The sequence below is a fragment of the Rhodococcus sp. IEGM 1241 genome (assembly GCF_033142365.1).
Classification (GTDB): domain Bacteria; phylum Actinomycetota; class Actinomycetes; order Mycobacteriales; family Mycobacteriaceae; genus Rhodococcus_F; species Rhodococcus_F erythropolis.
The window spans coordinates 510,769-609,177 of sequence record NZ_JAWLSE010000006.1; the positions used below are offsets into that span (position 1 = coordinate 510,769).

The 98,409-nt window shown below is 62.6% G+C and carries 82 protein-coding genes and 3 tRNA genes (1 of these 85 only partly in view); 31 read left to right on the plus strand and 54 right to left on the minus strand.

Going from position 1 to position 98,409, the window contains the following annotated elements; translation table 11 throughout:
* The 9 genes from R4P70_RS26485 to R4P70_RS26525 all read right to left on the minus strand — a co-directional run.
* Window positions 1–1,159 carry the 5' portion of an Hsp70 family protein gene (locus R4P70_RS26485; protein ID WP_317832576.1) on the minus strand. It extends 380 nt beyond the left edge of the window, so 1,159 of the gene's 1,539 nt are visible here — the first part of the coding sequence; its start codon is at window positions 1,157–1,159; its stop codon lies off the left edge, out of view.
* A 3-nt stretch (window positions 1,160–1,162) separates the two neighbouring features.
* A complete protein-coding gene (locus R4P70_RS26490) occupies window positions 1,163–1,369 on the minus strand; it encodes a hypothetical protein (RefSeq protein WP_042920705.1) in 207 nt (68 codons plus the stop codon).
* A 14-nt stretch (window positions 1,370–1,383) separates the two neighbouring features.
* Entirely contained in the window at window positions 1,384–3,087 is a 1,704-nt protein-coding gene (locus R4P70_RS26495) for a TRAFAC clade GTPase domain-containing protein (protein WP_317832578.1), read from the minus strand.
* Window positions 3,088–3,090: 3 nt separating this feature from the next.
* Window positions 3,091–5,487, minus strand: a complete 2,397-nt coding sequence (locus R4P70_RS26500) for a hypothetical protein (RefSeq protein WP_317832580.1) — start codon at window positions 5,485–5,487, stop codon at window positions 3,091–3,093.
* A gap of 3 nt (window positions 5,488–5,490) precedes the next feature.
* The gene (locus R4P70_RS26505) at window positions 5,491–6,696 is read right to left on the minus strand and encodes a hypothetical protein (RefSeq protein WP_317832582.1); all 1,206 of its coding nucleotides are present in this window, start codon (window positions 6,694–6,696) and stop codon (window positions 5,491–5,493) included.
* The gene (locus tag R4P70_RS26510; RefSeq protein ID WP_042920717.1) at window positions 6,693–9,389 is read right to left on the minus strand and encodes a fibronectin type III domain-containing protein; all 2,697 of its coding nucleotides are present in this window, start codon (window positions 9,387–9,389) and stop codon (window positions 6,693–6,695) included. The genes R4P70_RS26505 and R4P70_RS26510 overlap by 4 nt, the downstream gene beginning before the upstream one ends.
* Window positions 9,386–10,996 (minus strand): Hsp70 family protein, encoded by a 1,611-nt coding sequence (locus R4P70_RS26515; RefSeq protein WP_215515542.1) that lies wholly within the window; start codon window positions 10,994–10,996, stop codon window positions 9,386–9,388. The genes R4P70_RS26510 and R4P70_RS26515 overlap by 4 nt, the downstream gene beginning before the upstream one ends.
* Complete coding sequence (grpE, locus tag R4P70_RS26520) at window positions 10,996–11,559, minus strand: nucleotide exchange factor GrpE (protein ID WP_317832586.1); 564 nt, start codon at window positions 11,557–11,559, stop codon at window positions 10,996–10,998. The genes R4P70_RS26515 and grpE overlap by 1 nt, the downstream gene beginning before the upstream one ends.
* A 1,123-nt stretch (window positions 11,560–12,682) precedes the next feature.
* Window positions 12,683–12,768, minus strand: a tRNA-Leu gene (locus R4P70_RS26525).
* A gap of 254 nt (window positions 12,769–13,022) precedes the next feature.
* On the opposite strand from R4P70_RS26525, the gene R4P70_RS26530 reads away from it, so the two are divergent.
* The 7 genes from R4P70_RS26530 (at window position 13,023) to pknB (ending at window position 22,711) form a co-directional block, all read left to right on the plus strand.
* Window positions 13,023–14,441 (plus strand): DUF3662 and FHA domain-containing protein, encoded by a 1,419-nt coding sequence (locus R4P70_RS26530; protein WP_021332622.1) that lies wholly within the window; start codon window positions 13,023–13,025, stop codon window positions 14,439–14,441.
* A gap of 186 nt (window positions 14,442–14,627) precedes the next feature.
* Complete coding sequence (locus R4P70_RS26535) at window positions 14,628–15,092, plus strand: FHA domain-containing protein FhaB (RefSeq protein ID WP_003943418.1); 465 nt, start codon at window positions 14,628–14,630, stop codon at window positions 15,090–15,092.
* On the plus strand, window positions 15,089–16,513 hold the full coding sequence (locus R4P70_RS26540) for a PP2C family protein-serine/threonine phosphatase (protein WP_317832588.1): 1,425 nt from the start codon (window positions 15,089–15,091) through the stop codon (window positions 16,511–16,513). The genes R4P70_RS26535 and R4P70_RS26540 overlap by 4 nt, the downstream gene beginning before the upstream one ends.
* Window positions 16,513–17,964 carry an FtsW/RodA/SpoVE family cell cycle protein gene (locus tag R4P70_RS26545; protein ID WP_003943414.1) on the plus strand — a complete coding sequence of 484 codons (1,452 nt, stop codon included), beginning with the start codon at window positions 16,513–16,515 and terminating at the stop codon, window positions 17,962–17,964. The genes R4P70_RS26540 and R4P70_RS26545 overlap by 1 nt, the downstream gene beginning before the upstream one ends.
* Window positions 17,961–19,427: a peptidoglycan D,D-transpeptidase FtsI family protein gene (locus R4P70_RS26550; RefSeq protein ID WP_007735774.1), complete on the plus strand. Its 1,467-nt coding sequence runs from the start codon at window positions 17,961–17,963 to the stop codon at window positions 19,425–19,427. The genes R4P70_RS26545 and R4P70_RS26550 overlap by 4 nt, the downstream gene beginning before the upstream one ends.
* A 3-nt stretch (window positions 19,428–19,430) precedes the next feature.
* Complete coding sequence (locus tag R4P70_RS26555) at window positions 19,431–20,789, plus strand: protein kinase domain-containing protein (RefSeq protein ID WP_019746232.1); 1,359 nt, start codon at window positions 19,431–19,433, stop codon at window positions 20,787–20,789.
* Window positions 20,786–22,711, plus strand: coding sequence for a Stk1 family PASTA domain-containing Ser/Thr kinase (gene pknB / locus R4P70_RS26560; protein ID WP_019746231.1), 1,926 nt, complete (start codon window positions 20,786–20,788; stop codon window positions 22,709–22,711). Before R4P70_RS26555 ends, pknB begins: the two co-directional genes overlap by 4 nt.
* Window positions 22,712–22,768: 57 nt before the next feature.
* Here the strand turns inward: pknB and R4P70_RS26565 are convergent, their stop codons facing one another.
* Together R4P70_RS26565 and R4P70_RS26570 are read right to left on the minus strand one after the other, a co-directional pair.
* A complete protein-coding gene (locus R4P70_RS26565; protein WP_003942537.1) occupies window positions 22,769–23,434 on the minus strand; it encodes an aminodeoxychorismate/anthranilate synthase component II in 666 nt (221 codons plus the stop codon).
* A 22-nt stretch (window positions 23,435–23,456) separates the two neighbouring features.
* Complete coding sequence (locus tag R4P70_RS26570) at window positions 23,457–24,170, minus strand: DUF881 domain-containing protein (protein WP_020905624.1); 714 nt, start codon at window positions 24,168–24,170, stop codon at window positions 23,457–23,459.
* A 102-nt stretch (window positions 24,171–24,272) separates the two neighbouring features.
* On the opposite strand from R4P70_RS26570, the gene crgA reads away from it, so the two are divergent.
* Together crgA and R4P70_RS26580 are read left to right on the plus strand one after the other, a co-directional pair.
* Window positions 24,273–24,536, plus strand: coding sequence for a cell division protein CrgA (gene crgA / locus R4P70_RS26575; RefSeq protein ID WP_019746229.1), 264 nt, complete (start codon window positions 24,273–24,275; stop codon window positions 24,534–24,536).
* 107 nt (window positions 24,537–24,643) lie between these two features.
* Window positions 24,644–25,135, plus strand: a complete 492-nt coding sequence (locus R4P70_RS26580) for a PH domain-containing protein (RefSeq protein WP_020905623.1) — start codon at window positions 24,644–24,646, stop codon at window positions 25,133–25,135.
* Window positions 25,136–25,142: 7 nt separating this feature from the next.
* Here R4P70_RS26580 and R4P70_RS26585 read toward each other — a convergent pair whose 3' ends face one another.
* The gene (locus R4P70_RS26585) at window positions 25,143–25,991 is read right to left on the minus strand and encodes a TauD/TfdA family dioxygenase (RefSeq protein WP_020905622.1); all 849 of its coding nucleotides are present in this window, start codon (window positions 25,989–25,991) and stop codon (window positions 25,143–25,145) included.
* 123 nt (window positions 25,992–26,114) lie between these two features.
* Complete coding sequence (locus tag R4P70_RS26590; protein ID WP_024487653.1) at window positions 26,115–27,482, minus strand: FAD-binding oxidoreductase; 1,368 nt, start codon at window positions 27,480–27,482, stop codon at window positions 26,115–26,117.
* A 126-nt stretch (window positions 27,483–27,608) separates the two neighbouring features.
* Between R4P70_RS26590 and R4P70_RS26595 the strand changes: the two genes are divergently transcribed.
* Window positions 27,609–29,474: a helix-turn-helix domain-containing protein gene (locus tag R4P70_RS26595; protein ID WP_317832593.1), complete on the plus strand. Its 1,866-nt coding sequence runs from the start codon at window positions 27,609–27,611 to the stop codon at window positions 29,472–29,474.
* Here the strand turns inward: R4P70_RS26595 and R4P70_RS26600 are convergent.
* Complete coding sequence (locus R4P70_RS26600; protein ID WP_317832595.1) at window positions 29,465–30,808, minus strand: MFS transporter; 1,344 nt, start codon at window positions 30,806–30,808, stop codon at window positions 29,465–29,467. The two genes, R4P70_RS26595 and R4P70_RS26600, sit on opposite strands and share 10 nt — an antisense overlap.
* Window positions 30,809–31,112: 304 nt before the next feature.
* Here R4P70_RS26600 and R4P70_RS26605 point away from each other — a divergent pair, with 304 nt between their 5' ends.
* Window positions 31,113–31,640, plus strand: coding sequence for a lipoprotein LpqH (locus tag R4P70_RS26605; RefSeq protein ID WP_021332617.1), 528 nt, complete (start codon window positions 31,113–31,115; stop codon window positions 31,638–31,640).
* 27 nt (window positions 31,641–31,667) lie between these two features.
* Here R4P70_RS26605 and R4P70_RS26610 read toward each other — a convergent pair whose 3' ends face one another.
* From R4P70_RS26610 to R4P70_RS26630, 5 genes are all read right to left on the minus strand, one after another.
* The gene (locus R4P70_RS26610) at window positions 31,668–32,612 is read right to left on the minus strand and encodes a rhomboid family intramembrane serine protease (protein WP_030536709.1); all 945 of its coding nucleotides are present in this window, start codon (window positions 32,610–32,612) and stop codon (window positions 31,668–31,670) included.
* A 17-nt stretch (window positions 32,613–32,629) separates the two neighbouring features.
* Window positions 32,630–33,157 carry a peptidylprolyl isomerase gene (locus tag R4P70_RS26615; protein ID WP_007729190.1) on the minus strand — a complete coding sequence of 176 codons (528 nt, stop codon included), beginning with the start codon at window positions 33,155–33,157 and terminating at the stop codon, window positions 32,630–32,632.
* A 69-nt stretch (window positions 33,158–33,226) separates the two neighbouring features.
* Window positions 33,227–34,009: a siderophore-interacting protein gene (locus tag R4P70_RS26620; RefSeq protein ID WP_092765176.1), complete on the minus strand. Its 783-nt coding sequence runs from the start codon at window positions 34,007–34,009 to the stop codon at window positions 33,227–33,229.
* A 42-nt stretch (window positions 34,010–34,051) separates the two neighbouring features.
* A complete protein-coding gene (locus R4P70_RS26625; RefSeq protein WP_175470357.1) occupies window positions 34,052–34,891 on the minus strand; it encodes an ABC transporter substrate-binding protein in 840 nt (279 codons plus the stop codon).
* 194 nt (window positions 34,892–35,085) lie between these two features.
* The gene (locus tag R4P70_RS26630; RefSeq protein ID WP_133728217.1) at window positions 35,086–35,727 is read right to left on the minus strand and encodes a TetR/AcrR family transcriptional regulator; all 642 of its coding nucleotides are present in this window, start codon (window positions 35,725–35,727) and stop codon (window positions 35,086–35,088) included.
* Window positions 35,728–35,793: 66 nt separating this feature from the next.
* On the opposite strand from R4P70_RS26630, the gene R4P70_RS26635 reads away from it, so the two are divergent.
* Window positions 35,794–36,246, plus strand: a complete 453-nt coding sequence (locus R4P70_RS26635) for a hypothetical protein (protein WP_019746221.1) — start codon at window positions 35,794–35,796, stop codon at window positions 36,244–36,246.
* A 57-nt stretch (window positions 36,247–36,303) separates the two neighbouring features.
* On the opposite strand, the gene R4P70_RS26640 is transcribed toward R4P70_RS26635, so the two are convergent.
* The 16 genes from R4P70_RS26640 to dnaA all read right to left on the minus strand — a co-directional run bounded on the left by R4P70_RS26640 (window position 36,304) and on the right by dnaA (window position 56,638).
* The gene (locus R4P70_RS26640; protein ID WP_092765172.1) at window positions 36,304–37,581 is read right to left on the minus strand and encodes a lipase family protein; all 1,278 of its coding nucleotides are present in this window, start codon (window positions 37,579–37,581) and stop codon (window positions 36,304–36,306) included.
* A gap of 127 nt (window positions 37,582–37,708) precedes the next feature.
* Window positions 37,709–39,373: an alpha/beta hydrolase gene (locus tag R4P70_RS26645; protein ID WP_020967982.1), complete on the minus strand. Its 1,665-nt coding sequence runs from the start codon at window positions 39,371–39,373 to the stop codon at window positions 37,709–37,711.
* Between the two features lie 62 nt (window positions 39,374–39,435).
* Complete coding sequence (locus R4P70_RS26650; protein WP_003942559.1) at window positions 39,436–40,545, minus strand: hypothetical protein; 1,110 nt, start codon at window positions 40,543–40,545, stop codon at window positions 39,436–39,438.
* A gap of 262 nt (window positions 40,546–40,807) precedes the next feature.
* Window positions 40,808–40,880: transfer RNA gene (locus R4P70_RS26655), tRNA-Ala, on the minus strand.
* 176 nt (window positions 40,881–41,056) lie between these two features.
* Window positions 41,057–41,130, minus strand: a tRNA-Ile gene (locus tag R4P70_RS26660).
* 75 nt (window positions 41,131–41,205) lie between these two features.
* Entirely contained in the window at window positions 41,206–42,624 is a 1,419-nt protein-coding gene (locus tag R4P70_RS26665) for a DUF3566 domain-containing protein (protein WP_317832602.1), read from the minus strand.
* The gene (gyrA, locus tag R4P70_RS26670; RefSeq protein ID WP_019746215.1) at window positions 42,624–45,155 is read right to left on the minus strand and encodes a DNA gyrase subunit A; all 2,532 of its coding nucleotides are present in this window, start codon (window positions 45,153–45,155) and stop codon (window positions 42,624–42,626) included. Before gyrA ends, R4P70_RS26665 begins: the two co-directional genes overlap by 1 nt.
* Before the next feature lie 86 nt (window positions 45,156–45,241).
* Window positions 45,242–47,278, minus strand: a complete 2,037-nt coding sequence (gyrB, locus tag R4P70_RS26675) for a DNA topoisomerase (ATP-hydrolyzing) subunit B (protein WP_003942515.1) — start codon at window positions 47,276–47,278, stop codon at window positions 45,242–45,244.
* 197 nt (window positions 47,279–47,475) lie between these two features.
* On the minus strand, window positions 47,476–48,399 hold the full coding sequence (locus R4P70_RS26680; protein ID WP_003942581.1) for an alpha/beta fold hydrolase: 924 nt from the start codon (window positions 48,397–48,399) through the stop codon (window positions 47,476–47,478).
* Window positions 48,400–48,427: 28 nt separating this feature from the next.
* The gene (locus tag R4P70_RS26685; protein ID WP_024487650.1) at window positions 48,428–49,549 is read right to left on the minus strand and encodes a PDR/VanB family oxidoreductase; all 1,122 of its coding nucleotides are present in this window, start codon (window positions 49,547–49,549) and stop codon (window positions 48,428–48,430) included.
* Complete coding sequence (locus R4P70_RS26690) at window positions 49,549–50,460, minus strand: metal-dependent hydrolase (RefSeq protein WP_007729174.1); 912 nt, start codon at window positions 50,458–50,460, stop codon at window positions 49,549–49,551. The genes R4P70_RS26685 and R4P70_RS26690 overlap by 1 nt, the downstream gene beginning before the upstream one ends.
* A 124-nt stretch (window positions 50,461–50,584) precedes the next feature.
* Window positions 50,585–51,130: a DUF721 family protein gene (locus R4P70_RS26695; protein WP_317832604.1), complete on the minus strand. Its 546-nt coding sequence runs from the start codon at window positions 51,128–51,130 to the stop codon at window positions 50,585–50,587.
* A complete protein-coding gene (recF, locus tag R4P70_RS26700; protein ID WP_317832605.1) occupies window positions 51,123–52,352 on the minus strand; it encodes a DNA replication/repair protein RecF in 1,230 nt (409 codons plus the stop codon). Before recF ends, R4P70_RS26695 begins: the two co-directional genes overlap by 8 nt.
* Complete coding sequence (gene gnd / locus R4P70_RS26705; RefSeq protein WP_020967976.1) at window positions 52,353–53,261, minus strand: phosphogluconate dehydrogenase (NAD(+)-dependent, decarboxylating); 909 nt, start codon at window positions 53,259–53,261, stop codon at window positions 52,353–52,355.
* A 44-nt stretch (window positions 53,262–53,305) separates the two neighbouring features.
* Window positions 53,306–54,490: a DNA polymerase III subunit beta gene (dnaN, locus tag R4P70_RS26710; RefSeq protein WP_007729165.1), complete on the minus strand. Its 1,185-nt coding sequence runs from the start codon at window positions 54,488–54,490 to the stop codon at window positions 53,306–53,308.
* Between the two features lie 585 nt (window positions 54,491–55,075).
* Complete coding sequence (gene dnaA, locus R4P70_RS26715; protein WP_003942491.1) at window positions 55,076–56,638, minus strand: chromosomal replication initiator protein DnaA; 1,563 nt, start codon at window positions 56,636–56,638, stop codon at window positions 55,076–55,078.
* Window positions 56,639–57,418: 780 nt separating this feature from the next.
* On the opposite strand from dnaA, the gene rpmH reads away from it, so the two are divergent.
* From rpmH to R4P70_RS26750, 7 genes are all read left to right on the plus strand, one after another.
* Window positions 57,419–57,562 (plus strand): 50S ribosomal protein L34, encoded by a 144-nt coding sequence (gene rpmH / locus R4P70_RS26720; protein ID WP_003942540.1) that lies wholly within the window; start codon window positions 57,419–57,421, stop codon window positions 57,560–57,562.
* Between the two features lie 26 nt (window positions 57,563–57,588).
* The gene (rnpA, locus tag R4P70_RS26725) at window positions 57,589–57,969 is read left to right on the plus strand and encodes a ribonuclease P protein component (RefSeq protein ID WP_019746209.1); all 381 of its coding nucleotides are present in this window, start codon (window positions 57,589–57,591) and stop codon (window positions 57,967–57,969) included.
* Window positions 57,966–58,346: a membrane protein insertion efficiency factor YidD gene (yidD, locus tag R4P70_RS26730; protein WP_007729147.1), complete on the plus strand. Its 381-nt coding sequence runs from the start codon at window positions 57,966–57,968 to the stop codon at window positions 58,344–58,346. Before rnpA ends, yidD begins: the two co-directional genes overlap by 4 nt.
* Window positions 58,347–58,350: 4 nt before the next feature.
* A complete protein-coding gene (gene yidC / locus R4P70_RS26735) occupies window positions 58,351–59,457 on the plus strand; it encodes a membrane protein insertase YidC (protein WP_317832606.1) in 1,107 nt (368 codons plus the stop codon).
* Window positions 59,458–59,477: 20 nt separating this feature from the next.
* Window positions 59,478–60,041: a protein jag gene (locus R4P70_RS26740; protein WP_003942504.1), complete on the plus strand. Its 564-nt coding sequence runs from the start codon at window positions 59,478–59,480 to the stop codon at window positions 60,039–60,041.
* Between the two features lie 122 nt (window positions 60,042–60,163).
* Window positions 60,164–60,490 carry a hypothetical protein gene (locus tag R4P70_RS26745; protein WP_020971491.1) on the plus strand — a complete coding sequence of 109 codons (327 nt, stop codon included), beginning with the start codon at window positions 60,164–60,166 and terminating at the stop codon, window positions 60,488–60,490.
* Between the two features lie 257 nt (window positions 60,491–60,747).
* Window positions 60,748–61,233 (plus strand): DUF6301 family protein, encoded by a 486-nt coding sequence (locus R4P70_RS26750; RefSeq protein ID WP_317832607.1) that lies wholly within the window; start codon window positions 60,748–60,750, stop codon window positions 61,231–61,233.
* A gap of 138 nt (window positions 61,234–61,371) precedes the next feature.
* On the opposite strand, the gene R4P70_RS26755 is transcribed toward R4P70_RS26750, so the two are convergent.
* Window positions 61,372–61,671, minus strand: a complete 300-nt coding sequence (locus R4P70_RS26755; RefSeq protein ID WP_097386589.1) for a hypothetical protein — start codon at window positions 61,669–61,671, stop codon at window positions 61,372–61,374.
* Between the two features lie 713 nt (window positions 61,672–62,384).
* Here R4P70_RS26755 and rsmG point away from each other — a divergent pair.
* The 4 genes from rsmG (at window position 62,385) to R4P70_RS26775 (ending at window position 66,132) form a co-directional block, all read left to right on the plus strand.
* Window positions 62,385–63,065: a 16S rRNA (guanine(527)-N(7))-methyltransferase RsmG gene (rsmG, locus tag R4P70_RS26760; protein ID WP_019746204.1), complete on the plus strand. Its 681-nt coding sequence runs from the start codon at window positions 62,385–62,387 to the stop codon at window positions 63,063–63,065.
* Between the two features lie 81 nt (window positions 63,066–63,146).
* Window positions 63,147–64,151 carry a ParA family protein gene (locus tag R4P70_RS26765; protein WP_020971488.1) on the plus strand — a complete coding sequence of 335 codons (1,005 nt, stop codon included), beginning with the start codon at window positions 63,147–63,149 and terminating at the stop codon, window positions 64,149–64,151.
* Between the two features lies 1 nt (window position 64,152).
* Window positions 64,153–65,193 (plus strand): ParB/RepB/Spo0J family partition protein, encoded by a 1,041-nt coding sequence (locus R4P70_RS26770; protein WP_019746202.1) that lies wholly within the window; start codon window positions 64,153–64,155, stop codon window positions 65,191–65,193.
* Between the two features lie 255 nt (window positions 65,194–65,448).
* A complete protein-coding gene (locus R4P70_RS26775; protein ID WP_007729135.1) occupies window positions 65,449–66,132 on the plus strand; it encodes a hypothetical protein in 684 nt (227 codons plus the stop codon).
* 20 nt (window positions 66,133–66,152) lie between these two features.
* On the opposite strand, the gene R4P70_RS26780 is transcribed toward R4P70_RS26775, so the two are convergent.
* From R4P70_RS26780 to nox, 4 genes are all read right to left on the minus strand, one after another.
* Entirely contained in the window at window positions 66,153–67,343 is a 1,191-nt protein-coding gene (locus R4P70_RS26780; RefSeq protein WP_020909860.1) for an N-acetylmuramoyl-L-alanine amidase, read from the minus strand.
* Between the two features lie 128 nt (window positions 67,344–67,471).
* On the minus strand, window positions 67,472–67,795 hold the full coding sequence (trxA, locus tag R4P70_RS26785) for a thioredoxin (protein ID WP_003942530.1): 324 nt from the start codon (window positions 67,793–67,795) through the stop codon (window positions 67,472–67,474).
* Between the two features lie 38 nt (window positions 67,796–67,833).
* Window positions 67,834–68,841 carry a thioredoxin-disulfide reductase gene (gene trxB, locus R4P70_RS26790; RefSeq protein WP_317832608.1) on the minus strand — a complete coding sequence of 336 codons (1,008 nt, stop codon included), beginning with the start codon at window positions 68,839–68,841 and terminating at the stop codon, window positions 67,834–67,836.
* Window positions 68,842–68,972: 131 nt separating this feature from the next.
* On the minus strand, window positions 68,973–70,184 hold the full coding sequence (gene nox, locus R4P70_RS26795; protein ID WP_080909378.1) for a 4,4'-dithiodibutanoate disulfide reductase: 1,212 nt from the start codon (window positions 70,182–70,184) through the stop codon (window positions 68,973–68,975).
* 98 nt (window positions 70,185–70,282) lie between these two features.
* Between nox and R4P70_RS26800 the strand changes: the two genes are divergently transcribed.
* Window positions 70,283–70,849 (plus strand): helix-turn-helix domain-containing protein, encoded by a 567-nt coding sequence (locus R4P70_RS26800; protein WP_113683376.1) that lies wholly within the window; start codon window positions 70,283–70,285, stop codon window positions 70,847–70,849.
* 9 nt (window positions 70,850–70,858) lie between these two features.
* Here the strand turns inward: R4P70_RS26800 and R4P70_RS26805 are convergent, their stop codons facing one another.
* The 5 genes from R4P70_RS26805 to R4P70_RS26825 form a co-directional block, all read right to left on the minus strand.
* On the minus strand, window positions 70,859–71,575 hold the full coding sequence (locus R4P70_RS26805; protein ID WP_317832610.1) for a hypothetical protein: 717 nt from the start codon (window positions 71,573–71,575) through the stop codon (window positions 70,859–70,861).
* A gap of 53 nt (window positions 71,576–71,628) precedes the next feature.
* Window positions 71,629–72,162: an RNA polymerase sigma factor SigM gene (sigM, locus tag R4P70_RS26810; RefSeq protein WP_044480769.1), complete on the minus strand. Its 534-nt coding sequence runs from the start codon at window positions 72,160–72,162 to the stop codon at window positions 71,629–71,631.
* A 139-nt stretch (window positions 72,163–72,301) separates the two neighbouring features.
* Window positions 72,302–76,321 carry a lipid II flippase MurJ gene (locus tag R4P70_RS26815; RefSeq protein WP_317832612.1) on the minus strand — a complete coding sequence of 1,340 codons (4,020 nt, stop codon included), beginning with the start codon at window positions 76,319–76,321 and terminating at the stop codon, window positions 72,302–72,304.
* A complete protein-coding gene (locus R4P70_RS26820; protein WP_317832614.1) occupies window positions 76,318–78,672 on the minus strand; it encodes a DUF6049 family protein in 2,355 nt (784 codons plus the stop codon). Before R4P70_RS26820 ends, R4P70_RS26815 begins: the two co-directional genes overlap by 4 nt.
* Entirely contained in the window at window positions 78,669–79,256 is a 588-nt protein-coding gene (locus R4P70_RS26825) for an NUDIX hydrolase (protein ID WP_019746192.1), read from the minus strand. The genes R4P70_RS26820 and R4P70_RS26825 overlap by 4 nt, the downstream gene beginning before the upstream one ends.
* Window positions 79,257–79,367: 111 nt before the next feature.
* On the opposite strand from R4P70_RS26825, the gene R4P70_RS26830 reads away from it, so the two are divergent.
* Window positions 79,368–80,819, plus strand: a complete 1,452-nt coding sequence (locus R4P70_RS26830; protein WP_317832616.1) for a CCA tRNA nucleotidyltransferase — start codon at window positions 79,368–79,370, stop codon at window positions 80,817–80,819.
* Here R4P70_RS26830 and R4P70_RS26835 read toward each other — a convergent pair.
* From R4P70_RS26835 to R4P70_RS26845, 3 genes are read right to left on the minus strand one after another with little or no spacing between them, the layout of a single operon-like run.
* Window positions 80,803–82,110, minus strand: a complete 1,308-nt coding sequence (locus R4P70_RS26835) for an MFS transporter (protein WP_021332609.1) — start codon at window positions 82,108–82,110, stop codon at window positions 80,803–80,805. The two genes, R4P70_RS26830 and R4P70_RS26835, sit on opposite strands and share 17 nt — an antisense overlap.
* A 23-nt stretch (window positions 82,111–82,133) precedes the next feature.
* Window positions 82,134–83,771: an acyl-CoA dehydrogenase family protein gene (locus R4P70_RS26840; protein WP_029256804.1), complete on the minus strand. Its 1,638-nt coding sequence runs from the start codon at window positions 83,769–83,771 to the stop codon at window positions 82,134–82,136.
* Window positions 83,755–84,378 (minus strand): TetR/AcrR family transcriptional regulator, encoded by a 624-nt coding sequence (locus R4P70_RS26845; RefSeq protein ID WP_019746188.1) that lies wholly within the window; start codon window positions 84,376–84,378, stop codon window positions 83,755–83,757. Before R4P70_RS26845 ends, R4P70_RS26840 begins: the two co-directional genes overlap by 17 nt.
* A 61-nt stretch (window positions 84,379–84,439) precedes the next feature.
* On the opposite strand from R4P70_RS26845, the gene R4P70_RS26850 reads away from it, so the two are divergent.
* Window positions 84,440–85,597, plus strand: coding sequence for an SMI1/KNR4 family protein (locus R4P70_RS26850; RefSeq protein WP_317832619.1), 1,158 nt, complete (start codon window positions 84,440–84,442; stop codon window positions 85,595–85,597).
* 14 nt (window positions 85,598–85,611) lie between these two features.
* Here the strand turns inward: R4P70_RS26850 and R4P70_RS26855 are convergent, their stop codons facing one another.
* On the minus strand, window positions 85,612–86,553 hold the full coding sequence (locus R4P70_RS26855) for an NAD-dependent epimerase/dehydratase family protein (protein WP_092765158.1): 942 nt from the start codon (window positions 86,551–86,553) through the stop codon (window positions 85,612–85,614).
* Window positions 86,554–86,687: 134 nt separating this feature from the next.
* Here R4P70_RS26855 and R4P70_RS26860 point away from each other — a divergent pair, with 134 nt between their 5' ends.
* Window positions 86,688–87,383, plus strand: a complete 696-nt coding sequence (locus tag R4P70_RS26860) for a TetR/AcrR family transcriptional regulator (RefSeq protein WP_211919048.1) — start codon at window positions 86,688–86,690, stop codon at window positions 87,381–87,383.
* Between the two features lie 53 nt (window positions 87,384–87,436).
* Window positions 87,437–88,042 (plus strand): YqgE/AlgH family protein, encoded by a 606-nt coding sequence (locus R4P70_RS26865; protein ID WP_020909845.1) that lies wholly within the window; start codon window positions 87,437–87,439, stop codon window positions 88,040–88,042.
* 266 nt (window positions 88,043–88,308) lie between these two features.
* Here R4P70_RS26865 and R4P70_RS26870 read toward each other — a convergent pair whose 3' ends face one another.
* Together R4P70_RS26870 and R4P70_RS26875 are read right to left on the minus strand one after the other, a co-directional pair.
* Window positions 88,309–89,289 carry a bile acid:sodium symporter family protein gene (locus R4P70_RS26870; RefSeq protein ID WP_003942582.1) on the minus strand — a complete coding sequence of 327 codons (981 nt, stop codon included), beginning with the start codon at window positions 89,287–89,289 and terminating at the stop codon, window positions 88,309–88,311.
* 4 nt (window positions 89,290–89,293) lie between these two features.
* Window positions 89,294–90,463, minus strand: coding sequence for an MFS transporter (locus R4P70_RS26875; protein ID WP_029256802.1), 1,170 nt, complete (start codon window positions 90,461–90,463; stop codon window positions 89,294–89,296).
* A gap of 162 nt (window positions 90,464–90,625) precedes the next feature.
* Between R4P70_RS26875 and R4P70_RS26880 the strand changes: the two genes are divergently transcribed.
* Window positions 90,626–91,321, plus strand: coding sequence for a FadR/GntR family transcriptional regulator (locus R4P70_RS26880; protein ID WP_020909842.1), 696 nt, complete (start codon window positions 90,626–90,628; stop codon window positions 91,319–91,321).
* Here the strand turns inward: R4P70_RS26880 and R4P70_RS26885 are convergent.
* Both R4P70_RS26885 and R4P70_RS26890 read right to left on the minus strand, forming a co-directional pair.
* Window positions 91,290–92,249: a hypothetical protein gene (locus tag R4P70_RS26885; RefSeq protein ID WP_020909841.1), complete on the minus strand. Its 960-nt coding sequence runs from the start codon at window positions 92,247–92,249 to the stop codon at window positions 91,290–91,292. The two genes, R4P70_RS26880 and R4P70_RS26885, sit on opposite strands and share 32 nt — an antisense overlap.
* Before the next feature lie 5 nt (window positions 92,250–92,254).
* Window positions 92,255–92,749, minus strand: a complete 495-nt coding sequence (locus R4P70_RS26890) for an SdpI family protein (RefSeq protein ID WP_317832625.1) — start codon at window positions 92,747–92,749, stop codon at window positions 92,255–92,257.
* Window positions 92,750–92,850: 101 nt separating this feature from the next.
* Here R4P70_RS26890 and leuS point away from each other — a divergent pair, with 101 nt between their 5' ends.
* On the plus strand, window positions 92,851–95,697 hold the full coding sequence (leuS, locus tag R4P70_RS26895; RefSeq protein ID WP_317832627.1) for a leucine--tRNA ligase: 2,847 nt from the start codon (window positions 92,851–92,853) through the stop codon (window positions 95,695–95,697).
* Between the two features lie 62 nt (window positions 95,698–95,759).
* Here the strand turns inward: leuS and R4P70_RS26900 are convergent, their stop codons facing one another.
* Window positions 95,760–96,461 (minus strand): hypothetical protein, encoded by a 702-nt coding sequence (locus tag R4P70_RS26900; RefSeq protein WP_257209827.1) that lies wholly within the window; start codon window positions 96,459–96,461, stop codon window positions 95,760–95,762.
* Window positions 96,462–96,743: 282 nt separating this feature from the next.
* Between R4P70_RS26900 and R4P70_RS26905 the strand changes: the two genes are divergently transcribed.
* Window positions 96,744–98,249: an MFS transporter gene (locus R4P70_RS26905; protein WP_046379706.1), complete on the plus strand. Its 1,506-nt coding sequence runs from the start codon at window positions 96,744–96,746 to the stop codon at window positions 98,247–98,249.
* The last annotated feature ends 160 nt before the right edge of the window (window positions 98,250–98,409 follow it).

A 98,409-nucleotide genomic window follows, 5' to 3' on the forward strand; every position in this document is an offset into this window, starting at 1 on the left:
CTCGCCACGGATGCGCACTCGAATGGATGAGCAGCCCAATCGAACGGGGCAAAACCGAGTTGATTCGATCACCGCCCGGCAACGCGTGCACAGCCGAAGACCCCGCCAACCGACTCGCCAGCCGAGCAGCGCCCTGCGCCACAACTTTGTCCGGATCACCGATCAATATCGGGACGTCGAACATTCGGTTCAGTTCATCCCGGATCATCGGGAGTCGGGTCGAACCACCCACCATGAGGATCCGGGCTACCGGCGGCGCACCGAGGGACGCCGCTGCCCGTCGAACACGTTCCACAGACGCATGACATTGCAGAACCAGGTCTCGGCACACCGCCTCGAACTCGCCCTTGGTCACGGTAATACCGAACCGCGCCTTACCGAAACGAAACCGGCCGCTGGCACTTTCACGCACACTGAGCTCGCGCTTCAGCCGTTCTGCCTCGGCCCCGACCACAGCAACAAATTCGTCGTCGTACCGGCAATCGTCGACGTCCTCGACGACAGCCTCGATCTTGTTCCACAGCAGCTCGACCATCCGCTGATCCCAATCGAGGCCACCAAGAGCGGACTCCCCGTCGACGGCCCAGATCCGCGGCGGTCCGGACAGCGTTGCAGCCACAACCGCCACGTCGAAAGTCCCTCCGCCCAAATCGAATACCAGAGACGAACCGGCGGCAGGGTCCGCAGCGTCGTAGGCATAAGCCGCTGCGGCCGGTTCAGCGAGCAACTCGAGACAGTTCAGGCCCGCAATTCTGGCTGCCGCAAACGTCGCTTCCTTTTCCGCAACACCGAAATACGCCGGTACTGTGATCACCGCCTGGATCTCGGAAATCCCGACTCCGAGAACCAACGCGGCGTCCTCGGCAAGTCGTCGGAGAATTATTCCGGAAATTGCTTCCGGCGTGTACGCGACACCGCCGAACTCCTGACGGTGGTCCTTTCCCATGGAGCGTTTGATTCCGACCACCACATTGTCGGGGTCCTCACCCATCATCTCTTTGGCATCAAAGCCCACCGACACTTTCGAGCCGGAAAAATGCACCACCGACGGTGTGAGTTCCCGATCGTCGGGGGTTCGGACCAGTTCGATTCGGCCGGTGCGATCGGCTGCATACACGCACGAGTACGTGGTTCCGAGATCTATCCCAATGGCAACCATCGATCAATCCCAGGGGAACGGGATCAGGCTCGAAAGCTGCACACGGATGTTCTGCGCCCACGCGTACCACTGATCGAACAACTCCTGGCCACGCCCGTCCTCGAGCAGATACGCCGTCAACAGCCACGCCAGAATGATCAGCAGGACAATGTGTACCGCGCTCCACGCATAGCGGAAGGTCCAGTAGATTGCCGGGATTCCGTTTCGCAACTAAATACACCTACCTAACTCGGACTCGCGACAGGCGTCGCGAGGAGAGAGATCTTGGTGTTCGACACGTCGAGCACCCACTGCAGTACCGCGACGGGGTTCCGCGGATCGTCGAGAGCGAGCGAGCTCATGGAGTCCACCGCAAAATAGGTCACCTTCTCGAAGTCGTCTTCGATACGCCGGACCAGACCGTCCTCACCATGACCGTTCAGCCACTGGCGAATTCCTGCGGAGTTTCCCGGTGTTAGTTCACGACCGGCAGTAAGGCTCTGCAGGACATCGATTTTGGTAAGAACGACAGCCAGATTCCTTCGACGCAAATCGACATTCTCGGCTCGTAGTCGGTCGACAACGCTGGCGTAAGCGTCCTCCTGATCACCGACCGCAATCTCGACGCGGCGTGCGCCTCCGCTCCGCTGGACCTCCTCGCGGATGTTCTCGAAAGCGAGCGGATCCAACACCACAAGCAGAACTCCGGCACTGTCCATGTAGTGGAGACTTTGCGTCATATCCATATTGGTGAACGACTCTCCGGCCGCGTCCATCATCTGAATCTCGATGGTTCGACCATTGACATCGAGTCGATACGGGAGGCCCTCCGGCTGCGCCCGGACCGGAGTCTTGGCCGTCTTCTGTGATGTCTTCACAACATCTTTCGCGGCCGCCAAGAAGTCTGTCGACGCGGGCGACAGTGGAACGATCTCCCCACCCCGAGTTTTCACGTGCGCGTCGAGAGCCGCGGTACCGGCCGCGAACAGTCTGGTCTTACCCGCACCGACACTGCCGATCGTCGGGATCTGAATTGTGTACCGCGTACCTGCTCCCTCCGCAAGGGCGCTGTCACAAAACGGGCAGACGGCATCAAGCACTTTGGCCGCCTTGCCGACTGTCGTCGGCAGGCTCGTTCGGCACGCGCAGCGTCGACGAATCATGCCCAGCGGGCCCGGTGAGATATCACGATGAATGACCTCACAGATTGGATTCTTGCACTTGAAACTGGGCGTATCCGTTTCCCGGTAGCAGACATGGCACTTGAGAGACGCCTTCGCGCGTCGGCGTCCGAGCTTCTCGCTCCACCGATACAGCGTCACCCACACCACCTGGATCAGGTACACGGCACCACCGAAGACCAGCATCGCGATCAACCAGAACGCGATGGACACCCACGTGGCCACGAAGAATCCTGCAGTGGGTACCGCAGCGAAGAGTATCCAGAGAAGACCTGGAATAGTCGTCGTCGCTGCAGACGCCACACCCTTCGAACCGGATGGGGCCGAGCCCTTGGATTTTCCAACCTTCATTGCCGACGCAAGATTCGCCGGCCGAGTCCGGGTCCAGACGGCGCGAAGGAGCAGCTTTGTCTCGGCGGTCACCGCGAGAGCGTCCAAACGAGCCTGGTACGGGTTGTACACGGGCCATGCCCGGTCCCAACCGAAGTGCTTCTGCATTCCCCTCGGCGGAATCCTCATTACCTTGTTGTCGACAACTTTGTCCGGAGTTGCGATCGCAGGCTTGACGGACGCTTTGCCGCTCAGCACCCGCAGCGGTATCAAGAGGCCGGCGATCAGTCCGGCGATCAGTCCGACCGAGAAGGAAACTATCCAATAGAAAACAAAGAGCGCCAGCATTCTCATGAAGAGTGCAAGAACCACCCACGCGACGAAGACTGCTGCAGCAATCGCGATACCCACAAATATGAGTGAGCCCAGATCATCCACGGATCAGCCCTCCTTTCCGAATAACCGCTTACCCCCGCGGACAAGATTTCGAGCCATGCGGCCCTTCTTGCTCTCCCCCAGCAGCTCGTCCCACGCGCCGGCCCACTCGTCAGGAAGATCGTGCTTGAGGTCCTCGACCTGCATCCGGCTATCCCGGCTGTCAGCCAATTCCGTGAGGAATTCCGTGGCACTGTCCGCCTGGACCCCGAGCCCCTCGACGCTGTGGAACAGCGCGACTTCAAGCGTCACGACCGGGTCCCGCTCGAACCGTCGTCTCAGTTCCTCTGTCATCGCAGTACCGCAGACATCGCCGGCCTCACGGACAAGCCTTCGCAGTGCCCGCGTATCACGCGCATCGATGAGCAAGGTGCCGATCTCGATCATGAAGAACGATCGACAGGATCCGATCCGGGTGGCAAACTCATCGAGTGCGCGATTCTCGGGGAAGTCGATAGATTGATTTGCCGCAGCGTAAGCTCTTGACAAGAAACGCATTTCGTCGAGTATCGGGTCGAGATCACGACTCTCGATCCGAACCCCTCTGCCGAGCAGCGCCTTCAGAACCGGTCGTACGGCCGCCCCTTCACTGCCGACCTGCTCCCGGATGCGATCGATTTCCTCGGCAAGCCACCGACCCAATGACGGCGATACAATTCGAGTGCGATCGATCCATTGTCCGATCAGACGCGCGTCTGCAGCCAATTCGACACCCGCCAAGACCACCCGCCATGCGCCCGGGGGTATCGACGCGGAACGGCGCTCGTCACCGAGCAGAGCTGCGCGTTTTTTCGGCGGCACCACCGCAATGCGAGCCGCGGCGATCCACCCGTCGAGCGGCGTACGCATTTCCGCGGAGACCCAATCCCATTGCCCACCAATGAGATCTGCGGTCACTTCCCGGTCCCCCTGTTCAAGTAGACCAACTACGCGCTGCACGGTTCCCACCGTGGTTTCCTGCCGATACATTCGGTGCATCCGATCGTCCGACAGCCCCGGATTCCTTGCCCAGAACTCCTCGAAGCGTGCGAGGCCATCACGGACAGAATCCGGATGAGCCTCGAGCGCAAAGGCATTCGCAACCACCATCAGATCCGACATCGCCTCGGCCGGAGCACCGTTGACGGCTTCGACCCAGCTGTTTTGGTACTGGCGTATATACATTCCCAACGCCGGATCAGCCGGGGACTGAGTCGACAATTCATTCATCTCTTGCGCCCAGGCGATGACCAACGCGGAGTGGTTCGACACAGCTCGAAGTGTCTGGGCCGCAATACGGAAACCGAACTCGTCAGCACCAACCCGCCGCGCCGACCACAATGCCCGCGCAGCAGTTCTCACATCGTCCTCGGTGTCGAAATGTGCCTGCTGAGTGGCTGAAGAAAGCTCGTCCGCATACATGGCCAGATCGTCGGCTTGTCCCGACTCGACCAAACTGATGACCGCCCGCACGGCGGCGTCACCGTCACCGTCGACCAGACCGGAACCGCCGAGTTGGACCAAGCGCGCCACCCGAGTCGCATCGTCGGCCCCCATCGCCGGCTCCCAGGTACGCGCCAACTCGACAGCAGCCAGAGCGTCCTCGGCATCCAACTCGGTGAACCACTCGGCCTGATCACGAGCAGACCGAGACGCCTCCACCGGCGTCGATTGGCGATTGAGTACGTCGAAAACGTTGTAGGCTCCGCCACCGACACCAAGCGGCGGCGGATCGAACACCGAACTGGTACCGACAATCGCCGCGTCCACCGCTAGCGGGTTCTTGACCAGCGCAGCGAATTTGACGGAAACAGCCAGTTCGAGATCGAGAAACAGCGTGCCCAGCGCAATCCACTTCATGACCACCTCGAGGTCGTCGTGGACGATGACCAATTTCTTCGACCGCTCCGCGACCGACTCCTCGATCATCGTGAGGAATGCCGGAAACATCTCGATTGCCCACGAATCGTCGAGCAGCCCGTCCTTCAACTCGGACGCCTCGAACTCGGGATCGATCTCCAGCGGAGTCACCCAGGACTCGAGGTTTCGCTCTGCCTTCTCGAGACACCATCGCCGCGCACCGAACAACTGAGCGGGACGATAGGGTGCGAAGTCCGCGATATCCCCAGTCACGACCGACTGAGTCAGCTGATTTCCCGGCCGACCGTTGTTGGTCTTACCCGTCGAGCGCCCGCGGGCCAGATAAAACCGCTCCCCGACCGGTCGATAACGACACGACGGCGGGTGAGCCAGCGGATCGTTGTCGATCGACCAACCCGTCACCACCTGATGCAGCAGATACTCCTGCACCGCACGACGATCCACCGGTGTGAAACCTTCGGACGCACCCTGGAAGTTGAACCCGTCGACCCCGTCCAAAGATTCCGCCCCGGTGCTGTCGGTGTAGATCGAGACGTCGAACACCGCTCAGCCCTCCTTCGCGAGGAACCCACGGTCCGCCATCAACCACAACAGTGGATCGGCGACTCGGTGCGGAAGGAGTCCACGGGCGTTGACCTTCAACTGCTGGTACTCCGGCTCCGCCCCGAGGGCCGACGCACCGAACAGGCGGTAATTCTCGTAGTTAGCCTCCAACAACCGCAGCAGCTGCCCACCGCCCCACTGATCGATCATCGCCGCCACATGGTCATGAATATCCCGAGATTCCGCGTCGTCGAAATACGGCAGACGCTGGGCCGGCCGACGCACCGGATGATCCGGCGGAATGTCGTCGAAGAAGGCGTCGATCTTCGACACCACTACGGCCACCGGCTGCTTGATCCGCTTGTTCTTCTTCGTCCGCTCCGCAGTCTGGAGGACCGTGGTGATCGCTCGCAGAACCGTCTCCGGCTCGGTCTCGAGGCTCTCCGGATCCACCCCTTTGCTGACGGCAAGATCGCGATTGCCTGAGAATCCGAACGGATCGAGCAAGATGATCACACCGTCGGTCGCCCCGAGATAGTGCTGACCGAGAGCTCGATCCTCGGTTGCCAGATCCTCACCCGCGGAGTCGTAGAACGAGAATATGGTCGACACCTGGCGGTCCCGATTGCCGAAGCCCTTCTTCGCATAGCGCCACTCGAATACTGCCGGGATACTCATCCCCGTCGACTTCTGAGCAGTCTGCTCCGGAAGCGAGCCACCCTGGTTCTCCATGCCCTTGAGCAGGAGTTCCAGATCCGAGGAGAGTCCCGCCTTGCCACCGGGGGAATCGATCGACGCCTGGAATCGCTGCGCAATAGTGGTGTAGAGATCGCGCTGCAGGACCGCCAGCATGACCGTCTTGCCGGATCCGCGGACCCCGACCAGACCGAACATCGGCGAGTCGCTGTCGAAGTTGCGCGGCAGTCGGGAGTGGCAATGCGGACACACTCGAATTGCACTTTCAGAACCACAGAGACCACACGTCGCCTCGTTGCGACTCAGCTTCTGGGCACCCGTGGCATCAACGATGGTCGGACGAACAGGAGTCGCGTCACCGAAGTACTTCACCCGATTCTGATCGGTGGCTTCACCGCAGGCCTGCTTGCCGGGCGCCGCCTTGCCCGAGCAGCGCACCGCCAACGCGTTCGGGTTGATCTGGTCGTAACAGTAAGGGCATGCCGTTGTCCGCTGGAAGATTCCCACAGTCAACCTTTCAACATTGCAGTCGGAGGATCTTGAACTTTGAAGTCGCTGCCGTCGGCGGCGAACAGCCGCACCCAGAATGGACTCGGCATCTTGGGAAGGTCGAACTGTCCCGTAGTCGTCGATCCCGACGAAAAGTCAAGGCGCAGAGGCACTGTGACGTCGTCGATTTCGACGCGCGTCGGCATGATCTTTCCCGCCCGCACTACCGCAACCAGCGACACCGGTCCGGAATGGGACTGCGACATCGCAGTGACTTCGACGGGCTTGCGCTTGCCGAATCGACTCCCCGGAATATGCAATTGGTAGCTGACGACCGGCGTCGGCACGTCCACCGGGATCGACACCGGAGCCGAAGTCCATTCGCGCCCGTTTCCGAACGCAATTGTCGCAACCTCCAGCGCCCGGATCGACCCCGCCGACGGCAACCGAACTCCGCCGCTCTGCCGGTACTCGGCCCGGGTAACTACCGTGACCTGCGCTCCACCCGCACCCTGCAACGTCAACCGACTCGCATAGTCGCCGTGCGGCCACACCCAGGACACAACCAGTTCGTCACCGAAGCGGTCTGCACGTGCATCTTTCGGAGATGGCGCAGATCCCGCGATGTGCGATGCGCCGATGACACCCCGGTGGCCGGAATCGACGGTGACGGCAACAAGGATTCGAATATCCGAAAAACCCGCGAACTCGAGAGTCGTGGATCCACCGGCGTTGCCGATGATTCCGCTGACCTTTCGGCCACCTATGCCGTCGAGAGCTTCGATATCCATCACCGTTCCGACCGGCGGAACCTTCTCGTCGACCGGCAACGCCCACAGCTCGACAGGGACACCGTCGACCCGGGCCCAAGCTGCGCGAAATCCCTCGCGCCCGTTCTTCAGGGTGGTCTCGTAGATCTGGAGATCTTGTACCGCAGCGATGGTCCCGCGCGGCGTCGCGTCGACCGAAATCTTGTTCGACAAGACTTTCGACCCGTCGGCCAGTACGTAAACTGCCTCCAGAACAATGCGATAGCGCTGCCCGGTCACCAACCCGGACAACGTCACGTGCGATGCCCCACCGGTATCAACCGGAACGCTGGTGCCCGCCGTGTCGATCACGGCGCATCGAACGCCGATGGCATCGGCCGGAACCCGCCACGATGCGGTGATCTCGGTCAGACCTGCCGTCGCCGTCAACTCGGTCGGGGGCGGTACCGCGACGATGCTCGCCGTGCCGGGAAGGGAATAGGCCGATTCGCGGAGCGCGAACACCGCATATTGGAGAGTGCGGCCAATCGGTGCGCCCTTGTCGACGTGTGACTGTACTTTGACAGTCGCGATACGAGTGCCGTCACCAGGATTCGCCGGCACATGTCCGTCACCTCGAACGACGGCAAAACTACAGCCGTCAGCACCCTCGAATCGCCAGGTCAGCTCTACATCCCCGGCTGCATTCAGCTTCGCTGTCACCGGAGTGGGCGTAGGCGGCGGGAGCTTACCGAGCAAGCCGACCAATCGCTCGTCCGTCGTGTCGACCCGGACCGCTTCGCGGAGCGCGACCTCGGCTGCACCGAAATCCTGCCGCACACGAGCATCTTCGTACGACGCAACCAGCACCTGCTTCTTGTGCTCCGCAGCTTCGACAACCGACGTGATACGGGCCAGTTCTGCAGCATCGTGCAGCTCAGGATTGCCTATCGCGTCGAGCATCCGGCGAGCATCAGCGAGGGCACCGCTGGCAACCAGATCGGCTACCTCGTCGAGACCCCGACCGGAATGGTTGTCCACCGAAAGATGGGCGACGATTCTAGCTGCCTCGACCCGATCCAAACCCGTTTCGGCGAGCCGCTCGACAACCGTCGCGGACGGCAACTTCTCACCGAGAATCGCTTTGGCTTGGTAGAGCGCTGCCGCAAAAACCATCTCGTGCAACGCTGTCGGATCGGCAAAGTCCGACCTCACCAGCGTCAGTACCTTCTGCGCGACCTGCATCGCGTCGGAGTCCTTGGCGGTCGTCGCTTTTCGCTGCGACGCATCGACCTGCGCCGAACCGACGCTTTTGCCACCGCCATAGCTGAATCCGTCGACGACTTTGACGTCCTGTGGCGAACTCGCCTCTCCAAGCAGGAGAACGTCGACCACGCTGCGGAACTCCGGATGCTTGAGCGCCTGCTGAACCACGTTGGGTACTGCGCCGGCCGGAGGCACGATCGCCGGCCGCACGGCAACACCATTCGCCTCCACCGCCTTGCACAGATCCGAAATATTCGCATCCGGCAACGACTGCGCGCGTTCGGCGAGCTCCTTCTCGGTGACAAGCTTGAGTGCCTGATGCTCCAGCGAAATAGCCTTGCCAAATTCCGTGATCCGCTTCGCGAGCGCCTCACTCTTTGCCGACCGAATCGCCGCCCAGAAGGCCGGATCACCAAGATCTCGGCCCTGCTCCTCCAGGACATCCAGCAGGCTGGACAGCAGCACCACGCCGCCGTCCGATGTGCGTTTGTTGAAAACACTCTGCCGCAGCACCGCCAAGTGCTGCCGAATATCCGACATCCCGGGCGTCACCGCAAACATTTCGGCGATGTCCACCACCCCGAGGGCCGTGAGGTCACCGGTCTCCCGAAGATCGCGGAGCGCGCGCGCCAATTCTCCCTTCTGCGCGCGGAGCCGCTTCTTCAGAACGTCGGCGATATAGGCGTTCTTGTCGAAAGTCATGACCGGGTCATCAGGCCTGACACGATTTCCTTCGCCAGCTCGACTTCCTTCTCCTCGAGCACCGAAATTCTCGCCTCGATCTCGAGTTCTTTACCGGACTGCGGTTCACGCGCGGAAAGCCGGATCAGTCCCTCGTTGTTCACATTCAGCACCAATTCGATAGTCGATCCCCTTGGCAACGGCGGAAGACCAGTGATATCGGCGTCCTTGAGCAAGGTATTGGCCTCGATCTCCTCGGATTCGACCTCGCCACCCTGCTCGAAGAGGGCCACATTCACCTGTGACTGATTGTCGACAACAGTGCCTGCTTGCAACACCTCGTCGACGATGGGGAGGGCGTCATTCGCGTGAACCATGAACCCGATGTACGGGGTTTGTGCAGCGTCTTGCTTGACGAACTTGACGCCGATACCGCGCGAGAGCACATTCTTGATGTTCAATGTCGAAGCGCCACCGAGGAAGTACTTCGGCTCGGCATTGACCGGCACATCGCCCACAGAATCTGAAGAGCCAGCTTCACCCGAAGCGTCGAACGGAACAGCACCGCTCAGCAGAGCCTGTCCGTAGATCGCAGCACCCTTGGCCACCGCAAGGTCGAACTCGGTCGGTACCGGATCCCAGCCCTTGGCCCGCAGAGCGCGATCGACCATCGGCATACGCGACGATCCACCAACCAGAATTACCCGGTCGATCTGAAGTCCCGGCTTGATCTGCTGAGCAGTGGCCACCGTCCGTTCGGCAATGTCGACCGTCTGGCTGATCAAATGCGCAGTCACTGCCTCGAAATCAGCGACCGTGATGACGATCTTCTCGTCGTAGTCTTCGAACCTACAGCGGACCGTCGTCTCACTCCGCTTGGTCAGCGAGATCTTCTTGTCTTCGACGAGTTGCAAGAGTTCGGTCATGAAGTCCGGGTCCTCGGCAGGGTCAGCGTCCGTGATCCCGGCCTGCTCCACGAAACGCTTCACGACAAGCTGCGCAAGCTCACTGTCCCAGTCAGCGCCACCGAGCACCCGGTTTCCGTCAACAGCAACAACTTCCACATTGCCGGGCTCGGCAATCATGACCGTCGTATCAAAGGTTCCACCGCCGAGGTCGTACACCAGCAGTGTTTCTTTTTTCTCGCCACGTACACCCACCGACAGAGCGGCTGCGATCGGCTCTGCGATGATGCCCACAACCTCGAGCCCCGCAATTTCGCCGGCCTGCTTTGTCGCTTCCTTCTCTCGCACACCGAAATACGCGGGCACCGTGATGACGGCCTTGGCGATGTTCGTGGCACCCTCGGCGTTGGCCGCGTTCACCATCTCCTTGAGGATCAACGCCGACAACGACTCCGGCGTATACGTGGTCCCGAAGTACTCGAGTGGATGCGTCGTGCCGACGTGCCGCTTGATCAACGAGCAACCGTCGTCCGGGCTCGCGATAATCTCGGACTTGGCTTCCGCTCCGACGATCACATTGCCGCCCGGCTCGAAGAAGAGCACCGACGGCGTGGTGTCCGACCCGCTCGCGTTCTTCAGAACCTCGGCCTGGTCGAGGTCATTGATCTTGGCGACCGCCGAGTACGTGGTTCCCAGGTCGATACCGAAAACATCACCGGACACTAATTCACTCCTTCTGATTCTGCGAAAGGCTCGTTGTTTGGTGGCTGCATATCCTGCGGCACAGCAGAATTGGGATCGAAACGATAGACCTTGACCAAGGCAGGCAGGAAAACACGCTCGGCACCCACGTACGTGAATCCCTGTCGAACTACGCTGGCCACCTTGCGGTCCAAGCTCTGGTCGCCGGTGACGGCGGTACCCCGTGCCGCATGTCGGGCAGCATCGAACTCGTCATCTACCTGTGTATCAAGTGACTCGATATCCAACATGCCGAGCCCCTCTTCGACCTCGTCCGCGAAATAGCCGAAGTCCTTCTGCGACTTCAGATCACCACGGTCCGCAGCTCGTTGCGCAGCTGAGACAGCTTCGGTGTACAGCACAGCGAGCCGGTTGATCACCGGCTTCAGCAGCGTTCGCACCTGGTCACTTTGCAGATCCTCGATCTTGGACTGCATCCGCCGAATAATCGACTCGTACTGTTCAGAGCGAGCATGGAACATCTCGAGTTGGGCTCCCATGGCGCCCAACTTTTCACCGATCTCGTCTAAATCAAAGAATCCCACGGTGGAGTTGTCAACGTCTCGAGAGTCGACGTCGACAAGTTTCGGTTCCTCGTCCGCAGTTCTGTTTCGCGAATCCTCCTCGTTTCCCGAAACCCCACTGACTAGCGGTTCCTCACTCACGTCGCCGTTTGCCTTTCGTTTGGTGTACCAACCAACAGTTAGTTACTCGTCAGAGAATTTCGCGCACGTATACGAGTGGCGCGGCGGGGGCAGGCGCGACAGCCGAAGCAAAATCGAAATGAGAGTTGTCTCAGTAAGAAGCAGCCAAACGGAACGTTTGAATACTCGTCTATCGCCTCTACCCATACCTTATTTTTCGCAGATCTCAATTAGCAATCAATATCCCCATCAGAACCGTCTCACCTTCGGATACATCCAAACATTTCGCCCCCAGGCCAGAATAGAGCCGGTTCGAGCATATTAAACCATGTCCACTTTGTCTGTCGTTCGAATGAAGGACACCACGCAAACCGCGCTGTCATTCAAACGGATGATAAGTCGAACAAGAATATCGTTCAGCTATTCTTACGTGCTTAGTCGACGCGTCTCTGAGCCGAAACCACCGATACTGGATTATGTATGGCGTTCCCTAGCGCCCACGACGGTCGATCGCAGCCAGATCCACGCCTGGCAAGTACAGATGCGTGGCCGCGTTATTGTGGCAATCCGACCGACCCAGTTACGGGCGTGCTCGATCGGGAGGTCCCGGCGAAAGTCGTTGGCGTCGTACTGTTCACGGTAGGCGACCGCGCCGCTTACGAAGCTCGAATATCCGGTTTGTAAGACCCAAACCTTGCCGGCGCACACGAATTCGATTGCTTCGACCACGCAGCGACGAGGATGAGCATCGAGGCAAGCACACCATGCGCGTGTTCACCAGCACCGGAGTCGCGGGCACAGACGCTTCTACAGGCAGCGCTCGACGGCTTCGCCATCGTTCTAGCCACCTAGGCTAGTTCCAAGGGCGCGGACCCAGTCGAACGCGTACGCCAACCTTTCAAAACATTCGGCGCCAAGAAGCGATAGAAGTTGGCCAAGTGTTCAAGGAACCGAGTGGGAGGCATCTTCCATGCCTCAGCTAAACACAAAGGCCGCAGACCCGTGAGGATCCGCGACCTTTGTTTGGTGGGCGAAGGGGGACTTGAACCCCCACGTCCCGAAGGACACTGGCACCTGAAGCCAGCGCGTCTGCCATTCCGCCACTCGCCCGAGCAACGCCGAAACATTATCACGACAAACTTTGAAAGTTCTATTCGTGCAGTTCAGGGCACGAATCGATGAACACCGAGCACCCGAAAGCCCAGAACCGATACCATGCTGAAACAGCGGCCAGGTACTGCCGAAGCGACATTTGACAGTACCGTGGAACCTGTACAGCAGTTTGGACGACACGCGACAAGGCGGTGCCGGCGCTACTTGCCGAGCATTTTGCCGTCGTAGATGCGAGGCGAGAGGAGGGCCCGATGGGCATCGTGCAGCGATTCGAACGAAAGCTCCAAGGAGCTGTCGGCGACGCATTCGCGCGGGTCTTCGGTGGTGGTGTTGTGCCGCAGGAAGTAGAGGCGGCGCTCCAGCAGGAGGCACGTGACCGCGTCGAGCACCTCGGCGGCGGAATCCTTCTCGCCCCCAACAACTACGTGATCACCATCAACAACTCCGATCACGAAGAGTTGGCAGCTGATCGCGAACTGACTACCAAAGCTTTCAGCCGACACCTGCAGGATTTCATCCGCGATCAGGGTTGGCAGACGTACGGCGACATCTCGGTCACTTTCGAGCCTTCGCCTACGCTCCACACCGGTCAGTTCCGCACCCGCGGAACCGTCGACCCGGATGGTGACGCCGAGCAGGCATCGCCGCCGTCGCATGTTCCGCAGGTTTCGTCGCGGCCTCCACAACGGCCGCCTCAGCGACCCGCACCGATTGTTCCCCCTGTTTCCAATCCAGTCCCGTCACAACCAGGAGCCGGCCCCATGACGCAGAACTCAGGCTACGAACCAAGCCGCGAACCGGCGGGTCGCCAGCCCGAACCGCAGCAGCCGGCACGGAACGGGTACTCCCACGACGACGGCGGTTACGCCGCTCCGCAGGGCCAGGAAGCGCCGTACCAGAACGGTTACGACCGCGGCGACGGTTACCGCACGGGCGACGACCAGCAGGGCTACAACCAGCAGCAGGGTGGCTACGACCAGCAGGCGTACCCGAACCAGCAGCAGCCGTACGAGCAGGCCGGCTACGACCAGCAGAGCTATGACCAGCAGGGCGGCGGCTACGACCAGCAGGGTTACCAGCAGCAGCCGTACGACCAGCAGGGCTACGGCCAGCAGGCGTACCAGGGTGGGTACGACCAGCAGGGCTACCAGCAGGGCGGCTACGACCAGCAGGGTTACCAGCAGCCCTACAACGGACAGTCCTACGATCAGCCGGGCTACGACCAGCAGAGCTACCAGCAGGGCGGCTACGACCAGCAGGCGTACACACAGCAGCCGTACGAGCAGGCCGGCTACGAACAGGGCGGCAACTTCGAGCAGACGCAGGCCTACCCGCAGCAGGGTTACGCCCAGCCGCAGGGCGGTTACGCACCGACGGCCCAGAGCCTGACGGCAACCCTGCAGCTCGAGGACGGCAGCGGACGCCACTTCCAGCTTCGCGACGGCAGCAATGTCATCGGCCGCGGCCAGGAAGCTCAGTTCCGCCTCCCGGACACCGGCGTCTCACGTCGCCACATCGACATCCGTTGGGACGGCCGCACCGCGATGCTGTCCGATTTGGGATCCACGAACGGCACCACCGTCAACGGAGCACCGGTCCAGGACTGGCAGCTGGCAGACGGCGACATCATTCGTGCAGGTCACTCGGAGATTCTGGTTCGCATTCTCTGAGCTGAGAAACGGACGCCAGGATTTTTCCGATAACAATCGAACATTCGGCGGTCCGTCGGCGCGCCGCCGTCACGCGGCTGTCAGTATCGTGATCTTCGGGGCCCAGAGCCCCCTATGATGCTGCCAGTCGACAATGCTCGAACCCCGCTGCGGCGGGGCTCGAGCCATAGAAGGAGGTGGACAGCCGTGCAGGGCCTGATTCTGCAACTCACACGGGCGGGCTTCCTGCTCCTACTGTGGCTGTTCGTCTGGGCAGTCCTCCGCACTCTCCGCTCCGACATCTATGCCGGCTCCGGGGTCAGGGTTCCGCCGCGGTACACCCGCGCCGGAAAGGTCCTGCCCTCGCTGGGCAAGGCGAAGGTGCCTCGGTACCTGGTGGTCACGCAGGGCGCCCTCGCCGGCACCCGCATCACCCTGGGCTCTCAGCCGGTGATGATCGGTCGCGCTGATGATTCGACGCTCGTTCTCACGGACGATTACGCGTCGACGCGCCATGCGCGGCTCTCGCAGCGCGGAGCTGATTGGTACGTCGAGGATCTCGGTTCGACCAATGGCACCTATCTGGACCGCGCCAAGGTCACCACTGCGGTGCGCGTCCCGCTGGGCACCCCGGTTCGCGTCGGCAAGACGGTAATCGAGCTACGCCCGTGACCCTTGTTCTCCGCTACGCGGCGCGCAGCGACCGCGGTCTCGTGCGCTCCAACAACGAAGATTCCGTGTACGCCGGTGCACGCCTGCTGGCCTTGGCCGACGGTATGGGCGGACACGCGGCCGGTGAGGTCGCGTCGCAGTTGATGATTGCCGCCCTGGCGCATCTCGACGACGACGAGCCCGGCGAGGATCTGCTCGGCAAGCTCGAGGCAGCCACCCGCGAGGGCAACGATTCCATCGCCGATCACGTCGAGGAAGAACCCGAACTCGACGGCATGGGCACCACGCTCACCGCGATCCTCTTCTCGGGCAGCAAGCTCGGCCTCGTGCACATCGGCGACTCGCGCGCCTACCTGCTGCGCGACGACCACCTGACGCAGATCACCCGCGACGACACGTTCGTTCAGTCACTGGTTGACGAGGGCAGGATCACCGCCGAACAGGCACACACTCACCCGCAGCGATCCCTGATCATGCGGGCGTTGACAGGCAACGAGATCGAGCCGACGCTCACCGTGCGCGAAGCCCGCGCCGGCGATCGCTACCTGCTCTGCTCCGACGGCCTCTCCGACGTGGTCAGCGACGAGACCATCGAGAACACGATGCGCGAAGGCTCGCAGGAGCAGTGCGCCGACCGTCTCATCGAATTGGCGCTGCGCAGCGGTGGTCCCGACAACGTCACCGTCGTCGTCGCCGATGTCATCGACCTCGACTACGGCCAGTCACATCCCATCGTCGCGGGCGCCGCGTCGACGGAAGAGGAAGAGGACGCCCCTCCCCCCAACACCGCTGCCGGCCGCGCCGCTGCCATGCGTCCGCCGCGCGCGACGCCCAAGCGAGTTGTCTCCCAACCCGAACCGGAACCGAAGAAGAAGCGGAACCGGTTGTGGTGGGTGGTCCTCGCCGTGGTGCTGATCGCACTCGTCGGCGTCGGCGCCGTGATCGGCCGCGCCGTCATCCGCAACAACTACTACGTCGGCGAAGACAACGGCCGCGTGACGGTGCTGCGCGGAATCCCCGGTTCGGTGCTCGGCTACTCGCTGCAAGACGCGGATCTGGTGGGTTGCGTCGGCGACGACGACGTCCTCACTCTCGTCTCCCCCGACGCGATTCCCAGCAACTGCAACATCCTCGAGGTGACGGATCTGCAGCCGTCTGCGCAGGAGCAGGTGCGCGCCGGGCTGCCGTCCGGCAAGCGTGAAGATGCGCAGAGCCAGATGATCCGTCTCATCGGCGGCGATCTGCTTCCTCGTTGTGAGCCGGTTCCGACGACGACGGCCGCGCCCACTCCCCCGCCTGCACCGGAGACCACTCCGGCTCCTGCGCCGCCCGCTGAGCCGGCCACGCCGACTACGGCAGCACCCACGACTGCGCCTACGCCGACCGACATTCCCGGTCAGACTTGCAGGACGGTCAACTGATGTCGTCCAACGCAGCTGCGGGGACGGCTTTTCCGAGTCCGCCCGGAGGTTTTGCCCCGGCGCCGGTCCAGTCGACCCGCCGAAACGTGGAGCTGCTGCTCCTGGGCTTTGCCGTCATCATCACGACGGTCTCGCTTCTGCTCGTCGAGGCGAGCCAGGAACAGAAGATCACTCTCGATCTGGCCAAGTACGCGCTTGCGTACACGGGCTTGTTCCTGATCGCGCACTTGGCAATTCGGCGGTATGCGCCGTACGCCGATCCGCTGCTGCTGCCGATCGTCGCCCTGCTCAACGGCCTCGGGTTGGTGCTCATCCACCGACTCGACCTCGCCGACGAGCAGACTGCGCTCTACAACGGCGTCGAGGCACCGTCACCGGATGCGAACCAGCAGGTCATGTGGACTGCACTGGCGATCACCGGTTTCGTGTTGCTGCTCGTGTTCTTGAAGGACTACCGCCTGATGGCGCGGTTCAGCTACACGCTCGGCCTCGCGGGCCTGGTGTTCCTGGCGATTCCTGCGATCCTGCCGGCGAAGTTCTCGAGCGTGAACGGCGCAAAAATCTGGATTCGCCTGCCCGGATTCAGCATTCAGCCAGGTGAGTTCGCGAAGATCCTGCTCATCATCTTCTTCGCGTCCGTGCTCGTCGCGAAGCGCGACCTGTTCACCTCGGCCGGTAAACACTTCCTGGGCATGGACTTTCCGCGTGCCCGCGACCTGGGCCCGATCCTGCTCGCCTGGATCGTCTCGGTGGGCGTGCTCGTCTTCGAAACCGACCTCGGTACGTCGCTGCTGCTTTTCAGCACCGTGCTGGTGATGCTCTACATCGCGACCGAACGTGTGGGCTGGCTGGTGATCGGCGGCGGACTGCTCGCCATCGGATTCTTCTTCGCCTACAAGATGTTCGGACACGTGCGCGTGCGCGTCGACACCTGGCTGGACCCGCTCGGCGACTACGCCAACACCGGTTATCAGATCTCGCAATCGCTGTTCGGCCTGGCCACCGGTGGTATCGCCGGAACGGGTCTGGGTAGCGGCCGCCCCAACCAGGTGCCGTTCGCGAAGACGGACTTCATCATCGCGACCATCGGCGAAGAGCTCGGTTTGATCGGCCTGGCCGCTGTGCTGATGCTGTTCCTGCTTCTCATCGTGCGCGGCCTGCGTACGGCGTTGGCAGTGCGCGACAGCTTCGGCAAGCTGCTGGCCGCCGGTCTGTCGTTCACCATCGCGATCCAGATCTTCGTCGTCGTCGGCGGCGTCACCAAGCTGATCCCGCTGACTGGTCTGACAACACCGTTCATGTCGTACGGCGGCTCGTCGCTGCTCGCGAATTATCTACTGCTGGCCATCCTCGTCCGGATCTCGGACGCGGCTCGTGCGCCGGTAGTGACGAAGAAGAAAGGTCCGCCCCCAATCGCTGACGCCAATACCGAGATGATGCCGCGCGTATGAACACTCCACTGCGCCGCGTCGCGATGGCCGTCATGGTGATGGTCGTCGCGCTCCTCGCCAACGCCACGTACGTACAGGTCATCAAAGCTGACGACCTGCGAGCCGACCCGCGCAACTCGCGGGTGCTGCTCGACGAGTACTCACGCCAGCGAGGTCAGATCTCGGCTTCCGGTCAGGTGCTTGCCGCCTCCCGCGCCACCGACGACCGGTACAAGTACCTGCGCGAGTATCCGAATCCGTACCCGTACGCACCGGTCACGGGCTTCTACTCGATGCAGTACGGCAGCGCCGGCCTCGAGCGCACCGAGGATCCGATTCTCAACGGCTCGGACAACCGGTTGTTCAGTCAGCGCTTCTTCGACCTGGTGTCCGGACGCGATCCGCGCGGCGGCAACGTCGTCACGACGCTCAATCCGGCCATGCAGCAGGTGGCGTACGACCAGCTGACCAGCAAGGGTTACACCGGCTCCGTCGTCGCGATCGAGCCGAGCACCGGACGCATCCTGACGATGGTCAGCACTCCGAGCTACGACCCGAACCTCCTCGCCAGCCACGACGGCGCCGAAACCACGAAGGCGTGGGACGAGCTCAATGCCGATCCCAACGATCCGTTGGTCAACCGAGCGATCTCGCAGACCTACCCGCCCGGCTCGACGTTCAAGGTGCTCACCACGGCCGCAGCTCTTGGCAACGGTGCGACGCCGGACGACCAGCTGACCGCGGCTCCGCAGATCACGCTGCCCGGCACCAGCACGACCCTCGAGAACTACAACGGCAGCACCTGCGGCCCCAACCCGACGGCGTCGTTGCGTGACGCGTTTGCGCGCTCGTGCAACACGGCTTTCGTCGAACTGGGCATCAAGGACGGCGCTGACGCCATCAAGGACGAGGCCAGCGCCTTCGGCATCGGGCCCAACACTCCAGCGATCCCGCTGCCGGTTGCGGACAGCACCGTCGGCGACATCTCCGACGACGCGGCTCTCGGCCAGACCAGCATCGGCCAGCGCGACGTCGCGGTGACCCCGCTCGAGAACGCAGTGATCGCCGCGACCGTCGCCAACGGTGGTGTGCGGATGCAGCCCAACCTGATCTCCCAGTTGCAGGCACCGGATCTGACCGATCTCAGTACGCCGTCACCGGTGTCGATGGGTCAGGCGATCTCGCCGGCAGTGGCGGCAACGCTGACCGATCTGATGATCGGCTCGGAGAACTTCACCGGCGGCGACGGCAAGATCCCCGGCGTTCAGATCGCGTCCAAGACCGGTACCGCCGAGCACGGCGTGAACCCGCGGGAAACTCCGCCGCACGCCTGGTACATCGCTTTTGCACCGGCGCAGAATCCGACGGTCGCCGTGGCCGTCATCGTCGAGAACGGTGGTGACCGCGGACTTGCCGCTACCGGTGGCTCGGTTGCTGCGCCGATCGGTCGTGCAGTCATCGCAGCCGGAATCCAAGGGGGCTGAACCGTGGCGTTGAACAACGGCGCTTTGATCGCCGATCGTTACCGATTGATCCGTCTCATCGCCACCGGTGGGATGGGTCAGGTGTGGGAAGCCACGGACTCCCGGCTCAACCGTCGCGTCGCCGTCAAGGTACTCAAGTCCGAGTTCTCTTCCGATCCGGAGTTCTTGGAGCGCTTCCGCTTCGAGGCCCGCACCACCGCACAGCTCAACCATCCCGGTATCGCCGGAATCTACGACTACGGCGAGACCCGTGACAGCTCGGGCGATTCCACGGCGTACCTGGTGATGGAACTCGTCAACGGTGAACCGCTCAACGCCGTCCTGGCACGCGTCGGCCGCCTGGCGGTTCCGCATGCCCTCGACATGCTCGAGCAGACCGGCCGCGCCCTGCAGGTCGCACACGACGCCGGTGTCGTGCACCGCGACGTGAAGCCGGGCAACATCCTCATCACGCCGACGGGCCAGGTGAAGATCACGGACTTCGGCATCGCCAAGGCCGTCGAGAACTCGCCTGTCACGCGTACGGGAATGGTGATGGGCACCGCCCAGTACATCGCGCCCGAGCAGGCTCTCGGTCAGGACGCGACCGCGGCGAGTGACGTGTACTCGTTGGGAATCGTCGGATACGAAGCACTTTCGGGTCGACGCCCGTTCACCGGTGACGGCGCGCTGACCGTCGCGATGAAGCACGTGCAGGAAACCCCGGCGCCGATGCCGGCCGACCTGCCGCCGAACATCCGCGAGCTCATCGACATCACGTTGACCAAGGATCCGGCCGGCCGCTACGCCAGTGGCGGCGAGTTCGCCGACGCCGTTGCAGCCGTTCGGGCAGGAAGGCGTCCACCGCCGCCCGGCCTGCTCGCCACCGGTGCCGCGAGCGCGTTGCCGGCGACGGGTGCCACGCAGGTCATGCCGCCGACGTACGCGGGCCCGGTGACGGGCGCAGCTGTTGCGGACGACGCGGCAGCCGGCGGAATGACCAGTGGGCAGAAGGCCGTGGCATGGGCCGGCGGCGGATTGATCTTGTTGGCGTTGATCATCGGCGGAGTCTGGATCGCGACCGACGGTCCCAGCGACCCGACGCCGCCCGTCGTCACGTCCACGACGTTGCCGACCACCACGACGACCAAGCCCACCACCACGACGACTCGGCCGACGACAACGACCACCGAGCCGACAACAACGACGACTCGGCCGACGACAACCACGACCGAGCCGACAACCACAACGACAACTCCGACCACGACAACAACAACTCCGACGACCACAACCACCACCACGACGACAACGACGACCACAACGACCACTGAGCCGTTGGCGGATCCCGGAGACGCTGAAGAACCGCTAGGACAAGACCAATGACGACACCCCGCAATCTCTCCTCCCGCTACGAGCTGGGTGAGATTCTCGGCTTCGGCGGAATGTCCGAGGTTCACCTGGCGCGCGACCTCCGACTCAGCCGCGACGTCGCGATCAAGGTGCTGCGTGCAGACCTCGCGCGCGATCCCACGTTCTACTTGCGGTTCCGTCGTGAGGCGCAGAACGCTGCCGCGCTGAACCATCCGGCGATCGTGGCCGTCTACGACACCGGTGAAGCCGAGACCGACGCCGGGCCGCTGCCGTACATCGTCATGGAGTACGTCGACGGCGACACGTTGCGTGACATCGTGCGCAGCACCGGGCCGATGACTCCGCGCAAGGCGATGGAAGTGATCGCGGACGTGTGCGCCGCTTTGGACTTCAGCCACCGCAACGGCATCGTGCACCGCGACGTCAAGCCCGCCAACATCATGATCAACCGTGCCGGCGCCGTGAAGGTGATGGACTTCGGTATCGCCCGTGCCATTTCCGACGCGTCGAGCCCGATGACGCAGACGGCCGCCGTGATCGGCACCGCTCAGTACCTCTCGCCGGAGCAGGCGCGAGGTGAGCAGGTGGACGCACGTTCGGACGTCTACTCACTCGGTTGTGTGCTGTTCGAGATTCTGACGGGCGAGCCGCCGTTCAAGGGTGATTCACCGGTCGCCGTGGCGTACCAGCATGTTCGTGAGGATCCGCAGACGCCGTCGGAGATCAATCCCGACATTCCGCGCGAGCTGGATTCGATCATTCTCAAGGCGATGAGCAAGAACCCGGCCAACCGCTACCAGAGCGCCGGCGACATGCGCAGCGACTTGGTACGCGTCCTGGGCGGTCAGCGTCCGAGTGCGCCGATGGTGATGAACGACGAGGACCGCACCACCATCCTCGGCGCCGTCGGCTCCGACACCGGGAACTACCGCACTGCTCCTGATCCGGTCGAGCCGGTTCCTGCACGGACAACTCGCGCTGCCGAGCCGCCTGCCAAGAAGAAGGGCGGACGCTACGCCCTGATGGGCATCGCGGCGCTTCTGGTGATCGGACTGGTGACGTTCTTCCTCATTCGGGTGAACTCGCCGAAGGTCGAGATGGTGACCGTTCCGGGTGACCTCACCAACCAGCCCGCTGATGTCGCCGAGGCGACGCTGACCAACGCCGGATTCCAGGTGGAGCGTCAGCAGAAGACGGACAAGGTGATCGCCGCCGGAAACGTCATCACGACGCGTCCGGTTGCCGGGGTGCGCATCGAGAAGGGCAGCACCGTCACCATCGACGTGTCCACCGGCCCCGAGCAGGTCGCGATCCCACGCCTGACCGGGCTGAGCCAGGACGACGCCGAGAAGAAGCTCAACTCCGTCGGACTCCGACTCGATCCGACAATCGGCAAGGCCGCGTCGACCATTGCCGAGGTCGACAAGATCGTCAATCAGGATCCGGCCGTCGGAGTGTCGGTTGTTCTCGATTCCGCGGTCTCGATCACTGTCGGCACCGGTCCGGAGCAGGTTCGGGTCCCGGATGTGACCGGTCAGCGTGAAGAGGTGGCGAGGCCCAACATCGAAGGTGCCGGGTTCGTCGTCCAGATCACGGAGATCGATTCGGGACTGCCGAAGGGACAGGTCGTTTCGACCGACCCGACCGGCGGCACGTCGGCCACCAAGGGTTCGACCGTGACGCTGCGAGTGTCCAACGGCAACCAGGTCGCGATGCCTGATCTGACCAACAAGACGGTGTCCGAGGCGTTGACCACGCTTCGCGCAGCCGGCTGGGCGGGAACTGCATCGCAGCTGGTGCAGAACCAGAGCACGACGCTCACCCCGGAAATGGTGGGCAAGATCGTCTCGCAGACGCAGCCTCCGGGCTCGGAGATCTCCAAGGACGCAGTCATCACCGTCAGCGTCGGAGCGCTCGGAATCCCCGGCCGCTAGCAAAGTGAAAAAGTGCCTCCCGGAGATTTCCGGGAGGCACTTTTTTGTGGACAGGTGTCAGAGAATTGCGGGCAATGCGCCACCGAGCGCCGACGCGACCTCGGCCTCGAGGGCTGCGACGAGTCCTTCCGGAGGCGCCTCACCGCAGACTGCGAGCCAGTTCGCGAGCATCCGGTGCCCACCCTGGGTGAGGACGGACTCCGGGTGGAACTGGACGCCGTGAATCGGCAGTTCGCGGTGACGCATCGCCATCACGACGCCGCTCTCGGTGTGTGCGGTCACCTCGAGTTCCTCGGGAATGGTGTCCTCGAGAACCGTCAGCGAGTGGTAGCGGGTAGCGGTGAACGGATCGGGCAACCCGGCCAGGACGCCGACGTCCTTGTGGTGAACCAGACTCGTCTTGCCGTGAAGCAGTTCGGGCGCGCGGTCGACGGTTCCGCCGAAAGCCGCACCGATCGCCTGATGTCCGAGGCAGACGCCGAGCAGCGGGGTCTTGGTGTCGGCGCAGACCTTCACCAGATCCATCGTCGCTCCCGCGCGCTGCGGAGTTCCGGGGCCAGGGCTCAGGAGAATGCCGTCGAACTGCGCTACTGCACCCTCGAGGTCTGCCGTCAGTTGTGGATCGTCGTTGCGCCAGACCACGGCTTCGGTTCCGAGCTGGCCGAGGTACTGCACCAGGTTGAACACAAAGCTGTCGTAGTTGTCGACGACGAGAATCCTCATGAGAGCAGGGTAAACGCCCGTGCTATCCGCCGGTATAGGCGGGGACCGTGATCTGCGACGGCGTCGCCTGCGTGTACCCGAGGCCGAAGCGGGTCGCGTACTGCTTGTAGATCCGAATGCCCGGTTCGGCAGCGAGTGCCGCCTCGAGGCGCGCGACGTCGCCGATCGCACTCATCACGTACGGCGGGCTGTATGTACGGCCGTGAAGAAGGAGGGTGTTTCCGATGCACCGCGGCGCCGACGTACTGATGATCCGTTGGTCCTGCATGCCCACCGCTTCGGCCCCGCCGGCCCACAGTGCGTTCAGCACGCTCTGGACGTCCTGCTGATGCACGACGAGGTCGTCCGGGGTGGCGTCGACCGGATACTTGCCTTCGGCGTTGCGCGGGGCGTCCGTCATGGTGACCACGACGCCGGGGCCGGTCATCTCCGTCAGTCCCGCGTCGGCGGAGATGTTCTTGATGTCACCGAGAGCGGCGGCCACGCCGGCGTCGGACCGAGCGGCGTCTTCCTGCAACGAATCGAGCTGAGCGGCAAGTTCGTCCCGGTCGGCCGAAACTTTTTCGGCATTGGCCTGGGCGCTGCGGACCAGATCGGAGAGCCTGGTGCTTTCGGTGACCTGAAGCTGGTTTTCCTCGGCGGATCTCTGCGCCGTGGCAACCATCAGACCGGCTACCAGGCAGACGGCAAGTACACCGATGTGCCAGACAGTTCGTGAAGATTCACCCGAAGACACGTGGCTCCTCCCGGATTGTGCAGGTCGGCCGGTGACCAACTGGACACAGCTACGTTAGCGTGTAGGTAACACATGCAGGTCACACCGTAGAGCGAGGACGCCATGCCCAAGTCGAAGGTCCGTAAGAAGAACGACTACACAGTCAACCCAGCAAACCGCACTCCGGTGAAGGTGAAGATGGGTCCGTCGAGCACGTTGTACGTCTCCGTGATGCTCGGATTCATGCTTCTCGGCCTGGCGTGGCTGATTGTGTACTACTTGGCCGCGGATTCGATCACGTGGATGAACGACTTGGGAAACTATAACTTCCTCGTCGGCTTCGGCTTCATGGTTGTGGGCCTTGTGATGACCATGAGATGGCGCTGACCAGCGATTATCTGATTCGGCTCGGATCGTGACCGTCTCTCAATTACATGGGTGTCATTCATCCCCATTGTGGATAACTCCTGTGGACAACCTAGGAAGTTATCCACATGCTCGAGGATGAATTTCATCCACAGCCTCGTGACAACGCCACCGAGGTCGTCTCGTGGGCCACTCCGATGGGTGTTGTCTACGCGATGTTCGGCGGCGGAATTGCCCTCGCGATCGCCTCGATAATCGCGCCCACGGAGCCTGCCGGACGCTTCCTGCTCGCCCTCGCGGTGATCGGGCTGTTCGTGATGGGCGGCCTCGCCCTGCGTCAGCGCCCCCGGCTAGCGGTGATCGACAACGCAGGAACCAAGTCGATCGCGGTGCAGCGATTGCGCGCCCGCCACACGTTCACCCGCGAACAGATCGACCGCGTGCGTCTCGTCCGCTACCCGCGTCTGGGTCGACGCGTCCCGATGCTCGAGATCGACATCGTCGACCGGCCCACCGACACGGAGAAGCTGTTGATCTTCGGACGCTGGGATCTCGGTACGACGCCGGAGGACGTCCTGGACGTGCTTACCGTCCACGGTTTGGTGCCGCCCGAGAAGTAAGCGCGGGTTACATGGCCAGTGCCGCGAGGTCCGGCTGCACGATGTCGAGAGCCTGCTGCGGCACCGCGACGGCGTCGCTCGACCATCCCCAGATCGAGTACAGCTCGCGGCCGGGGTCGGTGTACCCGTCGCGGCCGTGAAGCACCCGGTAGTTGTCGATGCAGATCATCTCGCCGGCTTCGGCACGGAACATCGGCCCGCTGTCTCGCACGTGAATCACGGCCTCACTCCATTGCTTCACCAGCGGCCACTGCGCTTCTTCCGATTCGCCGGCGATCGGCGCGAGGTACGGGTGGTACCGAACCTGGTTGCGTCCACTCGGCACCCTCCGGGCGATCGGCGCAAATGTGCTCTGCGGGAAGTTCGGTTCCGAATGGTCGATGTCTGTGCTCCAACAGAATTCGGCCAGCTCCGCTGTTGCGGGATCGAAGGCGAGCAATCGCGTCAGTTTGACCGCGTCGATAAGAAACGAGTCACCGCCACTCGGGTACGCCGGGCGCTTGCACCACAGAAACAGGTAATCGGGAGCGTAATCGCCGAAAGCGAAGCCGTCGTTGTGGGCGGTCATCCGCTCGCCGGAGATACCGAACGAGCGCTTGCGGCCGCGTTCATCCACCGGTTGCGTGTCGACGACAGCGGCTTCGGCATCCTGACTTCTGGCGCTCGCCTCGAACTGGCGGCCGACGCGAATGCACTTCTCACCGAGCAACTTCGACGCGAATGCAATGGCATCTTCCTCGGTGTGCAGCCCACCGAAGACCGCGGCGCCGTCCAGCGCGATTGCCGCCCGGACGGCCTCGACCGTGTCCACGCGCCGCGGAACAACACTTGCCAGCGTCAAATCGGAAGAGAACATTCATCACTCCATACGTCGAGTTCGCCAAACGGTTCAACTCAAGCGTAGGAACTCGTCATTTCGACGGCGTAACTCCGGAAACCGATTCGGTTACGGAGCCAGCCTTTCAGATCACCCGGCCTTTCAAATCACCTTGCCGGGGTTCATGATTCCGTGAGGGTCGAGTGCGCCCTTGATTGCATGATGCATCGCGACGACGGCCGGTGACAGTTCCTGTGCCAGGCCACCCATCTTCAGTAGGCCGACGCCGTGTTCACCGGTGACGGTTCCGCCCAACTCGAGGGCATTGTCGATGATCTCGGCAAAAGCTGCCTGAGCACGCCTCCGCGCCGCTTCGTCGTCGTGTGGTGTGATCAGCAGCGGATGCAGGTTGCCGTCACCCGCGTGCGCGATGTTCGCGATGTGCGTGTCGTGCCGGGCCGAGATGGCCTCGATCCGTGCCAGCATCTCCGGGACCGCTGCCTTGGGGACACAGATGTCCTCGGTGAGCACCGGGCCGAGCCGCTCGAGGGCGGGGTACGCCAGACGCCGGGCGGAGAACAGGGCGTCGGCTTCCTCCTGGTCGGTGGATCTGGCGCTCCAGGTTGCCCCGGAACGGTTGAAACAGGCCAACATTCGCTCGGCTTCGGCGTCGCCGATCTCACCCGGTGTGTCGATGCGGCCGAGCAGAACCACCTCGGCGTCGGCCGAGAGGCCCATGTTCTTCCAGGCGTCGACGGCAAGCAGGCACTGTCGATCGATCAGCTCGAGGGCCGACGGCGTGAGCCCGTCTGCCGCGACGGCTTCGACTGCCTTGCCCGCAGCAACGATGGAGTCGAAGTATCCGACGATGGTGCGCTCGGGATCGCGCTGAGGACGAAGCTTGACGGTCACCTCGGTGATCACCCCGAGAGTGCCTTCGGAGCCGACCATGAGTGCCGAGAGATCAAACCCAGCCACTCCCTTGGCAGTTCGACGCCCGAGCCGAACCAGCTCACCGGTTCCGGTAACCACCTGCATGCCCAGCACGTAGTCCTTGGTGACGCCGTACTTGACGCAACACAGGCCCCCGGCATTGGTCGCGACGTTGCCGCCGATCGTCGACCAGGGTGCGCTCGCCGGATCGGGCGGATACCAGAGGCCGTGCTCGGCGCACGCGTCGCGGAGGTGATCGTTGACTACCCCGGGTTCGACCACGGCCAAACGCTCGAGGGTGTTGATCTCCTTGATGGCGTTCATCGCGTCGAAGGCGATCACGACGCCGCCGGCGACTGCGTTGGCTCCACCCGACAGACCGGTGCCGGCGCCGCGCGTGACGACGGGCGCACCGTGGGCGATGCACGCCTGCACAACTGTCTGTACCTGCTCGGCTGTGCGCGGGCGGACCACGGCTACGGGCATCTCGTAGGGAGCCCACTCGGCGTCGTCGTGGATGTAGCTCGCCATGATGTCGGGGTCGGTGATCAGTCGATCCGCATCGATCTGCGAGCCGAGCGCCTCGAGGAGTGTCATGCCTCCACGATAGTGACGGCGGCTACACCACCCCATGTAGATTTACTCCGAGAAACCGGAAACCGTATGGACATTCTCTCCATACTCATCGTTGGCCTGACAAGTTGGCCTGACAAGGGAGTGCGGATGCACGAGAACTGGCTACAGCTTCTCCTGGCCGAGGCATCCACCGAGGAACTGATCGAACACCGCGATCAGTTGGCCGCCGGGTCAGCCCCCGAGGCCGCTGCCGAAATCGAGCGAGAAGCCCGATCCGCACTCCAACTGCGTAGTCTCCTGGCTCAGCGCCGACAACGTGCCACCGAGCTGGGCGCACTCAACGACATCGCGTCGCTGCTGACCACGATGCACGATCACCACGCCCTTCTGCAGGAGATCGTGGACCAGGCCAAACGGCTACTCGGCGTGGATCTTTCGTACCTCGCACTGATCCACGACGACATCCTGATCATCGAAGTCACCAGCGGGGCGTACACCTCGCAACTGCTCGGCCTCACGGTTCCGTTCCGAGAAGGCCTCATCGGTCGTGTGGTCGAGAATTCTTCTCCTGCTTGGTCTCCCGACTACCGCAACGATCCCTCGTTTGCACACATCGGGCCCGCCGACGACGCAGCGCGAGCCGAGAACATGCGCGGCCTGTTGGCCGTGCCGCTGACATTGAACGGCAAGATCCTGGGTGCCCTGTGCGCGTGCAAGCGTCAGGAGCGCCGATTCGGCAACGAGGAAGTTGCGTTGCTGTCCGCCCTCGCAGCTCATGCCTCGGTAGCCATCGAGAATGCCCGCTCTCTCGAACGCTATCGCGCGACGGTTGCAGAAGTGAATGCAGCGAACACCGAACTTGCCAAGCGCACAGCACTTCTCGAACAGACACTGACCTGGGACCGATCGCTCACACAAGTTGTCCTGCGCGGCGGCGGTGTTCGCGAACTCGTGGAAGAAACCTCCGCGTCGACGGGTTCACCGGTGTTCTTCGTGACCGGAACGTCGGAGATCCCACCGGGACTGCAACGGGTGAGCGAGAGCGTCAACCGGGTCTTCGACATCTTTGCCGCTGACCGACGCGAGCAGGAGGTGACGCTCATCGTCGGTGAGCAGTTCCTGTTCGCCACCGAAGTGCGCAGTGCCGGTGATCAACTCGGAGTTCTGTTCCTACTCTCGCGTCATGAACCCACCGCCGCCATGAGATTGGCACTCGAAAGGTCAGCCCCGGCCATTGCGCTTGCCCTGGTAGGCGAACGGGCGGCCAGGGAAGCCACTCGCCGAGCACGCGACGCATTTCTGGTCGATCTGATCACCAGGCCAGCGCCGACGCCGGCCGAAGTCACCGGTCAGTTCCGCCTGGCCGGACTCAACCCCGACCGCTCGTACACCGTCGTGGTGGCCCGCCCGGCCGACGCCGTAGACCGTACGCGTCGCAGTATCGAGGAAATTGCATTCCCGTCAGGAACTGTTGTTGCCGAGCATGGTTCACGGGTCATCGCTCTGATTCCGGGAATGTCACCAGTAGAGGTTGCGGCGGCGTGGGTGCAGCCGGCGGAGAACCCGACAGTGGGAATCGCCGATCCTGCGGTGGGAGCGGAAGGTCTGGCGCGAGCCTATGTCGAGGCACAACACACCGTCGACGTCCTCGAGACTCTCGGGCGGGCCTCCCACGTGGAACCGGCAAGTTCCCTCGGCATTTACCGAATTCTCCTCAGCCGCACCGGCCGCGAAGAACTCGAAGCGCTGACGCTGCGGTCCCTCGGTCCTCTCCTCGAGGAGGAGCAACGACGCGGCGTTCCGCTCTTGGACACCCTCGCGTCGTACCTGTCACACAATTGCAAGCATTCTGCGACCGCCGCCGCGCTCGCGATTCACGCCAACACTCTGTATCAACGTCTCGAATCGATCGACCGGTTGATCGGCACACAGTGGCGTCAGCCGGACCAGGCGCTCGATCTTGCGCTCCTGATCCGGCTGCGTGCCAGTGCGGGGAAACTCGGTCAGATCTGAGCGGGCTTGCTCGATCGCTTGGCCAGTGCCACCACAAGAATTGCGGCACAGAGCATCACGGCGCCTACCACCCACAGGCCTGCCTTGGCATTTCCGGTCACATCGGTGAGCCAGCCGGTGAGGTACGGAGCACCGAAGCCCGACGCGTTGCCGATCGAGTTGATCATGGCGATGCCCGCGGCCGCACTGGCACCCGTCAGGAACGTGGTGGGCAGGTACCAGAAGACGGGGAGCGCACAGAGCACGCCGACGGCGGTGAGCGAGACCGCAATCATGACGGTGAACGGTGAATCCAGGTACAGCGCAATCGGAATGGATACCGCACCCAGGAGCGTCGGGGCTGCAACGTGCCACATCCGTTCACCGGTCTTGTCGGAATGGCGGCTCCACAGCACCATCGCGACAGCGCCGATCGCGTAGGGGACGGCCACGATCAGGCCTGTCTCGACGAGCGAGAAATCGGTGTTGAACGTCTGCTTGAATCCCGCGACGATGCTGGGCAGGAAGAAGCTCAAAGCGTAAAGGCCGTAGGTGATTCCGAAGTAGACCAGACCGAAACCGATGACGCGGGGATCGCGCAGGGTCTTGCCGGCGGACTGGTGACCGGCGTCGCCGAGTTCTTTCTCCTCGTCGGCCATGGACTTCATCAGCCAGGTGCGCTCCTCGAGGGTCAACCACTTCGCGTCGGCGGGACGGTCGGTGAGGTAGAACCAGACGACAAACGCCAAGATCACGGCGGGCAGACCCTCGATCAGGTACATCACGCGCCATCCGGCCAACCCGAACAGGCCGTCGCCGTACTGGATGATGGCGGCCGAGAGCGGGGCACCGAGCGCCGACGAGAGCGGAAGCGTCAGCAGGAACAAGCCCATCAGGCGTACGCGGTACTTCTTCGGGAACCAGAAGGTCAGGTAGAGAAGAACTCCGGGGAAGAAGCCGGCCTCGGCGATTCCCAGCAGAATGCGGAGGAAATAGAGGCTGCCCACGTTGGGCACGAATGCCAGCGCAGCGGCGAGGATGCCCCAGGTGAGCATGATGCGCGCGATCCACAGCCGGGCGCCGAAGCGGTGCAGGGCCAGGTTGCTCGGCACCTCGAACAACAGATAGCCGACAAAGAAGAGTCCGGAGGCGAGGCCGAACATCGTCTCGGTCATCCCGAGGTCGGCGCTCATGGTGAGCTTCGCGAAGGCGATGTTCGTACGATCCAGATAGTTCACGAAATAGAGCAGGATCAGGAAGGGAATCAGCCGGCGCGCTACCTTCTTCACCACGCGAGATTCGATCTCGCTCGGCGAAACCCCACCGTCAGTGGTGGTGCTATCGGTGGAGGTCATGGCAGGGGTACTCCTCGGAAAAGGTCAGCGTTGCTATCTACGAAGTGACTCAAGCCACAGTAGAAGCACCACCGAGCCCAACCTATGTGGACAATCTCTACAGAAGCCGTCCCTGCATGTGCATTTACTCCCAACGATCCGGCGAATGACCCGCAGCAGCCTGACGAACGTCCCTGAACAGTCGAAGGCGACAAACCCGCCTGAGCTGGGGGTTTAGCGCTACGAGCACCGAGTCACTGGCTAGTGTTATCGGCGAAACAGCCAGAGCAAGTGCGGGCGCACCGCGTGACTTGAAGGACAGAACATGACGAAGATGGTTCGGACCACGATGACCCGCCGGTCCTCCACCGCAGTCGCTGCCACCATCGCGGCGGTCGCACTATTCGCCTCCGCCTGCGGCAGCGACTCCGACAAGACCGACTCCGACAAGAGTGCTGCCGGCGCCTCGTCCGCTACATCCTCGGCCACCGTCGGCGGGAAGACGCTCGACGCCAAATTCGAGACGAAGTGCGCAAAGGACGGCGGCACGACAGTTATGACACTGCTCGACGCGGAAAATGCCACCTACGGCATGTTGACCGTCTCAGCCATCATCGATGAATCCGGCACGGTTCAGACTGCTGGAATCGCCGGAAGCGAGGGTGGATCGAACGGTCTGCCGTACACCGCCGGATTCGCGCCGGGACTGCCTGGCGGATCTGCCAGTGCCAAGCAGGACGGCAATACCTTCGTGGTGACGGGCGAGGGAATCGGCGCCCGGGACAAGGGCAACCCGATGGAGACGTCGAGCTTCGAGATCACGTTCGCCTGCGAGTCCATCATCGGCGGCTGAGCCAACGGCTGGGCCCTAGGATTCTTGCTAGCTGATTCCCAGCTGTTCGCGCAGTTGGACGACGCGGAGCACAATGACTCCCAACGTCACCACGGTGACGGCACCAAAAGCGATCCAGCCGATCCGCACTGCTTTCACGCGGTTCTCACCGGCGCCCAACCACTGTGGGGCGTACAGGAATGCAGCGGCCGTTGCGGCACCTGCCACCAGACCTCCCGCGTGACCCCAGAACGAGATCCCGGGCAGCGAAATGCTGATGATCACATTGATCGCGATCACCGAGATGATCGGGACCGGGCTTCGACGCAAACGCAGTAGAAGGACGGCCTGTGCGCCCATGATGCCGAAGATTGCACCCGACGCTCCAGCGGTCCAGGACAGGGCCGTGAGCGAGGAGAACACCGGCTGGAACGCCATCACCGAGGCGGAACCGCCGAGGAGCGAAACCAGGTAGATGCCGATGTACCGGGAGCGGCCCATCACGATTTCGGTGTCGCGCCCCAGGATGTAGAGGGCGTACATGTTGACCGCGAGGTGCAAGATGCCGAAGTGCAAGAACCCGGAGCCGATGAGCCGGAACCAGTCACCGCTGGCGACCAGACCCGGATTGAGTGCCCAGTTCGCGAAGATCGACGAGCCGACCTGATTGTTCATGATGCTTCGCGACTGCGCGAAGGTGGCGAGGAACGCCAGGACGTTGAGCCCCATCAAGGTGTACGTCACGATCGGGATCGCACGGGCGGGGCTCACGGTGTTTCCGGCGACGCCCCGAACGGGGCGGACATCGCGTTGGCCGGCAGCTACACAGTCAACACATTGGTATCCCACCGCCGCCTCGCGGAGGCAGTCCGGGCACGCCGGACGTCCACAACGATTGCAGGAAAGTGCGGTAGGTCGATCTGGATGGCGGACGCACCGCGGTTGGGGCGGGATGCCCTCACTCGCACCGCCGCCCCAACCGGGGTTCGTCATCTGCTTGTTTTACCTGTTCAGGAGATGGTGATGCTGTTGATCACGACGGGCTCGACCGGACGATCGCCACGATCGACGGCGGTGGAGGAGATAGCGTCGACAACCTTCTTGGAATCGTCGTCGAGAACCTCACCGAAGATGGTGTGGCGACGGTTCAGGTGCGGCGTCGGGCCGGTGGTGATGAAGAACTGCGAGCCGTTGGTTCCCGGGCCTGCGTTGGCCATGGCCAGCAGGTAGGAGCGGTCGAACTGCAGTTCCGGGTGGAACTCGTCACCGAACTTGTAGCCCGGGCCGCCGGTGCCGGTTCCGGTGGGGTCGCCACCCTGGATCATGAAGCCGTCGATGACGCGGTGGAAGATGGCACCGTCGTAGAACGGGCCGGTCTTGGTGCCGGCGGCGTTTGCGGTGGTGTACTCCTTCGAGCCGTCGGCGAGGCCGACGAAGTTCTCGACGGTCTTCGGCGCATGGTTGCCGAACAGAGCGATCTTGATGTCGCCGCGGTTCGTGTGCAGCGTTGCGGTTGCGGTCTGATGAGTTGAAGTCACACCACCATCGTGCCATTGCCGGCGTTCTCGCGGATGTGAGCCTGCCAATTCCGTGCGACGGGGCATGCGTCACTGCAGTTCGATGTCGGCGGCAACGACCGGATCGGAAATGTCGATTCCGTCCGCAGCTGCGCGTTGGTACAGCCGGTACAGAGCATGATCGAACTCGTCGCGCGTTCGCCCCGCCGACCAGTACGGCAATGCGACAATCCGGGACGACGGTAGGCCGTTTTCGATCGCTTGGTTGCGCAAGCGGGCGACACAGCTTTTCTCTCCGCCGATCCACAACATTGTCGATTCTGTCTGCGCCTTGGTCCGATCGACTATGTCCACCCACTCGATATCAGGGAATCCGTGCTCGCCTGACGGACCCGTGAAACTGTGTATTCGGACTTGTTCGGCGAGTTTCGTCAAGGATCCGACAGCAGGGCGCGCAGATCTGTCGCCGACTGCAACGACGTCAGTGACGCCCGGAACAAGGACGAGTTCGTGTTTGAATCCGATCACCCCAACGCGACTGCCTACGCCCGTCCGGTTGAGCCACCAATCCGGTTTCCCGAGATCTATGACATCGAACGTGATCCTACGATCGCCAGGATTGAAATCGATTGCTGTGTAGGAACGCCCGATCGGACGCCGGGGGTCGGCCTCCCAACTGGGAACCGCGAGTTTGTCCGACCCCAAGGTGGGGAGCATCATCTCGTCCGCCGGCTCCCGAGGCACGAACAACTTGAACACCGGCGCCGCCCCACGAACGCTCAGGTTTCCGAACTCGCTCGACTGCAACACAACTCGAACGGTGTCGTCCGTTCGCTGTTCAACCTCAGCAATCGAGGCAGCGGTCATGACCATGCCCGCAGGTAACCGGGATTCTCTCGCCCTGTCCACGCTCGACTAACCCAACTGTCCCAACGCGGCACCCAGGTTTCCCGGCAGCCACGTCTTTCCAAGTACACCCGCATTGTTGATCGCCTCACCCTGCGCATCACTGAGCCATACGACGCGGGATTTCAGATTCGACTCCCAGAAAGGCGATTGTTCGAGGTTCGCGATGGAATCCCGTGGTGACGGCATCAGAAGTACCGCTTCACCGTCGACGTCACCCGCGGTCTCACCCGAATACGTCACCGGAGTTCCCGTCGATTCCACCGCGGCTTGGTCCTCCGCCGGCTTCATCCCGAAGAGGCGCAGTATGTTTCCGCCCGATCCCAACGAAATCTGCTCCTTGTAGTAGAGCCCGAATGAGTACGGCCGCTTCGCAAGTCCTGGGTTCGACTCAGCCACACCCGTAAATTCGTCGACTGCCGAGGTGATCAACTCGCCACCCTGCTCGGATTTGCCCAACGCATCCGCGACCTGCTGAACGCCGACTCTCCAATCGTTGTCTGCGTCCTGCATGTCGAATATCAAAGTGGGAGCGATCGTTCGGAGCCGCTCCAACGTGCCGGGCTCGGTGAAAGCCGGCCAGGCAGGCGCGATGATGAGATCCGGTTCGACCGCAAGCATCCGCTCGAAATTCACTTGCCCTGCATAGATGTCAGCCAAGGACTCGTCGAGCGCCTCGTTTCCCACGTAGTCCGCCAGATAGGGAAGCTTGTCGATGTTGGTCACGCTCGCGGCCACGGGGTGCGATCCCAGCGCCACGACGTTCTCGAACGCCGGGTTCCCCAAGGTCACGATCCGTTCAGGTGCCGACTCGATGGTCACGTCTCCGGATTCCGTGCTCACGGTCACCGGATAGCTTCCCCTCGCTGCGGGACTTCCGTCAGCGTCTGGGTTCGTGTTCGATGACGAACATCCAGCGAGCGCGAGCACTAACGCGGCCCCGGCCGCGCCGAGGAATCTTGGCCTCCACCTGTGTCTATTCATAATTGCCACAGTAGCAATAATTAATGTGGGTTGCCTTACCTTCCTATCCCGGAAGGGCATCAGTGATCCGAAATGTGAGTCCAAGAAGCGTCAGGAGTTGGAACGACCGTAGGAACGAGGCCGGAATCGATCATCTTTTCGGCACCGACAAGGAAGGCGTCGAGCGTCCAGGAAACAACAGCCGAGAGAGTCTCAGGCTTCGGATACTGCGAATCCGGGTAACGATTGCGCGCCGGTGTATGCAGTGCCGCCGAAATGATCAGTGTCCGAGAGCCGAGCAAATGTGCTGTTGCACGGTCAAATTCAGGCTTCCGTAGAAGTACCTCATTCATGATTCGCTCGAACTGCGCCAGAGTGCCCTCTTCGTAAGGCCCTCGAAGCACGTAGTCCTCGAGCCCAGGCGTGGCAGTCACGAGTTCAGCGAACCGCTGACCTAGCGTCCGAAGGTAGTCCTGCCAGGACTTCGAATCCGAATCCAACTGCAGACGTCCGAAAGCTCTCGCACACGCCAACGAGTACAGACGATCGGTCGAGTCGACGTGATGGCGAATCGTCGCAGCGGAAACGCCCAGGACCTGTGCGACCTCCGCCCGCGTCAGGCGGTCCAAACCCACCCGTTCCGCTGCATCGAGAATCTCCTCTGTCGACGTAATCGCAGGTCGGCCTGGGCTTCGACGGGACCGTGCAGGGGAGGTCGACATTCATCCATCGTAAGTCCGATCTGCGACCGACCTACCCCGGTACAGCCCTTGTGGCAAAGTGAAGTCATGACACGAGTGACCGAGTCCCTCAGCACGCAGTTGCCCGACACCTTCGATCACGCGCGCGCCCGCGTCGAGGACACCTTCGACGAGACTGCCGCCTACCTCGAAGAGACAGCGGCTCGTATCAAGGAGTCCGAGGCAGCCGACAACGCTCGCCGTATCGCCGCGGTGGTCGCCACATCGGTCGCTCGCGGCGCCGGGCAGGTCGGGTTGTTCCTGGGTCGTCAGGGCAAAGTCCTCGCCAAGAAGGGCGTCGAGCGCGCAAAGGCTATCCCCACGAAGTCCGCGGAACGCACCGAGAAGCCTCGTGGCCGCAAGCGCGTCGCCGTGTTCGTCATCGCCGGTGTCGCGGTGATCGGTGGCGCGGTGTTCTTCAAGAGCCGCCGACGCGAGCATCCGCCGGTCGCTTCCGCACCCCCTCGGCTCGAAGAGAACTCGGCCGAGAAGACCGCTTAGTCGACACACGAAAAGCCCCGGAACAGATTGTGTTCCGGGGCTTTTCGATGTTCACGTTCAGCAGTTGGACGGCGCTGGGACGTTGTTGAAGCGATCGATCATGTACCCGACAGATTCCGGGGTACCCACCAGGTACGGCGTCGCATGATTGATTGCCATGCCCGGAATGATCGGGGGCAGTTCGTTGACGGAGAACTGCACCGCCGCGCCCTTGCCGCACCAGTCTCGCGCCAGTTGCTGTCCCTGGCCGAACGGAACGATGTCATCGGAGCGGCCATGCTGAATGAGCACGGGCGACTCCGGCGTCAGCTTGCCGATCTTCTGCTCGTCGAGGATTGCCTGCGCCATGGGTAGACGCGCCAGAACTGCGGAGAGTGATTCACCGGAATTGGTGAAACTCGACGACTGCTGGAAGCCGAACTGCAATCCACTTTCGGCGACGCACTGGTTCTTGGTGGCGGCCAACATCTGTCGGCCGCGATCGTTGATCTCGGCGTCGAGCAGCGGCTGAACCTCGGGGTACTGCGCAAGGATCCCGTTGAGCGCGTAGCCGATCACTCCGGTGAGGAACGTGCCGTCGACCTGCTGCAGCGTCGCCGCCAGATCGGCGGGCGGTGCACCTGCGTACGTGCCCTTGAGATCAAGCTCGGGAGCATACGACGGCTTCAATTCCGTTGCGGCAGCGGCAGCTCCACCACCTTGCGAGTAACCCCACAGTCCGACGGGGCCGTCGGCGGGAATGCCCGTGTTCGGGAGCTGCTGAGCGGCACGCACCGAGTCCAGAACCGCGTGCGCTTCGGCTTCGCGGTTGACGTAGGTGTGATCGCCAGGAGTTCCGAGGCCTTCGTAATCGGTGACTACGACGGCGATGCCGTTGAGCAGCAACGTGTTCACCCAGATGGACTCGTAGCCGACCATGACGTCCGTCGGGAACTGGTACTCGATACCGGTGTTGAACAGTTTGGACGGAGCGCATTGATCGCCCTGCCCATGCGTTCCTACCGCTGCGGCAACCAGTGGACGCGCCCCCTGCCCGGTCCACGGGTTCGACGGTTCCAGGTAGGTCCCCGTCACGGCAACGGGAGCACCCTTGGCGTCCTCGCTTCGGTACATGATCTTGGTGGCGGTTGCCGGCCACGCACCGTTCGATCCGGGCACGCTCAGCAGCAGTGGTGACGGCTCACTCTTGATGAGATCTCCGTTGGCACCTGCCGGAAGCTCCGACGGCGGCGTGTAGAAATCCGCCGGCTCCGCCATTGCGGCAGGGGCCGTCACAGCACCCATGACCAGTGCCGCGACGGAAACCCCGGCCGCCCACCATGCTCTGCTCTTCACGTTTCGATCTCCCCACGCTCGCCTGCGCTGTGGCTTGGCACACAGCGAACGCAGAGTAACACATACCTCACGTAACACTTTTTCGTGAGGTTTTCGCCTTAACAGGCTGACTTACAACCGTTTACGACTACTTCGTGGGCTCCAGATTGGAGGTCAGCAGCGAACGAAGCTTGTCGGTATCAGCCGAGGTCCACGCCTCGGGGTGCAGGATCTTGGCCCACATGTCCGCTGCATCCTCGCCGTAATTGTGACCGTGCCCGGACGGGACGTCAGCCGAGAAGACCATGTCGAGGGTTACCTGCCAGAAGGTCACGAGAGGTACCCACGTCATTCCCGGATCCACGTCGCGACCCAGCGGTTCCTTGAGCCAATCCGGCTTGTTGAGCAGCAGGTCGAAGGACCACCATGTGATCGGGTCGCTGGCGTGCTGCCAGTACACGATGCGATCGTCGTCCCAGTCGGACTTCAGCTCCAGATCTTCCGGATCACCGGCAAACCGAATCGCCTGGCCACCGTCGATCACCGGCAGGATCTCCGGTGAGCCCGAGTCGCGGCTGTCCGTGATTTCCTGCCACTGAGCAGTGAAGTTGGGGGTTCCGACCCACAGCGCGCCGTCGACGCGCGTCATCATGTCCTGAGCGCCGGCAAATGCGGCCTGGCCACCGTAGGAGCCGAGGCTCTCACCGAAGACAACCAGTTCGGGTCGCGTCTCCACGGGCAGGTCGATCCACTTGGCGTACACCGCGTTGAACAGTGCGCGACCGGCAATCATCGGCGTCTCACGGTCGGCGATGAAGGCCAACGGACTCGGAAGGAACGAGTACTGCATCGACGCGATCGCCGTGTCCCCGCCCTCGACGTACTCGAACGCCGACGCGACGTCCTCGTTCACCCAACCGCGGCCGGTGGTCGTGACAACTGCGAGGGTTCCGCGGTCGAATCCGCCGGTGCGCTCCAACTCGTCGACGACCCGCTGTGCGACACCATTGATCGAGTCCGAGGATTCACGTCCCGCGTACACCCGGATCGGTTGCTTCGCTTCACGTCCGGTCAATGCGGTGATCTCGGCCGCGGTGGGACCGCTGCCCATGAAGGTGCGCCCCTCCTGGCCGAGCGAATCCCAGGCTTCGGCGGACATCGGTGAACCACTGCGCTCAGCGATCAAGGGTTGTTCGATGCCGTCCGGTGTTTCGTGATCCGCACCGGAGAAACTCCAGTTCGCGAAGGCAATCAACCCGTTGTACAGCGCACCGTTCACGATGAAGATGCCGAGGGCGAAGATGACGATCAAGCTGCCGACCTTCGCCGCTTCGAGGGGAACGAACCGAAGTGCGACGGCGGTGAGCTTGTTGGTGGTGAAACGAAGACCACGGCCTGCCTCGAGCAGGATGAACCAGATTCCGAGCGAAATCAGCAGCACCAGAAGGTAATTCGCCTGATTGGTGCGAGGAGCTTCGACAAGATCGCGAACGATCTGCTGCCACCACGAACCGAGGACCAAGAACGTCGGAACCAGAATGACGGCCGCGGCCAACAAGACTCGCCAGCCGATCTTCTTGGTGCGATCCGACCACTGCGGTTCGACGCCGCACTTGCGGATCATCCAGGCAACCGTCACGCCGACGCCGTATCCCATCGCGAGCGAGATGCCCGTCGCAACGCCCTGCAAGTACCACGCGCGCGGCAACAGGGAAGGACTCATCGACCAGGTGAAGAAGACCAGAGCAAAGGCAAGCCCGACCGGGTGCAGCGTCTTGCAGTAGAGGCGCAGCCGTTCCCACACACGTTTCATGCCGGAATCGTATGCGCCCCGTGCCCGAATCAGGTCACGAAGCGCACACGCGTCCAGTCTGTTTACGGGGCGAAGCGCAAAATCGCGGCAACTGCGCCGCCGCCCGGAATGTCCTCGGCGCGAACAGCGAGGACCCGAGCACCCGTCAGGAGCGCACGACGAGCGATCTCGTCGACGACCCCGTATGTACTTCCGTTGGTCGACTCACCGGTCGTGAGAGCGCCCGTCTGGGGATCGAGACTTCCGGGTACAACGGAATCGATGTCGATGAAAACGGTGTCGACCTGTCCGTACGTCGCGGCCGTTGCCACGTCGGCGACGTCGGTTTGAGTGCGACCTTGTTCCGTGCGCACATTGAAGGTGTCCCGCACCGCCGCCAACTGCTCGGCGTGGAAATCGTCGAGCGCCGGACGCGAACCGTCCGCCACTTCCTGCGTCGACAAGGCTTCCGGGTTTCCCTCGACGGTTTTGTCGACCAGGTGGCGGTACGAATTCACGGAGCGATACACCGACGCGATGGGTTCCGCAGCGGCCAGGATCAAGGGGACGTCACGGCCGGCGAGGACACCACGGACCTCGTGATCGACTGCGCGGGCGTACTGATTGACGCGCAGCTTTCGGCTGTCCGAACCCGAGAGCCGACCGGCTTCAGTTCGGCTGTTGATCGAGGACTTACCCGCGTGATCGGCAGCGTTCTTCGGCATTCCCTGAACACGAACCTCGTCGGCCGGTTGATCGGCGGCGATCTCGATCAATCGCACCGAACCTTCGGCGAGAGCGAGAACAAACGCCGTCTGGGGGAAGGTCACCGAACGGAGCAGTGGCTTGAGATGAAACCGATCGCTGACCGTTTCGAGCGCCTGCAGACGGTTGGGCAGGCGGAAGGTCACCAGACGCTCCGGCGTCGCGTACGTGACCAATGAGCGCGACTGGAAGCGCCAGAAATCGTCGTCGTCGTCGAGCTCTGCGTATTCGGCCTCGAACAGCTTGCGCTCGGCCGGATCCTCCACCGATGCGAGTGCCGAGCGGACCTGGTCCTTGAAGGCGATGCGCGCTTTGTCATGATCCTGCGGCGCATCTTCAGTCGGAGTCACGATGGTGATGCAGGTGGGCCCTTCCACCTCCGCGAGTGCGGCAATTTCACCGTGGCTGGGAATGTCGTTGTGAAGCACTACGAACCTCCTGAAATTGGGTTCTCCTCACGCTACGCCCGGCTGGTTATGACCACTAGACTTTCCGGAGAATTCGGGACGAACGGTCCATAGTGGGCGCTGTTCTGGCCACCCCACTCCGAGCGAACGGCATGTTCACCGCCTTCAGTGCGCCGAAAGTACCGTTCGCTCAAAAGGGGAGGGCCACGAGTCGGGCACCGGCCGGCCGGACATCGGCATACAAAAACACCCTCCCGGATCCCGGGAGGGTGTTTTCTTACTGTGGAGCCTAGGAGATTCGAACTCCTGACATCTGCCTTGCAAAGGCAGCGCTCTACCAACTGAGCTAAGGCCCCGTTCGGTTTTCTGACCGGAGTCAGAGTACCTAGGTTCTATCCTGTTTCCAAATCGTGCCAAACCTTGTCTCCGCGCTGACTTTTGATCAGCTTGGTGACCCCGAGAGCTACCAGAATTCCGGCCCCGACAAGCAGGAAAACCTTCATTCCAGCAACCCTTCTTCGGCACATGGGAGTGGGCCTAGGAGGACTTGAACCTCCGACCTCTTCATTATCAGTAAAGCGCTCTAACCACCTGAGCTATAGGCCCCTGAACCGATTCCAAAGATTACCCCACCGGGCCGCTGACACCAAAACGGGCCCGGCGGAGCAATGTTTTCGCAGGTCAGTCGCGGTCGGCGAGAGTTACCTCGACGCCACCAACCAGGTCGCTGCAGAGGTTGTAGATGAACGATCCGATCGTGACGAGTGCCGTGAAAAGCACCATGTTCGCGATACCGATCAGCGCGGCGTAGCCGAACACTTGGCCGGCCGTCACCAGACCGTCGGAGCCGCCGTCGGCAACGATGTCGGTGAACGCGTTGTTCAGGCGATCCCAGACGCCCATGCCGTCGAGAACGACGTAGAGCAGTCCGACGGCCACCATCCACACGAAGAACAGCGACACCGAGATCACCGACGTGATCTTGAGCGTGGACCACGGGTCGATACGACGGATCTGGACCGTTGCGCGCAGTGGCGCACCGTCCACGACCGAAGCCGATACGGCGTGAGTTTTCTCACCCTTCACCGCAGCAGGCAACGGATGCTTGGCCTCGGAGAGGTCAGGCATGTCCTTCGGCAGATCCTTGCGATCGATGTGCCGAGTCGGCCCGTCGATCGCGGCGGCTTTTGCTTTCGGATTAGCGACGGTGGGATTGGCGACCGTGGCATTTGCAGCCTTGGGATTTGCGCCCGAGGGTGCAACAGCCTTGGCTGCCGCTGCGCCGGCGACGCCACCGGTAGCTGCGGCAGCTGCCGTTCCTGTCACGACAGGACGCGCCGACGGGTTGCCGGCAGGACGACCTGTCTGTGCACCGGCAGCGGGGCGACCCGCCTGTGGCTGTCCCTTCGGCGCACCACCCTGCGCTGGGTTTTTGGCCGGACCACCCTGTACCGGACCACCCTGTGCCGGGCCGGCCGCTGCAGGACGCTGCGGACCCGCAGGCGGCTTACCCCCAGCAGGAGCTGCCGGTCGACCCGCAGGAGCACCAGCGCCGGCCGGGCGCGTGATGTTGGTCTGCGGCTGACTTTGCGGAACCTGATTCTGCGGTGCCGGAGCCTTGCCCGGGTTCTGAACAGCCGGGTTCTGAGCACTCGGGTTCTGAGCAGGAGCCTTCGGCGCCTGAGATGGCTGCCCCTGAGGCTGGCCTGACGGCTGGGGTCCCCGTTGCCACGGCGGTGCCTGGCTGCCACTAGCCTGATTGGCAACCGGTTGCGGCGGAGCCTGACCATCACCCTTCGCCGGAGTTACCGGCGCAGCCGGAGCCACAGAAGGAACGGAAGGAGCCTGACCCTTGGCCGCACCCGCGGCGTCGGGAGCCGCAGCCGCCGGTTTCTGGGCCGAATCCGACGGGCCGCGAGGCGGCTCCGGTGCCTTGGGCGCCGGAGCTGCCTCGGAAGCTTTGGGTCCGCCGTCCGCTGGAGCTGCAGGTTTCGAGGTCTGCGGCCCCGCCGGAGCAGTTGCCTGCTCCGGCTTCGGTGGCGTCGAACCTGAAGTGCTTTCACTCTTCTGGTCACTGCCCGGCTGGTTGGGAGTGCTCACTAGGACTCCTTAGCTCCATCGGCATTGTCTGCGTTGTCGGTGGTCTCTGCAGCGAGCTCTTCGGGCTCGTCGGCGTTGCGCGCAATCGCGAGCAATGTGTCGCCTTCGCCGAGGTTCATCAGACGCACGCCCTTGGTCTGGCGTCCCGCCTTACGAACCTGCTTGGCAGCCGTCCTGATGACGCCGCCGCCCGAGGTGATCGCGTACAGCTCGTCGTCGTCGTCGACGATGAGCGCACCGACCAGAGTGCCACGTTTCTTGTCGTACTGAATCGTGAGCACGCCCTTGCCGCCGCGACCCTGCACCGGGTAATCCTCCATGCCGGTTCGCTTGGAGTAACCGCCCGAGGTGGCGACCAGGAGGAACGTTCCTTCACGAACGACGTTGAGCGAGAGCAGCTCGTCGTCACCGTTGAAACGCATGCCCTGGACACCGGAAGTGGCGCGGCCCATCGGACGCAGTGCCTCGTCGGTGGCCGAGAAGCGGATCGACTGGCCCTGTGCCGAGACGAGAAGCAGGTCGTCGTCGGCAGAGCAGAGAACAGCGCCGACCAGTTCGTCTTCACCGCGCAGGTTGATGGCGACGATGCCACCGCTGCGGTTGGAGTCGAAGTCGGTGAGCTTGGACTTCTTGACCAGACCGTTGCGTGTGGCGAGCACCAGGTATGGCGCGTCTTCGTACGTCTTGATCTGGATGACGGACTGGATGCGCTCGTCCGGCTGGAAGGCCAGGAGGTTGGCAACGTGCTGACCGCGAGCGGTACGGCTCGCCTCGGGCAGCTCGTAAGCCTTCGCGCGGTAGACGCGGCCCTTCGTGGTGAAGAACAGCAGCCAGTCGTGCGTCGAGGTGACGAAGAAGTGCGAAACGATGTCGTCCTGCTTGAGGCCGGCACCCTGAACACCCTTGCCGCCGCGCTTCTGTGATCGGTAGAGATCGGTCTTGGTGCGCTTGGCGTAGCCGGTCTCGGTGATCGTGACGACGACGTCTTCGCGGGCGATCAAATCCTCGTCGTTGACGTCTCCGTCGGCGGCGATGATGCGGGTACGACGGTCGTCGCCGTACTTGTCGACGATTTCCTTGAGCTCGTCACGAACGATCGCGCGCTGACGCTCCGGGCGAGCCAGAATGTCTTCGAGGTCCGCGATTTCGAGTTCGATCTCGGCCAACTCGTCGACGATCTTCTGACGCTCGAGGGCGGCCAGACGACGCAGCTGCATGCCGAGGATGGCGTCGGCCTGGATCTCGTCGACGTCGAGGAGTTCCATCAATCCGGCGCGAGCGATGTCGACGGTCTGCGACGCACGGATCAAGGCGATGACCTCGTCCAGAGCGTCGAGGGCCTTGACCAGACCGCGCAGGATGTGGGCGCGCTCCTGCGCCTTGCGAAGCAGGTACCTGGTACGACGAACGATGACCTCGAGCTGATGCGTCGTGTACAGACGGATCATCTGGTCGAGGCGCAGCGTGCGCGGCACTCCGTCGACGATGGAGAGCATGTTGCAGCCGAAGCTGGTCTGCAGCTGGGTGTGCTTGTAGAGGTTGTTCAGCACGACCTTGGCAACGGCGTCACGCTTGACGGTGACGACGATGCGCATGCCGACGCGGTCCGAGGACTCGTCGTGGATGTCGGAGATGCCACCGATCTTGGCGTCACGAACCTGCTCCGCGATGGAAGTGATCAGGTTGTCCGGGTTGACCTGGTAGGGCAGCTCGGTGATGACGATCGTGGTGCGGCCCTTGGCATCTTCTTCGATCTCGACGACGCCTCGCATACGGACGGAGCCACGGCCGGTGGTGTAGGCATCCTGGATGCCCTGTCCACCGACGATGAGCCCGTGCGTCGGGAAGTCGGGCCCCTTGATGCGCTCCATGACGGCCGCGAGGGTGGCTTCCTCGTCCGCCTCGAAGTTCTCGAGCGCCCAGTAGATGGCCTCGGCAACTTCACGCAGGTTGTGCGGCGGAATGTTGGTGGCCATACCGACGGCGATGCCGTTGGAACCGTTGATCAGAAGGTTCGGGATACGGCTGGGCAGAACCGTCGGTTCCTGCGTCTTGCCGTCGTAGTTCGGGGTGAAATCGACTGTCTCGTGGTCGATTTCGCGCAGCATTTCCATCGCGAGCGGCGTGAGCCTGCACTCGGTGTAACGCATGGCGGCTGCGCCGTCGTTGCCGCGGGATCCGAAGTTTCCCTGACCGTCGACGAGCGGGTAACGCAGTGACCACGGCTGGGCCATACGGACCAACGTGTCGTAGATCGAGGAGTCGCCGTGGGGGTGGTAGTTACCCATGGTCTCGGCGACCGGACGGGCAGACTTCACGTATCCGCGGTCCGGGCGATATCCGTTGTCGTACATCGCGTAGAGCACGCGGCGGTGCACCGGCTTGAGTCCGTCGCGGACATCCGGCAGAGCGCGACCGACGATGACGCTCATGGCGTAGTCGATGTAGCTGTTCTGCATTTCCTGCTGGATGTCGACCGGTTCGATCCGGTCGTGTTGCGGACCGTCCGGTGGCAACGTGGTGTCGGTCATGAGCTCACTTTCTTAAAAGAGGGGGCAAGCCCCTGTGCGCGGAAAAGGAGTCCGGGGACTCCGCAACCGCTCACAAGGCCGCAGGCCTACACGTCGAGGAAACGAACGTCCCGGGCATTGCGGGTGATGAAGCTGCGTCGTGCTTCGACGTCTTCGCCCATCAGCACGCTGAACAGCTCGTCGGCAGCAGCCGCATCGTCGAGCGTGACGAGACGCAGAACGCGCACCGTCGGGTCCATCGTGGTTTCCCACAGCTCCTTGGCGTTCATCTCGCCGAGGCCTTTGTAGCGCTGGATGCCGTCGTCCTTGTTGATCTTCTTGCCGGACTCGAGGCCTGCCTTGACCATCGCGTCGCGCTCGCGGTCGGAGTACGCGAATTCCGGTTGCGCACCCTTCTGCCACTTGAGCTTGTACAGCGGCGGCTGCGCGAGGTAGACCTTGCCGTGCTCGACGAGCGGCCGCATGAAGCGGAACAGCAGCGTGAGCAGCAGCGTTGCGATGTGCTGACCGTCGACGTCGGCGTCGGCCATGAGCACGATCTTGTGATAGCGCAGCTTGGCGATGTCGAACTCGTCGTGGATGCCCGTGCCGAACGCGGTGATGATCGACTGGACTTCGGTGTTCTTGAGGACGCGATCGATACGCGCCTTCTCGACGTTGATGATCTTTCCGCGAAGCGGGAGGATCGCCTGGTACATCGAGTCTCGGCCGGACTTGGCCGAGCCGCCTGCGGAGTCGCCCTCCACGATGTAGATCTCGGACTTCTCCGGATCGTTGGAGCGGCAATCGGCGAGCTTGCCTGGCAGGCCACCGAGGTCGGTCGCACTCTTACGACGGACCAGCTCACGCGCCTTACGCGCGGCGACGCGGGCCTGCGCCGACGAAACAGCCTTGTTCACAATGGTTTTCGCGTCGGCGGGGTTCGCCTCGAACCAGTGCGCGAGGTGCTCGTTGCACGCCTTCTGTACGAAGGACTTGACCTCGGTGTTGCCGAGCTTGGTCTTGGTCTGACCCTCGAACTGGGGTTCACCGACCTTCACCGAGATGATGGCCGCAAGTCCTTCACGGATGTCGTCACCGGTGAGCTTGGGATCCTTGTCCTTGAGCAGCTTCTTTTCGAGCGCGTACTTGTTGACCGTTGCGGTCAGTGCGGCGCGGAAGCCCTCTTCGTGGGTACCACCCTCGTGGGTGTTGATCGTGTTGGCGAAGGTGTGCACGGACTCCGAGTAGCCGGAGTTCCACTGCATTGCGACCTCGAGCTCGTGGCCGGTGCCCTTGGCGGTGAATCCCACGACCGAGTTGTGGATCGGGGTCTTGCTCTTGTTGATGTGCCGAACGTAGTCCTCGAGTCCACCGGGGTAGTGGTAGATACGGGTCTTGGACTTACGCGGCGCTGCCTGAGCAGCTTCTTCGGCTTCTTCGGCAGCAGACTTGGGAGCCTCGGCTACCTCGGCAGCTTCGTCGTCGATGACCTCGGCGCGCTCGTCGGTCAGCGTGATGGTCAGGCCCTTGTTGAGGAAGGCCATTTCCTGCAGACGACGCGCAACGGTCTCGAAGTTGTAGCGGGTGGTCTCGAAGATCTCGGGATCAGCCCAGAAACTGACGGTGGTGCCGGTCTCCTTCGTCGGGTCGCCCTGTACGAGCTCTCCCGGCTTGGAATCGGTGTACGTCTGCTGCCACCGGTAGCCGTCGACCTTGATGTCGACGTCGAGCCGGGTCGAGAGCGCGTTGACCACCGAGATACCGACGCCGTGCAGACCACCGGAGACGGCGTAGGAGTCGGAGTCGAACTTGCCGCCGGCGTGCAGCTGGGTCAGCACGACCTCGACGGTGGGTACTCCGGAGGCGTGCATGCCGACCGGGATGCCACGGCCGTCGTCGATGACGCGGATTCCGCCGTCTTCGAGGAGGGTGACCTCGACCTTGGTGGCGTGTCCGGCCATCGCCTCGTCGACCGAGTTGTCGACGACCTCCCAAATGAGGTGGTGCAAGCCGCGTTCACCGGTGGAACCGATGTACATGCCTGGACGCTTACGTACCGCCTCGAGTCCTTCGAGGACGGTGATGGACGACGCGTTGTAGTCCTTGCTGGAAGTGCTTGTATCTGACTTCTGGGCAGCCACGGGTGGGTAGCTCTCCTTCTCCGTCAATACTCGAGCGCAGCCGTCAGCAAGCCCTTGCGGGTGTCGTCGGAGCGGGTTCGAGAATGTTGCCGCTAGTTACCGTTGACCATCTTACTGGTAAGCACCGACTAGAAGCGGCCAATGACACCCCTGGCTGCGCCGCAGACGAATTTTTACGATCCCCGGAAGGTGAAACGCTAGGAACTTTGCTTCTCCGAGCGACGCTCTCTCAGGCTCGCGATAAATGCCCGCGCATGTTCGGCAACCTCGCCCGGATGTGAAAACGGCGACCAGTGTCCCGCGGCAATTTCACGTCGCTGCAGGTCGGAGACCCATTTTTCGGTGTCTTCGTATCCCACCGGACGAACGGCTTTGTCGTACTTGTTCAAAATGAGCTGAACAGGCACGTCCGTGTACCGATCCCGCGGCTTGCCGAGAGACGGCCGGATGTTCGCGCGATAAAGCTTGAGTCCGTTCACCATGTCGTCGGCGATGGTGGGCGCGGTGTTGACCACACGGGGGTCCAGACCGTCGAAGAAGCCCAGAAATGCCGGCCAGTGCTTGGAGAACCACAGACGCAACGGGAGGGTGCACAGCCCGGGAATCTGGAACAGAACGGTGTAGGCCGACGCAATTCCCTGCGCCGCTGGGCCGAGGAAACGACGCTTGGACACGCTCGCCCGGATCCACTTGCCGAGATGATCGAGATTGGGGCCCGAGATGGACGAGAACGACGCGATCTTCTCTTCGGCACCCGGCTCGCAGACCGCTTCCCACGTTTCCACGGATCCCCAGTCATGTGCCAGGACGTGCACCGGCTTGCCCGGGCTGACCGCGTCGATGACGGCAAAAAGATCGCCGGCCAGTGCGCTCAGTTGGTAGTCCTGCACCCTCGAGGGGATCGTGCTCTCACCGGCCCCGCGGCTGTCGTAGCTGACGACGCGGAAGTCGTCTGCCAGCAAAGGCACGATGCGGTTCCACAATTCATGGGTGTCGGGCCAACCATGCACCAGGACGATGGTCTCGCCGTCTGCCTTGCCCTGCTCGAACACTGCCAGGCTGACGGAACCGTTGGTCACGCGACGCGCGGTCACGGCATGGACAGGAGAGTGCTTCGACATTGTCGAACCCTTCGGAGTCGGGAAATATCTAGAGATCGAGAACGAGACGTCCACCGTCGGAACGGGATACGCAGATGAGCATCTCCGTTTCCTGTTCGGTGTCGGTCAGACGCCTTTCGCGGTGATCGGGCTTGCCCGCGAGTACCTTCACACGACAGGTTCCGCAGAAACCCTGCTGACACGAGTACCCGACACCGGGCAATGTCTTCTTGATGACGTCGAGCGCGGACTCGTCGGCGGGCACGGTGAGCACCTGACCCGAATTGACCAGCTGCACTTCGAATTCCTTGCCGTCGATCACCGGCGGAGCCCCGAACCGCTCGAAATGCAAAGCGGTGGAGGGTGTATCGCGGAATCCGCGGCGGACGGCGTCGAGCATCGGCGTCGGGCCGCAGCAGTACACGGCGCCGCCGACCGGCGCTCGTCCGAGAAGGTCTGCGGTGGTGGGCAATCCGAACTCGTCGTCCGGGCGCACGAAGACACGCTCGGGTTCCCAGCTCGCGATCTCGTCGAGGAACGGCATGGATTCACGAGAGCGGCCCGAGTACACGAAGTACCAGTCCATTCCCAATTCTCTTGCCGCACGGACCATTGCGATGATCGGCGTGATACCGATACCGCCGGCAACAAACAGCGCACTGCCTTCACCCACAAAGGGAAATCCGTTGCGAGGGCCGCGTACCGTGACGTGCTCACCCGGCTGGAGAGCGTGCATCTCGATGGAACCGCCACCGCCGTCGGGGATCCGACGAACCGCGACGCTGTATCCCGTGCGATCGGCAGGGTCGCCGCACAGCGAATACTGACGCCGCAGACCCGAAGGTAGATGGAAGTCCAGGTGCGAACCCGGATGCCACGGCGGAATCGGTGAACCGTCGGCGGATTCGAAACGCAGGCGAACGACGTTCTCGTCGGTCGCCACCACCTCACGCGTACTGACCACCATGTTCATGGCCGTGTCGGGGTTGTGGCCAGCGATCTCGGGGTTGTAGTCGTAGGCCGTCAACACCCGAAGGTACTTGTCCGCCAATAACTCCGTGATGCGCATGGCACGGTCGGGACGGTTCTTTCCGGACAAATCGGGTGGCGCCGGAAAACGCGGCAACCCGTCGTGACCGGAGATGACGTCCTTGACCCTCGAGAGTGAAATCACCGTGCAGCCGCCTGAGCTGCGGGTGACGACGCCAGGTACTGCACCGCCTGGGCGGTCGAGCCCTCGTTACTGGGGTGATAGGACTTGCTGAAGTACGTCGACATCCGCTTGACCAGCTCGAACGACGTGGGAACTGTGCCACGCTTTCCGGCCGCGATGAAATCGGACAGGTGGGGCCGTCGACGGCTGGGAGCCTGAGCGGCAAGCTCGGGATCGTTGCGCATCAAGAACCGGGTACCGCGAATCCACAGCCACACGATTGCGGGCGTGACGAGGATCTGGGTACGGATCCGGCGGGTCTCACGCTTGTCGAAGTAGCGCATCACGTCGTACGCGACGGCGCGGTGTTCGACTTCTTCGGCGCCGTGCCAGCGAAGAAGATCAAGCATGGTCGGGTGCATGCCGGCTTTGTCGAGCCCCTTGGCGTTGAGCACCCAGTCGCCGAGGAAAGCAGTGATGTGTTCGATGGCCGCGATGATCGCCAAGCGCTCCACCAGGTGATTCTCGGCGCGCAGACCTGTCATCGGGCGCGGTCCGAGCAGTTTCGAGAATGCCCACTCCATCTGCTGGGTGTACGGCGTCGGATCCAGGCCGTTTTCCTTCAGATGGACGAGGACACCCGAGTGCGCGTTGGAGTGCATCGCCTCTTGGCCGATGAATCCGACGACGTCTTCACGGAGTTTCTCGTCCTCGATCAGAGGAAGAGCTTCCTTGAAGGTCTCGACAAACCACTCCTCACCGGCTGGGAGGAGGAGGTGAAGCACGTTGAGAACGTGTGTGCTGAACGGATCGCCCGGAATCCAGTGCATGGGCAGATCGGACCAGTCGAACTCGACATTGCGAGCCTGCAACAGGATGTGATCCGGCTCGGCGAACGACGAAGCGGGTGTCGATATCTTCTGCGACATCTAGCTACTCCTTCATGCCTGCCGATCGGTAGGGAACGACAGCCTTGTGACACAGTTCACTCACTAGCGAGTTTTAACTGTAACACGAAGTAATAGGTAGAACCAGGTCCTGGTTGAGTTTTCCTCAGCCGTACGTATCGCGAGGTCCGCGGCCTTTCACATGCCTTTCACCCTTGCGCCAGCTAGGCGCACTCGGACCGGTGATGCGCAGTGTCTTCACGACGCCGTCACCGACGGCAGCAGCGATCTTGGCCAGAATCTGGGACTGCATCATGCGCAACTGGGTAGCCCAAGCCGTCGACTCGGCGGAGATGCTGAGAACACCTTCTTTCAGAGAGATCGGCTCGGCGTGCGCGGAGATGTCTTCTCCGACGACTTGCGGCCACCGACCGAGGACCGTGCCCTCGGACACCTTGGGGGACCACCCACGCGACTTGGAGATAGCGCTGGTGAGAGCGCCGAACGGCTGAGGGTCCCGCGCATCCGGGCCGGGGCCGGACCAACCGCTGCGTCGACGCGGGCGGCCACTTCCGTATTTGGGCGACGAGCGCCCCTGCCCGACGGCCTTGCCGTTGGCTTTGGCTGTCGCGCGTGCCTCCTCGAGGGCACGGCGCGCCAGATCGATCCCCTTGAGCTCGGGCTCCGGGGCCGGGCTGCTGTCTTCAGTCATCGAACTCGACCTCCTGATCCGTCGAGCCTACGGGCACTATCCGGGATATCCGACCGTCTCCGGTATCGGAGGCTTCGACGCCGAACTTGGCCGCCTCGAGTTCGTCCGGTACGTCCTCGGGAACGGCGGCCGTGATCAGCACCTGTTCTGCGGTAGCCGCAACAGCGGCGAGCGCACGACGCCGACGACGGTCCAATTCCGCGAATACGTCGTCGAGCATCAGGACCGGGTCGCTGCCGTCCGCGCGCAACAGGGCAAAACCTGCCAGTCTCAGCGAAAGCGCGAACGACCACGATTCACCATGACTGGCAAAGCCTTTCGCCGGACTGTCGCCGAGAACCAGCTCCAGGTCGTCCCGATGCGGACCGACCAGACACACTCCGCGATCGATTTCCTTCGACCTCATCTGTGCCAACTCGAGATGGAATCTCTCCTCGAGGTATGCAACGTCGTCGATTCCGGAAATCCTTGCAGGATCGGTGAATTCGGGATCCAACGACGAACCCAGGCTGCTCTTATATCGGATCGACGCCGGCCGGGACTCGGGTGCGATGGAACGATACGACTCCGCCAGGTGGGGCGCCAGATCATGGACCAACTCGAGGCGCCCGGCCAACAATTGTGCGCCGTGAGCGGCCAGATGCCCGTCCCACACCTCGAGGGTTGAGAGGACGTTGTCGGACTCGCCACCACGAGAACCGCGGCGCAAAGCCGCACCAGCAGTTTTGAGTAGGGCTGAGCGCTGACGCAGCACTTTGTCGTAATCCGCACGGACGGCAGCCATTCGGGGAATCCGCGACGTCAACAACTCGTCGAGATAGCGCCGACGATCGCCAGGATCACCGCGAACCAACGACAGATCTTCCGGCGCGAACATCACCGACTGAAGAATCCCCAACACTTCACGCGGACGACGTGTCGGCGACTGATTTATCCTGGCGCGGTTGGACTTTCCCTCGATCAGTTCGACGTCGATGGTCAGTTCGCGCCCATTGTTGACCACCGTTGCACCAGCAAAAGCACTGGCGGAACCGCTGCGGATCATCGGTGCATCCGTGGACACTCGATGAGAGGACAACGTGGACAGATACCCCAGTGACTCGAGGACGTTGGTTTTACCGTGCCCGTTCGAACCGAGGAAGACAGTTGTTCCCGGCGTGAGGTCCAGCGTCAGCGAATCCCAGGATCGGAAGTCCCGCAGCGAAAATCTACGAACGAACACTTAGCTTCCAGAAGCCGAATTCTTGGGCGAAGCGCTCTTGACCGCGTGACCACCGAACTGATTACGCAAGGCCGACACCGCCTTCATGGCCGGTGAATCATCCTGTCGTGAAGCAAATCTCGCGAACAGAGCAGCGGAGATGACGGGAGCGGGGACAGCGTGCTTGATAGCTTCCTCTACCGTCCAGCGGCCCTCACCGGAATCCTCGGTATAGCCCGTGATCTGCGCAAGCTCCGGATCCTCCTCGAGGGCGTCGACAAGCAGATCGAGCAACCACGAGCGTACGACGGTTCCCTTCGACCAGGCTCGGAGCACACCGGGAACGTCCGCGATCAGGCTTTCCGCCTCGAGGAGCTCGTACCCCTCGGCATACGCCTGCATCAGGCCGTATTCGATGCCGTTGTGCACCATCTTCGCGTAATGACCAGCACCGACGGGACCGGCGTGGACAAAGCCGTCTGCAGCGTCGCCGTCGGGGCGAAGGCCGTCGAAGATCGGCATTGCCTTCGCCACGTCGGGCTCGGATCCGCCCACCATCAGGCCGTAGCCGTTCTCACGGCCCCAGATGCCACCGGAGACACCGCAGTCGAGGAAACCGATCCCACGGGCGCCCAGAAGCTCGGCATGGACAGCATCGTCGGTGTAACGCGAGTTCCCACCGTCGATGACCAGATCACCGCCCTCGAGGGCATCCGCCAGCTCGGCAATGGTGCTCTGGGTGATTTCACCGGCCGGAACCATCACCCAGACGACTCGAGGTCCCTCGAGGGAAGCAGCGAGTTCGGCAAGTGACCCGACATCGGTGACTTCCGGTCGAGGGTCGTATCCGATCACCTCGAGGCCATGCGCGCGCAAGCGCTCACGCATGTTGAAACCCATCTTGCCGAGACCTACGAGTCCGATCTTCATACTGTTCTCCCTGGTCAGGCGCGAACTGAAGTGCGGGGTACCACTCAGCCCGGGAGGCGAACCGGCATCAGCAGGTACGTGTACTCGCTCGAGGGCGCAGCGAAGTTACCGGACTCGTCTGCCGTGGGCTCTTCCTCGGCCGCGGGGCGAAGAACAGCCGGACGGCTGGGAGTGGTGAAGCCGAACAGAACGTTTTCGCTGTGAAGCGAGTTCAACCCGTCGATCAGGTAACCGGGGTTGAACGCAATGGTGAGTGCTTCGCCCTGGAACGACGCGTTGAGTGTCTCTTCTGCGCGGCCGGCGTCGTCGCCACCCGCAGAGAGGAGCAGGCCGTCAGCGGAGAACTGCATGCGAACCTGTGCGCCACGCTCGGCGACGAGTGCTACACGCTTGATGGCCTCGATGAGAGGCGTGACCTCGACCGTTGCCATCGCGGTGTGCTGAGCAGGCAGCAACTGACGGAACTTCGGGAACTCGGCGTCGAGGAGGCGCGTCGTGGTGCGGCGTCCGTCGTTGACGATGCCGAGGAGTCCGTCGTTTCCGATGGTCGTACCGGAACCGAGAGCCAACTCGACCGGCGAATTTGCATTGCCGGCAAGCGTTTTCGCGGACTCGGACAGAGTCTTGGCAGGGATGAGAACAGCAGCCTGGACGTCGGGGTTTGCGGGAGTCCACTCGAGTTCACGAACAGCGAGACGGAAGCGGTCGGTAGCGGCGAGGACGATCGAATTCTGTTCGATCTCGACACGGATACCCGTGAGCATCGGAAGGGTGTCGTCCTTGCCGGCTGCTACGGCTACCTGGCTGATGGCTTCGGAGAACAGGTCGACGGGAATGGACCCGGACTGCTGCGGAAGCGTCGGAAGCTGGGGGTAGTCCTCGACCGGCATCGTGGGCAGGGAGAACTTGGCGCTTCCGCACGAGATGAGCACGCGAGTGCCCTCGAGGGTCACATCGACCGGCTTGTTGGGAAGCGATTTGGTGATATCGGCAAGGAGGCGTCCGGAGACGAGTGCCTGACCTGCAGTTGTGACATCTGCCGAGACGCGGACCTGCGCAGATACCTCGTAGTCGAACCCGGAAACGGTGAGGCCGGCTTCGGTTGCGTCGAGAAGAACTCCGCCGAGAACCGGCACAGGCGGCCTCGAGGGCAGGCTACGAGCAACCCACGCTACTGAATCAGCGAACTCTTCCCGGGAAACGCGAAACTTCAGGCTTCCAAGCTCCATCGCCGGGTTATTCCTCTCGGTAGGCATGTTCGTCTGCTGCGGATCTGCATCAGCTCACTTGAAGTCTGACACAGACCAAGCGATGCCCACCGTATGCCCTCGAGGGCGCAAGTGGAAAGCCGAAGCCGGGACGAGCGCAGCCTGAGGCGAGGTTCTCAACAGGAGTTGTCCCCAGAACTATTTTCAAAGAGCTTTTCCTAGGAAATTCTCAGTAGTAGTAATAAGTCCTGTGCAATCTGTGGAGCAACGGTTGTCGACGCTGGTAGGTCCCCTCGAGGGCCTGTGCACTTCTCGAGGACAGACTCGAGGACCAATCGACCCCCTCTGTGCACTCTCTGAAAGTTTTCGGATTCCTCCTCGAGAACTCCACAGACTTTCGGAGTTATCAACACAGTTATCCACAGATGTGAATACTTTTCACAAGAAACGAAGAGTTTGTTCTTATCGGCGTGTCCGGCTCCGGCGTGTCGTCCCTCGAGGTGGACAACCGCCCTCGAGGGGACCGCACGTGGAACCCTTCGAATACACCGATGCCGCTCGAGGGAAACCTCTGCCTCGAGCGGCATCGATCGAAATAAGTGCAGGTCAGCGCTTGGAGCGCTGCTTGATCCTTGCGGTCAACTCCTGAACCTGGTCGTACACCTTGCGGCGTTCCGTCATTTCCTTACGGATCTTCTTGTCGGCGTACATGACCGTCGTGTGGTCACGGCCGAACGTCTGACCGATCTTCGGCAATGACAAATCAGTGAGCTCACGGCACAAATACATCGAGATCTGACGGGCCTGAGCGAGTGGCCGGGCCTTACCCGGCCCACACAGGTCGTCGATCGACATGTTGAAGTATTCGGCCGTCACCGCCATGATCGTCGCCGCGTTGATCTCGAGGCTCGACGAATCGGGCATCAGATCGCGCAGGACCACCTCGGCCAACGTCAGATCCAACGGCTGGCGGTTGAGCGAGGCAAAAGCGGTGACGCGGATCAACGCGCCCTCGAGTTCACGAATGTTGCGCTCGATACGGCTGGCGATCAGCTCGAGGACGTCGTGCGGGACCTCGAGGCGATCCATCCTCGCCTTCTTGCTCAGAATCGCGATACGCGTCTCGAGCTCAGGCGGCTGAACGTCGGTGATCAGGCCCCATTCGAAGCGCGTCCGCAGACGCTCCTCGAGGGTTGCCAACTGCTTGGGCGGACGGTCCGAGGAGACAACGATCTGCTTGTTCGCGTTGTGCAAGGTGTTGAAGGTATGGAAGAACTCCTCCTGGATACCTTCCTTGCCTTCGATGAACTGGATGTCGTCGACCAGCAGGACGTCCGTTTCCCGGTATCGACGTTTGAACGCGACCTTGCGGTCGTCACGAAGACTGTTGATGAAGTCGTTGGTGAATTCTTCGGTCGAGACGTACTTGACCCGCATGCCGGGGAACAGTCGCTGTGCGTAGTGGCCGGCGGCGTGAAGAAGGTGCGTCTTGCCCAGGCCCGAAGCTCCCCAGATGAACAAGGGGTTGTACGCACGCGCCGGCGCCTCCGCGATCGCGACGGCAGCGGCATGAGCGAATCGGTTGGACGATCCGATCACAAAAGTGTCGAAGGTGTACTTCGCGTTGAGACTGTTCGCGCCGGACCCAGAAGCAGAAGGAGTAGCGGGCGGCTTCGTGAAGTACGACGGCCACGATTCGTGAACGCTCGCGAGTGCTTCGCGGTCGTCGTCGACTTCTTCGGTCTCGGCAGTCTCGGAGTCCGAAGGTTCGCCGTCGCCTTCGGTGAATCTGCGCCGACGGTATGCGCCCGATGAGTTGACCGACTCGAACTGACGGCTGCCCGTGCGCTCCTCGACCGGTTCGGCGGGTGCGTCGGCATCGTCTTCGAGTGCGATGCGGACACCGAGTCCCTCGACCTGGCCGCCGAGGTGGCGTCCGAGTGCCTGCAGGATCGGCTCGCGTAGATCGCGCTCGATCGTCTCTTGAGCAAATGGCGATGGAACCGAGAGGAGTGCAAAACCCTGAGCAAGTGTGAGAGGCCTCACCAGACGGACAAATGCCTTCTGCTTGCTGCTCAAAGCCGGAAGATTACTTCCGGGGTCATCACTCGTGAGTTCTGCAACCACGTCGACCCAGACCCGTGCGAGCGCGTTGGGATCGTCGTTCACGTGGTTCCTTCCCGTGTTTCGCCGACAGTGGGTGTGCTGCAGCTGCCGAGCGTATGGCTGCGGCGTCGAATGATTCGGTGGATTACCACCCGGGGTGAGAACCCCGTAACAGGCTACGAATATGCCACCTGGGCTGTGTTTCCACACAATTATCCACAGATGTGGACAAACCTGCACTGAGTCGGTTTTTTCGTCAACCAAATTCGTCAAAGTGATCGAGAAATTGATCTACCTGCAACTTTGTCGGAACTCGAGGCGTTCGCCACTTGGTGTCGGGGATGCGTCAACACTCACAGCCCTGTGGATGAATGTGGAAACTCGGGATTCGGGGTCGCGTCCGGCGCTCGTACCCGTATGTGCTGATGAGGCCTTGTCGGGAGCATGCGCCGGTGGAACTGTCCGGGTTGCCTTCAGGTCACCTGCAGTCCGTAGCGGAACTGTTGCCAAGGTCACACTTGCCGCCTCGCTCGAGGTCACGGCCGTATGCACACCGCGAATGGAATCTGCGGAATGATGGAAGTATCGGCGTGTCGTCGCGGTTGCCGCGAGAGGGCTCCGAATCGGGCTGGTTTGACCTTGGCAACGGTGGTAAGTAACCTCGAACGGTCACCCGCTGGTGGTGATCGCTTCGTGCTGGCTACATATGTCAGGTCGGATCGGTCTTCCAAGCCACAACGAGTGAAGTTGATTGTTCTGTACCTGTTGGATCCAAAGGCGCCGTAAGGCGTCGATCACTGAATGACGCCGGGAGGCGTCAATGAACTTCGAGGAGTGTTGACCGTGGCCAAGGGCAAGCGGACGTTCCAGCCGAATAATCGCCGCCGCGCGCGTGTTCACGGCTTCCGTCTTCGTATGCGTACCCGTGCGGGTCGTGCAATCGTTTCGGCGCGTCGCCGTAAGGGCCGCGATTCCCTCACCGCCTGATCTGATTTCGAGTTCAGGAGCTCGGGGTGTTGCCTGAGCCGTCTCGGTTGCGTCGCCACGCGGATTTCTCCGTGGCGGTGCGACGCGGGCGTCGTATGGGAAGACGCGACCTTGTCGTGCACGCGTTCGATCGCGAGCAAGTAGAGGCGCTGGTAGTAACAAATCACGGTCCCCGTTTCGGGCTGATCGTGAGCAAGGCTGTCGGGCCGGCGGTGATTCGACATCGAGTCGCACGCCGGCTTCGTCATATCTGTGCAGATTTCGTCGGGCAGGTTTCGCCGGAGACGGACGTGGTTATCCGCGCACTTCCGGGCGCAGCTACCGCCAGTTCAGCCGAACTGGCCAAGCAGTTGCGTGGGGGCCTGACCAAAATGAACCTATTGGTGTCGGTAAGTGAAGAGCCATGAGTACTCCGCTCTCTGAGCAGATCGAGACTCCCAGAGCCTCCCGTGTCATCACGGTGTTGAAGGCTGTGCGTCGCGCTCCCGCCACTGTTCTCATCTTCTGTATCGAGTTGTACCGGACGTATGTGTCGCCCTTGAGGATGCCGACCTGCCGGTTCACCCCCACCTGCAGTGAATACGCGGTCGAAGCGCTGCGCACTCACGGGGCGATCAAAGGCCTTTTCTTGACTGTGGTGCGGTTGGCGAAGTGTGCCCCCTGGCATTCTGGAGGGTGGGACCCTGTCCCTGCCCGTCGTGACCGTGATGCGGGTAGCCGCCATAGCTGTCCGGAAGCACGCGCAGCGTGTCACAGTCCGACGGACGAACAGAGGAGTACTTAGAGCCGTGCTCAATTTCATTTACTATCCGGTATCCGCGATTCTGTGGGTCTGGCACAAGGTCTTCGGGTTCATTCTCGGCCCGGACAACGGAATAGCCTGGGCGCTCTCCGTGGTGTTCCTGGTGTTCACCTTGCGTGCGGTTCTGTACAAGCCGTTCGTGAAGCAGGTCCGCACGACCCGCCAGATGCAGGAACTGCAGCCGCAGATCAAGGCATTGCAGAAGAAGTATTCGGGCGACCGTCAGCGCCAGGCCGTCGAGATGCAGAAGCTCCAGAAGGAGCACGGATTCAACCCGATCATGGGCTGTCTCCCGGTCTTGGCTCAGGCTCCGGTGTTCATCGGTCTGTTCCACGTCCTGCGCTCGTTCAACCGCACCGGCACCGGCATGGGCCAGCTGGGCATGAGCGCCGAGGACAACCTCAACACCCCGAACTACGTCTTCTCGGCCACTGACGTCCAGTCGTTCCTGGATGCTCGTCTGTTCGGCGCGCCCATCTCGGCCGCGATCACGACGCCGGTTGCGCAGCTTCAGGCTTATGTCACCGAGAACGTTCCCGAGCTTCCGTCACGCCTGAACATCATTCTCGTGGCCGCTCCGTTGATGATCATCGCCAGCATCGCGACCCACTTCAACTCACGCGCTTCGGTTGCCCGTCAGAGCGAAGCAGCTGCCGCGAACCCGCAGTCCGCGATCATGAACAAGCTCGCGCTGTACGTCTTCCCGCTCGGCGTTCTGGTCGGTGGACCGTTCCTTCCGATCGCGATCCTCCTGTACTGGGTGTCGAACAACATCTGGACCTACGGTCAGCAGCACCTCGTCTTCCGCAAGATCGATGCCGAAGAAGAAGCGAAGAAGCAGGAAGCGATCACTCGCCGCAACGACAATGCGCCTAAGCCCGGTGCCCGTCCCGATCCCGGTAAGAAGAAGGGATCCCCGGCTGCGCTGAAGACCGCGGATTCAGCCGACGCCGACGGTGACGCCCCGGAAGTTTCGCTCAAGAAGCCTCAGCCGAAGCCCTCGGGTTCCAGTGGTGGTTCGACGTCGAAACCGAAACAGAACCGGCCACAGAGCAACCGCGGCAACTCCCCCAAGCGCAATAAACGGCGCTGATCCAGGAAAGAGAACGACCAATGTCCAGTGAAGCTGACATCGTTGTGGATGGAGAGAACGCAGACGTGAGCACCGAGACCACTGCGCCGGTTACCGATGTGGATGTAGACATCGACGATTCCGATGACGATTTGATCGAAGAGGGCGAGATCGCCGGCGACTACCTCGAGCAGTTGCTCGACGTGCTCGATTTCGACGGAGACATCGACCTTGACGTCGAGGGCGATCGGGCAATCGTCAGCATCGACGGCGGCGACGACCTGACCAAGCTTGTGGGACGTAAGGGTGAGGTTCTGGATGCTCTCCAGGAGCTGACTCGTCTGGCTGTTCAGCAGTCGACCGGAGAGCGCAGCCGCTTGATGCTCGACATCGCCGGGTGGCGTGCGGGCCGGCGTGAGGCACTCAGTGCTCTCGGTGCGGAAGCTGCACAGCGTGTTCTCGAGACCGGCGAACGCGAAGAGCTTGCTCCGATGACGCCGTTCGAACGCAAGATCGTTCACGACGCCGTCGCCAAGGTTGCCGGTGTTTCCAGCGAGAGCGAAGGCGCTGAACCGTCTCGCCGAGTCGTTGTCCTCAAGGACTGACACTCCCCCTTGATCGAATGCGGGCCCCGGATTTTCCGGGGCCCGCTTTTGTGTCCGAGAGGTGTTTCACGTGAAACCGAATCCGGCAGCACGGTGAAGGTCAGGTGCCTATCGTTGTCGACATGTCCAACGAGCGCTCCGGATTCCCTCTCGGATTGATGACCCTTGGGGCCTTGATAGGGATGCTCGTGTGCGGCCTGAGCTATTGGCCCGTGGTCTTCGAACTACAGCAGAAAATGGAAGTCCAGTCCTTTCCGCCGGGCGGTCTGAAGTATTGGCTCTGCTGGTTGTTGCCGCTGGGAGTAGTCGCCGTCGTATTCATTCCACTTGCACTGGCATGGCGATCCGGGAGACCGGTCATGCTCAGCTTCGCGATTGCCTTCTTGTTCGTCGGGGGTGCACTGTGCATGTTCGGATATTCGATCGACAACATGCCGTACTACATGTGAGCCCCTCCCCTCCCCCAGGAGGAATAGTCGGCCTTCGTTTCACGTGAAACCGGATCGATGGTTGTTGCCCCGAGCCCTCGAACTCCGCCCCAGATTGCCGCCACAATGGATCACCGACCTGATGTCGTCAGGCCTGCTGGCAAGGTCGTCACCTTCGGCGCTGGCATCCGATGACCGACAACCCGCCAGCCCTCACTTCGACGGCCCCCGGATTGGGGCGTCATCAACAACGATCAACAAGGAATTAGCATCCACACATGCACGTCGACATCGAAGGCGCCACCCGGATCGCCCGCCTCGCCGCAGAATTCGACTGGACCTGGGCCGTCGACGACCTCGAACCCTTCTGCGCACAAGCTGGATGGGAACTCGTCGAACTCAGGCAAGGTGGCGGCTCGATACGAACGAACCTTCATGTCTGCCGGCCGAAGGCGAACATGTTCAGGCGGAACCGTTCGATGCACTACATCTCAATCTTCGTCTCGGACCTGGCAGATCTAGGTATTCCCAAGGCAGAAGTTCGCCCGTTGCTGGTCGAGGGGTTCACGAACCTCGATGTGGCATTTACCGCACTCCTGGGGGCAGCCACGAGCGCCGAACCCGGACCTGAGGCAACTATCCGGTGGGATCTGCCGAAAGCGGTCATCACACTGCACCGGGGTTTCAGTGCAATCCACCTCGCTCTGAAGAGTCCGAAGTATCAGGCATGGATGGATGAGCCCGAACCGGAGGACGAGGACTAGCCATCGAGGTCGGCGAGATCGCATCCGGTGTGGGAACAGGTTTGCGCACTCCTCACACGAATCGGACCACTCACATCGAATGGGCTTCGTCGCCACGCAAAGTCGATGATGCAGGCTTCGGGGTGAGATCGGCGGCGACTACTTTGCCAAGCAAACCGGAATCGACCTCATCTTCACGGGCTCCGGTTCATAGACTGCGGACCGCGTCGGGGTAATCACGGGACCGCATTGAGTTCGGTTGACTCGCGGGGTGTGCGCGATCGGCGTCGCGCCCACACCTGCTGCTGGTGTCGGCACGAGAGCGGGTCCGGGCTGTTTGAGGTGGAATGGCTTGGCGGTGCCCGGATCGAACTCGTGAGCGGTGATCTTGTTGGTTCCGGGTTCGGTATGCACCAACAGGTAGTCGTAGTCCTTGCCGTCCAACAACTCCTGCACCAAGCGCGGATCTTAATCGCGCACAGCGTGCAGCGCTTTCGAGTCCAGGCGCAGGAATTCATCCTGCGCATCGGGCAGGTCCCCTGCTCGACTTTGATCTTCCCGCCGACACCGGTATCCACATCGAAGGCGAACTCGCCATGCGCATCCTGTGATGCGAAGCTCCTTGGATTCGCGGTTTGTGATGCCAAGTCTCCGGTGTCCCGCAACAGGAGTGTCAAGCCGCCGGATGTATGGCTCGCAACAACCGGCGGTGAGATAACGATGCTGTCCGGGACTTGGACTCGAAGCTCATCCGCGTCGAACAACAGATTGCGTCAGACCGACCGAGTCCGTTCGGCTGTCCGACGGCAGCAATTCTCTACAACCACTTTTCGTAAAAAATTGCCCATTTTGGGCCCGAATTCCATCCATGTAACTACCTACGGCAGTTTCGTCACTGTGATGATATTGAAAATCGACCTACTACCTCCATGCGACCTTCCGGCTATGTTTCACGTGAAACGGGTCAGATTTCGGCGAATTATCAGCGCAATGTTTCACGTGGAACGTGAACCCCTCCCCTCCCCCACTTGAATTTTGGGCGGAATACTTCCCAAAGAATGAACGAGTCGGCAGACTCACAGCGAGTCGGTGTGCAGAAGCGAACACATGTCGGCTTCGGAGCGGATAATGATTTCGGTCTTGATTGTTGATTTCGCGGTTTACGCGGGAGGATGTTTCACGTGGAACAGAATGGTGCGGCGTCGGTTGACTGGGACGAACAAGAGACTGCGCGCGCAGTGTTCGGTGACAGATATGAGATCGCGGAACGGTACTACCAATCCCTTGCAACGGATGGTGTCGAGCGCGGGCTGATTGGTCCCCGTGAAGTCCCTCGACTGTGGGAGCGTCACCTCCTCAATTGTGCCGTCATCGGTGAGTTGATTGCCGAAGGCGAGTCGGTTGTGGACGTTGGAAGCGGTGCCGGTCTACCCGGTATCCCTCTCGCAATCGCCCGCCCGGACTTGAAGGTGACTCTCGTCGAACCGTTGCTTCGACGCTCGGTGTACCTCGCGGAGTTCATCGAGTCCAACGGATTGGACGTATTGGTTGTCCGAGGGCGAGCCGAGGAATCGGGTGTTGTGAAGGAAGCGGGCGGTGCGGACGTGGTCACTTCGCGGGCCGTGGCGCCTCTCGAGAAGCTCGCACGGTGGTCCCTCCCACTCATTCACGAGCACGGTCGGATGCTGGCACTCAAGGGTTCGAGCGCTGCCGAGGAGATCGAGCGGGACCGAACGGCGCTCACTAAATTGGGCGCAGGTAAGTTGGAAATACTCGAATGTGGAGCCAAGATTCTCCGCACCCCCACCGTGGTGGTGAAGGCCGAACGTCTCCCGAAGCGTCGCCAGCGTTGATGATTTACACGCATGCAATCGAGAGCAATGTACAGATGATGAGAGCACCTAGTGATCGATTCCCAATCGAAGGAGCAGTCAATGTCGGGTCGATCTGAATCCGCCGTTTCACGTGAAACACCGAAGCAGCACACGAGCGCGGGTGCGGATCAGATCGTCAACGACGACGACGACAATTTCACCGCCCCCTACGCGGCGATCTCCTCGGAGGAGACTCCCATCGGGGCGGCCGCGCATCGAGCGAGCCAGGTGCTTCACCCCCATTCGGTGACGCTGCCGAAGCCGGCGTTCCGCCGCGTGATCACCATCGCGAACCAGAAGGGCGGCGTCGGTAAGACGACGACCACGGTGAACCTTGCGTCGGCGCTCGCTCTTCAAGGGCTCACTGTCCTCGTGGTCGATTTGGACCCTCAGGGCAACGCCAGCACGGCTCTGGGCGTCGTCCATACCTCGGGCACCCCCTCCAGTTACGAGTTGCTCATAGGCGAAGTGAAGGCCCCGGAGGCGATCCAGACCAGCCCGCACAGTGAGCGCCTTCTCTGCATCCCGGCAACGATCGATTTGGCGGGCGCCGAGATCGAATTGGTCTCCATGGTTGCCCGCGAGAATCGACTCAAAGGCGCGCTCAACGACAAGGTGCTCGCAGAGCTCGACGTCGACTTCGTCCTCATCGACTGCCCGCCCTCGCTGGGGCTGCTGACCGTCAACGCGATGGTTGCTGCCAAGGAAGTCCTGATCCCGATCCAGTGCGAGTACTACGCCCTCGAGGGGGTCGGTCAGTTGCTCCGCAACATCGAACTCGTCCAGGCTCATCTGAACCCGGATCTGCATGTCTCCACGGTCCTTCTGACGATGTACGACGGGCGCACCAAGCTGGCCGACCAGGTCGCCGAAGAAGTACGCAAGCACTTCGGCGAGGCCGTACTGCGCGCTGTGATTCCCCGCAGTGTGAAGGTTTCCGAGGCTCCCGGATACGGAATGACAGTTCTCGATTACGACCCCGGTTCACGCGGCGCCATGAGTTACCTCGACGCCGGACGCGAACTTGCCGCCCGCTCTGCCACCACGACGACCCAGGAGCAGTGAGATGAGTCAAGCACGCAAAGGTGGATTGGGCCGCGGCTTGGCTGCTCTCATCCCCACTGGGCCGGCCACGGCACCGGGTTTGGGATCGGCTGCAGCGGACGTCGTAATCGGCGTCGACAAGCGCAACCCCTCCCCTCCCCCACCGACGAAGGCAGCTCCGAAAACGCCGAAAGCCACCAAGGCGACGGCTGCGAAGGCTCCGGTGGAAGCTGAGCCGGAGACCGAACTCGAGCCGACCGGCGCGGTCTATCTCGAGATCGAACCGAGCCTGATCGAGACGAACCCGAAGCAGCCTCGCAGCGTTTTCGACGAGGAAGCGCTCGCGGAGTTGGTTCACTCGATCCGCGAATTCGGCTTGATGCAGCCGATCGTGGTCCGTCGTCACGGTGACAAGTACCAACTTGTCATGGGTGAGCGTCGCTGGCGCGCGAGCCAGGAAGCCGGGCTGGAGAAGATTCCGGCGATCATTCGTGAAACCGATGACGACTCGATGTTGCGCGACGCACTCCTCGAGAACATCCATCGAGTGCAGTTGAACCCCCTCGAGGAGGCAGCGGCGTATCAGCAGTTGCTCGAGGAGTTCGAAGTAACCCACGAAGAATTGGCCAATCGGATCGGACGTTCGCGTCCCGTCGTGACCAACATGATTCGTCTGCTGAAGCTGCCGGTGGCGGTTCAGCGCCGCGTTGCGGCTGGAGTACTTTCGGCCGGCCATGCTCGCGCACTGCTGTCCCTCGAGGCGGGTGCCGACGCTCAGGAAGTCATGGCGGCACGCATCGTCGCCGAAGGAATGTCGGTTCGCGCGACGGAGGAAGCCGTCACTCTTGCCAACCGGGCGGACAATGAGATCGCTCCCCCGCAGAAGCGCAAGCCCATCGTGATGCCGGGTCTGCAGGATGTGGCCGAGCGGTTGTCGGACTCGTTCGACACCCGGGTGACTGTCAGTCTGGGCAAGCGGAAGGGAAAGATTGTGGTCGAATTCGGCTCGGTCGACGACCTACAACGCATCGTCGGAATGATGGAAGCGCAGAAATCGACGTAGTGAACTCGGATGCCCGTTTGGTGACGTAATGACGATGAGCGGGCACACCACCTATTTTCGTCACTGTGACGAATTTAGGTGGTCCGAGCTTCTCGAAATCTTGAACCGGGACGAAAGATGTTGAACAGCAATACATTAGAGCGATCAACTCTCGCGCCACTGCCGACTCGGTACAGCTGGCCTATCCTGGAGAAGAAAAAAGCGGCGGGCGAACATCAAAACCGCTTCGGGGACCTACGGAGAGTGAGTTAGTCAGTGTCGACTCACGTCATCACCTCTCTCACGCTCGACAGCCTCGATCAGCTTTCCGCCCATGCGCGTCGATGCGTGTTCTGGGAGATGGACCCGGGCGCGCTTCACGACGCCCGAGGATTCTGCGATCAGGAATTCGAGAAGGAAGCCTGGCTGTCGATGGTCATGCTCGAGTGGGGTTCGTGCGGACAGGTCGCCGTCCGCGACGGAAAGCCGCTTGGAAGTGCGTTGTACGCCCCTCCCCGCATGATCCCGCGCGCGCAACTGTTTCCGACCAGCCCGGTCAGCTCGGACGCAGTGCTTCTGACAAGCCTTCGCCTCGAGCCCTCGGGCATAGAGGAAGAACTAGGGCCAAGCCTGCTGGCCGCTGTCGTGACAGATCTGGTTCGACGAGGAGTTCGTGCGCTCGAGGCATTCGGTATCCGTAGCGACGACTTGGGACCTGCTTCCGACGTGGCCAGCGCAACGGCCGCTCTGGAATGTTCACCCGCAGAATGCATGATCAGTGCCGAGTTCCTCGAGGATTACGGTTTCGAGGTCGTGGCACCGCACCATCGCTATCCGCGGCTTCGTCTCGAACTCAATCGAGATCACGAATGGAAAGTCGACGTCGAAGAAGCCCTCGACCGTCTACTGAAGGCCGCAGCTCTCGAAATGGTGGAGATCAGCGAGCTCGCCAGAGTGTGAGCAGGTGCCGACCGCAGGACCTACGAAATGCGGTCGGCTACCGAAAGTTCTTCTGCGAGAAGCTCGGCGAAGGTGAAGGTGCCGGTCGGCTGATCGTCTTGACCGAGCAGATACAGCCGTTTGACCGAGATCAAGATGGCTTCGGCGATGGTGTCACGCATCCGCGGATTCGTCAGTACCGCAACGTCGGACGCGTTGGACAGGTAGCCGAGATCGATCTGCACTGTCGGCATGTTGGTGAGGCGCAACAACTCCCACGTCCGACCGTGAGTTCTGCAGTCCCGCAACGGAGTTCGCGCAACGATCTCGCGCTGAACGAAACCGGTCAACACCTGCCCGATCATCGAGACCGAACCGTGCGAATTTCCGAAGTGGAAGCTCGCGACGCCGTTTGCCGACGGGCTCGAGTTGCTGTCGCAACGCAGGGAGATCATCAGATCCGCGTCGAACGCATTGGATGTCAGTGCGCGCTCGGCCTCGGTGGGATCGGCGTTGTGCGGGCGGGAGAGGAAAGTTTCCATCCCGGTTGCAGCCATCCGCCCCTCGAGGCGCATGGCCAGATCCCAGAGGATGTCAGCTTCGGAGATGCCGTTGACGATGTTGCCCGTCGACGGCCCGCCGAGGCCGGGATCGATGACGATGCGCTTACCGCCCAGCTGCGGGCCCTTGCGCCGCACCAGCTCCTCTTCGCTGATCGCATGTGGGGAACCACCGGTGACGCGGGTTCCCAGAAGTTCCAGCGAACGGAGTGTCTGTGGTCCGCAGATACCGTCGGCAGCGATCCCGATTTCGCGCTGGAAAGACGAGAGAGATTCGTGGGTTTGCGGACCGAAGAAACCGTCGACCCGGCCTGCGTAGAAGCCCAGATCTTGCAGTTTTGCCTGCAGCGCTGCGACGTCGTCGCCGTACAGCGGCGCGGACAACTGGTAGATCAACGTACGGGCACCCAGGCGGTACGAGGCCTCACGAAGTGACCGATAGGTTGCCGGGCCCACAATGCCGTCGACAAGAAGCCCACGCTGCTGCTGGAAGGCACGAACGGCGCTGTCGAGTTGATGATCGAAGATGGCGTCGGGTGCAACCCAGTGGGCACCGTCGGCGCTTTCACGTCGAATGCCGGAAGTTCCGTGATGGAGGTATCCCAGCTTCGTCAATGTGCCCCGAATCTCGGCGACGGCCGGGCCGTGATCGCCGTGTCGGAGTCTGTGCATGCGTGAAAGCCTCTCGGATCGGTTAACGAATTCGATCGATGTGCCTGGTCGTAGACCCGATCAGGCACATCGATCGATTATCTCAGAAATTCTGTGGATTGCGAGAATCCACGATGCTCACCCAGCCGTCAGAGAACGTCTGCGAGGTCCTTGAGCAGCGCGGCCTTGCCCTTGGCGCCGACGATCGTCTTGATCGGCTTGCCGTCCTTGAACAGGATCATCGTCGGGATCGACATGACCTGGAAATCGCGCGCGGCCGCGGGGTTGGCATCGATGTCGAGCTTGGCGACGGTCAGCTTCTCGCTGTTCTCGCCGGCGATCTCCTCGAGGACCGGGGCGACCATCTTGCACGGGCCGCACCAGGTTGCCCAGAAATCGACCAGAACGGGCTTGTCGCTGCCCAGGACGTCCTGCTTGAAGGAATCGTCGGTGATGGTGACGGTATTCGACACTGTTACTCCTCGAGGGTTGGGTACGACAGCTTGGTGAATCAGGGAGCGCCGACGACGTCGACCGTGTGGCCGGCTGCGTCGAGCGTGTTGGCGGTGATGTCGCCGCGGTCGGCCAGCCAGCGTTCGGCGTCGATTGCTGCGGAGCATCCGGTGCCGGCAGCGGTGATCGCCTGACGGTACGTGTGATCGACCAGGTCACCGGCAGCGAAGACGCCGTCGACGGAGGTCGCGGTGGAACCGGGAGCGACGCGCACGTATCCGGCGTCGTCGAGATCGACCTGGCCCTTGACGAGTTCACTGCGCGGGTCGTGGCCGATGGCGACGAACATGCCGGTGATCTCGAGTGTGGAAGTTTCACCGGTGACGGTGTCGCGCACGACGAGGCCGGTGACGCTGTTCTCACCGAGCACCTCGACGGGCTCGGCGTTGGTCAGGAAGCGGATCTTCTCGTTGGCCTTGGCGCGCTCGAGCATGATCCGTGAGGCGCGGAACTCCTCGCGGCGGTGCACCAGGGTGACCGAGCGAGCGAAGCGGGTGAGGAAGGTTGCTTCTTCCATCGCGGAGTCGCCGCCGCCGACCACGACGATGTCCTGGTCACGGAAGAAGAAGCCGTCGCAGGTGGCGCAGGCGCTGACGCCACGGCCGAGGAGGCGTTCTTCACCGGGAATGCCCAGGTAGCGGGCTGCTGCGCCCATGGCGAGGATGATCGCGTGCGCGGCGTAGGTTTCGCCGTTCGCGAGGACGGTCTTGATCGGGCCGCTGAGGTCGATCTCTTCGACGTCCTCGGTGCGGATGTCGGTGTCGAAGCGCAGTGCCTGCTCGCGCATCTGTTCCATCAGATCGGGGCCCATGATTCCTTCGCGGAATCCGGGGAAGTTCTCGACCTCGGTGGTGGTCATGAGGGCGCCACCGAACTGGGTTCCCTCGAAGAGCAGGGGCTGGAGCTCAGCGCGCGCGGTGTAGACACCAGCGGTGTAGCCGGCCGGTCCGGAACCGACAATGATGACGTCATGGACCGCGGGCGTGGTTTCCAGCTGGGTGGTCATGCGAGCCTTCCAATAGTGAGTGCAGACCCTCCGCTTCTTGGAGAGCCGTACCGATCAACACCAGGATAAGGGGTGTTGTTCCCGCACTCCGCTGGAAAGTGGCTCACAGCCGGCAGCTCACAGCGCGGGACTCACTGGGCGGGGCGCGGTGCCTCCCGAACCACCAGCGCGTCCCGAACCACACAGCGCGTGCCGGTGTAGATGGTGGGCATGCACTTGTTGCAGTGGATACACAGACCCTCGTCGACGCTCTCGGCCTGAAATTTGTTGACCAGTTGTGGGTCCCTGAGCAGTGCGCGCGCCATGGCGACGAACTCGAATCCTTCATCCAGTGCGTGCTCGATGGTGTCGACGCGGTTGATGCCGCCGAGCAGGATCAGTGGCATCCTCAGCGCCTGTCGGAACTGACGGGCGAAGGGCAGGAAGAAACCCTCCTCGAACGGGTACGTCGGAAAGAGTTTGGGACCGTAGAACTTCAGCCCGTACCCGACGAGTTTGGGTTGGGAGGCGACAAACTCAGCCAGTGGGACCTCGCCGCGGAAGAAGTACATTCCGTTGAGAAGTGAACTCCCACCGGTCAATTGCATCGCGTCCAGGTGGCCGTCGGCTTCGAGGATCTGGGCGATCGGCAGGCTCTGGTCGAGCCACAGACCTTTCGGCACCCCATCGGACATGTTGAATTTCGCGGTGACCGCCACGCTGGATCCAGCGGCCACTCGCACCGCTTCGATGACTCGACGCGGATACTCGGCGCGCTTGGCGACGCTGCCACCGTATCGGTCGTGGCGCTTGTTCAGATTGGGGCTCATGAACGAGCTGAGTAGATAGTTGTGACCGAGATGGACCTCGATGGCGTCGAATCCTGCGTCCACTGCGACGCGGGCGGCCCGTTCGAAGTCGGAGACAACACCGTCGAGTTCGGCAAGTGTCGCGCCTTTGACGAGGCCCATTGCGGGCGGACTCAGCCGGGTCGACGGCGCCAGGGTCTTCGTCTTGTTGGAAAGCGTGTTGGCAACCAGTCCCGCGTGGCCGATCTGCGCCGCGGCAAGCGCGCCTTCTGAGTGGACGGCGTCGGTCAGTCTGCGTAGTCCCGGCAGCGCGCGCTCGTCCATGACAAGGGTGTCGCGGTGGACTCGTCCACCTGGTGAGACCGCGCAGTAGGCGACGGTGGTCATCGCGGCCCCGCCCCGAGCCACTTCGGCGTGGAAGTTGATCAGATCGTCCGAGACCGCTCCCCGGGGCATGACGCCCTCGAACGTTGCAGCTTTGACGATGCGGTTGCGCAAGGTCAGAGGGCCGAGACGTGCGGGTTCGAATATCGACGGTGTGGGCGCTGTGGTCATTTTCAACTTCCTGCGGCGGCCTGATCTTTACGATGCCAGTGGACTCGTAACTACGACGATATAGCGCCTACTCCCAATCTGTCCGACAATTCGACACGATGAACGCCACAGGATCAGGTCGCCCACGAGACCCACGCATCGACGACACAGTCCTCGAGGTCACCCGAGCGATGCTCCTCGAGGTCGGATGGGAGCAACTCAGTCTCCGGGCGATCGCGGCACGGGCAGGGGTCAGCCGAGCCTCGATGTCACGACGATGGCCGTCGAAGGCACATCTAGTTCTCGGGTCGATCCTGGGTGCGACACCAGACCTGACACCGTTCGAGGGCACCGATCGCGACGGCTGGATCCGTTGGGTGGTGGAGGGAAGTGCTCAGCTCTTCTCGCGGCCCGAGGTTCGTGCTGCGTCGCCGGGACTGCTGGCTGCGCTGCGCGACCATGACGACCTACGCAACGAATTGTGGCGCGGTTTCAGTGGGCCGAGCACGCAACTCTTCCTTCAGAACGCCGAAGATCCCGAATCGGCACTGCTCGATGCCAAGGCCGTGCTGGTATTGGCGGCCGGGGCAGCGATGTTTTCGAGTCTGATAGCGGTCGAGGACGATACGGATGCATTGCGTGGGAGAATCCTCGAGCTCCTGCTACCCGCGGCAATACCGCGCTGACCATCGAAGTCAGCCGATGTTTTTGACCGACAACGTATTCGGATTCCCGTCGCTGCAGCTGATGCCAACAGTGAGTGCAGTGATCTGACGCGGCTGCGATCCTGTGAAGAGTAGGACTATCGCCGGTGCACCGTCGATGCGAACCTCACCCGAACCGAGCACAGGCCTGCCCTCGTCGATGCCATTGGCGCTCAGGCAGCCGGCAAGCTTGGACGGATCATCCAGTGGTCCAAGGTTTTTGGATCCGATGAGTGAAAGCAGGGACGCCGAATCCGGATCGTCGACAGCAGATGTCACCGATGTGCTTGGTTGAGCGACAACGCTTTCGGCAGGCTCGGAATCTCGGGTTCCGATCACAACGATCACGAAGGCCGCCAACACGGCTGCTGCGGCACCGAGCAGCGGCGCTTGTGGGCGTCGCCGGAACGGCACGACGGTTGTCTCTGCTGACAGCTCGTCCTGACCGGACTGTAGATCCAGTGCCGAATTGATTCGCTCGGCAAGCGAATTCGGAATCCGTTCGTGAGAGGCCTCGCGCGAGTTCAGTGTCGCGAGTGATGCTGTGACGCTGTCGAGAGTAGTGACAAATGCGTGGGCGTCGGCGTCTGCGTGTACCAGCGGCCACAGAGCTGCGCTGGTTTCGGGATCGAGAACCCCGGCGTGAAGATCCGCCAAGAGGTCCTCCGAAAACGGAGGCGACGGAACGCGAACAGACGGATCTGTCATGAACCCTCCCTCGGCAGTCGGTGTGGACGCTTACAAGATAGGACGCGGCCGGTTCACGAATGGTTCCCGCCTTCGCGAAAGTCCTCCAACTGGGCGGCGAGGCGCTTGCGCGCGCGGGCGCAGCGACTCTTCACGGTCCCTACGGGCACGCCCAACCTCTCGGCGGCCTCGGCCACCGGATACCCCTCGACATCGACGGCGACGACGGCAGCGCGCTGCTCAGGGGGCAGCGATGCCAGCGCTTGTTCGACGGTCAGGCTCATGTCCACTCCCGCCGCGTAATCGCGGTGATCACGGGGTTCCTCCGCATTCTCGGAAGACAGAGAGAACGCGGCCCGCGATTTGTTGCGTCGGATCCGGTCAAGGCAGGCATTGACCACGATGGTGTGGAGCCAACTACGCACCGCCGCATCGCCGCGGAACTTCGCCGCCTTGCGGTGCGCGGAGAGCAGACCCTCCTGGAGTGCGTCTGCCGCGTCCTCGTCCGAGTAACTCGTACGCCGGGCAACGTGCCACAGATGATCCTGATGCCGGACCAGTAGTTCACGGAACGCGTGTCGATCGCCCGCGACATGAGCGGTCAACAATTCGAAATCCGTCGGCTCGAGATTTTTGTTCTCGAAACTTCTGGATTCGAAATTTCCGGCTCCGCCCCCGGTGCCCCCCGATAACTGTGCACGGGCGGATATTAGCCCAGTCGGTAGGTTTCAGAAGGGCCAAGGGCGATCACTTTGCAGCAGTGAATGCAATCTCCGAGATGGATGTCTGGTTTTGTCCGGATTCGGTGCTGAGCTGCGTAATCCAAACCAGGACATACTGACCCGAGCCGTCCGACGAGAGCGGAATGTCGGTCACACCGTTCTTCAGTACACCGGATCCGATTTCCTTGGTCTGATCCAGCGAAGTATTCGCAGAAGGGGCAGAACGGATTTCAACGACGGTTCCGGGCGAATCGGACGTGATCGCAATGTTTTTCAGGTTGGCCGCATCGGCGAGCGTCACCATCAGGCCGACGCCGTTCTTCAGGGACGGGAAGGGCTGGAAGTACGAGTCCGACGACCATGCGGTGGCCGGATTGCCGTCGATGGCGTTCTTCGCCGTTGCCGGCTGATCCGGCGTGCCCTGGGGCGAGAACACCGTTACGGCCGAGGCGGCTACCGGCACGGTTGCGGCCGCCGGTGCGGGGGCAGGTGAATTGTTCTCGGGCGCAGTAGCTTCGGTGGTCAAGCCGAAACTCTGCTCGCTGAGCGGGGTGTCGTTACTGCCGCCCGAGAGGAAGCTCGCTACCCACACCACGAGGAGAATCAGGACGATCACGGTGAAGACACCGAGCGCCGTCAGTGCCGCGAGCATCCGCGTCGACTTCTTCTTCTCGGCCTCGATGGCTTCGGGGTCGTTCAGTGCGTGACCCGACGCACCCTGTTCGCGGTGGCCGAGACGAAGTGCCGGAATCATTTCCGTCTTGTCGTTGACGACGGACGCCTGATCGAGAATGTGCTGCACGGTGGCAGCTGTGCGGATTCCACTCTCCGACTGCAACGCTCGAACTGCCACGGCCGAGATGTCGAACGGAACCTCCGGACGGACGACCCGAGGCTCGACGATGTTGCCGTCGGCACCGCGGCCGGCGGGAAGCAAACCACCGACGGGACCGGCGGACGGATCGGCGAGCGGCCAGCGCGCCGTGATGAGCGAGTACAGCATGGCGCCGAGACCGCGGACGTCGCTGGTGGAATCGGCGTCGGCAAGCGTCGCCGGGAACGCCAGTACGGCGTCACCGTTGATGCTGATGCGAACGCGGTCCGGGTGATCGATGGACAACGCGCCGCCGGTGCGGTGGGCAGCTTCGGCAGCGGCCGCCAGGGCACGGATGGCGCGGGCTGCACCGATCGGTGACGGCGTGGTCTCGGCCATCTCACGCAGCGAGCGACCGGGAGTCCATTCGGCGACGACGATGCCGCCCGAACTTCCGCGGACGACGTCGAGGACGCGAGCCAGACCGGGCGAGTTGATCCTTCCCAGGCGCAGTGTGCGTGAGAGAACCGCCTGCGGTCCGGACTGGCTGTCGTCGTCACCGCGCTGATCGGCGTCGACGAACGTCAGGGCTACTTCACGGTCGAGCTTGACGTCGAGAGCTTCCCAGAACTGCAGTCCGCGGGTTCCGCCGTGCGGCGCGAGCAGACGGTAGCGTCCGCCGGCGACAGATGCGCCCGGGATGAGCTTGGGTCCACGGGGCATCGGTCGCTGGGCCGGTCGTGATGCGGATCCGGCGGCAGGTGTGCGAGGCGCAGCGGGCGGCGGTGTCTGAGCTGCAGCCGTCTTCTGAGGTTCGGGTGCCTTCTTGTCCGAAGCAGGCGTTTTCGGCGCGGGTGTCTTCGACACGGGAGCCGAAGGTGTCTTCGACACTGGAGCCGAAGGTGTCTTCGACACACTGACCGGAGGCACCGGCGGTGCGGCCTTCTGCACCGGCGGCTGTGGCTTCTGGCCCTGCTGTGGCTTCTGGACCGGCCGCTGCGCGGGCTGCTGTGGCCTCTGACCCTGCTGTGGCTTCTGGCCGGCAGATGCGGAGGAACTCGTGGATGCAGGTGTGCCCGACGATGCCGTTGACTTCTGTTCGGACGCTTTCACGGCAGAAGTCCCGGCACTCTTGTTGCCGGAAACGTTGTCGTCGCTCACCCTCGCTCCTTCTCCATCGATAGCCCGTCCCCGAATACGCGCGGGTTGCGATCCTGTACGCCCATGACCAGGGTACGGGAGCGCACCCGGTCGTTCTTGCTCGTTTGATTCCGTTCTGATTGCAGGAATCAGCTCGGTGACGTCGTCGTCGGTGTTGTTACGTGTGTCCGGTTCGGCGCGACCTGTCAGTGAACGAATCTTGCGGGAGACCGCAACCGTTACCGACAGAACTTCCGGAACCTTCTTGAAGTAGAGAATCGTGAAGGTGATCGCGAGCATCAGGATGCCGCCGACGGCGACGCGAACCATCGAGCCGGGTCCGCCGAAACGCTCGGTGAGTTGATCGAATCCGAGGACGCGGTCGACCGCGAGCATGGTCAGCGAACCGGCCAGCGAGGCGAGTACGACGGACCAGACTGTCTTGCCCACGTTGGCCATCTGCAGGTTTCCGAGGCTGCGGTGCAGGAGGTATCCGCCGATGACGGCGCCGGTGATGTATCCGAGACCGTTGGCCGCACCGAGCAGGATCACGACCTGATCGCTGTTGGAGGCGAAGACCGGAGCGAGCGCCGAGAAAGCGATCTTCACTGCAGTGATGCCGAGAACGATCCACGTCGGCGTCCAGGCTTGTTCGCGGGCGTAGAACACACGAAGTTGGATCAGGACCAGCGCGTACGGAATCAACGTGAATGCCGACCAGCTCACGGCAGTGCCGAGACGTTCGGCCTGTTCGGGTCCGAAGCGGCCGTAACCGTAGAGCGCTTCACCGACCTGCGGACCCATGAAGGTCAGGAACATGATGATCGGAACCAGCGTGATCATGGTCAGACGCGTCGCGACCGACAGATCGTCCACGACGGCCGGGGTGTCGTCGGCCGCAGCGTTGCGGCTCAGGCGCGGCATGATCGCGGTCAGAACCGTCACTCCGAGCACGCCGTACGGGAGCTGCAGGAGCAACCAGGCCTGGCTGTAGATGGCAGGGCCGGCTTCGTCGGCATGTGAGGAAATCTTGGTCGCGAAGATCATGCCCATCTGGCTGATCAGGACGTACAAGACGATGGCGACGGCCATGCCGCCGAACTGGCGCAGGCGATCGTCGAGACCCCACAGCGGCTTGAGTGAGATCTTCTCGCGGCGAAGCGCGGGGATCAGGCTGGCTGCCTGCACGATGACGCCGATGGTGATGCCGATACCGAGGGTGAGCAGCTTGGCGTCGCCCATCGAGACCGGATCAAGCGAGATCTCGCCCGGAGTCAGGCGGTAGACCACGAGCACCACGAGGACGACGACGTTGTTGAGTACAGGAGCCCAGGCTCCGGGTTTGAAGATCTGCCTGGTGTTCAGAAACGCCGTGAACAGTGCCGACAGCCCGTAGAACAGGATCGCCGGCAGAAGTAGATACGACAGCGCCGTGGTCAGGTCGGTGCTGACCTTGCCGTCTTCGGACAGGAAGACGTATTTGGTGAGTACGGGTGCTGCCAGGGTCGCGAGCAGCGCGGCCATGCCCAGTAGGACGAGCGACGCCGTGAAGAGGCGTCGGACAAACGCTTCGCCGTGATCGGCGTCCTCCCGCTCGGCGCGGACCAGCACGGGGACGACGATCGCGGTCAGAACGGCGCCCAAGACGAGCTCCGCGATCATGTTCGGGATCTGGCTGGCCACGGTGAACGAACTGGCGATGGCCGGGCCGAGGACCATCAGGATCATCAACTGCTTGGCGAATCCCGTGATGCGGCTCGTCAGCGTCGCGATCGCGATGGAACCCGTCGCCGCGAGGAGGCGGGAGTTCGTTTCCTTACGATCACCGACCAGGGCGTGCGCGTCGGTATCGAACTCGTCCGACTTTGTCGCCTGCCGATCGGCGAATTCCATCTCGGCTTCGCGATATCTGGGATAGTCGCGGATCACCGGGATGGTCATGGTGGGTGCGTCGTCGAAACGTGCGTCGGGGTTGACCGGCTGAATCGGGTAGCCGCGCTCCCACGGTGGCATCCGAGGATGCGAACGGGTCGTGGCACTCTTGCGGGTGATCGCCGATCGGCGACCCTCCTCGGGTGGATTCCCGGTCATGAGCGTTCGTACCCTTCATCTGCTGGGTCCGGCTGACCCTTGAATCGATGCCACAGCCGTCGCCCTGCCAGGAACAGCAGCAACCCTCCCGCTGTCGCCGTCACGGCGGCCAGGGGACGACCGTACGCATTCGACCGTACGGTCACGCTGGTCGGCGTACCCAATTGGCGGCCATCTGTCGTGGTCAGCGAGAAGTTGACTTCCAGCTTGCGAGAATCGTTCATTTCCGCGGGCACAGTCAACTGTCGGCTACCTCGCGGCGGCAGCTGTTTGGGACCGATGTCACTGATCTGCATCTCGGGTGGGGCTTCCACACGCAGGTCGACGTTGATGGCGATGGGCAACTCGTTGCGCGCCACCAGCAGGAGCGGACTCTGCCCCGATGCGAGGGTGTAGACGCCGCCCGGCGACACCACACTGACGGCCCGGTACATCCCGTCGACGGCTTCGGTGACGTTGTCGGCGCGGATGGTCGCAGCGCGCTCCGCCCGATTGACCGATGCGGAGGCGACGTTGCGGCGATCCGCCAAGGTCATCGAGCGAAGTAGATCTTCGCGGAGCGGTGCCGTGAATCCCCGGGGGGTGAGCGAAGCCGCCGGATCGTCCACGAGCGATGCTTCGAGCCCGTCGATACGCGGAAGTTGGGTGGTTGCGGTCTCGACGACGGACGTCTGCGGACCGTCCTGGGTGGCTCGGTCCGGGTAGTCGAGCGTGGCGGCGTCAGTGGCCCCCGGTTGTCTGCCGAGTAGTGCGGGCAGGGCCTGAGGTGAGGCGAGGCCGGAGCGAATGAGGGTCGCGAGCATCGAGAGCACGGCGGTGGCGTCGTTGCTGTCCGCGGTCCACAGTTGCGGCGGCGCGAAGATCTGATTGCGCGGCAATGACGTGGGCGTCAGCGCGGCCCACGCCATCGCTCCCAGCGCGTCCTGGCGCCGGGCGCTGCGCGATTCGATGTCGATGGTCGGCGCGGTGTCGTCGGGGATGTACGACGGGACCTGCGGCTCCGAGCCGGTGGCGGCCAAGGCTGCGGCTGCCGAAGTGTCGAACGCAAGGGCGTCGAGTGAGCCGGTTATCCGCGACGACAGTTGCGGGGCTGCCGAGTCGACGGAGGTGTCAGCCACCATCGCTGTGGTGGGATTCACGCTCAGCACCTCTGCGGTGGCCGAGTCGAGGACACCCGAATCCGGCCAGACGAAATCCCGCAGTGACGTCACGCCGAGGATGTTGTCGACGATGTCTGCCGGGCGTGCGAGCGCGGTAGCCGTCAACTCCGGATTGGCCACCGAGGTGACTGCGGCGAGATCGGCCTGGGCGAACGGAACTGCCGTAGTGCACATCGAGAACGCGAGGGTCTTCACCCGGCCGAGCCATTGGTTGGCGGCGTCGCTGCCACGGCCTTCGTGCGACGGTCCGGTGGGATCTGACGAGTTGTCGGCCACGAGGTATCCGCGAGTCATGTTCTCGACAGTGATGAGAAGGTCGGGGTCGATTGCCAGGCAGAGCGCATCCGTGACGCGGCGATCGGTATCGCTCTCGGGCTTGGTGGCGTTCTCCACCGCATCGACCAACGCGTCCAGGCGCCCGCCGTCGGAAAGTTCGGTGGCAAGTTCGTCGTCGATCAGGCGCACGGGTTCGTTGACCGCGCCCGGGATTCCGCCGACGAGTCGTGGCGCGTCGGCGAGCGGCCACATGAGCGTGACGCCGATCGGGGCGGACGTGTCGGGGGGAACGACGGCCGTCGCGGACGAACTGGGTGTTCCGGATGTGGCGTTCGATTCGGCCGCGGCCGGCACACCGAGCACTGGGAGCAGGAAGCGTGCGTCGTCGAGTCGGGCGGCCCCGCCGTATTCCGGGGTGCCGTTCACGTTGACGAGCATCGGGTAGACGCCCGGTTCGGTGATGTCGAGAGACAACCCGGTTGTGCTCCGGAGCGGCAAGGTGAGTGTGAACTGCTTGGACTGGCCGGTGTCGAGGGTGGTGGCAACGGTGTCGAATTCGCCGACCGTGTCGAAAACAGCCTGGTCGAAATCGAGTGCTGCGCGCACGTCCGAACTGGAGTCGATCGCGGGAGCGCGTTGCAGCCTCACTCCGACGTCCTCGACGGGACGGTCACCGACGTTCTTCACCGTGCCCTTGACCACGACGTTGCGGTCGCTGGTTGTCGTCACGGTGGTCGGTGCGGTGGAGTCGATGGTCAGCTGCAGAAATTTGGCATCGTTGGTGTTTCGCGCCGGTGCACGCTCACTGGGCTGGCTGGACGGAGCGGCCCAGGAGACGGCCGTCGTCGCGGGCCCGAAACCGACAGCGGCCATCACCAAAGCGGCCACACCGGCCCGCCGCAGAGCCATTCTCATCCGGCGTCCGGTTCCTTCGGGTGCTGTACTCGCGGGATTTCAGGTCGGTGCATTTCAGGTCGCGGCATTTCAGCGATCATCTGCGATGCAAGTTCGGCCAGCTTGCGCTCGTCGGCGTATGCGAGTCGCTTGTGCAGTTCCGTCAGCGGCACCCAGGCGACTTCGGTGACCTCGATGTCCTCGTCGGAGAGTTCACCGCCGAGAAAGCGGAGGAGATAGTGGTGCACGGTCTTGTGGACGCGTCGACCTTCGGTCACGAACCAGTAGTCGATGCTGCCCAGCGGTGCCAGGACGGTTCCCTGGATACCGGTTTCTTCTTCGACCTCACGCATTGCGGTCTGTTCGGCCGTCTCACCCTGCTCGATATGGCCTTTGGGTAGCGACCAGAGCAGGCGTCCGCGGCGGTCGGTTCGGCCGATCAGTGCAGCGCAGAGGCGTTCGGGAGGTCCGCCCCAGCCGTCGACGACCAAGCCGCCCGCAGAAGTTTCACGGACGGTTCGCATCAAAGGTTTATCGGGGTTGCCGACGGCAGGTCGACGCCGCGGGTTGCGGCGACTCCTGTTTGTTCGTTCGGCACCAGACACCTCATCGATACTAGTTGGCCTTGCAGCGTTGCCCGGTAACCCGCGCAAAGCGGTCTATCGCGTTCGTATGCGCGTTCTGCTATTTGCGCACCTTAAGTAAGCTCCTTTCACGTGACTGTCCCTACCTCCGACGCTGATCGCCGCCTACGACTGCTTGCCGACGCCACTGCAACGCTCGGCACGTTGTCCGACGTGTTGAACCCGCTCGGTGAGCGTTTTGCCGAGGCCGGTCACGAGCTGTTCCTGGTGGGTGGCAGTGTTCGCGACGCGATCCTGGGCCGCTTCAGTGGCGATCTGGACTTCACGACGGACGCCAGGCCGGAGAAGGTTCAGGCTCTGCTCAAGGGCTGGGTGGACAAGCAGTGGGACACCGGCATCGAGTTCGGGACCATCAGCGCCATCAAACACGGCCAGGAGATCGAGATCACGACCTTCCGGGCCGACGCTTACGACCGTGTCTCACGTAATCCGATAGTCGAGTACGGAACGACGTTGGCCGACGACCTGGTGCGCCGCGATTTCACCGTCAACGCGATGGCGATGAAGATCGGCGCGGACGGTTCCTACACGTTTGTCGATCCGCTGAACGGCATGGACGCCCTGCTGGCCGGGGAACTCGATACGCCGTCGGCGCCGGAGAACTCGTTCAACGACGATCCGCTGCGGATGCTGCGCGCAGCCAGGTTCGTCTCGCAGCTTGGTTTCACGTTGAACAATCGCGTTTTCGAGGCCATCAAGGAGATGGCGTCGCAGATCGAGCGGATCACCGCCGAGCGTGTGCAGGTGGAGCTGAACAAAATGATGCTGGGCATGTACCCGGTGGACGGCATCAACATGATGGTCGACTCCGGACTGGCTGCATACCTGCTGCCCGAGGTTCCGCAGATGAAGCTCGAGATCGACGAGCATCACCAACACAAGGACGTCTACCAGCACTCCCTCACCGTGCTCCAGCAGGCGATCGATCTCGAAGAAGGCGATCCCGACCTCGTATTGCGTTGGGCTGCACTGCTTCACGACATCGGCAAGCCGGACACCAAGCGCAACGAACCGGGCGGCGGCGTCAGCTTCCACCACCACGAGGTGGTTGGCGCCAAGCTGGTGCGCAAGCGCATGCGTGCCTTGAAGTTCTCGAAGCAGATGGTCGACGACGTTTCGCAGCTCGTGTTCCTGCACTTGCGTTTTCACGGCTACGGCAAGGGACAGTGGACCGACTCCGCGGTGCGGCGGTACGTCACCGACGCGGGCGAGCTGCTCCCCCGGCTGCACAAGCTCGTCCGGGCCGACTGCACCACGCGTAACAAGCGCCGCGCCGCGCAGTTGCAGGCCACATACGACGACATCGAAGAGCGGATTGCGCGCATCGCGGAGCAGGAAGACCTCGCTCGCGTGCGTCCGGACCTCGACGGCAACGCCATCATGGAACTGCTCAACATCCCGGCCGGCCCGCAGGTGGGCAAGGCATGGACGTTCCTCAAGGAACTACGTCTGGATCGCGGCCCGCTCGAGCGTGACGAGGCCGAAGCCGAACTGCTGAAGTGGTGGGCTACCCAGCAGGGCTAGTTTCTCGTTTCTTGCGGTTGAGCAGCACCGCTGACAAACCGGCGGCATAGACACCCGCGCCGGCAAGGGCCAGGCCGACGCTCTTGCCGTCGGGTGCGATCACCGTCGACGCTGCCGCGATTGCACCGATGAACGCGACGTTGAACACGGTGTCCTGCAAGGCGAATACCTGGCCACGACGGTCGTCGTCGATGTCGATCTGCATGGCCGCGTCGCCGCTGAGTTTCACGGACTGCCCGGCGATGCCGAGCAGGAAGGCGGCGATCAGCAGCGATCCCTGCGTCAGGGTGGTTACGAAGACGAGCTGGACGGCCACCGCGCACACCAGGGCGTACGTGATCGTCCTTGAGCGACCGATCCGCGGGATGAGGAACGGTGTGATCAATGCCGCGATCAGCATTCCGATGGCCGTTGCACCGACGGCGACGCCGAATCCGGCCATCCCTCCAGGTAATTGGGAGCCGTTCGAGGTGTCGCGTAGGACCAGCACCATGATGAGGGTGTTGATGCCGAAGCAGATGCGGTGCGCTCCGATCCCGATCATTGCCGTGGTGACGCCAGGCGCCTCCCAGACAGCGGTTGCCCCGGTGCGCAGTCCGGCCGTTACCGAACGGACGGCGCTGGCACGAATCACTTCGTCGGCCACTGGACCAAGTGAGCGGGCGGTGAACCTGGCCGCGGCGAGGGCTGCGATCACCGATCCCAGTGCTGCGATGGCCACGGCGGCGCCTGACGCTCGATCCCCCGCGCCGATCACGCCGATGATCGCCACCGCTGCCGAAGCACCAAGAGCGGCTACCACCGAACCAGCCGTTGTGAGAACGGAATTGGTTGCCACCAGCCACGATTGTCGAACGACCTTCGGCAGGGCTGCGGATACGCCTGCCCCGACAAAGCGGCTGACCCCGATCGCAGCAAGCGCACACGTCAACAACAGAGTGTCACCGCCGCCGGCGACCAGCAGCACCGCGGTGGTCAGGATGAAGAGCCCGCGGAGCACGCTCGCCCACAGGAGCACCAGGCGGCGGTCCCAACGATCCAGCAGAGCGCCGGCAAAGGGGCCGATCACCGAATAGGGAAGGAGCAGTACGGCAAAGCCGGCCGCTATCGCCACCGGATCGGTTTCACGTTCCGGGTTGAAGAGGATTGCGCCGCCGAGCGCGGCCTGGAACATTCCGTCGCCGAACTGGCTGGAAAAGCGGACGAGCGCCAGCCTTCCCAGGCCGGGTGATTCACGCAGGGTGTGCAGTACGCGCTGCCAGGCCTCGCGGCGGTTCGAGGCTCGGTTCATAAGCGGAAACTGTAGTGGGTGGGTCAGGCGCCGATCTTGACGGTGGCCCGCTCGAGGATCGGCGCGATGTCGATCCCCCTCGGCAGGGTTCCGAACACGCTCCCCCAGCTATCTCCGAGCCGACTCGCGCAGAATGCGTCGGCCACCGCGGGGTGCCCGTAGCGGAGCAGCAGCGAGGCTTGCAGTGCGAGTGCCATGTCACCGACGATCTTTCGTGCCCGGTATTCGATGTCGTCGAAATCGCCGAATGCCACCTCGAGATCCCGCACGGTCTGATCGAAGCGGGCGTCCACGCCACTCGCTTGTTTCAGTTCGTCGAAGAACACCTGCAGCGTTTCGGGTTGCTTCGCCATCGCCCGCAGAGTGTCGAGCGCCGCGACGTTGCCCGACCCTTCCCACACCGAGAGCAGCGGAGCCTCGCGATAGAGGCGCGGCATCCGGGATTCCTCCACGTATCCGTTTCCGCCCAGACACTCGAGTGCCTCGGCAGCGTGGATCGGTCCGCGCTTGCAGACGAAGTACTTGCTCACGGCCAATGAAATGCGTCGTAGTGCGCTCGCGTGGGCATCGCCCGACGTTGCGCGGTCGGTCAGCGCGGCCAGCCACATCGCGACGGTAGTCGACGCTTCCGATTCCACCGCCAGATCTGCGAGAACATTGCGCATCAAAGGTTGGTCGATCAGGTTGGCGCCGAACGCACTTCGATGATTCGCATGGTGAACTGCCTGCAGAGTGCCGACGCGCATGCCGGTGGCCGTGCCGATCGTGCAGTCCAACCTGGTCATGTTGACCATCTCGATGATGGTGCGCACGCCCCGGCCTTCCTCGCCCACCATCCACGCGAGAGCGTCGCGGTACTCGACCTCGCTGCTCGCGTTGGAATGATTTCCCAACTTGTCCTTCAGACGCTGCAGGTACATGTTGTTGAGCGAGCCGTCCGGCAGGACCCGAGGAAGGAAGAAGCACGACAGACCGCCCGGCGCCTGGGCGAGGACGAGGAACACGTCCGACATCGGTGCGGAGGTGAACCACTTGTGGCCTGTCAGGAGATAGCTGCCGTCGGATTGTGGCACTGCCCTTGTGGTTCCGGCACGCACGTCCGAACCGCCCTGTTTTTCCGTCATCGACATACCGGCGATCAATCCGGGTTTGGTGAGGGGAGCTTTCAGCGCCGAATCGTAGTGCCGGGTGGTCAGGAGGGGTTCGTACTGCGCCGCCAGGTCCGCGTTGTGCCGCAGCGCTGGGATCACGGCGTACGTCATGGAGATGGGGCAGCCGTGGCCGGCGTCGGTTTGACCCCACACGGCCATCTTCGCGGCGCGGACGAGGTGTGCGTGTGGATTCGGGTCAACCCAAGGAGCGCCGTGCAATCCCAATTCCACTGCGGTGCTCATGAGTTGGTGATAGGCAGGGTCGTAGCGGACCTCGTCGATGCGGTTGCCGTAGCGGTCGTGGGTTCTCAGGACAGGTGGGTGCTCCTCGGCCAGGTCGCCCCACTCCTGAGCTTGCGCGCTGCCGGCGCGGACCCCGACGCGATGAACCTCTTCGGCTGCGTCCGAAGCTCCCTCGCGGTGTAATGCCTCGAGGATCGGCGCGTATTCGGCTGCGTCGTAATCGATCAGGGGCGGTACCTGATTGGTGACTTCATGCGTGGGTGTCATCGAAACTCCCTAACGATCGAAGGGTGAAGGCGAGGATGGCATCGATCGCAGCGGGATCCGTGGTGCCGCCGCGCAGCGGAAGGATCAGGGCCTCGCCGATTGCCCCGACGATGCACGCTGCCGTCAGAGTGGCGTCCTGCGAAGGTATCTCACCGGTGTCGACTGCCGAGCGAATTGCGGTGGCCAGGCAATCGCGGAACGATTCGCGAAACATGAGTCGCTGTTCGTCGACGAGTGGATCCACCGGTTCCACCAGCAGTGCATAGGCGAGAACCGGTGCACGCATGGCACGTTCGGCGAAGGTGCGAACCGACGCCGATACCGCGGAGCGGTGGTTGCCTTCCAGACTTCGGGCATTGTCTCCGGCGTCGCGGGCCGCGGATACCTCACGGCTGCAGACAGATTGGAACACTTCGGCGAACAATTCACCCTTGCCGTCGAAATGTCGATACAGCGTCCCGGTGGCGACGCCGGCGTTCTTGGCCACCGCGGCGATGGAACACCCCGCATAACCGTGGGTTGCCACTGCCGTCGTGGCCGCGTCGAGCAGTCGGGCGCGTTGGGCGTCCAGTCTTTCCTGTACTGCCGGAGTGCGGCGATAGGCCATGTGAAGAAGTGAACACCCGTTCCGTTCTTGCGTCAAGAGTTGACTGCTGGAGAATGACGACATGGCTACCACGGCGAAAGTCGATTTCGAAGTTCCGGTTCTGGTTCTCGGTCCGCGACCTCGTGAACCGTATGTCCACACTTACGGCAAGGTCATCGGTTTGAGTCCCGTTGTCGCTCGCTTGGCGTTGAGTTCGACCGAAGGCCCGGTCCGGATCACCGTCGACACGCTGGATGTGGACCCGGGAATTCCCGCTCTCGATGATTGGGAGACGATCGAAGAAGGCACGCTCGAGAGCGTTGTTGCTGGTCTGCCACCACTTCGATTGACAGGCGAACGGGTCCACGAGTTCGGATTCCTCGAGCGCCTACCGATTGGCCTCTACCGCATCCGAGCCTCGGTGCGCGGCCGGGACTTTGATCAAGCCGACCCTGAAGCTTTCATCCAGATCTGGCCCGTCGCGGAATTCGAGCCGATTCATCTCTTCAAGTCAGGCGACAAGGTCGAAGTACGGGACGTCTACAGCGATGACAGGCACCTCACGATCCCCCCACGACCAGGAGGCGTGCAACAGAAAGCGACTGAGGGTATCCACGCTCACAGCGTGACCGAACCAACATCAGTGCGCCGGCAATGGGAACGGATCGCCGCCTGGTTTTCCGAGAACGGATTTCCGCAAGCACTGGATGCGTTCGCGCCCGGCGCCGCGCAATCGGAAATCGACCGGGTCGAGGCACTGAGCGGAATCGCGTGGCCAACCGAATTGAAAGACCTCTACTCGGTCCAGAACGGCTTCGCCCCCGGCGCCTGGATGCAGTTCCTTCCCCAACACGACATGCTCAATCTGGACGAGCTGTTGGCCAATCACCGCAGAGCCCCGGCGGTGTACGAGCTGCCAGATGTCCCGGAGAGTGTTCCCTCATTGTCGGACCGTACTCAGCCGGCAGGAACCTCGATCGGAAAGTTTCTTCCGGACTACATAACCTTCGCCTGCCGCGACGGATACGAATTATTCTGCGACACAAGGCAAGGGGAGCTGACAGGCTGTGTGACCGAGTATGCCCGTGAGAACGCGGACGCCGCCGAACCTCAGTGGACTTCGATCAGCGCGTTGCTCGCCGATCTCGTAGATTCCCTGGAAACGGGTCGGCCTTTCAGTGGTGGCTGGGTAGCGGGACTCGGTGATGGCGGACTTTCCTGGCGGTACGCACCCGCGTAGCGTGTGCGGCCACTTCAGGCAGCAGCGGTGCGAGCCTGTTCCGCGCGCCACCACACGACGGTCTCTTCGGCGGCCTGATCGAGCGGCGTCGGCGAGAGTCCGAGCAGCACTTCGCTGGCGCTCGAGTCCATGACAAACGGCTTGGTGAACTGGTAGTTCATCTCCGCGAGTTCGCGGCTGTCGGTGTTGATCTTGCCGACGGCGTCGAGCACCCAGGCGGGCAGGACACCCACCTTGGCGGGGGTCGCCCCGGCGGCTCGGGCGAAGGCCTCGGCGATTTTGCGCTGAGTGAGCGCGGGGCCGGTGGGTGCGTGGATGACGGAGTTCCAGAGTTCGGGGTTGTGTGCTGCTGCGATCATCGCCGCCGCGAGATCGGGGATGTAGGTGAAGGAGTGCGGCTGGTCTGCGGAACCGATGACACGAATCTTCTTACCTGCCATGACCTTCGGAACCATGCGCTCGCCGGCGTGTGCGGTGCGGACGCGGGGGCCGAAGAAGTCCGAGGCCACGACGCTGACGGTGGGTGTTGCGGAGGCCTCGCGGGCCCGCAGCAGCGCGGTGCGCACTCCGCGCTTGCCGCCGGTGGCGTTGCGTGGATCGGATTCGGTCATCAGGGTGTCGGAGTTGTAGGCGTAGAGGCTTTCGGGGAAGACCACGACGGCTCCGATGGATGCGGCTGCGTCGAGCACAACCTTCTCGGCCGCCGGGAGTTCCCGCTCCCAATCGGCTGCGTTGTAGGCGGCGTGGATGCAGTGGTAGATGGCCGTGGCGCCCTCGCTGACCGAGCGCAGGGCCTCGGAATCCGAGACGTCGACGCGTCGGCGGTCGATCAGCGGGTGCTCGGGCCCGCTGCCGGACCTGGTCAGGAGCCGGACGTTGATTCCCTGCTCGGCGAGCTGTAGCGCGACGGCGGATCCGACGGGTCCTGCTCCGGTGACGATTTCGAGGTTCGACATGTTGTGCTCCTTCTCGTTTCAGGTGAACTGAGAGCACTGCTCTCGTTTTCAAGAATGCACCCGCACCTCAGCGCTGTCAAGAGCAGTGCTCTCTTTTGTTGATACTGCTCTCGGTCATGGGGCAAGATGGACTCATGGTTGGAACTCCCCGCGAGCGGGCGCGCGAACAGACGCTGCAGGACATCACCCGGATCGGGCGCGAGCATCTTGCTGCCGTCGGCGCCGCCGCGTTGTCCTTGAGGGCCGTCGCGCGTGATCTGGGAGTCGTGTCCTCAGCGGTGTACCGCTACGTCGCCAGTCGCGACGAACTGCTGACCTTGCTGGTGGTGGACGGGTACACGGAACTGGGCGCGGAAGTGGACTCCGCCGTGAATGCCGTTGCAGCAGAAGATTTTCGCGGACAGTTCATTGCTCTCGGACGTGCCGTCCGGAGTTGGGCGATCCGGGAGCCGGCTCGATACGGATTGCTGTTCGGCAGCCCCGTCCCCGGTTACGACGCTCCGGGCGAGCAGACCACCGGCCCTGGCACCCTCGTCGTGACCCGGCTGATCTGGATCATCGACGCCGCCCATCGCGCGGGTGCACTCACGGTGCGAGAGGGCCCGGACCTGAGTGACACGCTGGCAACGGACCTCGAGGGAGTGCGGAAAGAACTGGGCACCGAACTGCCGCCGGATGCCGCGGTGCGCGCAACACTCGTCTGGGTATCGCTGTTCGGTTCGGTGAACTTCGAGGTGTTCGGGCAGTACGGAAGCGATACGTTCACCGATGCGAGTGAGATTTTCGAGCGGCATCTGGCACTACTTGCCGATGTGGCGGGTCTGACCTGAACACGCCTGTGTCTCGTTCCCCCGCACGCAGTTGTCGGTGAGATGATGTCTTTGTGGCGCACGCAGAAGAACCCGAGGATCGAATGGCCTGGATAGAACCGGAGGTTCGTCCGGGCAGTTTGTTGGTGTCATCGACCGACCTCACGGAACCCGCATTTCGCCGCACCGTCATCTACATGATCGAGCACAACGACGCCGGGAGCCTTGGTGTCATCGTCAATCGGCCGAGTGAGACGGCCGTGCAGAACGTGTTGCCGCAGTGGTCACCGCTGACCGCGCATCCTTCGGCCCTGTACATCGGTGGACCCGTCAAGCGTGACTCCGCGCTCTGCCTGGGGATCGCTCGCAACGGTGCACGAATCGACGGCGTCGCCGGCCTGCGGCGGGTGGACGGCAAAGTTGTCATGGTGGATCTGGACTCGGACCCGGAGGTCATCGCTCCTCTGGTCGAAGGGATCCGCATTTTTGCCGGTTACTCGGGTTGGACTCTGGGCCAGCTGGATTCGGAGCTCGAACGTGAAGACTGGATGGTGATCAGCTCACTGCCGTCCGATGTGCTGACGCCGCCCCGAGTCGATGTCTGGGCACGGGTGCTACGACGCCAACCGCTCCCCGTGGCAATGCTGGCCAGCCATCCCATCGAAGTGGAACGAAACTGATCTGTCGGAGGTCGATGATATTCCTGTGTCATCGTTTTCGAGAGAGGTGGCAGCAATGATCGCTGAGCGTCAGATCCAGTGCGCGGATTGTGTTTCGGATGTCGATCACTGCCACGATTCTTTGCTGCGACATGCGGACGGATCACTCGAATGCACCGGCGTGAACTGCGTCGACCTGGCATCGAGTCGCCATGCGTTGTCCATCGATTGTGCTGAACTGCAGGGCGGTTGTGGCTGCGTCGACGCGACCCGAGGCGAGTTGCTCGCTAGCTGACGCTCACCGGATCCCGATTCGCGAAGCGTTGCGCCATCGCAGCACAGACGATCAGTTGGATCTGATGGAAGATCATCAGCGGCAACACGATCAGGCCGACGGGCTGGCCTGCAAACAGTACGGCCGCCATCGGTAGGCCTGTCGCCAAGGACTTCTTCGACCCGCAGAAGATGATGACGATCTGATCGGGAAGGTCGAACCCGAGCTTGCGCCCCGCGAGCGTGGTCACGCCGAGAACCAGCGCGAGGATCAGGCAGCACACGATTGTGAGGATCACGATCTGCCAGATCGTGATGGTGCTCCAGATCCCCTCTTTCATGCTCTCGCTGAAGGCGGCGAAGACAACGAGGAGGATCGATCCGCGATCGACGTACTTGGTGGGCTCGGCATACTTCTGCAGCCATCCGATCACCAGCGGGCGGATCAGCTGGCCCACGATGAACGGGATCAGCAGCTGCACGACAATGTCGAGGATCGACGAGAAGTCGACCGTCGCCTGGCCCGTTGTATTCATCAGCAGAACCACCAGCAACGGGGTGACGAAGACGCCGATCAGGTTGGAGAACGACGCACTGACAATCGCGCCGGCGACGTTTCCCTTGGCGATCGAAGTGAACGCGATCGACGACTGAACCGTCGACGGAACGAGGCACATGTAGAGGATGCCGGTGTAGAGCTCGTCGCTGATCAGGGTCGGCGACAGGAATCGCAGCGCAAGGCCGATCAGCGGGAAGAGCACAAACGTCGCGGCAAGGACGACAGTGTGCAGTCGCCAGTGCTTGACGCCCTTCCAGGCTTCCTGCGGCGAGAGCCGTGCGCCGTAGAGCAGGAACAGGAAGCCGATGGCGATCTTGGTGGCCCAGTTCAGAATGCTCTCCGCGGTACCCGATACCGGGAACACACTTCCGAGCACGCCGGCGATGATGATGCCGAGGATGAACCCGTCGATGTAGAACCTACTGAGAAACTTCACCTGGCTAAGGATAACGGCGTGCGTCGACGGGCTCTCGAGCCCCACGAAGGTTGAAGCCCATCACGGCCAGGCACAGGAGCGTCCCGACGATCGACAGTTCGATGATGGCCGTCTGCATTCCCTGGATGGTGATGGCGATACCCGCGATGATCGACGGGATCGCCAGTCCCGCGTAGCTGACGGTGAAGAATGCCGCCAGGACTCCGCCGTGGCTCTCGCGGGCGTGGATTCGGGCGGCGGCGTTGACGCGTTTCATGCCGCCGGCAAACGCCAGACCGTGCCCGGCGCCGACCACCACGGTGATGACGCCCAGCAGCGCAAGGCTGGGGACGAGGTCGACCACGAGTAGGCCGATCATTCCTAGAGCGAGGATTCCCAGGCCAGCGGTGACGGACGTCCGCGGGTCCATGCGACTTCCGCCGAGCTGCGCGATCACCGAGCAGATCATGACCAGTGCAGCTGCTCCGCCGCCGAGTAGGAGGTTGTCGATGTTCAGCAGGCTGGTCATCCACGACGGGACCACCGACTGGAAGAGTCCGACTGCGCCCCACGACAGCGCGACGGCGAGTGAGCTGAGCCAGAACGTTTCTCGAATGGTGGCGGGAACATGCGGCATCTGGAAGAACCGCTTCGGGCGTGTGATGTCCCCGATCCGCGGAAGTAGCAGCAACACGATCAGTGCCGGGATGAACGCGACGAGGAAGATCAGATACGGCAACCGCAGCGGTTGCGGAAGGTACTGGGCGATCGCACCGGACACGAGTGGTCCGAGTGCACCACCCAACGCGCCCGTCACCGTCGATACGAGCGCTGCCCGGCGGTGATCGAACTTCGGTTCCTGCTCCACCAATGCGGCGCTGCCCGCCGCACTGGCCGCGCCCACCGCGATTCCCTGAGCAACGCGTCCGACGAACAACCACACCGTCGCGTCGGCGAAGGCCAGAACGAGCGTGCCGACGACGCTCAGCGCGAGTGCAGTCAGAAGCACGGTGCGTCGGCCGAGGGCGTCGGACAGCGGTCCGAAGAACAGCAACGCCGGAACGAGGCCGGCGACGTAGACGCCGTAGATGAGCGTCTGGATGGTTGGCGTGAATCCGAACTCGGTCCGGTACAGCCCGTAGACGGAGGTGGGCATGTTCGCGCCCAGAAGGATCACGGTGAGGACGTAGCCCACGCCGTAGAAGTGTCGATTGGTGCGGCGTGTGCGTTCTTCGGTGGCGACAGCTGTGGCGGACGTGGGAAGCCCCTCCTGATGACAGAGTTCGAAAATACATAGGTCGTCCTACGTATCGTAGGTGAGTGGAATGATCGTCGCGAATGCTGTGAGGATGAGTAGATGACCGTTGTTCGCAAGGAGTCCGCGTACGAGCAATCCCTCGATTGGATGCGCGCGCAGATCTCCGACGGCGCCTGGACCGTCGGGAACCGTGTTCCCACCGAGCCGGAACTGATGAGTGTTCTCGGCGTCGGCCGGAACACCGTGCGCGAAGCGATCAAGACATTGACCTCGACGGGAGTCCTGGAGATCCGTCGCGGATCAGGGACCTTCGTTCGGGCACGGACCGACATCGGCGGACTGCTCGGCAAACACGCGTCCGTCGACGAGATGAAATACGTCTTCGAAGTGCGTCGTGCGCTCGAGATGGAAGCGGTCCGGTTGGCGTGTGAGCGTCGTAGCGACGACGACGTTCGGATACTTCGTGAGCTGGCCGCCAAGCGTGACGTGCCGGCCGAGAACTTCGTCGACGTCGATCTGGCGTTTCATATTGCCGTCGTCGATGCCGCTCACAATCCGGTTCTGACCGATCTGTTTGCCGGAATCCTCGAAACGGTCCGCGCCACCTACGAGGTGACCGAAGGCGTTCATCCGCCGTCGCTGACGTCTTCGCATCATCAGGGAGTTGCCGAAGCCATTGCCGAACGCGATGTCACCAAAGCCAGGGCGGCGGCATGCGGGTATCTCGAGAAGACTCAGGAAGCGATCGGTTCAGGTTCGGCGGTTACCGAGTCCGGGCGTCGGCCAATCGGTTGAGGGACCCGGCGATGTCTTCGGCCTTCGGTGTCGTGATCGTGAGGCGGTCGCCACCGGCGAACGTGATGACCACCGCTGGCCCGGTGCGGGTGACGACGCCGTAGTTACGACGACCCTTGGTCTTGAGTCCCCAGCCGCCGAAGTCCGCGAACGGTTTGATCTCCGCGACGTCGGCTCCGACAACTTCGTCGATGCCGTAGGTCATCGCAGCCATCCCCATGTTGATCACCCGGATTTCCGGTTCGTCGACGATCACCCGGAAGCGAACCAGGCTGACGACGAGCAGTCCGAGTGCACCGAAGATGAACAGCGGCCAGAGTGACCGCATCGCCAACGCCATGATGACTCCGGGCGCCAGAGTGATCGCAGTGAGGATCACCGAGCCTTTGGTGCTGAATCCGACGTCGTCGGAGATAGGTAGAGGGCAGCTGCTTCGCGGCAACCCGGCCGAGGGTTCGATCGTGGCAAGAGTGCGGACGCGGTAGTCACGCAGGAACGAGGCGCCGATCCACCCCAGCACCCCGCCGACTGCAAAGCCGACACCGATAGACCACAGCGGGAGTGACGTCGTGGACGGATCGGCGACATCGAGTTGGGTGTAGAGCAAAGCGAAGTTCACTGTGGTGATGAGCCCGACCACGCTCAGCCCGACAACCAACATGAAGCGACGCATCATCAACATCGCGGGAGCAAGAGCAGCAATCGCGCTGAGACCGCCACCGAAGAGCAGTGTCAAAAGTGCAATGGTCCATGCGTTGGCCGACGGGGTGGAGAAGCCGTCCGGCGAGGTGGTGGTCCAGTGAGTCGCGATCTGTTCCGGGAGGCGAGGCTCCCAAATTTTTGTCAGGACGAAGCCGAAGACCGCACACAACAGCGGAACCACTAGTCCGAATACGACCCCGGCCGGGTCGACCACGCGATGTTTCACGTGAATCAATGAGCCGGCTGGCAAGCATCCTTGAGCGCGCAGGCACCGCAGGAAGCGGTACCGCAAGCGGCAGCGTTCGCCTTGGCCTCGGGGGTCTCCGCCGCCGGCTCGTCTGCGGCAGGCTCGGAGTGGCCGCCGCAGTTGCAGTCGTTACCGCATCCGCTCTGCTGTGGGAGCGCGGCGGCCGCGCGGGTGCCGATGCCTCCACCGAAACCGGCAGTGAGGACGGCGACGGCGACGGCGATGATCGCGACCGCGACGCCGACGACTCCGCCGATGGTCAGTGCTGCGACTCCGCCGATGACCAACATTCCAGCGGCCGCGAGCATGGTCGGACCGGCCACCTTGTTGGCGAGGGCGAACGACTCCTCGCTCCGCAGGGAATCCTCGGTGCGGACACCGGCCCAGCGGTTGCGCGGGAGTTTGCCGATCAGACCGGCGACACCAACTCCACCGACGGCGACAGCGAGCACGAATAGCACCACAGCGACAACGATCACCCATACAGGATAGGCGCGAGTGGAGTTGATGGTATGCCCGGGTCGCACAGGCTCTACCCTGGTTATCGGTATTTCCGTCAGCCAAGTAGATAGCGACCACAGTGACCGAGTCTCCGCAGTCCCCCGATTCACCAGCCGACGCAACTCCGCAGCACCGCTACACCGCGGAGCTCGCCGGCCAGATCGAGCAGCACTGGCAGGACCGCTGGAGTGAGGACGGCACGTTCAACGCGCCCAATCCGGTCGGTCCGCTCTCCTCGCCCGACGGTGTTCCCGCCGACAAGCTCTTCGTTCAGGACATGTTCCCGTACCCATCGGGTTCGGGCCTGCACGTCGGTCACCCGCTCGGATACATCGCTACGGACGTCTTCGCGCGCTTCCATCGCATGCAGGGGCGCAATGTCCTGCACACCCTCGGCTACGACGCCTTCGGTCTCCCGGCCGAGCAGTACGCCGTGCAGACGGGTACCCACCCGCGGACGACCACCGAGTCCAACATCGCCAACATGAAGCGCCAGCTGCGACGCCTGGGTCTGGGGCACGACGAGCGTCGTAGCCTCGCGACGACGGACGTCGACTTCTACCACTGGACGCAGTGGATCTTCCTGCAGATCCACGGCGCCTGGTACGACAAGGCTGCAGGCAAGGCCCGTCGTATCTCCGAGCTGGAAGCCGAGTTCGATTCCGGTGAGCGTGCTCTGGAAGACGGACGCGAGTGGGCGTCGCTGACAGTCGCCGAGAAGGCAAAGGTCGTCGACTCGTACCGCCTTGTCTACCAGTCGGATTCGATGGTCAACTGGTGCCCCGGTTTGGGCACCGTGCTGGCCAACGAGGAAGTCACCGCCGACGGTCGTAGTGACCGCGGAAACTTCCCCGTGTTCCGAAAGCACCTCCAGCAGTGGATGATGCGCATCACCGCGTACTCCGATCGCCTGGTCGACGATCTCGAGTACCTGGATTGGCCGGACAAGGTCAAGGCCATGCAGCGCAACTGGATCGGACGCTCCTATGGCGCCGAAGTTACCTTTGCCGCAGGCCAGTACGGCGTCGATGTGTTCACGACGCGCCCTGACACGCTGTTCGGCGCCACCTATGTGACGCTGGCTCCTGAGCACGACTTGGTGGACAAGCTCGTCGCGGACGAGTGGCCCGAAGGTGTCGACGCACGCTGGACTGGCGGTGCCACGACTCCGGCGGAAGCTGTTGCTGCATACCGCAAGTCGATTGCCGCCAAGACCGACTTGGAGCGTCAGGAAAACAAGGAGAAGACGGGCGTCTTCCTCGGTTCCTACGCCGTCAATCCGGTCAACGGCCACAAGGTCCCGATCTTCATCGCCGATTACGTTCTGACGGGCTACGGCACCGGCGCGATCATGGCAGTTCCAGGACACGATCACCGTGACTGGGAGTTCGCGAACGCGTTCGGACTGGAAATTCTCGAAGTTATTGCCGGTGGCGATGTTTCGGAGGCTGCGTACTCCGGTGACGGCCCGCTGGTGAACTCCGACTACCTCGACGGCCTGGACGTGGCCGAGGCCAAGGCGACCGTCATCAGCCGCCTCGAGGAGAGCGGCCAGGGCAAGGGCACTATCCAGTACAAGCTGCGCGACTGGCTCTTCGCGCGTCAGCGTTACTGGGGTGAGCCTTTCCCGATCGTCTACGACGCGGACGGCAACGCACACGCCCTGCCGGATTCGGCTCTGCCCGTGGTGCTTCCGGAGGTCGAGGACTACGCACCGGTGTCCTTCGATCCGGACGACGCCAACTCCGAGCCCTCTCCCCCGCTGAACAAGGCGACCGACTGGGTCAACGTCGAGCTCGATCTCGGCGACGGTCTGCAGACCTACCACCGCGACACCAACGTCATGCCGCAGTGGGCAGGTAGCTCGTGGTACCAGCTGCGCTACATCGATCCCACCAACCAGGACGCCTTCTGCGACCCGCAGAACGAGGCGTACTGGACGGGTCCGCGTCCGGAACTGCACGGCCCCAACGATCCCGGTGGAGTCGACCTGTACGTCGGCGGCGTCGAGCATGCGGTGCTGCACCTGCTGTACTCGCGCTTCTGGCACAAGGTTCTGTTCGACCTGGGCTACGTGTCCTCGAGCGAGCCGTACCGTCGCCTCTACAACCAGGGCTACATCCAGGCATTCGCGTACACCGATGCCCGCGGCGTCTACGTGCCGGCAGAAGAGGTCGTCGAGCGTGACGGCAAGTTCTTCTTCGAGGGCGCCGAGGTCAACCGCGAGTACGGCAAGATGGGCAAGAGCCTCAAGAATGCCGTTGCGCCGGACGAGATCTGCGCCGAGTTCGGTGCAGACACCTTGCGTGTGTACGAGATGTCGATGGGTCCGCTGGACACCTCGCGTCCGTGGGCGACCAAGGACGTCGTCGGTGCTGCTCGATTCCTGCAGCGAGTGTGGCGCGTCGTCATCGACGAGGAGACCGGCAAGCCCCGTGTCACCGACGAAGCGCCCGGTGAGGAGACGCTGCGTGCGCTCAACAAGGCGATTTCCGGTGTCATCGAGGATTACACCGCGCTGCGCGACAACACGGCCGCTGCGAAGCTGATCGAGTACAACAACCACCTCACCAAGGCGTTCCCGGGTGGCGCGCCCCGTGCTGCCGTCGAGCCGTTGGTGTTGATGCTCGCTCCCCTGGCGCCGCACCTCGCGGAAGAGCTGTGGTCACGTCTTGGACACACGGAATCTCTTGCACACGGCCCCTTCCCCGCTGTCGAGGAGAAGTGGCTCGTCGAGGACACCGTCGAGTACCCGATCCAGGTCAACGGCAAGGTTCGTAGCCGCATCAGCGTGCCGGCGGATGCCGATCGCAAGGCTGTCGAGGAGATCGCCCTGGCCGACGAGAAGATCGTCGCTCTGCTCGAGGGCAACGCACCGCGCAAGGTGATCGTTGTGCCGGGCAAGATGGTGAACATAGTTCTGTAGGCGCTTCGCGCACGTGCGCCGTTTCGGTAGTTACCGCTACCGAAACGGCGCACAGTCGTATGTCAAAGGTCCCGGCCTGACTTCCAAAGTGCATGGTCGACCTCCCAAGCAGTCAGTTTCCGTGCAGGAACTTCGCTGTTGATTCGATCGACGACTACCGCGATCGTTTCAGAGGCTTCGGCGGGGTTGAACGTATGACCGTGGTGCTTGAACCAGCGCAGAACCATCCGGTCAGGTTTCACACGATCGTGATCACCTACGAGCATCCAAAAGTAGCTTCGTCTGATGCCATGGGCGCCCTCGCCTTTAATGTGTCGTAGGTCTGCATTGACAGCTCGAAAGTGCCCCGGATTTTCGAACAACAGTTGCGCCTGATCGATCGTCTCCACACCGTGTTTTTGAAGAGCCTGCCCGTGCTCGAGAACCGCTTGAGCCTTCGTGATTCCCCCTCTTGTGGAGGTTCGTTGCTTGTTTGTAGTCTCGAGCAGCCTGATGATGTCGAACTCTTCGAGGAATCTGTTGATCGGGAGCGGATCGATGCAGACGGTTGAAGCAGCGACAGACGGGTTTGAGATGTCAAGGGTCGCAGCGACTCGTTCGACGAGTGGTACTACCGTCGTCTTGTAGTTCGCTTGAATGCTCCAGACTGCGTCGAGGATGCAGAACGTCAAGCTGGTCCATCGGCGCTCACGAGGTTGTGGATCGAGCTCCTTGATGGCAGTCGTCAGTCGGGTCAGATCGCCTGTGGCCAGTTGCATCGTCATAGCGATATCTTGCACGAGACTGCCGACCTACCGATTGGAAATCGTTGCCTCGGCTCACAATCCAGGGACTTCGGCTTCGTGTGGCCAATCAGTCGTTGTCCTGATTGTCCCGCTCCGCGGAACATTCTGTAGCGCGCGTTCGACGCGAGGGCTGTGATGCAGGTAACACGTTGCCGTGAGTGGTAGCTGTCGTTCCACTGCACTTCCCCGCAAGGCCCCGGCCGACGGTATTCGGCAGGGGGTCAATCGAATTCGCAGGTGTCCCGAAAGGATTCTTCAGCCATGGCGTCTCATGTCCACAGCGACGGTTCGTCTCCCAGTCTGCCCGAATCGACGTCGATACCGGAGCGGTGGACTCCGCGACTGGTGTTCTCGCTGGCGTCGATCGTTCTTCTTCTCGAAATGCTCGCGGTGAGCTACATGATGATTTCCACGGCACTGCCCGCCATCTCGGTGCATTATCAAACAACGCAGGGCGCTTGGCTGCTCACGTCGTTCCTGCTGCTGGGGGCGGTCGCGTCTCCGCTGCTCGGCAAGCTCGCGGACATGTACGGCAAACGAAAAGTCCTGCTCTTTGCGGTCGCCGGCGCAGCGGTCGGATCCTTCATTTCGGCGATTGCGCCGAGCTATGCCGTCTTGATTCTGGGCCGGTCCCTGACTGGTCTGCTCGTTCCCTGCCTCTTCCTGAGCTACTCCCTCATTCGAGATGTCTTTCCGCCGAAAACCGTTGCGCTGGCTGTCAGTATTGCAACCTCCGGGATGGGCCTGATCGCTATTCCGGCGCCCTTCCTCACCGGTTGGTTGATCGACAACCACGGGTTCCGGAGCATCTTCTGGTTCTTCGTCATCGGTTTGGTTCTGCTCGGCGGCATGATCTTCGCTTCGACGGCGGAATCAGCTGTACGACTGCGTTCTTCGCTGGACCTCATCGGTGCGGTACTACTCGGATCGGGCATCGCCGGAATTCTGATCGGCGTCAGCTTCGGACCGACCTGGGGCTGGAAGAACGGCTCGACGCTGGCCTATCTGATCGGCGGCGTCGCACTGCTGGTGGCGTGGGTTGCCTCTGCCCGAGCCATCCGTGAGCCCTTGATCGACCTGCGCTACTTCGGCAAGCGTTCGGTGATGCTCACCGCCGTCGGTGCCGGGTTCTGCTACGGCGCGTCGGGAGTCTTCACGATTTTGCTGCCGATGATGGTGATGACGCCAGCAGTTCTCGGCCTGGGATACGGATTCGGCGTCACGGCAGAAGGATTCGCGATCTTCCAGGCGCCCCTTGGCGGCATGGTGGTGGTCGGCGGCTTGATCGTGGGCTTCCTGGTCGGCCGCAACATTCGACCCCGCATGCTGATGATCATCGGAATGATCCTCATGGCAGTCGGATTCACCTTGACGGCCACCATTCACGACAACAAGCCGCTGCTCATCATCTTTGCCGGAATCTTCGGTGTCGGTATGGGTATGGGTTACGCCTCCATTCCGAACCTGCTCATCGAGGCAGTGCCGCCGCAGTTGCAGGCAACCACGGCGAGCATGGTCGCGGTCTTCCAGAGCATCTTCCCCGCAGTGCTTCCCGTCATCGCCTTCACGGTCTTGAACTCGCACATCGCGATGGCGATGGAGGGCGCTGTGTTCTACACCGACGAGGGCATGCGTATCGCGTTCCTGATCGGTGCTGCTGCAGCAGTTCTCGGTGCGATCGCAGCCGTGTTCCTGCCGCGAAACATCGTCCAGATCGGCGCAGAAGACGGCGCGGCGCAGGAGACGTCCCTGCTGCCTGCTCACTGAGTGGACATGCTGCGCGTGTAGATCCGGGCTGTCAGGATTGGGTGTACTGGCGAAAGGACTCCCATGACGTTCGCGGATCTGGCCGGCGATGAACTGTGGAGTTATCTGCAGGAGCGTTCAGGATTGCCCGGCCCGCGCGCGAACCTCGCGCTCATGCTCG

Coding starts and splice junctions, on each gene's coding strand:
- R4P70_RS26835 (WP_021332609.1), bottom strand. CDS start 82,110: ATGAACCGAGCCTCGAACCGCCGCGAGGCCTGGCAGCGCGTACTGCAC.
- R4P70_RS26765 (WP_020971488.1), top strand. CDS start 63,147: ATGTCGGGTCGATCTGAATCCGCCGTTTCACGTGAAACACCGAAGCAG.
- R4P70_RS26610 (WP_030536709.1), bottom strand. CDS start 32,612: ATGACGAACCCCGGTTGGGGCGGCGGTGCGAGTGAGGGCATCCCGCCC.
- R4P70_RS26620 (WP_092765176.1), bottom strand. CDS start 34,009: ATGGTCATGACCGCTGCCTCGATTGCTGAGGTTGAACAGCGAACGGAC.
- gyrA (WP_019746215.1), bottom strand. CDS start 45,155: ATGACCGACACCACGTTGCCACCGGACGGTCCGCAACACGACCGGATC.
- R4P70_RS26900 (WP_257209827.1), bottom strand. CDS start 96,461: ATGACGATGCAACTGGCCACAGGCGATCTGACCCGACTGACGACTGCC.
- R4P70_RS26605 (WP_021332617.1), top strand. CDS start 31,113: ATGACGAAGATGGTTCGGACCACGATGACCCGCCGGTCCTCCACCGCA.
- R4P70_RS26745 (WP_020971491.1), top strand. CDS start 60,164: ATGTCCAACGAGCGCTCCGGATTCCCTCTCGGATTGATGACCCTTGGG.
- R4P70_RS26880 (WP_020909842.1), top strand. CDS start 90,626: ATGACCGTTGTTCGCAAGGAGTCCGCGTACGAGCAATCCCTCGATTGG.
- trxB (WP_317832608.1), bottom strand. CDS start 68,841: ATGACCACCCAGCTGGAAACCACGCCCGCGGTCCATGACGTCATCATT.
- R4P70_RS26595 (WP_317832593.1), top strand. CDS start 27,609: ATGCACGAGAACTGGCTACAGCTTCTCCTGGCCGAGGCATCCACCGAG.
- R4P70_RS26855 (WP_092765158.1), bottom strand. CDS start 86,553: ATGTCGAACCTCGAAATCGTCACCGGAGCAGGACCCGTCGGATCCGCC.
- R4P70_RS26600 (WP_317832595.1), bottom strand. CDS start 30,808: ATGACCTCCACCGATAGCACCACCACTGACGGTGGGGTTTCGCCGAGC.
- R4P70_RS26630 (WP_133728217.1), bottom strand. CDS start 35,727: ATGTCGACCTCCCCTGCACGGTCCCGTCGAAGCCCAGGCCGACCTGCG.
- nox (WP_080909378.1), bottom strand. CDS start 70,184: ATGACCACAGCGCCCACACCGTCGATATTCGAACCCGCACGTCTCGGC.
- R4P70_RS26690 (WP_007729174.1), bottom strand. CDS start 50,460: ATGTCGCAGAAGATATCGACACCCGCTTCGTCGTTCGCCGAGCCGGAT.
- R4P70_RS26860 (WP_211919048.1), top strand. CDS start 86,688: ATGGTTGGAACTCCCCGCGAGCGGGCGCGCGAACAGACGCTGCAGGAC.
- R4P70_RS26530 (WP_021332622.1), top strand. CDS start 13,023: ATGGGCATCGTGCAGCGATTCGAACGAAAGCTCCAAGGAGCTGTCGGC.
- yidD (WP_007729147.1), top strand. CDS start 57,966: ATGAGTACTCCGCTCTCTGAGCAGATCGAGACTCCCAGAGCCTCCCGT.
- rsmG (WP_019746204.1), top strand. CDS start 62,385: ATGTTTCACGTGGAACAGAATGGTGCGGCGTCGGTTGACTGGGACGAA.
- R4P70_RS26780 (WP_020909860.1), bottom strand. CDS start 67,343: ATGCACAGACTCCGACACGGCGATCACGGCCCGGCCGTCGCCGAGATT.
- R4P70_RS26590 (WP_024487653.1), bottom strand. CDS start 27,482: ATGACACTCCTCGAGGCGCTCGGCTCGCAGATCGATGCGGATCGACTG.
- gnd (WP_020967976.1), bottom strand. CDS start 53,261: ATGAAGATCGGACTCGTAGGTCTCGGCAAGATGGGTTTCAACATGCGT.
- R4P70_RS26585 (WP_020905622.1), bottom strand. CDS start 25,991: ATGTTCTCTTCCGATTTGACGCTGGCAAGTGTTGTTCCGCGGCGCGTG.
- R4P70_RS26815 (WP_317832612.1), bottom strand. CDS start 76,321: ATGACCGGGAATCCACCCGAGGAGGGTCGCCGATCGGCGATCACCCGC.
- R4P70_RS26805 (WP_317832610.1), bottom strand. CDS start 71,575: ATGACAGATCCGTCTGTTCGCGTTCCGTCGCCTCCGTTTTCGGAGGAC.
- R4P70_RS26510 (WP_042920717.1), bottom strand. CDS start 9,389: ATGACTTTCGACAAGAACGCCTATATCGCCGACGTTCTGAAGAAGCGG.
- R4P70_RS26565 (WP_003942537.1), bottom strand. CDS start 23,434: ATGAGGATTCTCGTCGTCGACAACTACGACAGCTTTGTGTTCAACCTG.
- R4P70_RS26635 (WP_019746221.1), top strand. CDS start 35,794: ATGACACGAGTGACCGAGTCCCTCAGCACGCAGTTGCCCGACACCTTC.
- R4P70_RS26905 (WP_046379706.1), top strand. CDS start 96,744: ATGGCGTCTCATGTCCACAGCGACGGTTCGTCTCCCAGTCTGCCCGAA.
- R4P70_RS26845 (WP_019746188.1), bottom strand. CDS start 84,378: ATGGCCTATCGCCGCACTCCGGCAGTACAGGAAAGACTGGACGCCCAA.
- R4P70_RS26800 (WP_113683376.1), top strand. CDS start 70,283: ATGAACGCCACAGGATCAGGTCGCCCACGAGACCCACGCATCGACGAC.
- R4P70_RS26580 (WP_020905623.1), top strand. CDS start 24,644: ATGCTCGAGGATGAATTTCATCCACAGCCTCGTGACAACGCCACCGAG.
- R4P70_RS26740 (WP_003942504.1), top strand. CDS start 59,478: ATGTCCAGTGAAGCTGACATCGTTGTGGATGGAGAGAACGCAGACGTG.
- pknB (WP_019746231.1), top strand. CDS start 20,786: ATGACGACACCCCGCAATCTCTCCTCCCGCTACGAGCTGGGTGAGATT.
- R4P70_RS26645 (WP_020967982.1), bottom strand. CDS start 39,373: ATGAAACGTGTGTGGGAACGGCTGCGCCTCTACTGCAAGACGCTGCAC.
- R4P70_RS26840 (WP_029256804.1), bottom strand. CDS start 83,771: ATGACACCCACGCATGAAGTCACCAATCAGGTACCGCCCCTGATCGAT.
- R4P70_RS26695 (WP_317832604.1), bottom strand. CDS start 51,130: ATGACTGAAGACAGCAGCCCGGCCCCGGAGCCCGAGCTCAAGGGGATC.
- R4P70_RS26770 (WP_019746202.1), top strand. CDS start 64,153: ATGAGTCAAGCACGCAAAGGTGGATTGGGCCGCGGCTTGGCTGCTCTC.
- R4P70_RS26850 (WP_317832619.1), top strand. CDS start 84,440: ATGGCTACCACGGCGAAAGTCGATTTCGAAGTTCCGGTTCTGGTTCTC.
- R4P70_RS26750 (WP_317832607.1), top strand. CDS start 60,748: ATGCACGTCGACATCGAAGGCGCCACCCGGATCGCCCGCCTCGCCGCA.
- R4P70_RS26680 (WP_003942581.1), bottom strand. CDS start 48,399: ATGTCGAAGCACTCTCCTGTCCATGCCGTGACCGCGCGTCGCGTGACC.
- dnaN (WP_007729165.1), bottom strand. CDS start 54,490: ATGGAGCTTGGAAGCCTGAAGTTTCGCGTTTCCCGGGAAGAGTTCGCT.
- R4P70_RS26545 (WP_003943414.1), top strand. CDS start 16,513: ATGTCGTCCAACGCAGCTGCGGGGACGGCTTTTCCGAGTCCGCCCGGA.
- R4P70_RS26820 (WP_317832614.1), bottom strand. CDS start 78,672: ATGAGAATGGCTCTGCGGCGGGCCGGTGTGGCCGCTTTGGTGATGGCC.
- R4P70_RS26550 (WP_007735774.1), top strand. CDS start 17,961: ATGAACACTCCACTGCGCCGCGTCGCGATGGCCGTCATGGTGATGGTC.
- crgA (WP_019746229.1), top strand. CDS start 24,273: ATGCCCAAGTCGAAGGTCCGTAAGAAGAACGACTACACAGTCAACCCA.